This is a genomic window from Pseudactinotalea terrae (assembly GCF_009733845.1).
GTDB classification, from domain to species: Bacteria; Actinomycetota; Actinomycetes; order Actinomycetales; family Beutenbergiaceae; genus Pseudactinotalea; species Pseudactinotalea terrae.
The window spans coordinates 57,147-168,203 of sequence record NZ_WNXZ01000003.1; the positions used below are offsets into that span (position 1 = coordinate 57,147).

Sequence of the window (111,057 nt, forward strand, 5' to 3'; positions counted from 1 at the left end):
GTGACGTCGGCGAGCGCCCTCGTCGTGAACACCCACCTCGATCACCTCTCACCCCGGTCGCGGGTGCGCGCGGCCATCGCGATCCGGCAGCTGATCGCGCGGCAGCCGTTGCCCGCGGTCGTGACCGGTGACCTCAACGCGGCGGCGGGTTCGCCGGCACTGCGGGCGCTGCGCTCGGGCGGCACGCTCGTGGACGCCTGGGAGGCGGCGAGCGCCAGGGTGACGCCCGCCTACGGCACGTTCGCGAACTACCGCCGACCGCGGGTCGACGGGCGCCGCATCGACTGGATTCTCGTCAGCCCCGACGTCGAGGTCCTCTGTGCGGGCATCGACGGCCGAGAGGTGAGCGGCGGCTGGGCCTCCGACCACCTACCGGTCCACGCCCTCGTGCGCGTTCCGGAGCGAGGTGCTCGATGATCGAGGGCGCATGACGACGGTCGGTCGGCTTCGTACCCAGGTAGCCTCGCGCGATGGAGTCGTTACGACGGCGTGCGGTGGCGGTCATCGCCGCGCTCGCCCTCGTGCCCGTGCTCATCTCGTGCACGACCCGGCCGGTCCCGACGGGCAACGACGAGATTCGCGTGCTCGACGACGCCGAGCAGGCGGACCTGGTGCTCTACGTGAGCAACCAGTCCTTCGAGCACGATCGGGTGACGATCTCCGTGCGGATCGATGACGTGCTCGTCGTCGAGCAGGCCTTCGCCGTCGAGGGGCAGCACAACTGGGTGGAGTTCCCGATCGACCTGCCGCCCGGTCCCCACGCGGTGACCGCCACCTCGGGCACGGGCGTCGACCTCGAGGAGACGGTCACGATCCCCGAGGGCGAGAAGCGCTGGGTGGTGCTCGACTACTGGTACTACCCGGACCGGGGTGACGGCTCCGACGTCGTCGATCCCAGCTTCACCTTCACGGCCCACGAGGAGCCGGTGGGCTTCGACTGAGCAGAGCTCAGTCGCGACGGGCGAGCACGATCAGCTCGTCGCTGCCCGTGGTGACGGGGGAGCGGTCCCAGTCGCCCCAGAGGTTCTCGACGGCGAAGCCCGCCGCTCGCAATCCGGCTCGGATCTCCTCCTCGCTGCGGAAGCGAAGCGTCTCGGCATGCGCGAGGTGGGTGCCGTCCGGAAGGTCGGTGTGCCCGACGTGCGTCTCCGTGAACGAGTCCGAGGTGCCCACGACCTCGGTGACCTCGACCCACGAGGTGAACGTGCCGCCGTCGGGATGCTCGAACGTGGTCTCGGTGCGCTCGCGGGTCCAGCGAGAGGGCCAGCCGCGGTCGGGCTGGCGCGACTCGAAGGCGAGGTGCGCACCTGCTCTCAGCGCCCGGTGCACGTGGCTGAGCGCGTGCTGCCAGGCGTCCTCGTCGAGGAAGTACTGGGCGACGTGGCCCATCATCACGACGAGGTCTGCGGTACCGGCGGGCAGGTCGGCTGCGGTGCCGTGGATCCAGGTGGCCAGGTCACCACCCTCGCGCGTGCGGGCGACCTCGAGCATCTGCGCGCTCGGGTCGACGCCGATGGCGCGGAACCCGCGCTGGGCAAGATCGGTCACGAACACGCCGGTACCGCAGCCGACGTCGACGACGGTGCGCGCCCGCAGCTCCGCAGCCAGGGCGAGGTAGAAGTCGTGGTCGTGCCGGCCGGCGCACTCGGTGTCGTACGTCGCGACGGTGCGGGGATCCTCGGTCCAGAGCGTGCTCACGGGTCCACCGTGGCGTGAACGGCAGGAACGGGCCACCACATTTTGGGTTCCCTAGCGTGTCGTGCGCACGTGCGGGGTACGTGCGCACGACACGCTAGCTCGCGGCGCCCTGGGATCGCTAGGTCAGCGGTAGTTGACGAACTGCAGCGCGGTCTCGAGATCGTCCTCAGCCCGCTTGAGCATGCCCTGCACGGCCTGCAGGTCGTCGCGGGACTTCGCGCTCACGCGCACCTCGTCGCCCTGGATCTGGGTCTTCACGCCCTTCGGGCCCTCGTCCCGGATCATCTTGGTGATCTTCTTTGCGACCTCCGAGGACAGGCCCTCCTTGATCGTGCCGGCGAGCTGGTACTCCTTGCCGGAGGGCTGCGGCTCACCCTCCCCGAGGTCGAACGCCTTGAGCGAGACGCCCCGGCGGAAGAGCTTGGACTCGAAGACGTCGACGATCGCCTTGACGCGGTCCGCCGAGTTCGCCTTCATCAGCACCGACTCGCCGGACCACTCGATCGAGGCACCGACGTTGCGGAAGTCGTACCGCTGCGCGATCTCCTTGGACGCCTGGTTGAGCGCGTTGTCGACCTCCTGGCGGTCCACCTTGCTCACGATGTCGAACGAGCTGTCTGCCATGTCTGGACTCCTCTTCTGCTGGTGGCCGGCCTCCGCGTTCGAAGACCCCGGTCTGGCTTGCTATCCTTCCATCCGGTCGCACGCGACCACGGCGGGTTACCCGAGTGGCCAAAGGGAGCTGACTGTAAATCAGCCGCGTTACGCTTCGCAGGTTCGAATCCTGCACCCGCCACCGAACGCCAACGGCCCGCGCCAGCGGGCCGTTTGTCGTTGGTGGGGGGGCGGATGACGGGAGGCGGAGCGCCCAGCGAGGGACGAGCTGGTCGCGACACCGGCTCCTGCACCGCCACCGAACGCCAACGGCCCGCGCCAGCGGGCCGTTTGTCGTTGGTGCTTGATGACGCCGAAACGGCCCGACCCACGATCTGTGGGGCACGGGCCGTCGTCGGAGGGTTCGGCCGTCAGGGCGCGATGACCTCGATACGAAGGATGCGGTCGTCGCCCGGTCGTGGGTCGGTGCCGCCCCAGCTGGCCCGGTCGGTGTTGGAGGTCACGACCCACAGCGCACCGTCCGGGGCGACCTCCACGGTCCGGATGCGGCCGTAGTCGCCCACGAGGTGCGCGATGGGGTCGCCTGTGGCTGCATCGCCGTCGACGGGAAGCTGCCACAGGCGCTGGCCGCCGAGTGCGCCGATCCACAGCGATCCCTGCGCGTAGGCGACGCCGGAGGGGCTGGCCTCGTCGGGGTGGAGCGTCGCGATGGGCGGCTCACCGGTGTCGCCGGCGAGGCCCTCTGTCGCGGGCCAGCCGTAGTCGCGGCCCGCGTGCAGCACGTTGACCTCGTCCCACGTGCGGTGGCCGAGCTCGGAGGCGTACGCGGTGCCGTCGGGTCCGAAGGCGATGCCCTGCACGTTGCGGTGCCCGCTGGAGTAGATCGGCGAGTCGCTCGGGTTGTCGTCGGGGATCGAGCCGTCGACGGCTATGCGCAGGATCTTGCCGTTGAGGGAATCCGCCGCCGCGGCGTTCTCGGGCTCGAAGGCGTCACCGGTGCCGACCCAGAGATGCCCGTCCGGGCCGATGACGATCCTGCCGCCGTGGTGGCGGTCGGCGGTCTGGATGCCGTCGAGCAGCACCCGGTCCACGGCGAGCGACCCGTAGTCATCGGCGATCGTGATCGCCACGATCTGATTCTCCTCGGCCCCGGACACCGAGGCGTAGACGGTGCGATCCCGCTCGAAGCCGGGGGAGGCGACGATGCCGAGCAGGCCACCCTCGGAGGAGACCTCGACGTCGGGGACCACGCCCACGGGCTGCGCGTCGCCGCCGGCCGCCGGGACGCGCAGGATCTCGCCGGTGAGGCGTTCGGAGACGAGCGCCGAGCCGTCGGGCAGGAACGTCAGGCCCCACGGTGACTCGAGCCCCGTGGTCAGCTCGGTGGGCTCGCCCAGCGTCGCGACCGAGGCGGACGCCCCGGCGCTCGACACCGAGCTATCCGACGGCGCAGCGCTCGGCAGCGTCTGGTCTGCGGTCGGGCTCGTGCACCCGAACAGGATCGCGATCGCGGCCGCTGCGGCCAACACCCGCGGTCGACTGCGCGTCTCGCGGTTCATGACGTGCCTCGACGGGCTGCCGAGGAGGTCGATGGCCATGGTTGCTCCCGGTCCGTGGCGGGCCTCAGGCCGCGCCGCCGTTGACGTAGAGCGTCTGCCCGTTGACCCAGCGCCCGGGCCCGGCGAGGAACGCGACGGTCTCGGCGATCTCCTCGGGGGTGCCGAGCCGCTGGAACGGGTTGTTGTCTGCGATCCGGTCGATGACCTCCTGGCTCTTGCCCTCGAAGAACAGCGGCGTCGCGGTCGGGCCGGGCGCGACGGCGTTGACGGTGATGTCCTTGCCCCGCAGCTCACGGGCGAGGATCAGCGTGAGCGCCTCGACCGCGCCCTTCGAGGCGGCGTAGGCGCCGTAGCCGGGCGTCTGCAGCCGGGTGATCGAGGTGGAGAAGTTGATGATCGCCCCGCCGGGTCGCACGCGCTGGGCAGCGAGCTTGTCGACGACGACGGTGCCGCGCACGTTGACGCGCTGGACCTGGTCGAACACGTCGAGGTCCAGCTCGGCGATGGGGGACAGGGGCATGATGCCCGCGGCGTGCACCAGGATGTCGACGCCGCCGAACTCGCGTTCCGCCGCGTCGAAGAGGGCGGTCGCGGCGTTCTCGTCGGCGATGTCCGCCCCGACGGCCACGGCCCTTCCTCCGGCATCGGCGATCGCTGCGACGGTCTCCTGGGCACGGCTCTCGTTCCCGTTGAAGTGCACGACGACGGCGACGCCGTCCGCTGCCAGGCGCTGTGCGCTGACCCTGCCAATGCCGCCGGAGCCGCCGGTGACGATGGCGACGCGCTCGATGGTGCTGCTCATGATGACTCCGATCACTATGTGGACTAGCGGTACATTACGACGCCGAGATGAAATGTACAAGGAGTCCAGATAGAGTGGATGCTGAGGTGAGGTGACGATGTCCGAGCAGTCCACGACCGTGCGCCGGGGCCGAGGCCGCCGGCCTGCCGCCGAGGTCCGAGCCCGCGTCCTGGAGGCGGCGGGTCGCATCCTCCTGCGCGACGGGCTCGCCGCGGTGACCTTCGGTCGGGTGGCGCAGGAGTCCGGCTCGAGCAAGATGACGCTCTACAAGTGGTGGTCGTCCCCGGGGGCGCTCGCGGCCGAGGCGTACTTCGCGCAGAGCGCTCCGGTGCTGGACTTCCCCGACACCGGCGATGTGCGCGCCGACCTCGTGGCCCAGCTGACCTCGTTCGTGCGGTGGTTGACCGAGGGTGCGGCCACGCCGGTGTCCCAGCTGATCGGTGCCGCGCAGATCGACCCGGACATCGCACACGCATGGGCCGAGCGGTACTCGCGCCCCCGCCGTGAGCTGGCCCGGGTGAGGCTGCGGGCCGCTCAGGAGCAGGGGCAGCTGCGCGATGACGCGGACCTCGACGTCATCGTCGATCAGCTGTGGGGCGCCTGCTACCACCGACTGCTCGTGCTCAAGGTGGCGTTCGACGAGGCCATCGTGCCGCGTCTCGTCGAGCAGGCGCTCTACGGTGCGGCGACGGCCGAGCGCTGAGCCTCAGCGTGCGGGAGCGGCTGCGAGGGTGCCGAGCAGCGTCAACGCGTCCGCGCTGGGAGTGCCCGACTCGGCGTGGTAGACGATGAGTTCCTGGCCGGGGGCGGCCTTCACCTCGAAGGCGAACATGTGGAGGGTCAGCCCGCCCACCTCGCGGTGATGGAACCGCTTGCTCTCCAGCCGCTTGGTCCGTGCCTCGTGCCGCGACCACAGCGCCGCGAACTCGGGACTTCTCTCGAGGAGCGTGGTGGTGACCTCGCCGATCCGCGCGTCCCCCGGAGCCGCTCCGTGGAGCACGCGAAAGCCGGCCACCGTGTTGGCGGCGACCTGCGGCCAGTCGGGGTAGAAGGTGCGGGCGTCGGGGTCGAGGAAGATCTTCGCCATCAGGTTGGGGCCGTGCTGGAATCCCTCGAAGAGCGCGTACGCGATCCGGTTGCCCGCGAGCACGTCGTAGGCCTTGCCGAGGACGATCGCCGGGTTGTCCGGCCACATGTCCATCAACCGCACGAGGTCGGGTGAGACGCGCTCGGAGGCGTCGTCGTGGCCCGGGCTCGGGATGACGCCGGCCATGCGGAACAGGTGGTCGCGGGCGTCGTCGTCGAGGCGCAGGGCCGTGCTGAGGGACTCGAGCACCTGCGCGGAGGGATGGCGTTCGCGCCCCTGCTCCAGCCGGGCGTAGTAGTCGACGCTCAGCCCTGCCATGGTGGCGACCTCCTCCCGGCGCAGCCCGGGCACCCGGCGGTGGCCACGGGAGCCGAAGCCGACGGCCTCGGGCGCCAGCCCGCCCCGGCGCGCACGCAGGAACTCACCCAGCAGGGAATCGGACACGGCAACACCGTAGACGGCGGCGCCCGAGCGAACCAGGGTGCGTCACTCCTGGCCTCATCGCGGCCTTCACGCCCCGCGCCGGGTCGATCAGGGTCGAGGCGTGAACACAACCCCTGCACCCACCAGCAACCCCGCCGCAACCCCTCCCAAGGTCGTCCTCGTGACCGGGGCGAGCTCCGGCATCGGAGAGGCCGTCGCACGCCGTCTCGCCGGCGAGGGGCACCAGGTCATCCTCACCGGCCGGCGCACCGACCGTCTCGATGCCGTGGTCGCAGAGCTTCGCCGCGACGGTCGCCGCGCTGAGGCGCACGTGCTCGATGTCACTGACCGTGACGCGTTCGCCGCGCTCGTGACCGACGTGATCGCCGCCCGCGGGCGCCTGGACGTCCTCGTCGGCAACGCGGGCGTCATGCTGCTCTCGAGGCTGGACGCGCTGCTCGTCGAGGAGTGGGACCGGATGCTCGACGTCAACGTGCGGGGCCTGTACAACGGCGTCGCCTCGGTGCTGCCGCACTTCCGCGAGCGTGGGTCCGGGCACGTGGTCACGATCGCGTCGATCGGCGCCCACGAGGTCGCGCCGACGTCGGCGATCTACTCCGCGACGAAGTACGCCGCGTGGGCGCTCACCGAGGGGCTCCGTCTCGAGTCCGACCCCGCCATCCGCGTGACGACCATCTCCCCGGGGGTCGTGGAGTCGGAGCTGGCCGAGCACATCACCGACCCGCACGCCGCCGAGCTGATGGTCGGCTATCGCGCCGCGCAGATCCCGCCCGACGCGATCGCCAGGTCGGTGAGCTTTGCGATCAGCCAGCCTGCAGACGTGGACGTCAACGAGGTCATCATCCGGCCCACCGCCCAGCGGTGAGCCGTATGGTTGGGGGCGCGCGCCGTCGTCGGGGTGACGTCGCTCACGTCGATTCGCACGACGGCTCCGGAGGTTGTACCCTCGTTCCTCGTTGCCCCGATAGCTCAGTCGGCAGAGCGTCTCCATGGTAAGGAGAAGGTCTAGGGTTCGATTCCCTATCGGGGCTCTGATGCCCGCGGCAGGCCGCGGGCTTCGCGGCGGGGTAGCTCAGACGGTCAGAGCGCACGACTCATAATCGTGAGGTCGCGGGTTCGATCCCCGCCCCCGCTACCCGAACAGCGACACGAGAACGCGGCCCAGCCGCCGCGCACGAGCAGAGGAACACCAGTGGCCAGCAAGTCCGCGGACATCCGCCCGAAGATCACCCTCGCGTGCGAGGAGTGCAAGAGCCGCAACTACATCACGAAGAAGAACCGTCGGAACACCCCCGACCGGCTCGAGCTCGCGAAGTACTGCCCGCGCTGCAACACGCACCGCAACCACCGCGAGACCCGCTGACCCAGCGGTCTGCCTGACGTGGTCGACCTCAGCCGCGTCGGTGCCGTCTTCACCGGCACCGCGCCGTACGTGATCTCGCGCGCAAAGATCGCCGAGTTCGCTGACACCGTCGGCGCCACGTCACCCCTGCACCACGTCCCGGAGGCGGCCGTCGAGGCCGGCTACCGGGACGTTGTCGCACCCCCGACCTTCGCCGTCGTGATCGCCCAGCGTGCCGAGTCGGAGTACATCGCCGACCCCGCCTCGGGCATCGACTTCTCACGCGTCGTGCACGGATCCGAGAGCTTCACCTACGTGCGCCCGCTCGTCGCCGGTGACGTGCTGTCCACCACCGTGCACGTCGACTCGCTCACCGAGCGTGCCGGCATCTCGATGGTCACCACCCGTACCGAGATCACGGACGACGGCGGAGCTGCCGTTGCGACCGTCGTCTCCACGCTGGCTGTGCGCGGGGAGGCCGGATGAGTGCACCGGGATCGAGCCTCACCTCCGGCACCGAGATCGGGACCGAGCTCTTCGAGCAGACCCGCACCGTCGACCGCGCCCGCCTCGTGCGCTACGCAGGGGCGTCGGGCGACTTCAACCCGATCCACTGGAACGAGCGATTCGCGACAGAGGTCGGGCTGCCGGGGGTCATCGCCCACGGCATGCTCACGATGGGTCTCGCCGGCGCGGTTCTGACCGACTGGCTGGGCGACCCCGCCCGCCTGGTCTCCTACGGCTGCCGCTTCACCCGCCCCGTCGTCGTCCCCGACCCGGGTGAGGTCGAGGTCTCGGTGCGAGCCGTCGTCGGGGCTCTCGATGTGGAGGCCGGCACCGCCCGCGTCGACCTCACCGTGAGCGTCGAGGGCAGGACTGTGCTCGGCAAGGCGCAGGCACTCGTCCGTCTCGCCTGAGGCCCCCGCGACTCGCGCCCACTCAGCGGTGGGTGAGCGTCCAGATCTCTGCACCGCTGGTGACATTCTGCCCACGCGAGCGAGTCCAGTGGACGCTGGCGCACCGCTCGGGTGGTGAGGTGGGCGCTGACGCACCGCCCCAGGCGGGGGAGCGGGTCAGGTCGTCCCGATCCGCAGCTCGACGTCGACCGTGACGGTCTTCGGCCTCCCGCCCCACCACCGGCTGCTCAGCGGCTTCGGGTCAGGCTGCTCCCAGCCCGGTGAGCGCGGCACGGAGCCGGCCCGCAGCGTCGTCGGCCACCGGGCGCAGCCGGTCGTTGTCGGTGACCTCGACCATGATCTGCGGGTCGAGCGCCTCGACCACCGTGCGCGTCTCGCCGGCGGAGCGGACCACGACGTTGCAGGGGAGCAGCAGCCCGATCGACTCCTCCGCCTGGAGGGCGCGGTGCGCCAGGGGTGGGTTGCACGCGCCGAGGATGATCTGCGGCGCGATATCGACGTCGAGCTTGTTCTTGAGGGTCGCGGCCATGTCGATCTCGGTGAGGATGCCGAAGCCCTGCTCTGAGAGCGCCTCCCGCACCGCCGTGACCGTCTCCTCGAACGCCATCTCGACGGTGGTGCTGATGCCGTAGCTCATGTCATCTCCAGGTGGTGGCTGCGGGTGACGCGCCCGCGCGCTGCGAGTGCTGCTCGGCCACCTTCCAGCCACGATATCCCCGGGGTGTCAGGTCGTCGTCCCGATCCGCAGCTCGACGTCGACCGTGACGGTCTTCGGGCTCCCGCCCACGGCGAGCGAGATCGCCCCCTCGGCCGCGAGCCGGCCCATCTCGGCGATCGGCTGCACGAGCGTCGTGAGCGTGTCCTCGCCGAGCCACGGCAGGTCGATGCCGTCGAACCCCGCGACGGCGATGTCCTCGGGCACCCGCAGCCCCGCCTCGCGCGCAGCGAGCAGCAGGCCGGCGGCGATCAGGTCGCTGAACCCGACCAGCGCCGTCGGGCGCTCCGCGAGCAGCGCCCGCCCGGCGGCGATGCCATCCTCGACCAACGAGCCGCACTGCCACATCGCGACGGGCTCCACACCCGCCTCCCGCAGGCCGTCGAGGCGCCGAGCCGTGATCGGCGCGGCAGGGCGCCGGGTGGTGCCCACCTCGACCGGCCCGCTGGTGGCGCCGTTGCTCCACGGAAGGGTCGCGACCGCGACGCGCGTGTGTCCACGCTCGCGCAGGTGCTCGCCGAGCATGCGCATCCCGTCCTTGTCGCGCGCGCGCACCGCGGGTCCCTGGCGCCCGGCCCCGCCGATCTGCACGGTGGGCAGCTTCCGGGCGCGCAGCGCCGCGATCGTGGACGTCGAGGTCACCGCGCCCGCCATCAGCACGGCCGCATCCATGGCCGCGTGCGTCAGCATCGCGTCGGGGGTCTCGTCGGCCGCGCTCGCGGGCAGCAGCAGCGTGCCGTAGCCCTTGGGCGCGAGCGTCGTCACGATGCCGTCGAGGAACTGGATCGAGACCGGGTCGCGGAAGGACCGGCGCACGGCCGATCCCATCACCACCCCGATCACGCCCGAGCGCCCCCGCCTCAACGAGGCGGCCACCGGGTCGGGGCCGCGGTAGCCGAGCTCCGCGGCCGCCGCCAGGACCTTGTCCTTGGTGGCGGCAGAGATCGGGCCGGCGCCCGAGAACGCGAGCGACGCCGTCGACAAGGAGACCCCTGCCGCACGTGCGACGTCGGTCAGTGTGGTCGCGCTTCGGCCCACCGACGGCTCCTTCCGGTCGGGCGAGTCAGCCTAGCCCAGCGGGGCTTACGCTAGATGCAGAGGCTCGAATCGATTCGCCGACGGCGGAGAGTGCCTGACGTTGTCCGCCTCCCGACATCTCCCCGGGGTCCGTATGTCCACCACCGCCACCAGTGCTCGCGTGCGCCTCGCCGCCGCGGCTGTGTTCGCGGTCTTCGTCCTCAGCGGCCTCACGTTCGCGAGCTGGGCCTCCCGGCTGCCCGCGGTGCGCGACGAGCTCGACCTCCAGCCGGATGCGATGGGCCTGGTGCTGCTGTTCGGCGCGATGGGTTCGCTGCTGTCGCTGCCGCTGACCGGGCGGGTCGTGTCCGCGATCGGCTCGCGGCGCACCCTCATCCTTGGCTCGCTCACGGCGGCGCTCGGGATGGGTGCTGCGGTGCTCGCGGTGACCCAGGGCAGCGTCGTCGGGGTGGGCGCCGGGCTGTTCGTGTCCATGATGGGCTACGGCTCCTGGGACATGGCGATGAACTTCGCCGGCACGGTCGTGGAGCGGGCGCTGTCCCGGTCGATCATGCCGTGGTTCCACGCGGGCTTCTCGGGCGGCGCCGTGCTCGGAGCGGCGGGCGGCACGGTGGCGAGCGGCAACGGCATCGCGCTGCCGGTGCACCTGGGTGTGACGCTCGTGCTCGTGGTCGTCGCGGTCCTGATCAGCGTCCGCGGATTGCTGCCGGATGTCGAGACCCCAGCCGACGGCACGCCCGCCGAGCCGGCCCACAAGCCCAGCTTCGCCCGCACCTGGCTCGAGGGCCGCACGCTGCTGATCGGGATGGTCGTGCTCTCCGCCGCCCTGACCGAGGGCGCCGCGAACGACTGGCTGGCGCTCGCCGTCGTCGACGGCTTCGACGTGCCCAACAGCACCGGCGCGCTCGGCTTCACGGTGTTCGTCGTCGCGATGACGGTCATGCGCTTCGCCGGCACCTGGCTGCTCGACAGGTTCGGGCGGCTGCTCGTGCTGCGGCTGTGCACGGGCTTCGCGATCGTCGGGCTGGCGATCTTCGGGCTGGTGCCGAACCTGCCGCTGGCGCTCGCGGGCGCCGTGCTGTGGGGGTTCGGCGCCGCGCTGGGGTTCCCGGTCGGCATGAGCGCCGCCACCGATGACCCCCGGCACGCCGCCGCCCGCCTCTCGGTGGTCTCGACGCTCGGCTACACGGCGTTCCTCATCGGCCCGCCGCTGCTCGGCCTGCTCGCGGACCACATCGGATACCGGTACGCGCTCCTGGCCGTGCTGGTCCCGCTGGTGATCAGCCTGCTGGTGCTACCTGCCGCTGCTCCGGTGCCGCAGCGGGAGAGCGATCCGGTCACCGATGCTGCGTGACTACCCTGGCTCGATGACCCGCACCCTCGCCGATCTCACGACGCTGCGCGTCGGTGGCCCCGCCAGCCGGATGATCGAGGCGAGCAGCGAGAAGGAGATCGTCGAGACGGTCGCGGCCGCCGACGCCGCGGGCGAGCCGCTGCTGGTGCTCGGCGGTGGCTCGAACGTGCTGATCTCCGATGCCGGCTTCCCGGGCGTGGTGGTCCGGGACACCCGCCGCGAGATCGCCGTCGAGTCGGAGGACGCCTGCGGGGGCGCGGCCTTCTCGGTGACCGCGGGGATGCCGTGGGACGACGTCGTGCTCCGCGCGGTGACCGAGGGCTGGACCGGCATCGAGGCGCTCTCGGGCATCCCCGGCAGCACCGGCGCGACGCCCGTGCAGAACGTCGGCGCGTACGGCCAGGAGGTGGGCGACGTGGTCGCGATGGTCCGCACCTGGGACCGCCAGGAGCAGCGCTTCCGCACGCTCGCCCGGGGCGAGCTCGGGCTCGGGTATCGCACGTCGATCCTCAAGGAGTCCCTGCACCGCGACGGCGGCTGGCACCCCACGCCGCGCTACGTGGTGCTGAGCGTGATGTTCCAGATGCGGCTCGCCACGCGTTCCACCCCGATCCGCTATCCCGAGCTCGCGCGCACGCTCGGCGTCGAGGTGGGGGAGCGGGTCGAGTCCGCCGAGGTCCGCGCCGCCGTGCTCGAGCTCCGCTCGGGCAAGGGCATGGTGCTCGACGGCGATGACCACGACACCTGGAGCGCCGGCTCGTTCTTCACCAACCCTGTGCTGCCCGAGGACGCGGAGCTGCCCGAGGGCGCGCCGCGGTTCCCCGCCGGTGATGGCTACGTCAAGTCCAGCGCCGCCTGGCTGATCCAGCACGCCGGCTTCGAACGGGGCTTTCGCCTCGACGGTGCGGCCGCCTCGCTGTCCACCAAGCACGTGCTCGCGCTCACCAACCGCGGCGCCGCGAGCGCCGAGGACCTCCTCGCCCTCGCCCGCACCGTCCGCGACGGGGTCCGCGACACCTTCGGCATCACCCTGGTCCCCGAGCCGGTGCTGGTCGGTCTGACGCTGTAGCGACCGCACGCCAGATCAGCGCGCGGTGAGCTCCACGGCAGCCAGCACGGCGTCCTGGACCGCCCGGATGCCCAGGATGCGGAAGTGGCCGCGGTGCGGCACCTCGACGTTCGCGGCGCCCGGGAGCTCGCTGCCCTCGGGCACATGCGGATCCCAGGAGGCGTAGACCGACGTGATGCGGTCATCGACGTCCCGCTGCGCGCCGAACGCTCGCAGCGCCCTCGGGCGCATCGCCCGTACCGAGGCCAGCGGGATGAGCCCGGCGTACCGCGAGCCCCCGAACGGGGTGTTGACGGCGACCATCCCGAGAACCCGGGGCGTGGCGCCGCTGCGCGCGGCCCTGCGGCTCTCGTCGAGCATCAGCTGCTTGCCGATCAACCCGCCCTTGGAGTGGGCGACGATCACCGCACCCTGCAGACCGACCCGCTCGATCGCCGTCGAGACCCGGCGCGCGAGCGCGACGACCGGCCGCCGGTTCAGACCGAGATCGACCACGTGCACGGGGTGGCCGGCCTCCGCGAGCCGCACCCCGAGCGGCTCCATGAACCGCCAGGACTCGAAGATCCCGGGCAGCAGCACGACCGGCACCACGTTCCCGGTCGCGGCCTCGCGCGCCTGCTCGACCTCGGGGGCCACCCAGGCCGGGCGCCGGCGCAACAGGTTGCGCAGCTGCCACCGCACCACGAACGCGTAGTCGGCTGCCCAGGCGAACCCGCGCAGCACGAGCTCGATGCCCCGCCGGATCACGACGGCTCGTCCGCCGTCAGCCCCAGGTGCGACAGCGTGAGCTCCGCGACCTGGCGCCAGTGCTCGTACACCACGTTGTGCGCGGCGCCGGGGATGCGCTCGGCCCGCGCCTGCGGCAGCTGCGCCAGCATGACCTCGACCCAGGACTCCGGGACCACGGTGTCGTGCTCGCCGGTGATCAGCAGGGTGTCGGCGCGCACGTGCTGGAGCTGGTCGCCGATCGGGTAGCGCATCATCGAGGGCAGCACCTCGAGGATCCACGCCGGCCCGCACCGCAGGTACGCGCGGGAGGCGAGCAGCCGCAGCCGTCGCGACTCGTAGGCCGCCGACTGGAGCAGCCGCCACACCTGCTGCCTGACCTGCGGCTCGGCAGGATTCACGACCGGACCGATCAGCACGGTGTGGCTGGAGATGTCGTGCCGCGCGAGCAGGTCCACGACCACCTGCGCGCCCATCGAGTGCCCGATGAGCACGGGGTTCTCGATGCTCTCGGCCTCGATCCCCGCGCGCACGATGTCAGCGAACCCGGAGATGGTCAGCGGGGCGCTGGGATGGGGGAGCCCGCCGAAGCCCGGCAGGTCGAGCAGCAGCACGTTCCCGTGGTCGTGCAGGGCGTAGGCGAGCGGCTCGAAGTAGTCCGAGGACACCCCGATGCCGTGCACCATGACGAACGTGTGGGCGCGGTCGCCGCGCAGCTCACGCACCCGCATCCGGGCACCGTCGTACCGGACCGTCCGTCGCGCCATGCGCAGCTTGCGTGCCACCGCGTCACCCTATGTCGGGCTGAGCAAGCCACTTCTCGACGGCGGAGCGCATCTGGGTCTTACTGGTCTCGCTCGCGCGGCTCGCATCGATCGAGGAGCGCGCGAGCGCTGCGAGCTCGGGGTCGGTGAAGCCGTGCACGTCGCGTGCGAGCTGGTACTGGTCGAGGAGTCGCGGCCCGAAGATCAGCGGGTCGTCGGCGCTCAGGGCGATCTGCGCGCCGGCATCCACCAGCCGCCGCAGCGGCACGTCCGCGACGGTCGGGTACACACCGAGCGAGACGTTCGACGTCGGGCACACCTCGAGCGTGACGCCCGCCTCCACGACCCGCTGGATCACCTGCCCGTCCTCGGCGACCCGCACCCCGTGACCGAGCCGGTCGGGGCGCAGTGTCTCGAGCACCTCGGTGACGTGGTCGGCGCCGAGCAGCTCGCCCGCGTGCGGCACCGAGGCGAGCCCGGCCCGCCGGGCGATCGCGAACGCAGGCCCGAACTCCGCCGTTGAGCCCCGGCGCTCGTCGTTGCTCAGCCCGAACCCGATCACGCCATCGGGGCCGGCGTGCAGCGCGGCCAGGCGCGCGAGCACGCGGGCGTCGAGGGGGTGCCGCATCCGCGAGGCGGCCACGATCACCCCGACCTCGATGCCGTGCCGGTGCGCCGAGCTCCGCGCGGCGTCGAGCACGATCTCCAGCGCGGGGGTGAGCCCACCCACGAACGGGGCGTACGACGTCGGGTCCACCTGGATCTCCAGCCGCACCGAGCCCTCGGCGGCGTCGGCGGCGACCGCCTCGTCCACGAGCCGCCGCATCACCGCCTCCGAGGAGACGACGGCGCGCGCCGCGTCGTACATCCGCTGGAACCGGAACCAGCCCCGCTCGTTCGCGGGTAGCCGGACGGGGTCGCCGTCGACCACAGCGTCCACCAGCGACTCCGGCAGTCGCCGGCCCTGCTCGCGCGCGAGCTCGACCAGCGTGGCCGGGATCATCGACCCCGTGAAGTGCAGGTGCAGGTGCGCCTTGGGCAGCGTCCGTAGATCTCGAGCCACCCCGCCATCCTGCCCGGTCCGGCGGGCGCGAGATGAGAGATCTCTCATCGCCGTCTCACTGACGGACGGCGCCTGCGGTGGTGGGGTGGTGGGGTGACCACGTCCACGCCCGCTCGCTCCACCGACCCCGCCAGGGTCGGCGAGGACGCCGAGCTCGCCCTGCTCACCGGCCCCGAGTCGGTGGAGATCGTGCGCAGCGCGTTGGTCGGTCACGGCGCTGCACCGCCGGACCTCGGCGTGCGGGTCGCAGCCGTGCACCACCGACCGGGTGCGGGCGTGAGCGTCTGCTACGACGTCACCCACGCCGCTGCCCCAGCCGGGGAGGTCATCGTGGCGAGCACCACGACCCCCACCCGCCACGACCGCACGGAGTCCGTGGCGCTTCTCGGCGACGGCGTCCACGAGGTTCGGGTGTGGCGCCGCGCCGACGACCCCGCGCTCCCGGGTCTGCGCACGGCGCTCGACGGCGCGACCGTCGCGGGCTGGCTGGACCGGCCCGAGCAGCCCCATCTGCACGTCGTCTCGTACCGCCCGACCCGACGCGCGGTCGTCCTCGCGCGCGTCGGTGCCGAGAGCTACTTCCTCAAGGTCGTGCGCCCCCGCAAGGCGGGCGACCTCGTGGAGCGGCACGCGGTGCTGCAGGGCTCGGCGCTGCCCGCTCCTGCGATCCTCAGCGAGCCTGCCCCCGGGGTGGTGCTCCTCGCGCGCGCCCCGGGCCTGTCGCTCGCCCAGGCGCTCGCCTCGGGCGACCCGGCCACCATCCCCTCGCCCGAGAGGGTCCTCGACGCTCTCGACTCGATGCCCGCCCAGGTCACCCAGCTTCCGCTGCGGCCCTCCTGGGTGGACCGGATCGACTTCCACGCTGCCGCAGCGCGTAGCGCGCTGCCGGAGCGGGCTGCCGAGATCGACGATGTCACGCTGCGTCTCGGCGCGGTCCTCGCGCGCTCGGGGCGAGTGGCCGAGGTGCCCACGCACGGGGACCTCAACGTGGCCAACCTCTTCGTCGACGGCGGTCGCCCGGCGGCGGTGATCGACGTCGACTCCCTGGGCCCTGGCCGGCGGGAGGACGATCTGGCCACGCTGCTCGCGCACATGCTCGTGCTGCCGAGCCTGGCGCCGGAGACCTACACCGGCGTGCCGGCGGTGATCCGGCGCTGGCACTCCGCGTTCGCCACCTCGGTGGACCAGCGCGCGCTCGACGCCCGGACGGCAGCCGTGCTGGTCTCCCTGATCGCCGGCGCGAGCCGGGACCAGGCCGAGGCGAGGCTGGATCTCGCCCTGGCCGCCGTCGTGCGCGCCGAGGAGGGGAGCGCCGCATGAGAGCACGCACGTTCTGGATGGTGACCGGCGCGCTCGGCGTCGTCGGCGTCTCCGGCATCGCGATCGTCAACGCAGCGGTCCCCGACGAGGTCAGCGGCGGCGGAGCAGTCGTCACCGACACCAGCGACGTCACGTCCACCGAGGCGACGGGGTCCTCGGGTTCCACCCGGACCGCTGCCTCCGCCCCGAGCGCGAGCGACGGTCCCTCGGACTCCCCGAGCTCCACGGTCGCGCCCACGCCGGAGGAGCCGACCACGACCGTGCCGTCAGCGCCCTCGCCGGTTCCTGCGGGCTCGCCTGCCTCGGCCGCCAGCGCGGCCAGCGGCGGATGAGAGAGCACTCACCTGTCTGAGAGGTCTCTGACGGCGTCCTCCTAGGCGTCTCACGCGCCGTCGAGATTCTTCAGGTGTCAGCGCAACCAGAGGCAGCACGTGCCTCTCGCTACCCAGGAGGATCATCATGAACAAGCGCACCGCATGGATCGTTGCCGGGGCTCTCGGTGCCGTCGGCGTGGCCGCCGGCACGGTGGCAGCTGCCGCGGATTCGGTGGACACCTCCGCTGGTGGTTCGGTCGTGGAGTCGGCCTTCGCGGGCTCCCCGGTCATGAGGACCGCAGGCGTGGCCACCGACCCGGCTCAGGTCGCCTCCGACAGCGCGACGACGGCCGTCACCGCCATCAGCGCGAGCACGGCCGCGTCGGCGATCACCCCTGCCAGCGCCCCGACGCCCGCCTCGCCCGCGAGCGCCGTCAGCCCGGCCTCGCCGGTCTCCGCACCGAGCCCGGTCACCCCCGCCAGCCCGGTGTCGCCCGCCTCGGCGGCCACCCCGGTCTCGGCCGCCAGCCCGGTGTCGGCCCCGTCGCCTGTGTCCGCCCCGAGCCCGGCATCGGCCCCGAGCCCGGCATCGGCGGCTTCGGCGCCGTCGGCCGCCTCGGGCGACTGAGCGTGGATGAGAGACCTCTCATGAATCTGAGAGGTCTCTCATCAAACCCTCCTGCGGGTCTCACCCAGGAGTGCGAGGGTTCTCCGTGTCAGCGGCAGCCAGCACGCATCAGGAGCATCGAGGACATGAACAAGCGCACGGCATGGATCATCACCGGGGCCCTCGGCTCGGTCGCCATCGGCGTCGGTGCTGTTGCTGCTGCTGCCGACTCGGTCGACTCCTCGGGTGGCGGTGCCGTGCTCCAGTCGCCTGCAGCGAGCGACCCCGCCGTCGAGCGGTCCACCGACCCCACGACCGACCCGAGCCAGATCGCCTCCGACAGCGCCACGACCGCCGTCACCGCGATGAGCGCGCCCACCACGGCATCACCGGCCAGCCCGGCGACGCCCGCGAGCCCCGCGACGCCGGCCAGCCCGGCCTCGGCGCCCAGCCCCGCCACGCCTGCAAGCCCCGCATCTCCGGCGACGCCCCCGTCGCCGGTCTCAGCTGCCAGCGCCCCGTCCCCGACGAGCCCCGTCTCGCCGGCCTCGGCCGCGTCGGCTGATTCGGGCGACTGATCCCCCCCGGCAGTCGCCTGTGCGACCGACCCCGTGCCAGCAGGCACGGGGTCGGTCCGTCTTCGAGGCCCGATGGCCGATGAGAGGGGTCTCACGTTGCTGAGAGGTCTCTCACCGTTCGCTCCTGCTGGTCTCACGGGAGGTCGCGAGGCTGAGGGAGTCAGTCAGGCCGGGGCACTCGCCCCACTCACGTCAGGAGAACGATCATGAACAAGCGCACCGCCTGGATCATCACCGGCGCTCTCGGCGCCATCGGCGTGACCGCCGGCACCGTGGCCGCCGCCGCGGACTCGGTCGACGTCAGCGGCAACGGCGCGATCCTCGAGCAGACGCAGGGTGTGGGCACCCGCGTGCTGCAGCCCCTCGACGTCACCGCCGATCCTGCTCAGATCGCCTCGGACAGCGCGACGACGGCCGTCACCGCGATCAGCGCCACGACGGCGGCCTCCGCGGTGACCGCTGCCAGCCCGGTCACCCCCGCGTCCCCGGCCACGCCCGTCAGCGCGGCCTCCGCCGTCAGCCCGGCCTCCGCCGTCAGCCCCGCGACCCCGGCCTCCCCGGTGAGCGCTCCATCTCCGGTCAGCCCGGCCACCCCGCCCAGCCCGGCATCACCGCCCAGCCCGGCGACGCCTCCGAGCCCCGCCTCGCCGGTCAGCGCGGCCTCGCCGGTCAGCCCCGCCTCGCCGGTCAGCCCCGCCAGCCCCGCGTCCGCTGCTTCCGCGCCCTCGGCCGGCTCGGGCGACTGACCAACGTGAACCACGCCGGTGCCGGCCCCGGGCAGCCCGCCCGGGGCCGGCTCTCGCCCGCCACCGAGGAGATCCCGGTGGTGGGCGAGACCCGCGAGCTGCCCCGCAGCGACGCGCGCTCCGTCCAGACCCTGGTCCTCGATACTGGGAGCGTGGCGAGCGAGGAGATCAAGATCGGCGAGGACCGCGCCGCCGGCTCGCGCTCCTCCCGGGTCGGTGGCTGGTTCGGCTGGAGCGTGCGCACACGTGTGCTGACGGCTCTCACGGTGCTCAGTGCGCTCGCGATGCTGGTCGCGGGCACCACGGCGTACGTGCTCGAGCGTGGCCGCCTCGACGACCTCATGAAGGACAGCCTCGATCGCAGCAGCGAGGAGTTCCTCACCCTCGCGAGCGAGGGCGTCGACCCGAAGACCGGTGCGCCGTTCCAGGACGTCACCGAGCTGCTGCTGGTCGCGCTCGGCCGCATCGTCCCGGGGCCGAACGAGGGGATGGCCGGCTTCGTCGAGGGTGTGCACACCTACAACGCGCCTGCGGAGTACCCGTACCAGATGCAGCAGGACGCCGAGCTCATCGACATCCTCGGGCCGTTGACCGAGGAACGCGCCGCCATGATGGAGACGGATCCGGAGCACGCGCGGCTGATCACGACTATCGACACCGAGATGGGCTCCTACCGCGTCGCCATCGTCCCGGTCGTGGGTCCGGCAGGTGACAGCGGAGCCCTGGTGCTCGCGTTCGACCGCGGCGCCGAGCACGCGGCTCTCGCGCAGAGCTACACCACCTACGCGCTGGTCGCGCTGGGGGCGCTCGTGCTGATCGGCGCCCTCGGCTTCCTCATCGTCAGCGACCTCCTCAAACCAGTGGCGCTGCTGCGTTCCGCGGCGGCGGAGATCGGCTCCTCGGACCTGTCCCGCAGGATCGAGGTGGTCGGCAACGACGACCTCGCCGTGCTGACCACCACGGTCAACGGGATGCTCGATCGCCTCGAGCACGCCTTCGCCTCGCAGCGCGAGCTGCTCGACGACGTCGGTCACGAGCTGCGTACCCCGCTCACGGTCGTCCGTGGTCACCTCGAGCTGATGGACACCGCCGACCCCGAGGATGCGGCCACGGTGCGCGCGCTCGCCCTCGACGAGCTCGACCGGATGACCTCGCTGGTCGAGGAGCTGATCACGCTGGCCAAGTCACGTCGACCCGACTTCGTGACGATGGAGCGCACCGCCGTCGCCGTGCTCACCGACGACATGCTCGCCAAGGCGCGCCCGTTGGGCGACCGGCGGTGGGTGCTGGACTCGCTCGCGGAGCTCGAGATGGATCTCGACCCGCGCCGGATCACCCAGGCATGGCTGCAGCTGGCGAGCAACGCCGTCAAGTTCTCCGAGGACGGCACCACGGTGGCGCTGGGGTCCTCGGTTGACCAGGCCGCCGTGCGGCTCTGGGTCCGCGACGAGGGCATCGGCATCCCCTCGCAGGAGCAGCACCGGGTCTTCGAACGTTTTGTGCGCGCCGAGGGCGCCACCGCCGACGGCTCGGGGCTGGGGCTGACGATCGTGCGCTCGATCGCGCAGGCTCATGGCGGGCACGTCGAGCTCACGTCGGCGCCCGGGCGGGGGAGCACCTTCACGATCGTGCTCCCGCGCACGCCCGAGAACTCGCGGCACACGCTTGCGCACCCCATGGACGTCCCCGAGGAGAACTCATGAGCCAGATCCTGATCGCCGAGGACGAGGAGCGCATCGCCTCGTTCATCGCGAAGGGCCTGAAGTCCGCCGGCTACTCCTCGGCGCACGTCACCACCGGGACCGAGGCGATCGACCTCGCCTCGACCGGCGACTTCGATCTCCTGATCCTCGACCTGGGCCTTCCCGACGTCGACGGGTTCGAGGTGCTCGACGTCATCCGCAGCTCCGGGGTCACGATGCCGGTGATCATCCTCACCGCCCGCAGCTCGGTCACCGACACCGTCGCGGGTCTCGAGGGTGGCGCCGACGACTACATGGCCAAGCCGTTCCGCTTCGAGGAGCTGCTCGCCCGCGTGCGGCTGCGGCTGCGGTCCGAGCCGACCGCCGGCCCCGAAACGGCCAGCGTGATCACCCATGGCGACCTCTCGCTGGACCTGCGCACGCGTCGGCTCCAGGTCGGCACCACCGCCGTCGACCTCTCCGCGCGCGAGTTCACGCTCGCCGAGACGTTCCTGCGCAACCCCGGGCAGGTGCTCAGCCGCGAGCAGCTGCTCTCCCGGGTGTGGGGCTACGACTTCGACCCCGGCAGCAACGTCGTCGACGTCTACGTGCGGTACCTGCGCAAGAAGGTCGGCGCGCAACGCATCGAGACGGTCCGCGGCATGGGCTACCGACTCGTGTAGCCCTCCCGCCCCCACTCACGGTGGCGCCCGCTCGCGGCCCTCGGAACGCCGTGGGATGGCGCCCGTTCGACCGAGGCGTGCTGGGCAGGTACACTCGACGCCGGTGGTTTCCTCCATCATGCTCGTCGCTGCCCGGCAGTTGCCGGACGATGCGGGTACGAGGGTGGAGATCGTCGTAGGGCAGTGGCGCAATTGGTAGCGCACCGGTCTCCAAAACCGGCGGTTGTGGGTTCGAGTCCCTCCTGCCCTGCCAGGGCCCGTTCCGTGAGGTCGCTGAGAGCGCGGCCCGCAGGGCCCGTCCGCCCGGTCGATCTCGCGTCGGTCGGCGCCGCACACCCCGTCCAGTGAGGAAGTACGAGTGAGCAGGTCCACCAACGCGTCGAAGGGCAATCCCGACGACGACGAGGGTCGGCTCGACGACGCCACTGACGAGTCGGTCGAGGCTGACGAAGCCGAGCAGGCTGACGAAGCCGAGCAGGCTGACGACGTCGACCATGCTGACGCGGTGAGCGACGACGTCGAGGACGAGCCCGACGGCGAAGGCTCCGGCCAGGCAACCGTCGCGGCGAGCGCGTCTGCGAAGGCGGCCGCCAGGAAGCGAGACGGCTCCCGCGGCGCGGCGCCTGCGTCTCGCGCCACGGCTGGTCGCGCACCGGCAGCCAAGAAGGAAGAGCGCCGCGGCCCGATCGCGGCGATCGTGCTGTTCGTCCGCCAGGTCATCTCGGAGCTTCGCAAGGTCGTCACCCCGACGTCCAAGGAGCTGGTGACCTATTCAGCGGTCGTCATCGTGTTCGTGCTGATCATCATGGCCTACGTCGGGGTCCTCGACTTCGCCGTCGGCAGGCTCGTCCTGTGGGCGTTCGGCGGCTGAGCGCCGCCCGTCATCAGCACCACCCCATCAGCTAAGGAAGCAGGTCACCGTGTCCGAGCAGCCCCTCGACCAGCCCGACGAGGGAGGAGAGGTCGACGATCTCGAGACCGCCACGGCCGTCGACACCTCTGACGAGGCCCCGGAGAGCACCGAGTCCGACCAGCGAGAGAGCGACGAGGCCGAGACGCCCGCCGCCGAGGCCGAGACGTCCGAGCAGGACGCGGAGGAAGAGATCGAGGAGGACCCGGTCGACGCGTTCCGCCGTGAGCTGCGGATGCTCCCCGGCGACTGGTACGTCATCCACTCCTACGCGGGCTACGAGAACCGCGTCAAGGCGAACCTCGAGTCGCGCATCCAGTCCCTCAACATGGAGGACTACATCTTCCAGGTCGAGGTGCCGATGGAAGAGGTCGTGGAGATGAAGAACACGGTCCGCAAGGTCGTCAAGCGTGTTCGCATCCCCAGCTACGTCCTGGTCCGCATGGAGATGACCGACGAGTCGTGGGGCGCCGTGCGCCACACCCCGGGTGTCACGCAGTTCGTGGGCGCCTCGCACTCCCCGCCGCCGCTCTCGCTCGACGACGTCATGAAGATGCTCGCGCCCACCATCGAGGCAGCCGCCCCGGTGCAGCGCGGCGGTGGTGGCGCCACGGCAGCGACCCCCATCGAGGTCGACTTCGAGGTGGGCGAGTCGGTCACCGTCACCGACGGCCCCTTCGACACGCTGCCGGCCACGATCTCCGAGATCAACGCCGAGGGCCAGAAGCTCAAGGTGCTCGTGTCGATCTTCGGTCGCGAGACCCCGGTCGAGCTGTCGTTCAACCAGGTCGCGAAGCTCTAGGCCCCGGGGCTCCGCCCCCGTGTGCCCCCGCTGGGGCTCCGCCCCAGACTCCGTGGCCCGCGGCTCGTTCCCGGGTATGATCTCTGGGGTTTGCCCTCAGAACACCCAAACCTACGGGCCCGTCGGCCCGGAACCACCCAGGGCTCCGCCCTGGATGTGAACCCGGAGCAAGCTCCGGATTGCAACCGGGTCATCGCCCATGGCGTCGGCCCATCACACAGGAGAAGCAATGCCCCCCAAGAAGAAGGCCGTCGGCCTCATCAAGCTCCAGATCCAGGCCGGCGCGGCCAACCCTGCGCCGCCGATCGGCCCCGCGCTCGGTCAGCACGGCGTCAACATCATGGAGTTCTGCAAGGCGTACAACGCCGCGACCGAGTCGCAGCGCGGCAACGTCATCCCGGTCGAGATCACCGTGTACGAGGACCGCTCGTTCACGTTCATCACCAAGACCCCGCCGGCAGCCGAGCTGATCAAGAAGGCCGCAGGCGTGCAGAAGGGTTCCGCGACCCCGCACAGCAGCAAGGTCGCCAAGCTCACCAGCGCCCAGGTGCGCGAGATCGCCGAGCAGAAGATGACCGACCTCAACGCACGTGACCTCGACGCCGCCTCGAAGATCATCGCCGGCACCGCCCGGTCGATGGGCATCACCGTCGAGGGCTGACAACACCGACCGACCCGGCACCCGCCGGGTCGACCCAGTGGGAGGGCCGCGCGGGCCCGCACCACGACTGCTCACACACCAAGGAGAAGCAGATGACCACGCGCAGCAAGCAGTACCGTTCCGCGGCCGAGCCGATCGACCGCGACGAGCTCTACAGCCCCCTCGAGGCCATCAAGCTGGCCAAGACCGGCGCGAAGACGAAGTTCGACTCGACCGTCGAGGTCGTGTTCCGGCTCGGCGTCGACCCCCGCAAGGCCGATCAGATGGTCCGCGGCACCGTCAACCTCCCGCACGGCACCGGCAAGACCGCCCGCGTCATCGTGTTCGCCAACGGCGACCGCGCTGAGCAGGCCATCGCCGCGGGTGCGGACGAGGTCGGCGGCGACGAGCTGATCGAGAAGGTCGCCGGTGGTTACACCGACTTCGACGCGGCCGTCGCCACCCCGGACCTCATGGGCAAGGTCGGCCGCCTCGGCCGCGTGCTCGGTCCTCGTGGCCTCATGCCGAACCCGAAGACCGGCACCGTGACGATGGACGTGGCCAAGGCCGTGAACGACATCAAGGGTGGCCGGATCGAGTTCCGCGTCGACAAGCACGCGAACCTCCACTTCATCATCGGCAAGGCGTCCTTCGACAACACGAAGCTGCTCGACAACTACGCGGCAGCGCTCGAGGAGGTCCTGCGTCTCAAGCCGGCCTCCGCGAAGGGCCGGTACATCACCAAGGCCGTGCTGAGCACCACGATGGGCCCCGGCATCCCGCTGGACGCCACGCGTACGCGCAACACCGCCGACGAGGATGTCGCCTGACGTCGCTCGCCATGCTCGAGGACGGGGCCGCACCTGGACAGGTGCGGCCCCGCTCGCATTCCCAGCCCGGGAGGCGGGCAGCGCAGTGCGTCCGTGTGCGATGCGAATCCGTGCACGTCGCGAACAGGTGATTCTGCACGGTAAGCGACCGCTTTCCGGGCAGAACCACCTGTTCGGCTCACCGAGGCGGGCAGAACCACCTGTTCGGCTCACCGAGGTGGGCAGGACCACCTGCTCGAGACGCCCAGTCGTGCGGGTGACGCCGTCGATTTGGCGAGCACCGCCGTCATCCTCTAGAGTGAACGCTGCCCAAGACCGCCGGTCGCCCGTCACCAGACGGGATGAAGTCCACAGATGTGGAGCCTGCGCAGGTGAGAGTTCGGCCGTCACGCCAGTGAGCACCCGAGCCCCATGCCTGCGCATGGGGCTCTTGTCATGTGTGGGTCCGGCGGCACGAACGATCAAGGAGGGCCCATGGCACGGCCAGACAAGGCGGCAGCGGTCGCCGAGCTCACCGAGCGGTTCAAGAACTCCTCGGCCGCCGTTCTCACCGAGTACCGCGGGCTCACCGTCAGCCAGATCAGTGATCTGCGCACCCAGCTGGGTGCGGACACGCAGTACGCGGTCGTCAAGAACACGCTCACCGCCATCGCAGCCAAGGAAGCCGGCGTCGACGTCTTCGAGGGGGACCTGGCGCTGACCGGGCCGTCCGCGATCGCGTTCGTCGGTGGCGACCCGGTCGAGGCGGCCAAGAGCCTTCGCGACTTCGCGAAGGCCAACCCCACCCTCGTCATCAAGGGCGGTGTCATGGACGGCCGCTCGCTGTCCGCCGCCGAGGTGACCAAGCTCGCGGACCTCGAGTCCCGCGAGGTGCTGCTGGCCAAGGCGGCCGGTGCCATGAAGGCGAAGCTGTTCCAGGCTGCCTACATGTTCACCGCTCCCGCCAGCAAGGCGGTCCGCACCATCGAAGCCCTGCGCGAGAAGCAGGCGTCCACCAGCGAAGCCGCCTGAGGCTCCGCAACCACCACCCCGCGCTTCTCTGCGCACGCCCCTGCTCGGGTGACCAGCCCGGAGCAGGACCAACAGGAAGGAACGCCATCATGGCGAAGCTCACCAACGACGAGCTCATCGAGGCTTTCAAGGAGCTCACCCTCATCGAGCTCTCCGAGTTCGTGAAGCAGTTCGAAGAGGTCTTCGACGTCACCGCTGCCGCTCCGGCCGCCGTGGCCGTGGCCGCTGGCCCCGCCGGTGGCGGCGCCGCCGAGGAGGCCGCTGAGGAGAAGACCGAGTTCGACGTCGTCCTCGAGACGATCGGCGACAAGAAGATCCAGGTCATCAAGGAGGTCCGCGCGCTGACCTCCCTCGGCCTCAAGGAGGCCAAGGACCTCGTCGACGGCGCCCCCAAGCCCGTCCTCGAGGGTGTCGACCAGGACACGGCCAACAAGGCCAAGGAGCAGCTCGAGTCGGCAGGCGCCACCGTCTCCGTCAAGTGACGATGCTCTGACAGCTTCACCCACCGGGCTCGTCCCGGGACAACGACGGGCCCGCACCGAGAGGTGCGGGCCCGTTCGTCGTCCCCGGGGGTGAGATGGTCCAGTGATCGCACCGGAACAGACGATCTGGCCGATCAGCGATCGGTGGTGGCGCCAGTCACGGTTCCGGGGGTATGGTGTCGGCGTTGCGTGGCTCTGCAGTGAGGTGCAAAGCGTCTGTCAGTGGCGTTCTGCGGAGTGATTCCAGTCGTCCATCGATGGGCGCTGGACATTTGATGGCGCGTGCCCTATAGTCGGTCTTTGCCTTGTGCTCTGACCCCGTCCTGCCCGTCAGCCGGTTGCGGCACCCTCTCGACACCCCAGATTTCCGGTGTGTCCTGGGTCCGACTCGGCTGGGCTTGACCGGGGCTCTTCCGCACGCGCACGCCACACGAACGCCGGGAAGGACCCCTCTTGGCTGCCTCGCGCACCTCTCACGCATCCGCCACTGACATCGCCAACCGCACCGCATCACGTCGCGTCTCTTTCGCGAAGATCCACGAGCCACTCGCAGCGCCTGACCTGCTCGGCCTGCAGACCGAGAGCTTTGACTGGCTGCTCGGCAACGACGCGTGGCGTGCCCGCGTCGAGGAGGCTGTCGCCGCCGGCAACAACGCCGTCCCGACCAAGTCCGGTCTGGAGGAGATCTTCGAGGAGATCTCGCCGATCGAGGACTTCGGCCAGACGATGTCGCTGTCGTTCCGGGACCACCGGTTCGAGCCGCCGAAGTACTCCGCCCAGGAGTGCAAGGAGAAGGACTTCACCTTCTCGGCGCCGCTGTTCGTCACCGCTGAGTTCGTCAACTACACGACCGGCGAGATCAAGTCTCAGACGGTCTTCATGGGCGAGTTCCCGCTCATGACCGAGCGGGGCACGTTCATCATCAACGGCACCGAGCGCGTCGTCGTCTCGCAGCTGGTTCGTTCCCCGGGCGTCTACTTCGAGCGCACCCCGGACAAGACGTCCGACAAGGACATCTTCACCACGCGCGTGATCCCCTCCCGCGGCGCGTGGCTCGAGTTCGAGATCGACAAGCGCGACGCCGTCGGCGTGCGTGTGGATCGCAAGCGCAAGCAGTCGGTCACCGTGTTCCTCAAGGCGCTGGGCATGACCGAGGGCGAGATCCGCGAGGCGTTCGCGGAGTACCCGGCAGTCATCGAGACGCTCGAGAAGGACAACGTCCACACCCAGGACGAGTCGCTGCTCGACATCTACCGCAAGATCCGCCCGGGCGAGCCGCCCACGGTCGAGGCCGCCACCGCGCTGCTCGACAACTTCTACTTCAACGGCAAGCGGTACGACCTGGCCAAGGTCGGTCGCTACAAGATCAACAAGAAGCTCGGCGTCGACAAGCCGCTGAGCGACTCGACCCTGTCGGTCGAGGATGTGGTCGCCACGATCAAGTACCTCGCGGCGCTGCACAAGGGCGAGACCACGTTCGCGGGTGTCCGCGACGGCAAGGCGGTCGACCTCCCGGTCGAGACCGACGACATCGACCACTTCGGCAACCGCCGCATCCGTGCGGTCGGCGAGCTCATCCAGAACCAGGTCCGTACCGGCCTGTCCCGGATGGAGCGGGTGGTCCGTGAGCGGATGACGACCCAGGACGTCGAGGCGATCACGCCACAGACCCTGATCAACATCCGCCCGGTCGTGGCCTCGATCCGTGAGTTCTTCGGCACCAGCCAGCTCTCGCAGTTCATGGACCAGAACAACCCGCTCGCGGGTCTGACCCACAAGCGCCGCCTGTCGGCGCTGGGCCCCGGCGGTCTGTCCCGTGACCGCGCCGGCATGGAGGTTCGCGACGTCCACCCGAGCCACTACGGCCGCATGTGCCCGATCGAGACCCCTGAGGGTCCGAACATCGGTCTGATCGGCTCGCTCGCCACCTACGCGCGGATCAACCCGTTCGGCTTCGTCGAGACCCCGTACCGCAAGGTCAACAAGGGCAAGGTCACCGACGACGTCGAGTACCTGACCGCCGACGACGAGGACCGGTACGTCATCGCACAGGCCAACGCCGTGCTCGACGACAAGGGTCGCTTCGTCGAGGAGACCGTGCTGGTCCGTACTCGCGGTGGTGAGGCGATCGACGTCCCCGCCGAGAACGTGGACTACATGGACGTCTCGGCCCGCCAGATGGTGTCGGTCGCGACCGCGATGATCCCGTTCCTCGAGCACGACGACGCGAACCGCGCGCTCATGGGCGCCAACATGCAGCGCCAGGCCGTGCCGCTGGTGCGCAGCGAGGCCCCGCTGGTCGGGACCGGCATGGAGCGGCGCGCCGCCGTCGACGCCGGTGACGTCATCGTCGCCCGCAAGCCCGGCGTGGTCACCGAGGTCTCGGCCGACGCCATCGTCGTCGCCGAGGACGAGGGCGGCAGCTACACCTACCGCGTCGCGAAGTTCCGTCGCTCGAACCAGGGCACCTCCTACAACCAGCGTGTGCTGGTCGACGAGGGCGCCCGCGTCGAGGTCGGCTCGGTGCTCGCCGATGGTCCCGCCACCGACGAGGGCGAGCTCGCCCTCGGACGCAACCTGTTGGTCGCGTTCATGTCGTGGGAGGGCCACAACTACGAGGACGCGATCATCCTGTCGCAGCGCCTCGTGCAGGACGACGTGCTCTCCTCGATCCACATCGAGGAGCACGAGGTCGACGCCCGCGACACGAAGCTGGGCCCGGAGGAGATCACCCGGGACATCCCGAACGTCTCCGACGAGGTGCTGGCCGACCTGGACGAGCGCGGCATCATCCGCATCGGTGCCGAGGTCGGCGCCGGCGACGTGCTGGTCGGCAAGGTCACACCCAAGGGCGAGACCGAGCTGACCCCCGAGGAGCGGCTGCTCCGCGCGATCTTCGGTGAGAAGGCGCGCGAGGTCCGCGACACCTCGCTCAAGGTCCCTCACGGTGAGTCGGGCACGGTCATCGCCGTGCGCGAGTTCAACCGCGAGGACGGCGACGAGCTGCCCCCGGGCGTCAACCAGCTGGTCCGCGTCTACATCGCGCAGCGCCGCAAGATCACCGATGGTGACAAGCTCGCCGGCCGTCACGGCAACAAGGGCGTCATCTCGAAGATCCTGCCCGTCGAGGACATGCCGTTCCTCGAGGACGGCACGCCGGTGGACATCATCCTCAACCCGATGGGTGTGCCCGGCCGGATGAACGTCGGTCAGGTCCTCGAGACCCACCTCGGGTGGGTCGCGAAGACCGGTTGGGAAGCCGACGCGAAGTCCGACTGGGCCAAGAACCTGGCACCCGAGGCGTTGACCGGTGAGCCCGGCACCCCCGTGGCCACGCCGGTGTTCGACGGCCTCCACGAGGACGAGCTCAAGGGTCTGCTCGACACGACCCGCGTGACTCGCGACGGCGACCGGCTGATCGGCAGCTCGGGCAAGGCGCGGCTGTTCGACGGCCGCTCCGGCGAGCCGTTCCCGGCCCCGATCTCGGTCGGCTACATGTACATCCTCAAGCTGCACCACCTGGTCGACGACAAGATCCACGCGCGTTCGACCGGTCCGTACTCGATGATCACGCAGCAGCCGCTGGGCGGTAAGGCCCAGTTCGGTGGCCAGCGGTTCGGCGAGATGGAGGTGTGGGCGCTCGAGGCGTACGGCGCCGCGTACGCGCTCCAGGAGCTCCTGACGATCAAGTCGGACGACATCCCTGGTCGCGTCAAGGTGTACGAGGCGATCGTCAAGGGCGAGAACATCCCCGAGCCCGGCATCCCTGAGTCGTTCAAGGTGCTGGTCAAGGAGATGCAGTCGCTGTGCTTGAACGTCGAGGTGCTCTCCTCCGACGGCACGATGATCGAGATGCGTGACTCCGACGAGGAGGTGTACCGGGCCGCCGAGGAGCTCGGTATCGACCTGTCCCGTCGCCCCGACGCCAGCAGCGTCGAGGAGATCTGAGAACGACCGCTGCGGGCCCACCGCAAGGCAGGGCCCGCAGTGGATCGCTCACCCCCATCCTCGAAGACTCACGCCACACGGCCACAGGCCGAAGGAAGTAGGGAAACAAGTGCTCGACGTCAACGTGTTCGACGAGCTCCGTATTGGTCTGGCCACCGCTGACGAGGTCCGCGCGTGGTCCCACGGCGAGGTCAAGAAGCCGGAGACCATCAACTACCGCACGCTCAAGCCCGAGAAGGACGGCCTCTTCTGCGAGAAGATCTTCGGCCCCACCCGGGACTGGGAGTGCTACTGCGGCAAGTACAAGCGCGTCCGCTTCAAGGGGATCATCTGTGAGCGCTGCGGCGTCGAGGTGACCCGGAGCAAGGTGCGCCGTGAGCGGATGGGCCACATCGAGCTCGCCGCGCCCGTGACCCACATCTGGTACTTCAAGGGCGTTCCGTCGCGGCTGGGCTACCTGCTCGACCTCGCCCCGAAGGACCTCGAGAAGGTCATCTACTTCGCCGCGTACATGATCACCGAGATCGACGAGGAGGGCCGCCGCGAGGACCTGGCCAGCCTCCAGAACGAGATCGACCTGGAGAAGGGCGAGATCGCCAAGCAGCGCGACCTCGACATCGCCAAGCGTGGCGAGCGGCTCGAGGCCGACCTGGCCGAGCTCGAGGCCGAGGGTGCCAAGGCCGATGCGCGTCGCAAGGTCAAGGACTCCGCCGAGCGTGAGATGGCACAGCTGCGCAAGCGTGCAGACGCCGACATCGACCGTCTCGCGCAGGTCTGGGACCGGTTCGTCAACCTCAAGGTCGCCGACCTCGAGGGCGACGAGATGCTCTACCGCCAGCTGCAGGACCGCTACGGCAACTACTTCAAGGGTGCGATGGGAGCCGAGGCGATCCAGCGTCGCCTCGAGACCTTCGACCTGGCTGCCGAGTCCGAGGCGCTGCGCGAGATCATCCGCAGCGGCAAGGGCCAGCGCAAGACCCGCGCCCTCAAGCGGCTCAAGGTGGTCAACGCGTTCCTCACCACCACCAACAGCCCGCTGGGCATGGTGCTGGACTGCGTCCCGGTCATCCCGCCGGACCTGCGCCCGATGGTGCAGCTCGACGGTGGCCGTTTCGCGACCTCCGACCTGAACGACCTCTACCGACGCGTCATCAACCGGAACAACCGCCTCAAGCGGCTCCTGGATCTGGGCGCGCCGGAGATCATCGTCAACAACGAGAAGCGGATGCTCCAGGAGGCCGTCGACTCGCTGTTCGACAACGGTCGCCGCGGTCGTCCCGTGACGGGCCCGGGCAACCGGCCGCTCAAGTCGATCTCCGACATGCTCAAGGGCAAGCAGGGTCGGTTCCGTCAGAACCTGCTCGGCAAGCGCGTCGACTACTCGGGCCGTTCGGTCATCGTGGTCGGCCCGCAGCTGAAGCTGCACCAGTGCGGTCTGCCCAAGCAGATGGCGCTCGAGCTGTTCAAGCCCTTCGTCATGAAGCGGCTGGTCGACCTCAACCACGCCCAGAACATCAAGTCCGCCAAGCGGATGGTCGAGCGTGCGCGCTCGGTCGTGTGGGACGTGCTGGAAGAGGTCATCACCGAGCACCCGGTGCTGCTGAACCGTGCGCCCACCCTGCACCGTCTGGGCATCCAGGCGTTCGAGCCGCAGCTGGTCGAGGGCAAGGCGATCCACCTGCACCCGCTGGTGTGTGGTGCGTTCAACGCCGACTTCGACGGTGACCAGATGGCGGTGCACCTGCCGCTGTCCGCCGAGGCGCAGGCCGAGGCCCGCATCCTCATGCTCAGCTCGAACAACATCCTCAAGCCGAGCGACGGCCGCCCGGTGACCATGCCCACCCAGGACATGATCATCGGTCTGTTCCACCTCAGCACCGAGCGCGACGGCGTCGCGGGCGAGGGTCGTGTGTTCACGTCCCCGTCCGAGGCGATCATGGCGTTCGACGGCGGCGAGCTGGACCTCAACGCGAAGATCTCGATCCGGATGACGGACCTCGTGCCGCCGACGGACGGCTTCGACGCTCCCGAGGGCTGGACCGAGGGCGAGCCGATCACCTTCCCGACCACGCTGGGCCGTGCGCTCTTCAACGAGCTGCTGCCGATCGACTACCCGTACATCAACAAGGTGGTCGACAAGAAGGTCCTCTCGACGATCGTCAACGACCTCGCCGAGCGGTACCCGAAGGTCGAGGTCGCTGCCTCGCTGGACGCGCTGAAGGAGGCCGGCTTCCGCTGGGCCACCCGTTCGGGCGTCACGATGGGTATCTCCGACGTGATCGCGCCCTCGGCGAAGGCCGAGATCCTCGCGAGCTACGAGGAGAAGGCGGCGAAGGTCCAGGGCCAGTACAACCGCGGTCTGATCACCGACGACGAGCGCCGTCAGGAGCTCATCGGGATCTGGACCCAGGCCACGGACGACGTCGACGCCTCCATGCGTGGGGACTTCCCCGAGGACAACTCGGTCTTCCGCATGGTCACCTCCGGTGCCCGCGGTAACTGGATGCAGGTTCGTCAGATCGCCGGTATGCGCGGTCTGGTGGCGAACCCCAAGGGAGAGATCATCCCGCGTCCGATCAAGTCGAACTACCGAGAAGGCCTCTCGGTGCTCGAGTACTTCATCGCGACGCACGGTGCTCGTAAGGGCCTGGCCGACACGGCGCTCCGTACCGCCGAGTCGGGCTACCTGACCCGTCGACTCGTGGACGTCTCGCAGGATGTCATCATCCGCGAGGAGGACTGCGGGACCGAGCGAGGGCTGGTCCAGCCGATCATCGAGGTCGGCCCGGACGGGGTCGCTCGCCGCAACGACAAGGTCGAGACGAGCGTCTACGCCCGTACCCTCGCCGGTCAGGCCGTCGCCCCCGACGGCACCGTGCTCGGCGAGTCGGGTGACGACGTCGGCGACGTCCTCATCGACAAGCTGATCGCTGCCGGCGTCGAGACCATCAAGGTCCGTTCCGTGCTGACCTGCGAGTCGCGCGTCGGTACCTGCGCCAAGTGCTACGGCCGATCGCTGGCCACCGGCGAGCTCGTCGACATCGGCGAGGCCGTCGGCATCATCGCGGCGCAGTCGATCGGTGAGCCCGGCACCCAGCTGACGATGCGTACCTTCCACTCCGGTGGTGTGGCCTCGGCCGACGACATCACGCAGGGTCTGCCCCGCGTGACCGACCTCTTCGAGGCTCGTACCCCGAAGAGCGAGGCGCCGATCGCCGAGATGGCCGGACGTATCGCCATCGAGGACACCGACCGTGCACGTCGGATCACCCTCACGCCCGACGACGGCACCGAGGAGATCGTCTACCAGGTCAGCAAGCGTTCGCGCCTGCTCGCCCAGGACGGCGATCACGTGGGTGTCGGTCAGCAGCTGGTCTCCGGTGCTGTCGACCCGAAGAAGGTCCTGCGCATCCTCGGCCCGCGCGCGGTGCAGAAGCACCTCGTGGACGAGGTCCAGGAGGTCTACCGCTCCCAGGGCGTGGACATCCACGACAAGCACATCGAGGTCATCGTGCGGCAGATGCTGCGTCGCGTGACCGTGCTGGACTCGGGCGACTCCCGGCTGCTGCCGGGCGAGCTGGCCGAGCGTGGCCGGTTCGAGGACGAGAACCGTCGCGTGGTGTCCGAGGGTGGTACCCCCGCCGCTGGGCGTCCGGAGCTCATGGGCATCACCAAGGCCTCGCTGGCGACCGACTCGTGGCTGTCTGCGGCGTCCTTCCAGGAGACCACCAAGGTGCTGACCGAGGCTGCGATGAGCGGTCGCTCGGACTCGCTCCTGGGTCTGAAGGAGAACGTGATCCTGGGCAAGCTGATCCCGGCGGGTACCGGTCTTCCCCGGTACCGCAACGTCCGGGTGGAGCCCACCGAGGAGGCGAAGGCCGAGATCTACCCGAGCTTCGGCTACGACGAGATCGACTACGGTCCGATCTCCGAGGGCGCCGACGCGATCGCGCTCGAGGAGCTCGACCTCGGCGGGTTCAGCGACTACCGCTGATCCTGCTCGACCCGAACGCCCCCGACCCTGCTGGGTCGGGGGCGTTCGTGCGTCCTGGGGTGCAGGATGGGGTCGCCAGCCCGATGTCCCGCAGAGAGGTGCACCCATGGGTCACGTCCCCGAACCGGTTCCCGACGCGACCGGCCCGCGGCCGGCCAGCGAGGAGGGAACACCGGGGGAGTGCCCGGTCGTGGTGCTCCCGGACGGGTCGTGGGCCGTGCGCGGGCACGCCGAGGTGCTGCGGGTGGCGACGACGCCCGAGCTGTTCTCGAGCGGGGGTCGCCGGCACCGGCACATCCCCAACAGCCTCGACGGCGACGAGCACCGCAGGTTCCGGGCGATCGTCGACAGGCACCTGGACGACAGCCGCATCCTGCCGCTGGCTCCGATGATCCGGGAGGTCACCGACCAGGTCGCGACCACGATGGTGGCGAGCAGCCGGCACGCGGAGATCGTGCAGGACTTCGGGCGACACGTGGCGGTGCAGGTGCAGTGCCGCTGGCTGGGGTGGCCGGTAGAGCTGGAACCGGAGCTGCTGAGCTGGATCGACGACAACTTCGCCGCGTCCCGCTCGGGTGATGCCGCGAGCAACGCCGAGGTCGCGGAGCGGTTCGACCGGATCGTCAGCGACGTCATCGAGGATCGCCGTGCCCGCGAAGATGCGGGCGAACACCTTCCGGACGACCCGACCACCGGGCTGCTGCGCGAGCGGGTCGAGGACCCGGACGCCCCCGACGGCCACCGCCCGCTCACCCACGCCGAGCTGGTGTCGCTGCTGCGGAACTGGACAGCCGGTGACCTCGGGTCGATCGCTGCCTCGATCGGTGTGGTCGTCGCTCACGTGGCCGGTGACCAGGCGGAGCAGGCGAGGCTCCGCACCCTCGCGCAGGACGAGGAGGCGAACAGCGTGACGCTGGATGCCGCCGTCGACGAGATGCTCCGCATCAACGACCCGTTTCCCACCAACCGGCGCGTGGCCACCGGGGACACCAGCATCGCGGGCCACCCCGCACCGGCCGGCACGGCGGTCGCCATCAACTGGACCGCCGCCAACCGCGACGAGCGGGTGTTCGGTGACGCCGACGCGTACCGGCCGGAGGCGAACCGCACGGCCAACATCGTCTACGGCGCCGGCCCGCACGTGTGCCCGGGCCGGGTGCTCTCCACGCTCCAGATCCGCGGCGCCCTGGCGGCGCTGCTGCGCGCCACCTCGAGCATCACGCTCGACGACGCCCGACCGCCCGTGCGCTACCCGTTCCCCTCCCGCGGCTTCGACACGGTGCCCGTGACGCTGACGCCCTGAGCCACCTGCGCCGCGCAGCGACGGCGCCTCAGTCGCGAGCGGCCGCGACAGCGGCTGCGACGATCGCGGCGTCCGTGTGCCAGTGCTGGCCCTCGCCACCCGGCGTGACGTCGGAGGCGCGTGCCCGCGCGGAGAGATGGACCGCGTCCACGGCGACCCCGGCCAGCGTGGTGATGTCACCGGGACGGACCCCGCCGCCCGCCATGATCTCGACGCGCCCATCCGAGAGCCGAACGAGGTCGGTGAGCTCGGCGGCTGCCTCGACGGCGTGCGCCCTGCCGCAGGAGGTCAGCACGCGGCTCACGCCGAGCCGGGCCAGCGCCTCGAGGGCGGCACGCCGGTCCTCGATCACGTCGAAGGCGCGGTGGAAGGTCACGGTGCGGCCCTGCGCGGCCTCCAGGAACGCCCGCACGTGGTCGATCGCGACCTCGCCGGACCCGGTCAGCGCTCCGACCACCACGCCGTCGGCGCCGGCTGCCACGGCGTGCGCGATGTCGGCACAGGTCACGTCGATCTCGGCGGTGTCGTAGACGTAGCCACCCGGTCGGGGCCGCACGAGCACGCTGAGCCAGCCGGGCCGATCGGTCAGCGCTCGGACCGACTCGATGGTCGCGAGCGAGGGCGTCAGCCCCCCGGTCTCCAGGGCCGAGCAGAGCTCGACACGGGTCGCGCCGCGCTCGAGCGAGACGCGCGCGCCGGCCGGGTCCTGCACGCAGATCTCGACGGCGATCATGCGATGCCCGCGCGCCGGGTCCGGAGGAGGCGGTAGCCGAGCCCGGCGAGGAGCACGGCCGCGCCGCCGATCACCGATCCCAGGGGCAGGCTGAACGCCATCGCGAGGCAGCCGATCACGCCCAGCACCTGCAACGGCCGGGGCCAGCGCCGCTGCTCGCGCGGCTGCCGGAGCGCTGCGAGGTTGGTCACGGTGTAGTACACCAGCACGCCGAAGGAGGAGAAGCCGATCGCCCCGCGGAGGTCGGCGACCAGCACGATCACGACCACCACGAGCCCGAGCAGGAGCTGGGCGCGGGCAGGCACCCGGTGCCGTGGCTCGATGGTGGCGAGCGGGTGCGGGAGGTCGTGCTGGCGGGCCATCGCCAGCGCGGTGCGGCTGACGCCGGTGAGCAGCGCCAGCAGCGCTCCCAGTGCCGCGGCGCCGGCAGCGATCTGGACACCGACCGACAGCCCGGGGACCGCGAGTGCCGCGGCGAGGTCGGCGAGCGGCGCGGTGCTGCCCGGGAGCTCCCCGCCGATCGTGCCGAGCAGCGCGAAGGAGGTCAGGCCGTACAGCAGCAGCACGCCGCCGAGAGCGATCAGCACCGCGCGACCGATCGCGGCCGGCGTGCGCACCTCCTCGGCCAGCGTCGCGATGCGCGCGTACCCCGCGAAGGCGAAGAAGAGCAGGCCGGCGCCCTGCAGGATGCCGTAGACGCCGTCGGGCGGTGCGAGCGGCGCGGGGTCTGGGAGCGTCGTGACCGAGGTCGCGACCAGCAGCGCGACGAGTCCGAGCAGCGCGATCACGAGCAGCACGCGTGCCAGCTGTGCCGTGCGGGTGATACCGCGGACGGCCGCGAGGGTGAGCGCTGCCACCGCGACGGCGGCCGCGAGCCGCTGCCCCCAGACGTTCCCAGGCACGAGGTAGGCGGCGAAGGTCATCGCCATCGCCGCGCACGAGGCGGTCTTGCCGATGACGAAGCCCCACCCGGCTGTGAAACCCCACCACGGCCCGAGCACGCGGTTGCCGAAGACGTAGGTGCCGCCCGAGGCGGGATGGTGCGCCGCGAGCTGGGCCGATGACGTGGCGTTGCAGAGCGCGATGACCGCCGCGATGCCGAGCGCGACCAGCAGCGCGTCCCCGGCCGCGGCGCTCGCCGGCCCCCAGACGGCGAAGATGCCGGCACCGATCATCGCGCTGAGCCCGACGATGACGGCGTCTCCCGTGCCCAGTCGTCGCGCCAGCTCAGGCCTTGCAGGGTCGGTCACGGGCACAACCTACTGGGGTTCGATGAACGGCTGGGGGCACCGCCACCGACCGGCCCAGCGGACCGTGCCGGCCCTGACCGCTGCCATCGAGACGTCGCGGAGGAGGGTGCGATCGTCAGTGCGCCGCCTGCTGGGTGGCGTAGAGCCGCCGCACGACGTCCTCGACATCGGGCTCCTCGATCGTCAGGTCGCGCAGCGGCGCCCGGCCGGCGACCTCGGCGAGCACGGCGGCCGCGCTCGCGCCGGGCAGGAGCGCGAGGCGCTGCCGCAGCCCGTCGGGCTCGGTGCCGATGAGGCGGGTGCCGGCCACGTCGGAGAGCGAGGGGGTCGGCTCCTCGAGGTCGAGCACGATCACACGATCGGCGCCGACCCGGCGCACGAGGCCGGGGAGGTCGCCCGTGTAGGCCACCCGGCCGTGGTCGACGACGACGATCCGCTCCGTCAGCCGCTGCACGTCGTCCATGTCATGCGTGGTGAGCAGCAGCGTGGTGCCGTGCGCGGCGCGCTCGGCCACGAGAAACGCACGCAGCCGCTCCTTGCTGAGCACGTCGAGGCCGATCGTCGGCTCGTCGAGGATCAGCAGTCGCGGCGAGTGCAGCAGCGCGGCCGCGATCTCGCCGCGGATCCGCTGCCCGAGCGAGAGCTGCCGTACCGGGGTGTCGAGGAACTCCGCGAGGTCGAGCGCGTCCACGAGCTCGTCGAGGCGCTCGCGGTGGCTGCTGCCGAGCCGGTGGATCGAGGCGAGCACCCGGTAGGACTCCTGCAGCGGCAGGTCCCACCACAGCTGGGACCGCTGCCCGAAGACGACGCCGATCTCGCGCGCGAGCTCACGTCGGGACTTCTGCGGGTGCAGCCCGCAGGTGGCCACGGTGCCGGCGCTGGGGGAGAGGATCCCCGTCAGCATCTTGATGGTCGTCGACTTCCCGGCACCGTTGGCACCGATGTAGCCCACGGCCTCACCGGCCGCGATGTCGAGATCGAGGTCGACGACGGCGTGCACCACCCGCTTGGTGCGTCGCCACCCCCCGGAGCGCACCACGAAGTCGCGGGTGAGCCCGCGGGCGTGCACGATCTGCTCGGTCATGCGGCCTTCCTTCTGCGTGAGTGCGCACATCGACGGTGAGAGCGCACATCGCACCGTGCGCACTCACCGTGGCTGTGCGCACTCAAGGGGTGGCGGAGGGGCAGGTACGCGATCACGATCCGGCTCCTGTGTAGTGGCGAAGGCCGGCGCGCCAGATCAGCATCCCGGCCACCCAGCTGACGATCGCGGCGACCGGGCTGAACCATCCCAGCCACGCGGGCGTCCAGGCGGGACCGGGAAGATCGAGGATCAGCAGCGTCGGCAGGTACGCGGTGAAGGCGGCAGGCACCACGAAGGTGAAGAGGACGCGCATCGGCAGGGTGAAGATCGCCGTCGGGAAGCTCGAGGCGTAGCTGCTCCCGTACGTGAAGGAGTTGGCGAGCTCGCTGCCCTCGATCAGCCAGAACTGCACGCCGGCGGCCGCGACGAACAGGGCGCAGAAGATCGCGGTCCCCGCGATCGGGGTGATGACGAGCAGAGCGATCGTCGCCGGCGTGAAGGTGATCGGGTTGACCACGAGCGCGACCACGAGCACGGCGATCGAGAGCGCGGTCCGGCCGAACCGCCGGAGCTGGATGTCGCTGGTCACGAGCTGCGCGAGCACCGGCAGCGGCCGCAGCAGGAACGCATCGAGCGTGCCCGCCCGCAGGTAGGTGGGAATGCGGTCGAGGTGCCCCACCAGGAGGTCGGCCAGGCTGAAGCTGATGTTGGAGAGCGCGAACAGCAGCGCCAGCCCCGCGAAGTCCAGGCCGCCGAGCACGCTGATCGAGGAGAAGATCACGTAGATCTCGGCGAACTCGATCACGCCGACGCCGAAGGAGCCGAGCAGGTCGAGCGCGAACGAGCGGCGGTAGGCGAACTGGGAACGGAGCCGGGAGGAGACCAGGGCGACGTACGGGGAGGCCCAGCCGGTCGCCGTCGGGCGCTCGGTGTGCGTGGTGAGCTCAGCCACCCTGCACCACCAGCTTGCGCGTACCCAGGCGCCAGAGGAGCTGGCCGGCGAGCAGCACACCCAGGGCCCAGGCGACCTGCACGCCGATGAGCCAGAGCGCCGCGAGGCCGGTGTCGCGGCCCATGATGACGTCGATGGGGGTCTGCAGCATCGAGGGGAAGGGCGTGGCAGCGGCGAGCGTGGCCATCCAGTCGGGGAACCAGTGCACCGGCACGATCAGGCCGCAGAGGATGTTCGAGGCCATCAGGTACAGCGTCGAGGCGCCGCGCATCTCGATGATCCAGAACGCGGCGAGGCTGACGAGCCACCGGCAGGCGAACGAGATGATCACGGCGAGCACGATGCTGACGATCCCCAGCAGGTAGGGGAGGAGGTTGGCGGGGAGCGCGAGCCCTGTGACGAGCGCGCCCACCAGCAGCGGCGGGGCGCCCCGGGGCAGGAACGTGAACGCGGCGCGGCCGAGATCGGCGCTGAGGTAGGCGAGCTGGGGGTCGACGGGGCGGGAGAGGTCGACGGCGATGTCCCCTGTGCGGATGCGCTCGACCAGGTCGTTGGACCAGAACACGTTGACAGGGCCGATCAGCGCCTGCGCCAGCCAGGCGTAGGTGGCGCCCTCGATCGGGCCGTACCCGGCCAGCTGACCGCCGGCGGCGCCGACCGCACCCATGGTGATCGCGGCCTTGATGAGACCGAAGACGGTGTTGGTCACCGCGCCCGCCAGAGCGGCGCTCCGGTAGGTGGACCACCGCCGCCAGCCCGTCTGTGTCAGGACGGCGAGCGTGGCGACGGACACAAGCGCGAGAACATACTCCGTCTCGGGTGGGGCGTCAACGGCTGGGGCGGCCCGCGTGCGTCGGCCCTGCTCGCTCGGGTGCCGACGGACCCTGGGCAGTGCTCCCCATCGCGGGGCATGTCCGCCGGGAGGCGATCTCCTTACGATGGTGAGCAGCCCGCACCAGTCCGTTCACAGCCCTGAGGAGTCCCGTTGGCGTCGCGCTCGGCCCCCCGGTTCCTGAACCCGATCAGTGACGAGGTGACGGACGACCACGCGGTCTACGCGAGCAGCACCGACGTGGTCGCACTGACCGCGCCGGTGGCGGCGTTCCTGGAGTTCTGCGACCACGAACGGATCCGCCCGGTGCTCCTGACCGGGCCGGGGGTGCGGCTCACCGCGGCGTGCGCGACCATGCTCACCGACATCCGTGGTTTCTGGGCGGTCCACGGGCCAGACGGCGTCCTCGAGGCCGCGACCGGCCGCCCGGTGACCTCGTTCGCCGATCTGTGGCTCCCGCACGAGGCGGCCCCGCCGGGGGTCGTCCACGACGGCGTCGTCTCGATCACCCTCGACGCGTACGTCAGGCATCGCGCCGACAACGCGACCCGGATCGGGGTCGTCGCCGAGCTCGCGGCCGGCGCGCTCGGCGTCGCGCTGCCCCACCGGTGGGGTGTCTGGGAGCCCTTCGGCCGCCGCTGGGACACCGACGCGATGACCGCGTTCCTGCGCGCGCAGATGCCGCAGACCGGTCCTGTCCACGCCGTCGGCGAGGAGACGACGTTCTTGACCCAGCGGGTCGGACGCACCCGGCGCGGCCTGCTCGAGCACCTCCGCTTCTCCGCGCGACCGGCCTCAGGTGAGGACCTGCACGGCCAGGCGACGGCGCTGCTCGCCAGGCTCGAGGAGGCTGCCGACGTCGAGATCGCCGTGGTCACGACCCGCACCAGCGAGGCCGACGGCACCGTCCGCCCGGGCGGCTATCCCGCCACGGCGCCGCTCGCCGCGGTGCTGGGCCCGCGGGTCACCCACCATCTCGGCATCGACACCGCGGCGCTCGCCGAACGGCATCGGGTCTCCAGCCTCGGTCGCGCTCGCACTCCCAGCACGCTCATCGACTTCGGTGGTACCGACAACCCCTGGCACCGGCTGCTCGACCTCGGGTTGGCTCTCGAGCCGGACCGGGTGCTGTCCACCCTCGGCGTGGAGGTGCCCGATGCCGGCTGAGCTCGCGATGCTGCACGAGACCGCTCCCGCGCCCGCCGAGATCCTCGAGGCGTTCGGCAAGGTGTGCCCAGGCGGCTCGGCGCTCGAGCTGCGCGACGGGCAGATCACGGTGCTCATGGACGATCTGGGCAGACACGTGATGACGATCTTCCCCTCGGTCCCCATCGAGATGGATGTCCGCTCAGTGGTCCACGACCTGGAGCTCGCCGAGGCCCCGGTCGCCGGCGTGCGGTCCTGGATCGACGTGACGATCCCGCTCGGTGACGACGGGGCGCGGGAGCGTGCTGCGCGACAGGTCGCGCAGCTGACCAACGGCTGGCTGCACGTACGCGAAGGAGGCGAGCCCCATGTCTAGGTGGCAGATCGATCCGTCCGAGATCACTACCGTGCTCGAGGGCGTGGTGCCCCAGAAGGAGCAGCTGGAGGGCGAGCTGACCGAGGAGAAGTTCGCGGGTATCGGTGAGGGCCTGACCTGGGGCTCGATGATCACCGGGGTGGTGCCGAACGCCCTCAGCCTGCTGCTGAGCGACCAGAGCGCAGCGCTCTCCAACGTGGTCAACCGCGTCAACGCCGGCGTGCTCGGTGTCAGCAACGCGACGATCGCCTACAACAACGGCCAGGAAGACATGCTCGGGAACTTCCAGCGGGAGATGCTCGAGGCCTCCGTGGACGGCGACTTCAGCTACTTCGAGGCCAACGGCCACCGGCCCGAGTAAGGAGACGTTGAGATGAGCGCTGACGTTTGCTACGCCCCGACCGATGTCGACATGCTGATCGACCCGGAGCAGTTCCCGTGCAAGTCCGCCGACTTCGACGTCGAGGCCATCAGGACCTCGGCGGACCGCGTCCAGGCGATGGGTGAGGGCGTCGCCGAGCAGATGTCCGGGATCTCCACGACCTGGGCCGGCCTCCAGACGCCCGGCACCTACGAGGGACCGGAGCAGCAGCAGGTCTACGACCTGATGACGCCGGCCGTGACCTCGGCCGACGGGCTGGAGAGCGTGCTGGTCGACGCGGCGACCCTGCTGCGCACCTACGCCGGCGAGCTCGAGGACGTGCAGGGGCGGCTGGCCACGCTCGAGGCCGACGCCAGGGAGTTCCGCGCGAGCGTGATCAACGGCGTCGAGGTCGTCGCTGCCGAGTCCAACGACGCGGGCTTCGGCGACTACGCGGCCTGGGCGTTCGACTGGGTCCCTGGCGTGGACCAGCGCACCGTCACCGTGCCGTGGAATCAGGACTCGGCGAGCAGGGACCGCAACGCCGAGCTGCTCGAGCTCCACGCCGGCATCCTCGCGGAGATCTCGACGGCGGCCACCACCTGCTCGAACGGGCTCAAGGGCCTGATCACGAACTCGTGCGTGTCCGAGGACGTGGCGTACACCGCCGAGGTCTTCCTGGACACGAGCGTCCCGATGCCGTGGGGCTCGCCCGTCGACGAGGACCGCAACTGTCCCGAGTCGGTCGGCCACGGTGTCGCGAACTTCGGGGTCGGCCTCTGGGAAGGCGGCGCCACGATCCTCGGGTTCGACGTCGAGAACGGCTACTCGTGGAGCCTCGGCGGGCTGGGCGATGGTCTCTGGGGCGTGGTCGACGTGGTCGGCTCGCTCGCGATCACCGTCGTGACCGCTCCGGCCGTGGTCTGGTACACCGACAACAAGGACAGCAACGCCGTCGCGGGCTGGCTGTACGACCGCGCGGTCACCGGGACCACCGCCGCCGGTGGCTTGATCGGGTTCGACATGACCGAGGCGCTCGACGGCGGCAACGGGTGGCACCGCTGGGAGAACGACCCCTGGGCCACCGGCACCGAGAGCGTGCTCAACGTGGGTACGTTCTTCATCCCGGTCGGGGCGGTGGCACGCGGCTCCACCGCTGCGGCCCGGGCCTCCCGCCTCCTCGCCGGTGCCACCGAGTTCATCGTGCCCGGTGGGTCGTGGCTGCTCAACGGCGGCGCGCGCGCGGTCGGCCTCGGCAGGATCCTCGATGACATCCCGTTCCGGCCCACCCGTCCCGGAGGCCCGAACCCCCTCGCCAACCTGGTCGACGCCGTCGACGACCTTCCCACGCCTGTCTCGGACGCCGTCTTCCCGCGGACCCCGGAGCTGCCCGAGACCCCGTCGGGCAGCCAGGTGCCCGACACCACGCACCCCCACCTTCCCGATCAGCCTGGCTCCGGCACCCACCCGCTCGGGGACAACGCCGGCACGGGCACGCCCGATGGCGCCGGCACCCCCGGCTCCGGGCAGCCCGGGGCGGGAGGCCACGGTCAGCCGGACTCGAGCGGCCACGGCCAGCCGGACCCGGGCACCGCGCCCGATCCGCAGGCCGAGCAGGCGGCCCGCACGGCCGACCCGCAGCCGCAGCCGGACATCGACGTGCCGGAGAGCACTGCCCGCACTGATGCGGTCGAGGCCCGCGCGGACGCCGTCGAGACTCGCGCGGACGCCGTCGCGGAGCGGGCCGCAGCGATCGAGCGGCTGCAGGAGATGGGCTACGACGTCTCGCCGAGCGATCTCACGGTGAAGAAGATCGAGGCCACGATCGACCGGCTGACCGACGACCTGTTCGACTCGGACCTGAGTGGCCCCGAGTTCGACGCCCAGTACGCAGCCATCACCGACCTTCGGGCCGCCGCGCTCGCCGAGCGGGCGTCGTACGTGAACCAGGTGGACATGACCGAGGGGCTCGGTGACACCGGCCTGGTCGACGCGCTGGAGGCGCAGGGCGCCGACGTCGTGATCGCGCCGGAGCAGTCCAGCTCGGGGCGCTTCGACGGCGTCGGTTACCAGGCAGCCACCGACTCCGCCCCGGGCCAGCTGATCGTGGGCGAGGCGAAGGGCGGCTCGGCCCGGCTGAGCGAGAACGGCCGACTCCTCGAGGACGGCAGCCGCGCGGCTCAGGGGTCGACGCTCTACTTCAACGAGATCTGGCGCCGCGACCCCGCGCTCCAGCAGCTCTTGCAGGATCGGCCCGACATCGCGGCCGGGATCGCCGACGGCAGCATCGAGATCCGGTACCAGCTGGTGCACACGGCAGCCGACGGCACCGTGACCGTCTCGGACCTGCCGCTCGACCCGGCGTACCTGGACCTCGGGCTCGATCAGTAGGATCGGAGGATCATGACCGAGACAGCGCACGCCACGTCCGATGACCTGAGGTCGATCCTCACCGCCTTCAGCGAGGCCGGGTGGCCCGTGCCCCGAGCCGAGGTCGTGGCGATCGCCGAGCGTCTGGGCTGGACCGTGCGGTCGGACACCGAGCGCGGCATCATGTTCATGACCGGCCTGCCGTACCGCCGCGCACGCGCCGACTGCCTCCTCCTGGAGGATCACCTCGGGCAGCTGACCATCGGGCTGACCGATCGGGTCGATGGCGATGACGCGGCCTCGCGTGAGCCGCTGCGAGCGATCGAGCGCGATCTCGTCGCGGCCGCGGCCGAGGTCCTCGGGGAGCCGAGCGGCAGCTCGGCCGGCCGGCCACGGACGTACTGGGATCTCGATGCGGGCGCGCGTATCGCCGTCGAGAACACGGGTGACCGGGTGATCCTCGCCGTCCTCGGCAAGCAGGTCGCCGATGTCGAGCGAGCCGAGGCCCGGTTGGGCGTCGATCCGGATCGTGTCGTGGGCACCGATCCCGAGCCGGCGTGATCTCCTGCGTGTGATCTCGGCCTCCTCGAGCGGATTGGTCCCTGTGACCGCTTTTGAGCTGGCCCATCCGTGTTGTACTCTGGACGGCGGTGCCCGCTGAGGCGGGCTCTCGCGTGTGCGCAGCTCTGCTCGCGCGTCGCACCTTGAGGGGCGATGCAGCGGTGGGGCGGCAAGGCGGTTGTCAGACCGGCCGAGCGCACCGACCATCGCTTCACCGCGGTGACCGGTGCGTCTTGAGACCGGCGCGACACGCCCGAGTGCGGGGGTCATAGCGACAGCCGGGCAGTAACGAGACAAGACGTAGCGGTATCGAACAGCAGTACCTCAGACACGGGACGGAGACCCAGTGCCCACCATTCAGCAGCTGGTCCGCAAGGGCCGCAGCGCCAAGGTCGGCAAGACCAAGACGCCTGCCCTCAAGGGCAGCCCGCAGCGCCGCGGCGTGTGCACGCGCGTGTTCACGACCACGCCGAAGAAGCCGAACTCCGCCCTCCGCAAGGTGGCGCGTGTGAAGCTCTCCAGCGGCATCGAGGTCACCGCCTACATCCCCGGCGTCGGCCACAACCTGCAGGAGCACTCCATCGTGCTCGTGCGTGGCGGTCGTGTCCGCGACCTGCCGGGTGTGCGTTACAAGATCGTCCGCGGCGCCCTCGACACCCAGGGTGTCCGTGGCCGCCAGCAGGCCCGCAGCCGTTACGGCGCCAAGAAGGAGAAGAAGTAATGCCTCGTAAGGGCCCGGCCCCGAAGCGGCCGCTCGCGATCGACCCGGTCTACGAGTCGACCACCGTCACCCAGCTCGTGAACCGCGTGCTGCTCGACGGCAAGAAGTCGACCGCTGAGCGGATCGTCTACGACGCGCTCGAGGGCGTTCGCAGCAAGACCCAGCAGGAGCCGGCGCAGGTTCTCAAGCGCGCGCTCGAGAACGTCCGCCCCACCCTCGAGGTCCGCTCCCGCCGTGTCGGTGGCGCCACCTACCAGGTGCCGGTCGAGGTTCGTACCGCTCGCCAGACCACGCTCGCGCTGCGCTGGCTCGTCGACTACGCCCGCGCTCGCCGCGAGAAGACGATGACCGAGCGACTCATGAACGAGATCCTCGACGCCAGCAACGGCCTGGGTGCCGCTGTCAAGCGTCGCGAGGACACGCACAAGATGGCTGAGTCCAACCGGGCGTTCGCGCACTACCGCTGGTAGTCCGCCGCGGTCCGAGCGCTGACCAGCGCGTGACCGCCTTATTCGTGCTCAACACCACCAGAAAAGGGCAACCGTGGCACAGGACGTGCTGACCGACCTGAACAAGGTCCGCAACATCGGCATCATGGCGCACATCGACGCCGGCAAGACGACGACGACCGAGCGGATCCTGTTCTACACCGGCGTCAACTACAAGATGGGCGAGACCCACGACGGCGCCTCGACGACCGACTGGATGGAGCAGGAGAAGGAGCGCGGCATCACGATCACCTCCGCCGCGGTGACCTGCTTCTGGAACAACAACCAGATCAACATCATCGACACCCCCGGGCACGTCGACTTCACCGTCGAGGTGGAGCGCAGCCTGCGTGTTCTCGATGGCGCGGTTGCCGTCTTCGACGGCAAGGAGGGCGTGGAGCCCCAGTCGGAGACCGTCTGGCGGCAGGCCGACAAGTACAACGTCCCCCGCATCTGCTTCGTCAACAAGATGGACAAGCTGGGCGCGGACTTCTACTTCACCGTCGACACGATCATCAACCGCCTCAAGGCCAAGCCGCTGGTCATCCAGCTGCCGATCGGCGCCGAGAACGACTTCGAGGGCGTCGTCGACCTGGTGGAGATGCGTGCACTCACGTGGCGTGGAGAGACCGAGCTGGGCGCCGCCTGGACCACCGAGGAGATCCCCGCGGACCTCGCCGAGAAGGCGGAGAAGTACCACGGCGAGCTCATCGAGGCAGTGGCGGAGACCGACGAGGAGCTTCTCGAGAAGTACCTCGGCGGCGAGGAGCTGACCGTCGCGGAGATCAAGGCCGGCATCCGCAAGCTCACGATCGCCGGCGACGCGTTCCCGGTGCTGTGCGGCTCGGCGTTCAAGAACAAGGGCGTGCAGCCCATGCTCGACGCCGTGATCGACTACCTCCCCACCCCGCTGGACGTTCCCTCGATCGACGGGCACGACCCGAAGGACGAGGAGAAGGTCGTCGAGCGTCACGCCGACGAGAACGAGCCGTTCTCGGCGCTGGCCTTCAAGGTCGCGGCGCACCCGTTCTTCGGCAAGCTCTTCTACGTCCGGGTGTACTCCGGCAAGATCTCCTCCGGCTCCCAGGTCCTCAACGCGACCAAGGGGAAGAAGGAGCGCATCGGGAAGATGTTCCAGATGCACTCCAACAAGGAGAACCCTGTCGAGGAGGCGCACGCGGGTCACATCTACGCGTTCATCGGCCTCAAGGACGTCACCACCGGTGACACGCTCAGCGACATCAACGAGCCGGTCGTGCTCGAGTCGATGACGTTCCCGGAGCCCGTGATCTCGGTGGCGATCGAGCCCAAGACGAAGGGTGACCAGGAGAAGCTCTCCACGGCCATCCAGCGCCTGTCCGACGAGGACCCGACGTTCCAGGTCAGCCTGAACGCCGAGACCGGTCAGACCGTGATCGCCGGCATGGGCGAGCTCCACCTCGACATCCTCGTCGACCGCATGCGGCGCGAGTTCAAGGTCGAGGCGAACGTGGGCAAGCCCCAGGTCGCGTACCGCGAAACCATCCGCCGCACGGTGGAGAAGCACAACTACACCCACAAGAAGCAGACGGGTGGGTCCGGTCAGTTCGCGAAGATCCAGATCACGCTCGAGCCCCTCGACTCCGAAGCCGGCGAGATGTACGAGTTCGTGAACGCCGTCACTGGTGGCCGCGTCCCGCGCGAGTACATCCCGAGCGTCGATGCAGGTATCCAGGACGCGATGGGCAGCGGTGTGGTGGCGGGCTACCCGATGGTCGGCATCAAGGCCACGCTCGTCGATGGCGCCTACCACGAGGTCGACTCCTCGGAGATGGCGTTCAAGATCGCCGGCACCATGGCGCTCAAGGAGGCCGTCCGACTGGCTGACCCGTGCCTGCTGGAGCCGATCATGGATGTCGAGGTGCGTACGCCCGAGGAGTACATGGGCGACGTGATCGGCGACGTGAACTCCCGCCGCGGCCAGATCCAGTCGATGGCCGACGCGACCGGTGTCAAGGTCGTGCGGGCACTGGTGCCATTGTCGGAGATGTTCGGCTACATCGGCGACCTGCGGTCTCGTACCCAGGGTCGTGCGGTGTACTCGATGCAGTTCAGCAACTACGCGGAGGTTCCGCGTAACGTCGCTGACGAGATCATCGCGAAGACCCGAGGCGAGTGAACGCACGGGGTCTCCGGCCCCCGTGTCATCGCTCTCGCTGAGCTAGCGTTGGAGATCTTCTTCGACGCAACCAGAACAGATAACCAAGTCGTAGGATTCACAAGGCCCTGACTCCGGCAAGCCCGCCGGAAGACGGACGACACACCTACCCGAGTTCCAGGAGGAACCACAGTGGCGAAGGCCAAGTTCGAGCGGACCAAGCCGCACGTCAACATCGGCACCATCGGTCACGTCGATCACGGCAAGACCACGCTGACGGCGGCGATCACCAAGGTGCTCGCTGACAAGTACCCCGACCTGAACACGTTCACCCCGTTCGACCAGGTCGACAACGCTCCCGAGGAGCGTCAGCGCGGTATCACGATCAACGTCTCGCACGTCGAGTACCAGACCGAGAAGCGCCACTACGCGCACGTCGATGCCCCTGGTCACGCCGACTACATCAAGAACATGATCACCGGTGCGGCTCAGATGGACGGCGCGATCCTCGTGGTCGCCGCCACTGACGGCCCGATGGCGCAGACCCGTGAGCACGTGCTGCTCGCCCGTCAGGTCGGTGTGCCCTACCTGCTGGTCGCGCTGAACAAGTCGGACATGGTCGACGACGAGGACATCCTCGAGCTCGTCGAGGTCGAGGTGCGCGAGCTCCTCACCAGCCAGGAGTTCGACGGCGACAACGTTCCGGTCGTGCGCGTCTCGGGCCTCAAGGCTCTCGAGGGCGACCCGGAGTGGGTCAAGTCGGTCGAGGACCTCATGGAGGCCGTCGACGAGAACGTGCCGGACCCGGTGCGCGACATCGACAAGCCGTTCCTCATGCCCATCGAGGACGTCTTCACGATCACCGGTCGTGGCACCGTCGTCACCGGTCGTGTCGAGCGTGGTCACCTCAACGTCAACGAGGAGGTCGAGATCGTCGGTATCAAGCCGACCGCCATCAAGACCACCGTCACCGGTGTTGAGATGTTCCGCAAGCTGCTCGACTACGCCGAGGCCGGCGAGAACGTCGGTCTGCTCCTGCGCGGCACCAAGCGTGAGGAGGTCGAGCGCGGCCAGGTCGTCGTGAAGCCGGGTTCGATCACCCCGCACACCGACTTCGAGGCCCAGGTCTACATCCTGGCCAAGGACGAGGGTGGGCGTCACAACCCGTTCTACTCGAACTACCGCCCGCAGTTCTACTTCCGCACCACCGACGTCACCGGCGTCATCACGCTGCCCGAGGGCACCGAGATGGTCATGCCTGGTGACAACACCGAGATGTCGGTCGAGCTGATCCAGCCGATCGCCATGGAGGAGGGCCTCGGCTTCGCCATCCGTGAGGGTGGCCGCACCGTCGGCTCCGGTCGTGTGACCAAGATCCTCAAGTGATCTCCCGCCGGGTCTGACCCGGCACCGGCAAAGGGCCCGTCGACAGCGTCAGCTGTCGGCGGGCTCTTCGCCATTGCCCGCCTGTGGCGGTGAGTGCGCACCGTGGCGGTGAGTGCGTACTGCGGGGGGTGCGCACTCGCCGTGGATGTGCGCGCTCAGCGGCGCGGCGCAGGGTGGCGGCTGAGTGGGTCCCTGAGCGCCGGCCGCGGTGTCAGGGTGTCGCGGGTCGATGCCGGGAACTTCGACAGCAGCCAGGCCGCGGCCTGGGCGGTGTTGTGGAGGCGATCTTGGTGACGCGATGGACGGCGACGTCGGCTGACTCGATCGTGTCCTCGCGCCACTTCTCCTCAGCGACAGCACGAAGGATCGACTCCGGGGTGGGGCCGTACTTGCCCTCGCCGTCGTACTCGAGCGTGATCGCACGCCTCGGCCAGTCCGGTGCGGTCGCCAGCCAGGCAAGGTCGCTGAAGTACTGGTTCCCGTCGATCCACTGCTCCCACTCGCATATCGGTTCGGGTAGCCCGATCGCCAGCGCCAGCCATCGCAGCTCCGACTCCTGCGGTGATCCGGAGAGGCCGGTGGCGAGTCGCAGCACCTCACGAGCGCGTACGACGTTGCGGCGTACCCCCGACGCAGCAAGGAGGGACAGCAGCTCAGCGCGCACGACTGCCTCGCGCGACAACGAGGCGGCGCGATCGTGCTTGTCGACATCGGCAAGCTGTTGAAGCGCCCTGTCCACCGCGGCAAGACCCTGGCGGGGTGGAAGGAGCTGCGCGCAGCTGATCGCGTTCAGCTTCGGCGCGAGCACGGGGAGCCCGTGTACCAGGACGATGTCGTCGTCGGTGAGGGTGGGCCGGTAGTGGCGGACGACGTCCGAGCTGCGGCGACCGTTCGGATTCACCACCTGACTGATCTCCACGACGCCCGGATCGAACCGCACCGGCCAGCGATGCAGCGCGGCGCCGGTGCGGTGGCTGAACGCGAAGCGTGTGGTCAGCCGTTGCGCCACGGCCGCGCAGCGAGCGAGCAGCGCCTCGTGACGGACCTTCCGCGGGTCGGTCTGGGTGGTGGGCTCGCGGTAGGAACCTCGACGGATCCGCTCGGCCTCGCCCACCCGCTGCAGCCCACGCAGCTGGTCATAGCCGTACTCCCGTACGGTGAGAATCCGTGGCGGTCTGAGGTCGGTCATGGCTCGAGGGTCGCGGACCCGATGGCATGGCGCACCGCCACGCCAGGGGTGCTGTGGACACAGGCGCATCTGGCTGCCCCTGTGGACAGCCGTGCCGAACCCCGCGCATCTCCGACCTGGGTGTCCGCCTCGCCGGCCTGACTGCGCACATCGACGGTGAGAGCGCACGGTGCACGGTGCGCACTCGCCGTCGAGGTGCGCACTCGGCAGGGTGGGCGGGTTCACAGGGGAGTGTCGAGACTCGACTTGGGTTCCACGGATCCGTGTGGCAAACTAGTCCGGTTGCCTCGTCCAGAGGTGGGGTTTCGTGCGGCTCGGAAGCGGGCCACACAGGAGCCGCCCTGGAGAGAGAGCAACCGCCGGTCCGACCGACTGGCACGGTTGACCAGTCAGGCTGGGAGCCGGAGCCAGGCAGCGGACCACCACAGTCCATCCCGACCACCCTCGCAGGTGCGTGAGCACAGGGCGAGAGGCACGGATGTGCCGCGCAGATGTATGACCACAAGCGCGACACGCCCGAGCGCGGGGGTCGGTCGGAGCGGTACGAAGAGAAAGACACATACGACGCCATGGCGGGACAGAAGATCCGCATCCGGCTCAAGTCCTACGACCACGAGGTCATCGACAGCTCGGCGCGCAAGATCGTCGACACGGTGACTCGCGCTGGTGCAACGGTCGTGGGCCCGGTGCCGCTGCCGACGGAGAAGAACGTGTTCTGCGTCATTCGTTCGCCGCACAAGTACAAGGACAGCCGCGATCACTTCGAGATGCGGACCCACAAGCGGCTGATCGACATCATCGACCCGACGCCGAAGGCTGTCGACTCGCTCATGCGGCTCGACCTGCCTGCCGACGTCAACATCGAGATCAAGCTCTGAGGTTCGGCTCATGACTGCAACTACTACGCCCGAGCGCGCCGTCAAGGCGCTGCTGGGCACCAAGCTCGGAATGACCCAGGTGTGGGACGAGGCCGGCAAGCTCCGCCCCGTCACCGTGATCGAGGTTGGCAACAACGTCGTCACCCAGGTCAAGTCCCCCGAGACCGATGGTTACTCCTCGGTCCAGCTCGGTTACGGCCAGATCGACCCGCGCAAGCTCACGCAGCCGCTGCGGGCTCGGTTCGACGCCGCCGGCGTGACCCCCCGTCGCCACCTCGCTGAGGTGCGTACCTCGGACGCCGCTGAGTACAGCGTCGGCCAGGAGCTGACGGTGGAGCTCTTCGGCGCGGACGACGTCGTGGACGTCGTCGGCACCACCAAGGGCAAGGGCACCGCCGGTGTCATGAAGCGTCACGGCTTCTCCGGCGTGGGCGCCTCGCACGGTGCGCACCGCAACCACCGCAAGCCCGGGTCGATCGGTGGCGCCTCGACGCCGTCGCGCGTCTTCAAGGGACTGCGCATGGCTGGTCGCATGGGGCATGACCGCCAGACCACCCAGAACCTCACGATCCACAGCGTCGACGCCGAGAAGGGCCTCCTTCTCATCGTCGGCCCGGTGCCGGGCCCCAAGGGCGGCATCGTCGTGGTCAAGACCGCCGCTAAGGGGGCCCAGCGATGACCGCCGTCGACATCCTCGACGCCAAGGGCAAGAAGTCGGGCTCCACCGACCTCCCCGCCGACATCTTCGACGTTCAGGCGAACGTCCCGCTGATCCACCAGGTCGTCGTGGCCCAGCTCGCAGCAGCGCGCCAGGGCACGCACAAGGCCAAGAGCCGCGGCGAGGTCCGCGGTGGTGGCAAGAAGCCGTACCGCCAGAAGGGCACCGGCCGCGCCCGTCAGGGTTCGACCCGTGCGCCGCAGTTCGCCGGCGGTGGCGTCGTGCACGGGCCCGTCCCGCGCGACTACAGCCAGCGGACCCCCAAGAAGATGAAGGCTGCCGCTCTCCGTGGCGCTCTCTCCGACCGCGCGCGCGCCGACAAGGTCCACGTCGTCACCGGCTTCGTCTCGGGCGATGCGCCCTCGACGGCCGAGGCGTTGGCCACGCTCGCGGGCATCGCATCCTCGCGCCACGTTCTCGTGGTGCTCTCCCGTGGTGACGACACCACCTGGAAGAGCCTGCGCAACGTGCCGAGCGTGCACCTGCTGCACCCGGACCAGCTGAACACCTACGACGTGCTCGTCTCCGACGACGTCGTGTTCACCGCCGACGCGCTCGAGACGTTCGTCGCGGGCCCGGCCACCGGTCGCAGCGTGACCGCGGCCGCCAGCTCGGCCGAGATCGTCGAGGACGCCGACGACAGCACCGTGGAGGACGCCAAGTGAGCGACATCAGCACGAAGCACCCGCACGACGTCATCGTCGCGCCGGTCGTCTCCGAGAAGAGCTACAACCTTCTCGACGAGGGCAAGTACACCTTCCTGGTCGACCCCAGCGCGAACAAGACCGAGATCAAGCTCGCGATCGAGAAGATCTTCTCGGGCGTCAAGGTTGCGTCGGTCAACACGATCAACCGCAAGGGCAAGGCCCGTCGTACCCGCTTCGGCCTCGGCCGTCGCAAGGACACCAAGCGCGCCATCGTGACGCTGCGTGAGGGCACCATCGACATCTTCGGCGGAGCCGGCTGAGCCGGGCCGAAAGGTAGAGGAACAGATCAATGGGCATCCGTAAGTACAAGCCGACGACGCCGGGCCGCCGTGGCAGCTCCGTCGCCGACTTCGTCGAGATCACCCGGTCGACGCCGGAGAAGTCGCTCGTCCGACCGCTCACCAAGTCCGGTGGCCGCAACAGCACGGGCCGCATCACCACCCGTCACATCGGTGGTGGCCACAAGCGCGCCTACCGCGTCATCGACTTCCGTCGTCACGACAAGGACGGCGTCCCCGCGACCGTCGCTCACATCGAGTACGACCCCAACCGCACCGCGCGCATCGCGCTGCTGCACTACGCCGACGGCACGAAGCGCTACATCATCGCGCCGAACCGCCTCAAGCAGGGGGACCGTGTCGAGGCCGGCGCAGGCGCCGACATCAAGCCCGGCAACAACCTGCCGCTGCGCAACATCCCGACCGGTACGGTCATCCACGCCATCGAGCTCAAGCCCGGTGGCGGCGCGAAGATCGCCCGCTCGGCCGGGGCATCGGTCCAGCTCGTCGCCAAGGACGGCCCCTACGCCCAGCTGCGGATGCCCTCGGGCGAGATCCGCAACGTGGACGCTCGCTGCCGCGCCACCATCGGCGAGGTCGGCAACGCCGAGCAGAGCAACATCAACTGGGGCAAGGCCGGCCGCATGCGGTGGAAGGGCAAGCGCCCGACCGTCCGCGGTGTCGCCATGAACCCTGTCGACCACCCGCACGGTGGTGGTGAGGGCAAGACCTCCGGTGGTCGCCACCCGGTCAGCCCCTGGGGCCAGGCCGAGGGCCGCACCCGCCGTCCGAACAAGCCGAGCGACAAGCTGATCGTGCGCCGTCGCCGTACCGGCAAGAAGCGCTAAGGAGCACCCCAGACATGCCTCGCAGCCTGAAGAAGGGTCCCTTCGTCGACGACCACCTCCAGAAGAAGGTGGACGTTCAGAACGACAAGGGCACCAAGACCGTCATCAAGACCTGGTCGCGCCGGTCGGTCATCACGCCCGACTTCCTGGGCCACACCTTTGCGGTGCACGACGGCCGCAAGCACGTCCCGGTGTTCGTCACCGAGTCGATGGTGGGCCACAAGCTGGGCGAGTTCGCCCCCACCCGCACCTTCCGCGGGCACGAGAAGGACGACCGGAAGGCGCGCCGCCGCTGATCGCGGCGGTGTACCGACCGATACGTAGACGTCGAACAGACAAGTAAGGACACACGATGGAAGCCAAGGCGCAGGCGCGGTTCGTGCGTGTGACGCCCCAGAAGGCACGGCGTGTCGTTGACACGATTCGTGGCAAGGGCGCGTCCGACGTGATCACGCAGCTCCGCTTCGCACCGCAGTCGGCCGCTGAGCCGGTCCGCAAGCTCGTTGAGAGTGCGATCGCGAATGCACGCGTGAAGGCGGACCAGGCCTCTGAGCGGTTCGACGAGGGTGACCTCGTCATCGCCGAGGCGTTCGTCGACGAGGGCCCGTCCCTCAAGCGGTTCCGTCCTCGTGCGCAGGGTCGCGCGAGCCGGATCTTGAAGCGAACGAGCCACATCACGGTGATCGTGGCGGATCAGTCCCAGATCTCTGAAGGGGGTCGCTGAGAATATGGGTCAGAAGGTCAACCCGCACGGCTACCGCCTCGGCATCACGACCGACCACCGCACGCGGTGGTTCGCCGACAGCACCAAGGCCGGCCAGCGTTACCGCGACTACGTGAACGAGGACGTGCAGATCCGCAAGCTCATGGCCACCGGCCTCGAGCGTGCAGGCATCGCCAAGGTCGAGATCGAGCGCACGCGTGACCGCGTCCGCATCGACCTCCACACCGCGCGTCCGGGCATCGTCATCGGCCGCCGCGGCGCCGAGGCGGACCGCCTGCGTGGCGAGCTCGAGAAGCTCACCGGCAAGCAGGTGCAGCTCAACATCCTCGAGGTGAAGAACCCCGAGACGGACGCTCAGCTGGTGGCGCAGGGCATCGCGGAGCAGCTCGCCTCGCGTGTCTCCTTCCGCCGCGCGATGCGCAAGGGGATGCAGTCCGCCCAGCGCGCCGGTGCCAAGGGCATCAAGGTCCAGGTCTCCGGTCGCCTCGGCGGCGCCGAGATGAGCCGCTCGGAGTTCTACCGCGAGGGTCGGGTGCCGCTGCACACGCTCCGCGCGATGATCGACTTCGGCTTCTTCGAGGCCCGTACCACCTTCGGCCGCATCGGCGTGAAGGTCTGGATCTACAAGGGCGACCTCACCGAGCGGGAGTACGCCCAGCAGCAGGCGAGCGCAGCCCCGCGGCAGCGCCGCAACGACCGTGGCGAGCGCGGTGGCCGTGGCGGCCGTCGCGACGACGCCCCCGCGCAGCAGTCTGCCCCGGCTGAGGATGCTTCGGCTTCCGCTCCGGCAGCTGCCGCTCCGACGTCAGAGAAGGAGGCCTGAGCCTTGCTGATTCCCCGGCGGACCAAGCACCGCAAGCAGCATCACCCCAAGCGCACCGGCCAGGCTTCCGGCGGCACCACGATCTCCTTCGGCGACTACGGCATCCAGGCGCTCGAGCCCGCGTACGTCACGAACCGTCAGATCGAGGCCGCTCGTATCGCCATGACCCGCCACATCAAGCGTGGCGGCAAGGTGTGGATCAACATCTTCCCCGACCGTCCGCTCACGAAGAAGCCTGCCGAGACCCGCATGGGTTCCGGTAAGGGTTCACCCGAGTGGTGGGTCGCCAACGTCAAGCCCGGCCGAGTGATGTTCGAGCTCGCCGGTGTCGATGAAGAGCTTGCTCGTGAGGCCATGCGCCGCGCGCAGCACAAGCTCCCGATGAAGACGCGGTTCGTGAGCCGCGAAGGTGGTGAGTGAAGATGGCGATCGGTTCTGCGGAGCTGGCTGTCTCGGAGCTTGACGGTATGACGTCGGAGCTGCTCGTGGCGGAGCTCAAGAAGGCCAAGAACGAGCTGTTCAACCTGCGTTTCTCCTCTGCCACCGGGCAGCTGGAGGACCACGGCCGGCTCAAGACCGTGCGTCGCGACATCGCGCGCATCTACACGATCCTGCGCGAGCGTGAGCTCGGCATCCGCACCGAGCCGTCCGTGGACGCGAAGTGAGCGAGGACAACATGGCAAACACTGCAGAGAGCACGGAGGGTGCGGCCGTCGAGACCGCCGCCCGTCCGTACCGCAAGTCGCGCCGCGGCTACGTCGTCAGCGACAAGATGGACAAGACCGTCGTGGTCGAGGTCGAGGAGCGTGTCAAGCACGCGCTCTACGGCAAGGTCCTTCGCCGCAGCTCCCGCGTCAAGGCGCACGACGAGGCCAACGCGGCCGGCGTCGGTGACCTCGTGCTGATCCAGGAGACCCGCCCGCTGTCCGCGACCAAGCGGTGGCGCATCGTGGAGATCCTCGAGAAGGCCAAGTAATCCGGCCTTCGGCCCAGAGGCATCGAACGGCTGCGCCGCACTGCCCGATGTTCCGTCGAACCAAGCTCGCTTCGCTCGACGGTTCGGCGGGCCTCCGGCGGTAGGCAGCCAGACCAAGACCAGATCTGTTCGGCCAGGCTCGTAGGGATACGAGAACCGGCATGACAAGGAGAATCCAGTGATTCAGCAGGAGTCGCGACTGAAGGTCGCCGACAACACGGGTGCCAAGGAGATCCTTTGCATCCGTGTGCTCGGCGGTTCCGGTCGTCGTTACGCCGGCATCGGCGACACGATCGTCGCCACCGTCAAGGATGCGATCCCGGGCGGCAACGTCAAGAAGGGCGATGTCGTCAAGGCGGTCATCGTGCGCACCACCAAGGAGCGCCGTCGTCCGGACGGGTCCTACATCAAGTTCGACGAGAACGCAGCCGTCATCCTCAAGGCTGACGGCGAGCCGCGCGGCACGCGCATCTTCGGCCCGGTGGGCCGCGAGCTGCGCGACAAGCGGTTCATGCGCATCGTCTCCCTGGCACCGGAGGTGCTCTGAGCCATGGCGAAGATCAAGAAGGGCGACCTCGTCGTCGTCATCACCGGCCGCGACAAGGGCCAGCAGGGCCGCGTGCTCGAGGTCCAGGAATCTGGGCGCGTCGTTGTCGAGGGCGTGCAGCGCGTGAAGCGTCACACCAAGGTGTCGCAGAGCCAGCGCGGCACCCGTAGCGGTGGCATCGAGACCGTCGAGGCCCCGATCCACGTCAGCAACGTGATGCTCGTCGACCCCGAGACCAAGCGTGGCACGCGGGTCGGCTACCGCAACGAGCAGGTCGAGCGCGACGGCCGCACCAAGACCCAGCGGGTCCGTGTGGCGCGACGCTCCGGTAAGGACATCTGATGACCACCACAGAGATCAACGAGACCGAGCGCGCGCCGAAGACCGCGCCGCGCCTGAAGTCGGTCTACCGCGCGGACATCGCTCCTGCCCTCAAGGAGGAGTTCGGTCACGCGAACCCGCACCAGGTCGCCGGCCTCGTCAAGGTCGTCGTCAACATGGGTGTCGGGGACGCGGCTCGCGACTCGAAGCTGATCGAGGGTGCGGTCCGTGACCTCACGCTGATCACGGGTCAGAAGCCCGTCGTCACCAAGGCGCGCAAGTCCATCGCTCAGTTCAAGCTGCGCGAGGGTCAGCCGATCGGCACGCACGTCACGCTGCGCGGCGACCGCATGTGGGAGTTCCTGGACCGGCTGCTCAGCTTCGCGCTGCCCCGCATCCGTGACTTCCGCGGGCTGTCGAGCAAGCAGTTCGACGGCAACGGCAACTACACCTTCGGTCTGACGGAGCAGTCGATGTTCCACGAGATCGACCAGGACAAGATCGACCGGGTTCGCGGCATGGACATCACCGTCGTGACCACGGCCACCACCGACGACGAGGGCCGTTCGCTGCTCCGCCGTCTCGGCTTCCCCTTCAAGGAGGACTGACATGGCGAAGACTGCGCTGATCCAGAAGGCGAACCGCAAGCCCAAGTTCGCGGTGCGCGCCTACACCCGGTGCAACCGGTGCGGACGTCCGCACTCCGTGTACCGCAAGTTCGGCCTGTGCCGAGTGTGCCTGCGGGAGATGGCCCTGGCGGGCCAGCTCCCGGGCGTGACCAAGAGCAGCTGGTAAATCGAACGTCGTAGGTCCACGAAGGACGCCGCGAAGCGGTGCCGAGTGGAAACCCCGACGAGGAAGGGCTGAGGCCCGATGACAATGACAGACCCCATCGCCGACATGTTGACGCGTCTGCGCAACGCAAACTCGGCGTACCACGAGACGGTCTCCATGCCGTTCTCCAAGCTGAAGTCGCACATCGCGGAGATTCTCCAGGCGGAGGGCTACATCGCCTCCTGGAGCGTCGCTGACGCCGAGGTGGGCAAGACGCTGACCCTGGACCTCAAGTTCGGGCCGAACCGTGAGCGCTCGCTCGCTGGTGTGCGTCGTGTGTCCAAGCCCGGTCTGCGCGTGTACGCAAAGTCCACCAACCTGCCCAAGGTGCTCGGCGGCCTCGGCGTGGCGATCCTGTCCACGTCCTCAGGTCTGCTCACCGACAAGCAGGCGGCCAAGAAGGGCGTGGGTGGGGAAGTCCTCGCCTACGTCTGGTGAGGGAGGTACCGACATGTCCCGCATCGGCAAGATTCCGGTCACCGTGCCTTCTGGCGTCGACGTCACCATCGACGGCGCCCAGGTGACGGTCAAGGGGCCCAAGGGCACCCTTTCCCACAGCATCCCCACCCCCATCACGGTGGACTTCGGCGACGACGGCGCCCTCGTGGTGACCCGCCCCAACGACGAGCGTGAGTCGCGCTCGCTGCACGGCCTCACCCGCACCCTCCTCGCGAACCTGGTCACGGGTGTGACCGCTGGTTACGAGAAGAAGCTCGAGATCGTCGGCACCGGTTACCGCGTCATCTCGAAGGGCAACTCCCTGGAGTTCGCTCTCGGGTTCTCGCACCCGGTCGTCGTCGACGCCCCCGAGGGCATCTCGTTCGCAGTCGAGGGTCCCACCAAGTTCACCGTCTCCGGCATCGACAAGCAGCAGGTCGGTGAGGTCGCCGCGAACATCAGGAAGATCCGCAAGCCCGAGCCCTACAAGGGCAAGGGTGTGCGGTACGCGGGCGAGCAGGTCCGCCGCAAGGTCGGAAAGGCTGGTAAGTAGCCATGGCTGGTATCAAGGGCGTCCGCACTGGCGGAGGCAAGCGCACCGCGCGTGCGCGCCGGCACCTCCGGCTGCGCAAGCGGATCCACGGCACCCCGCAGCGGCCGCGTCTGGTCGTCAACCGCAGCGCACGCCACATGGTCGCGCAGCTGGTCGACGACACCACGGGCACGACCCTGGCGTCGGCGTCCACCCTCGAGGTCGACGTCCGCGCGGCCGAGGGTGTGAAGACCGACAAGGCACGCCTGGTCGGTGAGCTGGTCGCTGAGCGCGCCACCGCCGCGGGCATCACCGCCGCCGTGTTCGACCGGGGCGGCAACGCCTACCACGGTCGCGTGGCCGCGGTTGCCGATGGTGCTCGCGAGAAGGGCCTCGCCCTGTGAGCATCTCGAAGAACGTCAACGAGCAAAGGAACGCATGATGGCTGCTCCGCAGCGTGGCGGCCGCACTGGCGGCCCGAACACCGGCACCGCCGGCGGCGGCGACCGTAACGAGCGCTCCGGCGACCGCAACGACCGCCGCGGCGGTCGGGGCGGGGACCGTCGTCGCGACGACGCCCAGGCGAGCAACTTCGTCGAGCGTGTCGTGACGATCAACCGCGTGTCCAAGGTCGTCAAGGGCGGTCGGCGCTTCAGCTTCACGGCGCTGGTCGTCGTGGGTGATGGCGACGGCACCGTCGGCGTCGGCTACGGCAAGGCCAAGGAGGTGCCCGCGGCGATCGCCAAGGGTGTCGAGGAGGCCAAGAAGAACTTCTTCAAGGTGCCGCGGATCCAGAACACGATCCCGCACCCGGTCCTCGGTGAGGCTGCGGCCGGCGTGGTCTTCCTGCGCCCGGCCAGCCCCGGTACCGGCGTTATCGCCGGTGGCCCGGTGCGCGCCGTGCTGGACTGCGCCGGCATCCACGACGTGCTGAGCAAGTCGCTCGGCTCGACGAACGCGATCAACATCGTCCACGCCACCGCCCAGGCGCTGCGCAACCTGGAGCGCCCGGAGTCGGTCGCGGCCCGCCGTGGCCTCCCGCTGGAGGATGTCGCTCCGGCGGCGCTGCTCCGCGCACAGGCCGAGGGTCGGGCTGCCAAGGCGGCTGAGAAGGAGGCTGCGGCGTCATGACACAGCTCAAGGTGACCCAGACGAAGTCGCAGATCGGCGGCAAGCAGAACCAGCGCGCCACGCTTCGCTCGCTCGGTCTCAAGCGCGTCGGTCAGACTGTCGTGATCGAGGACCGTCCCGAGCTTCGTGGGATGGTCAACACGGTGGCGCACCTCGTCGCCGTCGAGGAAGTCGAGGACTGACATGGCTACCAAGAAGTCAGAGGAGAGCACCAAGGGTGCGACCTCGCTGAAGGTGCACCACCTGCGTCCGGCCCCCGGCGCCCACACCCCCAAGACCCGCGTGGGTCGCGGTGAGGGCGGCAAGGGCGGCAAGACCGCAGGTCGCGGTACCAAGGGAACGAAGGCGCGCTACCAGGTGCCGGCACGCTTCGAGGGTGGCCAGACCCCCCTCCACATGCGGCTGCCCAAGCTGCGCGGCTTCAAGAACGCGTTCCGGGTCAGCTACCAGGTCGTGAACCTGGACAAGCTGAGCGAGCTGTACCCCGATGGCGGCACCGTCACCGTCGAGGACCTCGTGTCCAAGGGTGCGGTGCGCGCTGGCCACAAGGTCAAGGTTCTCGGCACCGGTGACCTGAGCGTCAAGCTCGACGTGACCGTGGACGCCTACTCGGCATCGGCGAGCGAGAAGATCGCTGCCGCTGGCGGGACCGCTTCCCAGATCTGAGCCCGACGGCGGGGCGGCCTCGTATGGGGCCGCCTCGCCGTTCTCGGGTTAGGGTCAGGGCCGACCCCAACGCCACTCAGCCAGGTCTCGGTATCGGGACCCTGCCGCAGGAGGATCATTGCTCGGCGCATTCATTCGCGCGTTCCGCACCCCGGACCTGCGCCGCAAGCTGTTGTTCACGCTGGCGATCATGGCCATCTTCCGCGCGGGATCGTTCATCCCGACCCCCGGTATCGACTACGGGAACGTGCAGCAGTGCGTCGACCCGATCGGCACCGGCGCCACGCAGGACGTGCTCAGCCTCGTCAACCTCTTCTCCGGTGGCTCGCTGCTCCAGCTGAGCGTGTTCGCCCTGGGGATCATGCCGTACATCACGGCGAGCATCATCGTGCAGCTCCTCCGGGTGGTCATTCCCCGTTTCGAGGCGCTGCACAAGGAGGGCCAGTCCGGCACGGCGGTCCTCACGCAGTACACGCGCTACCTGACGATCGGGCTCGCGATCCTGCAGGCGACCACGATCATCACGGTCGCGCGGAGCGGGCAGCTGTTCCCCGACTGTGCGGTGGCGACGCAGGTGATCCCGGATCAGTCGGTGATCACGCTGCTGATCATGATCATCACGATGACCGCCGGCACCGGCCTGATCATGTGGCTGGGTGAGCTCATCACCGAGCGAGGCGTGGGCAACGGCATGTCGCTGCTGATCTTCACCGCCATCGCGGCGAGCTTCCCGGGCGGCGTGCAGCAGATCGCCACCTCGAACAACGGGTTCGGCAAGGTCGTCCTGTTCACGCTGATCTCGGCCGTGGTGATCGTGCTGGTCGTGTTCGTGGAGCAGTCGCAGCGCCGCATCCCGGTGCAGTACGCCAAGCGCATGGTCGGGCGTCGGACCTACGGCGGCAGCTCCACCTACATCCCGATCAAGATCAACATGTCGGGTGTGATCCCGGTGATCTTCGCGTCATCGCTGCTGGCGCTGCCGGCGCTGGCCGCGCAGTTCTCACAGGACCAGACGGCGGGCTGGGTCCAGTGGATCGCGGTCAACCTCCTCGACCCGGGCGCCACGGTCTATCTGGCCGCCTACGGCGTGCTGATCATCTTCTTCGCGTACTTCTACACGTCGATCACGTTCAACCCGGACGAGGTCGCGGACAACATGAAGCGGTACGGCGGCTTCATCCCCGGTATCCGGGCCGGCCGCCCGACGGCGGAGTACCTCCAGTTCGTGATCTCACGGATCACCGCCGCCGGTGCGCTGTACCTGGCCTTCGTGGCGATGATCCCCTCGATCGCGTTCAAGTTCATGGGGGTGAACCAGGTGATGGCCTTCGGTGGTGCCTCGGTGCTGATCGTGGTGAGCGTCGGGCTGGAGACCGTCAAGCAGATCGACAGCCAGCTGCAGCAGCGGCACTACGAAGGGTTCTTGCGATGACGACGGCGGGCAACGGCACAGTGGCCAGGGTCGTGCTGATGGGCCCTCCTGGGGCCGGCAAGGGCACCCAGGCGGTGCGCCTGGCCGAGCACCTGGGTGTCCCCGCGATCTCGACCGGCGACATCTTTCGCGCGAACGTGGCCGAGCGCACGGAGCTGGGCCAGCAGGCGCAGCGCTACATGGACGCCGGTGAGTACGTGCCGGACGAGGTGACCAACGCGATGGTCGCCGATCGGCTCTCGGCCGAGGACGCCGCTACCGGCTTCCTCCTCGACGGGTACCCCCGCACCGAGGCGCAGGTCGGCGAGCTCGACCGCATGCTGGATGCCGCTGGGGTCTCTCTCGACGTGGTCGTCGAGCTGACGGCCGACGTCGACGAGCTCGTGAAGCGGCTCCTCGGCCGCGCGGCGGAGCAGGGGCGCTCCGACGACACCGAGTCGGTGATCCGCCGGCGTCTCGAGGTCTACGCCGAGCAGACAGCGGCGCTCGTCGACCTCTACGAGAGCCGAGGCATCCTCGTACGCGTCGACGGGCTGGGCACGGTCGACGACGTGAGCGCTCGCCTTCTCGATGCGCTGAGCTGAGCCGGCGCGCACACCGGGTGGTCTGAGGATGCGAGTCGCGGTCACCGGTGCGGGCGGGATGCTCGGCACGGACGCGGTGCTGGCCTTGCGCGCCCGTGGCCATGACGTGCAGGCGATGTCGCGGCCGACGTTCGACATCGGCGATCGCGCACAGCTCGACGAGATGGCGGCGGCTGCCGACGTCGTCGTCAACTGCGCGGCCTGGACCGCTGTCGACGACGCCGAGACGCAGGAGCCTGACGCCTTCTGGCTCAATGCGGTCGTACCGCACCTGCTGGCGCTGACGACGCACGCGTACGGCGCGGCTCTGGTGCACGTCTCGACCGACTACGTCTTCGACGGCGACGCCGACGAGCCCTACGACGAGGACGCCGCTCTCGCGCCGCGTTCCGCCTACGGCCGGACCAAAGCAGCGGGGGAGTGGGCGGTCCGGGCAGGCAACCCGAACCACTGGCTGATCCGTACAGCGTGGCTCTACGGAGCCGCGGGTGGCTGCTTCCCCAAGACGATCGCCCGGCTCGCCGCGGATCGCGACGAGATCCAGGTCGTCGTCGACCAGGTGGGTCAGCCGACCTGGACCGTCGACGTCGCGACGCAGATCTGCGCCCTCCTCGAGGCTGGTGCGCCGTTCGGGGTCTACCACGCCACCTCGAGCGGCACGGCGTCGTGGCGCGACCTCGCCGAGCGCGTGGTGGCGGCGTCGGGCGGGCGGGCACGCGTGGAGCCGACGACGAGCGACGCCTTCCCGAGGCCCGCACGGCGACCCGCGTGGTCGGTGCTGGGCCACCGCCGCTGGCACGAGGCCGGCATCGAACCGATCGGCGACTGGCGTGAACGGTGGGATGCCGCGGCGAGTGCCGTGCTCGCGCCCTGAAGGGGCGCGCCGTCGTCGAGATCGCCGCTCTCGCAGCGAAGGTCAGTCGGAACCGAAGAGGTCGCGGGTGTAGATCTTCTCGGCGACGTCGCGTAGCTCGTCGACCATGCGGTTGGCGACGATGAGATCGGCGCTGGCCTTGAACTGCTCGAGGTCACGGATCACGGGGGAGCCGAAGAACTCGTCGTCACCGAGCTCGGGCTCGTAGAGGATCACGGGGATGCCCTTGGCCTTGATGCGCTTCATGATGCCTTGCACGGAGGACTCGCGGAAGTTGTCCGAGCCGGCCTTCATGATGAGCCGGTGCACGCCCACGACCCTGGGCTGGTGGGCGAGGATGTCGAAGGCGACGACGTCCTTGCGGGTGCTGTTGGCGTCCACGATGGCGCTGATGAGGGTCTGCGGCACGTCGGTGTAGTTGGCGAGCAGCTGCTTGGTGTCCTTGGGCAGGCAGTAGCCGCCGTAGCCGAAGCTGGGGTTGTTGTAGTGGGTGCCGATGCGCGGGTCCAGTCCCACGCCGTCGATGATCGAGCGGGTGTCGAGGCCGCGGGCCATCGCGAAGGAGTCGAGCTCGTTGAAGTAGGCCACCCGCATCGCGAGGTAGGTGTTGGCGAAGAGCTTGATGGCTTCGGCCTCGGTGGGGTCGGTGAACAGCACCGGGACGCCGTCGGCCTGGGCGCCCTCGAGGAGCAGGTCGGCGAAGGCTCGCGCCCGCGCCGAGTCCTCTCCCACCACGATGCGAGAGGGGTGCAGGTTGTCGTGCAGGGCCTGGCCCTCGCGCAGGAACTCGGGGGAGAAGATGACGTTCTGGGTTCCCAGGCGCTCGCGGACGTCATCGATGAACCCGACCGGAACGGTCGACTTCACGATCATGGTGGCGCTGGGGTTGAGCTGGGTGACCTCGCGGATCACGGTCTCGACCGAGGTGGTGTCGAAGTAGTTCGAGACCGGGTCGTAGTTCGTGGGGGTGGCGATGATGACGAACTCGGCACCCTCGTGGGCCTGGGCCGCGTCGGTGGTGAAGGTCAGGTCCAGCTTCTCCTGCGCCAGGAACCGCGTGATGTCGTCATCGACGATCGGGCTCTGTCCTTGCCGGAGCAGCGCGATGCGGCCGGTGTCGAGGTCCAGTCCCCGCACCGTGTTGTGCTGCGCCAGGAGCATCGAGATGGACAGGCCGACATAGCCGAGGCCGGCGACGGAGATGGTGGTCATCCCCGGATTGTGCCGCACCTGCCGCGCACGTGTCTCCTGCCGCATCGACAGGCGCGGCCACCGGGGGCGCCGGTGCACGATCGGCCCTGGGACCTGCGTGCCCGCCTCCCTGTGCTGGGGTGCCGATGCGCTGCCAGAACGGCTAGCGTTCGTCCCAGGTGCGCAACGGCAGACTGGAGGGCGCATGAGACTGCTCGTGACCGGCGGTGCCGGTTTCATCGGGAGCAACTTCGTGCGGTTGACGCTTCAGGAACGCCCTGAGGTCGCGGTGCGGGTGCTCGACGCGTTCACCTACGCGGCATCGCGTGACTCGCTCGCGGACGTCGCCGACCGGGTCGAGGTGGTCGCGGGCGATGTCGCCGACGCCGCGGTACTCACCGCGGCACTCGACGGGATCGACCAGGTCGTGCACTTCGCGGCAGAGACGCACAACGACAACTCGCTCGATGACCCGAGCCCGTTCGTGCACAGCAATCTTGTGGCGACCTACGAGCTGCTCGAGGCGGTCCGCCGGCGTGGGATCGCGTTGCATCACATCTCCACAGACGAGGTCTACGGCGATCTCGAGCTCGACGATCCGCAGCGCTTCACCGAGAGCACGCCGTACAACCCCTCGAGCCCGTACTCCGCCACCAAGGCGGGTTCCGACCTGCTGGTGCGTGCCTGGGTTCGCTCGTTCGGCGTGCGGGCGACGATCTCCAACTGCTCGAACAACTACGGTCCGTACCAGCACATCGAGAAGTTCATCCCGCGTCAGATCACGAATGTGCTCAGCGGCATCCGGCCCAAGCTGTACGGCACGGGGGAGAACGTGCGCGACTGGATCCACGTGGACGATCACAACCTCGCCGTCTGGCGGATCATCGATGCGGGCGTTGCAGGCGAGACCTACCTGATCGGCGCCGATGGCGAGCGGAACAACCGCGAGGTCATCGAGACGGTGCTGCGGCTCATGGATCAGCCGACCGACGCCTACGACCTCGTCACCGATCGTGCGGGGCACGACCTGCGGTACGCGATCGACTCGAGCCGGCTGCGCGGCGAGCTCGGGTGGGAGCCCCGGTACCGCGACTTCGAGGCTGGCCTGGCCCAGACGATCGCGTGGTACCGGGACTACACGAGCTGGTGGCGCGAGGCCAAGGGTGCCGTCGAGGCGCGCTACGCAGCCAAGGGCCAGTAGCCGGTCCTCAGTGCCCCAGGAGCGCTCGCACCGCGCTCATGGTGGGCAGCAGGCCCTCGGCGCGGGCCACCGCGAGGCCCGGTGCCTCTGTGTCCTTGTCGGAGAGCAGCGGGGTCAAGGGTGCACCATCCCTCCCCACGGTCGGCCACTCGATGCCCAGGTCGGGATCGAGCGGATCGATGCCGTGCTCCCGCCCGGGTGCGTACGGGGTCGAGCAGAGGTACAGCGCGACGCTCTCGTCCTCGAGCGCGACGAAACCGTGGCCGAGACCTTCGCTGATGAAGACTGCCCGGCGGGCCTCGTCATCGAGAACGATGCCTTCCCATTGCCCGAAGGTCGGGGACCCGACGCGGATGTCCACCACGACGTCCCAGATCGCGCCGCGGGGGCAGGTGACGTACTTGGCCTGCGAGGGCGGTACATCGGAGAAGTGGATGCCACGGACCACGCCTGCCTTGGAGACCGACGTGTTGGCCTGTGCGACCTTCAGGGTGCGACCTGTCGCCTGTCTCAACGTCGCCTCTTGGTACGACTCGAGGAAGCGTCCGCGGGCGTCGTCGAACTGTCGTGGGGTGTAGACCCAGGCACCCTCGATCGACATCGGGGTCATGGTCATCGCGACGACACCCCGGCGAGCAGTCCCAGGAGGTAGCTGCCGTACCCCGACTTCACCAGCGGCTCGGCGCGCTCCCGCAGCTCGTCGTCGGTGAGGAACCCCTGACGCCAGGCGACCTCTTCCGGCGCACCGATCTTGAGCCCGACACGCGCTTCGATCGTGCGCACGTAGTTGGAGGCGTCGTTGAGCGAGTCGAAGGTACCGGTGTCCAGCCAGGCGGTGCCGCGGGGGAGTACTTCGACCTGGAGTCTGCCGGCCTCGAGGTAGTGCCGGTTGACGTCGGTGATCTCGTACTCACCACGAGCCGAGGGTTGGAGTGACCGGGCGATCTCGACGACGTCGTTGTCGTAGAAGTAGAGCCCGGGCACCGCGAACCGGCTCTTCGGCTCACGCGGCTTCTCCTCGAGGGAGAGCGCGCGGCCGGACTCGTCGAACTCGACGACGCCGTACGCCGTCGGATCGGCGACCTCGTAGGCGAAGACGGCGGCACCCTCGATCGCGTGAAAGCGGCCGAGCCGCGTTCCCATGCCCGGTCCGTAGAAGATGTTGTCACCGAGAACCAGGCACGCCGCCTCGTTGCCGACGAAATCGGCGCCCACGGTGAACGCCTGTGCGAGGCCTCGTGGCTCGGGCTGGACGGCGTAGGTGATCGAGACCCCGAACCGGGATCCGCTCCCGAGTACTCGCTCGAACTGTTCTGCGTCCTCGGGAGTCGTGATGACAAGGACGTCACGAATGCCCGCGAGGAGCAACGTCGACAACGGGTAGTAGATCATCGGCTTGTCGTAGACAGGCACGAGCTGCTTGCTCACCCCCAGGGTGACGGGGTGAAGTCGAGAGCCGGTCCCGCCGGCCAGGATGATTCCGCGCATGTGCCCATTGTGCCGATCTGGCCACATATCGGAGGTTTCTCGGGCCGGCAGCTCGTCCGAGATGCCCCAGGCGGAGGAGGTGAGGCGGCCGTTCACCCCTTCACCCCTGCCCGTATCGGGGTATCAACCGTGCTCACCCGCGCCGACTGGTCGCAGCTGATGGGCAAGTAACTAGCGTTCATAGCAGTCGGGGGAGCCATCGCTTTGTAGCTCCCATGAGGTCGAGCCAATTACGGCGGTGGAATGTGTTGAACGGGATCGCAGAGCTCCTGTACGACCAGCTTGCCCCGTGCGCTCGAGAAGAAGGGGGAGCTCAGCGATGAGCGTTGTCGATCGCATCGAGGCACTGGCGGTACCAGAGCGGCCTGCTCTGTCCGTGACCACCGCATGGCGGTCGCAGGGCTGGCCGACCCGCTTCAAGCTGGTCGCTGTCCTGTCCGACGCCGTGTGCGCGCTGGCCATCTCGGCTGCGGTCGGTCACTACGTCTCCGGCGCTGGCCTGCTGGCCGCGGTGCTGGGCACCCTGACGTTCGTCGGCGTGGTGGCTGCGACCGGCGGCTACTCGGTGCGGCACGTGATGCCGGTCGGTCGCACCTACCGGGCCATCGTGCTCGGCGGCGTGACGATGGTGGCCATCGCGATGGCTGTGACGTTCTTCGGGCTGGCGCCCGTTCCGCCGTTGCCGGTGCTGCTGGGTGCGTTCGGCGTCGCCGCCGCGTCGGCACTGCTGCGAACGGCGCAGCGAATCGTTCTCGCCTCTCACAGGGTGCGCAAGTCCAACCGGTCCCGGGTGCTGCTGGTCGCGCCCGCTGATCGTGCCGAGGGCATCCTCAGCGAGGTCCAGGGCGCCCGCCGGGATGTCGAGTTCGTGGGGGCATGCGTCCCCGGGCACGCAGCTGGCGACGTGCTGGCAGGTGGCGTGGAGATCCTCGGCGAGCCCCGCGATGCGCGTGCGGTTATCGAGCGCTCGGCAGCTGACGTCGTGCTGGTCGCGCCGGGCTCGATGGCACCCGAGGAGTTCCGCCAGTTCCAGTGGGCGGTCGAGAACGCCGACGCTGAGCTGGTCGTGGTCCCTGAGGTCCACGAGGTGCTGAGCAACCGCATCGACGTGCAGACGGTCGGTGGGACTCCCACCATGACGTTGCTCCCGCCCAGCTCGACCCAGAGGGTCGTCAAGCAGGTCATGGATCGGACGCTCGGACTTGTGCTCCTGCTGATCTTCTCGCCCGTGATCCTGGGGGCGATGGCGACGGTGAAGCTGACGTCATCCGGGCCGGCACTGTTCCGTCAGATCCGCATCGGCCGTGACGGTGCGCCCTTCACGATGCTGAAGCTGCGCACGATGGTGACTGACGCGGAGCAGCTCAGAGTTGGTCTGCTCGGTGTGAACGACGGTGCTGGGCCTCTGTTCAAGATGACATCTGACCCCCGCATCACGCCGGTCGGGCGCGTGTTGCGCCGGTTCTCGATCGACGAGCTGCCCCAGCTGTGGAACGTCGTCCGCGGCGACATGTCGCTGGTCGGCCCCCGGCCCCCGCTGCCGAGCGAGGTCGCCACCTATGACGTGATGGCGGTGCATCGTCTCCACGTCAAGCCCGGCCTCACCGGGTTGTGGCAGGTGAGCGGTCGTTCAGATCTCACCTGGGACGAGTCGATCAAGCTCGACCTCCGGTACGTCGACAACTGGTCGGTCGGATACGACCTGCAGATCCTGTGGCGGACGGCGCGAGCCGTGCTGGGGGCGCGCGGTGCCTACTGACCTTGTTCACAGTGCTCGCCCAGGGGAGGGGGCACGACAGCACCCCCCCGACGCTGTCGTGCCTCCGCCCGTGGGCGAGCGCTGAGAACAAGGTCAACAAACCACGAGGTCGGGGGAAGGTTCGTGACTCATGCCTGAGTCCCAGGAGTACGTCGATCCCGCCCAGCTGCGTGTCGCCGCCAGGCGCGGCGGCAAGTCGGTCGGGAGGCTCACCGAGCTGATCCGGCAGAGCGTGCGGCTGGTGTGGGCATCCGGGCGCGGACTGTTCGTGGCGCTCCTGGCCCTGCAGGTGGTGGCGGCGCTCGCGTTGGCCGGTCAGGTGCTCGCGATCAAGTCCGTGCTGGATGCGTTGCTGATCGTCGGTGCGGGTGGGGCAGCGACGGCGCAGCTGTGGATCCCCGTGCTCGTGCTGGCAGCGCTGACCGCGGCGACCTCCATCGTGACCGCGGTCCAAGGGCACCTGCAGCGGTTGCTGGGCGAACGGGTGGCCCGGGCGATGTGGGGCAGGGTCCTCGACGTCGCCACAGCGGTCAACCTGCGGCACTTCGAGTCCGCCGACTTCTTCAACCGACTGCAGCGGGTGCAGGCCAACGCGCTGTCGCGGCCCTACCAGGTGACGCAGGGTCTGATCGCGATGGGTGGTGCCCTCGCCGCGAGCATCGGTGTGGGCGCGGCGCTGGTGAGCATCAGCCCGTTGTTGCTGCCGCTGCTGGTCGTCGGTGGCCTCCCGGTCCTGCTGACCAGCCGTCGTGAGAGCAAGCTCGAGTTCGACTTCTCGATCTCGCAGACGCCGCTGCTGCGGATGAGGCAGTACCTGACGCTGCTGCAGACGGGGCGTGACGAGGCCAAGGAGGTCCGCGCCTTCGGACTGTCGAGATGGCTGCGTGGCCGGTTCGACTCCTCGTACGAGGAGTACCTGACCAACCTGACGGCCCATGTCCGCAGGCGTTCGATCCTGTCCGTGATCGGCAACCTGGGCACCTCGGTGGTTCTGGTCGTGACGCTCGGCACGCTGGTCTGGCTCATCGTCGGCGGACAGGTGAGCGTCGCGGGCGCGGGCGCAGCGATCGTTGCCATCCGGATGCTCGCTACCCAGGTGCAAGCCCTGTTCGCAGGCGTGCAGCGCATCTTCGAGTCGGGTCTGTTCCTCGACGACCTGCGCGCGTTCCTCGAGCACGGCGAATTCGCGGCGCGTGAGGACGAGGGCCCGGAGTCACCGCCAGGCTTCGAGACGTTGCACGCCGAAGGCGTGTCCTTCAGCTATCCGGGATCGACAGAGCCGGCGGTGAAGGATGTCGACATCACGATCAGGACCGGCGAGGTGGTGGCGATCGTCGGGGAGAACGGCTCGGGAAAGACCACGCTGGCCAAGCTGCTCGCGAGGCTGTACGAGCCCGATGAAGGCGCCATTCGCTGGGATGGCGTCGACGTGCGTCGGTGGAGCACGTCCTCGGTGCGGTCCAGGATCGCGGTGATCTTCCAGGACTTCGTGCGGTACGCCTTCAGCGCCAGCGACAACCTGGCGATCGGCGACGTCACCCGACCTGCGGATCCGGCCCGGGTGCGTGAGGCGGCCCGGGCGGCCGGCGCGGATCGCGCGATCGAGAACCTTCCCGATGGCTACGCGACGCCCTTGTCGAGGATCTTCTCGGGGGGTCGAGACCTCTCGGGTGGGCAGTGGCAGCGGGTAGCGATCGCGCGTGGCTACTACCGAGACGCGCCACTGGTCATCCTCGACGAGCCCTCGGCTGCTCTCGATCCGCGTGCTGAGCACGACCTGTTCGCCAGCCTGCGGGAGACGTTGCAGGGCCGGACCGTGCTGTTCATCTCGCACCGGTTCTCGACCGTGCGGTCGGCAGACCGCATCTACGTGATGGACGGCGGTGCCGTCGCCGAGCACGGTTCGCACGACGAGCTCATGGCCAAGCAAGGCATCTACGCCGAGCTCTTCCAGCTCCAGGCGGCCGCCTACCTGTCCGCCGAGGAGACCGGCTAAGTACAGCTAGGCGCCGGTATCGGTCTCGGCGGCGCTTCTAGCTCGCCGGCCGTAGTTGCGGGGAGTCGTGCTCACCCATGCGTCGCGCAGGCGGGCGCGGAGATTGGCCATCAGCGGCGTCGTCACGAACTTGTCACCGGGCGCGGAGACCTGGATCGGGGTGTGCACGCTGGTGCCGTCGAGCCGCCAGAGCGCCCCGATGGCACCGACGAGGATGCACATCACGCCGACGAACGTCGCGAACGCGAAGGAGTCGAAGGTGCCGCTCGCGAGCACGGCAGCTGGCATCGTGACGGCGAGCGCGTGGCCCAGGTGGCGTGTCTCCTGGTCCTTGCCGCGCAGCCGCACGCTGCGGGCGACCAAGTACGGCACCAGGAAGAACAACAGCAGACCGATGACTCCGGCCACGCCGCCCGCGATCAGCGTCACATAGATCTGGTTGTCGAGCAGGAGGAACTCCTCGGGTGTGACCATCCCTGCGCCCCATCCCAACCAGGGCCTCTGGCTCCACAGCTCGAGCACGGTACCGGTCCGAGCGATCCGGTCCGTCACACTGCTGTCGTTCTCGGCATTCGTGAACAGCGAACGGATGGTCCCGAGGACGCCGCGATTGATGACGTGGAAGACCAGGATCGAGACGATACTGATCACCAGGGCGTTGTAGCGCTGGCGCCATGGCCAGACGATCGCCATCATCGCCATGGTGACGAAGACCGTCAAGATCGCCGATCGCGAGATGGACAGCGGGATTCCGGTGGCGATGAGTGCAACGCCGATCCAGCGCCAGACGCGGACGCGACCGCGTGGAGCGAACAGTGCGTAGTGCATCGCGATCGGCAGCACAAGAGCCAGCACCACACCGAACTCGATGAAGTGGTTCGCGGTGGACGCCACCCGCGGGAAGCCTCCGCTGCCGCGTTCGGATATGCCTATGAGCTCGCTGTTGCGGCTCAGACCTGGAATGTTGATGTACTGGGTCACGTCGACGATTCCGGTGAACTGCAGAACGCCGATGATCGCCATGATCGCCGTGAAGAAGACCAGCAGACCGAGGGTGCGGTCGAGCTCAGCGCGAGTCCGGATCCCATCCGCGACGAACAGGAGGACTCCCGCAATCGCCAGCGTGAAGATGAGCCAGCGATCTGCTGAACTCGCCTGCTCAGGCGACGGAAGCCGGTCGTACCCCACTGCGTAGCCGAGCAGCTGGAGGCCGACGAAGATCCCGACGACCCAGTGGATCGGTTGCCTGCCAGCAGGCAGCTGCTTCCGCCTGATCGCCGACACGAACCACAGAAAGAGCAGCATCAGCCCGACGGCCACGGACGGGCGGCCAACCGCCCCCATGCCACCGATGACGAGCCGTGCGGGTATGAGGAACTGCAAGGCGAGGAACAGCGCGAGAAGCCCGACACCGGTCAGGGTCCACTTGTGCACGAGTACCGGGGCCCACTCGTCGAGGGCTCGGCGTAGGGCCTGCGGGGCCCGCAGGAGCGCTGGTTCCCAACCATCTGTTCCAGGTGCGGGTCTCACCCGGGCCGGCGCGACTTCCGCGGGGTCCTGCACGATGTGCGGTCGGGTCGCGGAGGAGGTCAATCGTCCCGCCGCCCGGCGCGGGCCAGGTGCTCGTCGTCTTCGACTGGTGTTGCAACCGACTCCGCCTGCTCGTTCAACTCGATGTCGCTGCTGGGTCGTGATGCGCTTTCTGCGGTCTCGTCCTCACGCTCCGCTTGCGACGGCTCGGTCGTCGGGCTGTCGGGCGAATCCGCGGCGGATTTGTCAGCCTTCACCTTGGCTCGCTTCTCGCGGCGCTTCCTCCGCAGGCGCTTGATGAGACCTACCAGGTCGTCGAAAAGCACCGCGAGGAGGAAGGCCAACGCCGCTCCGAGCACGCCGACCACGGCCATGATGCGCATCTTGCCGTCATCGACGACTTCGGCTACGCCCGGGGCCTGGAGGATGTCCAGGGTGTACTGAGCCGGAGTGATGAGTCCAGCGTCGGTCTGGCGTGTCTGGAGTTCCGCCGCACCCGCTGCGAGGACCGCGTCGAGCGTTGCCATGCCCGACTCAGGAGTCGCAGCTTGCACCGAGAAGTTGACGATGTTGCTGCGCGACCCTGCGCTCACCTCGTACTCCGGGTGCAGACCCATGTCCGCGACAGCGGCGCGAGACTCGTTGCTGTTGAGCACGATCGCCAGGATCTGAGCGGCAGCCTCGCGGCCTCCGTAGGGGTTGGGGATCTCACCTGCAGTGCGTCCCGCGGAGACCATCGCGGTGGCGTTGACCTCGAACTGGGGCTTCACACCGTCGCCGGCCTGGAGAGCAGCGAGCGCTGTCAGTGCCAGGAGGGGGAGGAAGATGTACCAGCGGCGGAGGACCGCGACTGTCAGACGCCAAACGTCCATGCTGCCGTACCTCTTCCCCTCTGGCGGTCCCAATGACCTTGTGGAAGTGTATGAGGGCGGCGCTCGCCCGGAAAGGTGTTCTACGGCCTCGGCACAGAAGGTCTACCGCAGCCTCACATCTGCATCATACTTGGCCGCATGGATGCCCTTCGTCTCGTACTGGCGGGTGCTGCGATCGGGAACGGAAACCGCGGCGTCGAAGCTCTCGGTAGATCTGTCATCGACGCAGTCGATCGAGAGGTTTCATCAGGGCACCTTGACATTCTCGATGACGGCTGGGGTGTCAGGCCTGATCGCAGTGGCCGGTACACAGGCGCAACCATCTCTTATGTGGGCGTGCGACTCTCACGACGATGGCATCGCCCGGAGAGCTGGGCGCAGATCCGTGTCGCCCAGGCGCTGGGAAGCCGATTCAATGCCGCGGCAAAAGCCTTCGATCGTGCGGACGCGGTCCTTGATCTGAGTGCCGGCGACAGCTTTACAGACCTGTACGGTCCGGCACGGCTCGATGTCGTATCCGCTCCCAAAGAGGCAGCGTTGCGCGCTCGACGGCCACTCGTGCTCCTCCCGCAGACGTACGGTCCGTTCGAGACGTCCGAGGGACGTCGCCGTGCCGAGCACCTCGTCCGCTCATCTGCGCTGGCGTACGCCCGTGACGCGTGGAGCTACGACCGCTTGCTTGAGCTGGCCGGGCCTGACGCGGACACCAGCAGACTGCGCACCGGGGTGGACGTTGCCTTCAGTCTTGAACCTCGACGCCCCGCTGCCGAGATCGCGGACTCGATCGACTCCATGGGCGGTGAACTTCTCGTCGGCGTGAATGTCAGCGGACTGCTGCGCGATGAGGCCGGGCACGCCCGATTCGGACTCGTGGGGGACTACATCGAGACGATGGCGGCGCTGGTGCGCGGGCTCCTGGGTGCGGGTGCGCGAGTACTGCTCGTTCCGCATGTGCACCTCTCCGGCGGGCAGGGGGAGAGCGACATCGCGGCTATCGACCTGGTGCTCGGTATGCTCGGAACGGCAGAGCGTGAGCTCGTGAGCGTCGTGCCGCCGGAGCTCGACGCGGCCGAGCTCAAGTGGTGCATCGCGCAGCTGGACTGGTTCGTCGGGAGCAGGATGCACTCGACCATCGCTGCCCTTTCAACGCTGACGCCGACGGCGGCGTACGCCTACAGCGACAAGACTCACGGAGTCTTCGTGACCTGTGGACTCGGTGATGAGGTCATTGATGCACGGAAGCTCGGAGGAGCAGAAGCCGTACAGCTCATGCTCGACTCGTTCGCGCGGCGCGACGCCATCGGACACGTTCTGAGGACCGAGGCGCCGGCGACGATCGAACGGTCGCGTCAGCAACTTCGTGAGGTCTTCGAGTCGGTCGATCGATGGCGTACGGAACCCTCCGCGCTGGAGGCAATCGGGTGAAGGACCGCTCACTGTCGAGCATCGAGGCTGTCGTCGATGCACATCTCTGCACCGGGTGCGGGGTGTGCGCCTATCTGAGTCCGGACACGCAGGCGATGAGCGATGTCAAGCACATCGGTCGCCGTCCGCTCCCGATCGTCGGCGTCACCGGTCCGACGACGGGCGCCGCCGTCGCGGCGTGCCCCGGGCGCCGGCTCGAGCATCAGCCCGGCGCCCTGGAGGGTGCACCGTTCGACGGCGAGTGGGGCCCTGTGCTCGCCCTCTACGAGTGCTGGTCCACCGACCCGGACGTGCGGCACCGCGGGTCATCGGGCGGGGTGGTCAGCGCGATCTCGGCTCACATGGTGACATCCGGGGCGGCGGTCGGCGCGTTGCAGATCCAGGCGTCGCGAGAGAACCCGCTGCGCAACGAGACGGTTCTCAACACGACCTACGAGACGATCGTCGCTGCAGCGGGCTCCCGTTACGCCCCGGCGAGCCCATGTGAACGTCTGGATCTCGTGGAGCACGCCGCGGGGCCCTGCGTCGTCGTCGGCAAGCCCTGCGACATCGCTGCCACGCGACGAGCGGCGGAGCTCCGACCAGCGCTCGCCCAGAAGGTCGGTCTGACGATCGGGATCTTCTGCGCAGGGACTCCGTCAAGTGCTGCGACCGAGAAGCTGATCAGGGATCTCGACGTCGACCCCGCTGCTGTGACGCAGGTCGACTACCGGGGCGAGGGGTGGCCCGGCAGGTTCCGCGTCCGCACGAGCGAAGGACCGGCCGGTTCTTTCAGCTACGCGGAGGCGTGGGGCGGGACGTTGACCAAGAACCGCCAGTGGCGCTGTCTCATCTGCCCCGATCACACAGGCGAGTTCGCCGACCTGGCGATCGGCGACCCCTGGTACCGCGAGGTGACCGATGACGAGCCGGGTCGATCGCTCGTCGTCGTGCGCACAGAGCGGGGGCGGGAAGCGCTGCGGGCCGCGCTCGCCGACGGGGCCCTGGCTGGCGAAGAGCTACCGCTGTCGCGGCTCCCTGAGTCGCAGCCGAACCTGGAGAGCACCCGGGGTGCGGTCTGGGGGCGGGTCCTGACCATGCGGCTGCTGGGCCTCCCCACGCCGCGCTTCCTGAACATGCCAGCCTTCCGGCTGTGGTGGAAGCTGCCGCTACGAGGGAAGCTGACCTCGACCGCCGGCACCTGGCGCCGCATGCGCGCGCGTGGGCTGTGGCGGTCCGAGCTCGAGACGACGGGGGAGCCCACGTGACGCATCGAGCGGACATCATCATGATCACCTACCGCAGTGCGGGGTACGTGCATCTCAGTCTGCCGCGGCTGCTCGACACGCTTGGCGAGCAGGATCGAGTGTGGTTATGGCACAACGGTGACGACGAGGCCACGATCGAGGCCCTGCGCCCCTACATCACCGATCCGCGCGTCCACAAGTACCACCACAGTCGCGAGAACGTGAAGCTGAGAGAGCCCACGTCCTGGCTCTGGGAGGAGTCGACGGGCCGCTTCGTGTCCAAGGTCGATGACGACTGCCTGGTCACGCCCGGCTGGCTCGACACCTTCGTGGCAGCGCACGAGGCCAATCCTGAGTTCGGGGTGATCGCTAGCTGGCGTCCCCCGCCGGAGGACTTCCGCCCGGAGCTGGCGTCGAAGAAGATCGCCACCTTTGCCGGCGGTCACCAGCTGCTGAGGAACCTCTGGGTACAGGGGAGCGGATACCTGATGCCACGTCGACTGATCGAGGCGAACGGACTGCTCGGCACAGACGAATCATTCACCGGGTACTGCGTTCGGGCCGCGCGCGCCGGTGCTGTGAACGGGTTCTACTACCCGTTCGTGCCCGAGGACCACATGGATGACCCACGGTCGCCGCACACCCTGATCAAGACCGACGCCGATCTTGCCGACAGGATGCCTCTGTCGGCGAAGGCCAAGGGTGTGACGACCGTGGCAGACTGGACCGCCCAGCTGGTCCAATCTGCTCTGATCCTGCAGTCCAGCTCACTCGACCCCCGCAGCTTCACAGGATGGCGTGCCAAGGCGCGCGCCGCGCGGTACCGTGCCGCACGCGTGCTCGGGCGTCGTTCCCAGTGGTGATGCGATGAGCGCGCCAGCCCCGAAGAGGGTGGCAGACGCAGAACCGGATGTGTTGGTCGTGGCCGTCACCTACAACAGCGGGGCTGTCATCGAGGAGTTCCTCCACGCGCTACGCGATGCCCTCGATGGCGCGCCGGCTGCCAATGTCGTCATCGTCGACAACGACTCCTCCGACGGCACTCCAGAACTCGTCCGCACGCTCGCACCTTGGGCGACGCTCATCGACGCGGGCGCCAACGTCGGCTATGCCGCCGGGATCAACGTGGCACTGCGCAGCGTCACACCGCGACTCGGTGCCTACATCCTCAACCCGGACGCGGTACCGGCCGCCGGGAGTGTCAGGCTCCTGCTGGAACCGACGCTGGCCGACGCGTCCCTGGGGATCACGGTGCCTCGCATGAGGACCGCTGACGGGTCGCTGTTCTACTCACTCCGGCGCGAGCCCACGATCCTGAGAGCGCTCGGCGAAGCCATCCTCGGGGGATCGCGCGCCGGTCGGCACGTCGCGCTCGGTGAGGTGGTCAACGACGAGGCGTCCTACGCCGAGCCAACGACGGCCGCATGGGCAACCGGCGCCGCGATGTTCCTCCACCGGCGGACCCTTGACACCGTCGGTCTGTGGGACGAGCGCTTCTTCCTGTACTCAGAGGAGACCGACTACGCCCTCCGGGCTCGTGATGCTGGACTCGCACTCCGGTACGTCCCAGAAGCTGAGGTACGGCACCTGGGAGGCGATCTGGGAACCTCGGACGGCTTGTGGAGTCTGATGACGCACAACCGCGTCCGGCTCTACCGTAAGCGCCACGGCCCTGTTGCCTCCGCGTGCTTCTGGTTCGCCGTGACACTCGGTGAGCTGGTTCGTGCCGCTGCTGGGAAACGACGCAGCCGAGCGGCGCTTCGAGTCCTGCTCTCGGGCGGACGTCAGACACAGGTCGACAAGGCGCGCGGGGTCAACTGAGGCAGACGCCGGAGTATCGGCGGCCATAGACTTGGCCATATGTCACGACTGCGCTCTTTGTGGCCAGGCCTCTGGCGCAACGTCGTGCTGAACACGCTCATCAGCTCGTCTCTGGTCCCGGTGCCGTTGCGCTGGCGGTTGCTCAGGGCCTACGGCGCACGTGTGGAGCACAGCAGGATCTCCCCGGGGGTGTGGATCGGGAGCAAGCGGCTCGTGATCGGCGAGGGCGCATTCATCAACATGGGATGCATGCTCTCGACACACGCGCCGGTCACCGTCGGGCGGGGCGCGTACCTAGGGATGGGTGTGACGGTGATGACGTCGACGCACGAGCTCGGGCCGAGCGATGCGCGTGCCGGAGAGTTGATCACGGCGCCCGTCGTGATCGGTGACGGGTGCTGGATTGGCGCAAATGCGACGATCTTGCCTGGTGTCACGATCGGTGCGGGAACGGTCATCGCCGCCGGTGCTGTCGTCACGCGGGACTGTGACCCGGACTCGCTCTACGCTGGTGTACCGGCCCAGAAGAAGCGAGACCTCGGGTAGCGCCTGGCCAGGCAGTCTGAGGGTGTCTGCGATGCGCGGCATATCGAGGTGCCACCAGGATGCCCACCAGTTCCGGCCCGTGCGATCAGCCGTGAGGCAGCATCCGGCCCGAGCTCGGAGCGGGCCGGCCTGTCGTAGCGGATGGCGCCTGTGGTACCGCGTCCCACTCAAGCGCAGCCCGGGAGTGCGGTCCCGACGGCTCGGGCGCTGGGAGCAACACATCGGTCACTGCCAGCGCCCAGCCGATCGTCACGCCGTTTGTCACCCGTAGGGTGTGCCGGCGGACGAGCCGAGAACGGCGTCAGCGAACCGGTTCGCCGTCGTCGTACCAGACGTTCGTCGAGTCCCAGACGCTGACTCCCATGTTCCCGGCGACCCCATAGCGGAAATCACGACCGAAGACATTGCCGCTGTAGCGGGCGCTGTCGACCTCGCCGCGGCCCCCGCCGTTGATGGTGTAGTTGCCGCCGTTCATGAGGTTGCCGGTCACCAAGAGGTTCGAGATCTGGTCGCTTCCCTGCAACGAGCCGATCTGGATCGCGGCGTTCATCGGGTCATCGGTGGACGCAACGTACGCCTGCAGGTTGTTCCCATGGAGCGTGATGTTGTCACCACTACGGATCTGAATGGAGTCATGATGACCGCCCGAGACTCGGTGCAGGTCGTGGATGTAGGAGTACTCGATCGTCACGTTGCTCGCCTGGATACGGATGCCATCCTCAGCAGAGTGGATGTCGGCATAGCGCACGGTCGCACCTCCGCTGCCTCCGTCGAAGAAGATGCCGATCCCGGTGCTGTTCTCGTTGTCGATCTCGACGTGCTCGATCAAAGTGTTCGTTGAACCGCCCTCGACCCGGATCGGGTAGCCGTCGCCACCGCCCTGGACGAGAGTGTTGCGAATCGTGACGTCGTTGGCGGCAACAACGATGGTTCCGTCGACGTGGAGGCCGTCGATCACCGTCCCGTCCTCGGTGATCCGAATGTCGTCTGAGGGACGCAGGGTCACCCCCGCCGGTACGCCGGTGTTGTCAGCGTTCGGGAATCCACTGGGAGCAGGAACAGGATCCGGTCCCGGCGCGGGCTCAGTGGGCTCGGCGGGCTCAGTGGGCTCGGGCTCCGGGGTGGGCTCGGGCTCAGGCGTGGGCTCAGGCTCCGGGGTGGGCTCGGGCTCGGGGGCGGGCTCCGGCCTGGCGTTGAGTCCACCGTCGTGACGCTGGCTGAACGGCTGACCGTCAACCCAGGAATTGATGACGGTCGCTGGATGCCTCTGCGAGGACATGAAGCCGTTCCGGCAGCCGAACAGCGACACGTTGTCGGCGCTGTAGTCGCCGAACACGATGCCGTTCGTCCGCGTCTTCAAGCAGTAGATGCTCGAGTCGAGGACCTGGGTGCCGTCGGCCCCAGGGTGGACCCGGATGCTGTGGTAGCCGCGGTAGGCCACGACGGTGTTCACGATCGTCACGTCGTCAGCGTGGACGCTGATCGATCCCTGGACATACAGGCCGTCGATGACGGTCCCGGGCTCGGTGATCACGAGGTTGCCGTCGTGCACCTCGAGGCCGGCCACGTCCGCGGCAGTGGGGCCGTCGATGTCGGACCCCTCTCGCTCGAAGCTGGCGACCGCGGCCACCTCGGTCGCCGCCGGGTTCGCCTTCGCCTCGTTCGGGCGGGCGCTCGCGGCTGTCATCGAGCCGATCAGCGCGAGCGTCAGACCCACGGCGAGCGAGGGCAGCGTGCGGCGATGGCGTCGAGAGCCGGTCGGCTGGCGCCGCCGGGCGACGTCGGGTTTGCTGTGTGCGGTATCCACTACGGGGGAGCTCCTTGGCCTCGTGAGCGGATCGCTGTCGGTTGCGATCTGCCTCGGATGGTCTCCGCGGTGCCTGCTCTGACAAGATCGGTCTTGACAGGGCGATGGTGGCACGCGGACTCGGGTCCCCCGACCCCGGATGCACTGTCTCGGGTTCTTGATCGGCAGTGCATCCGACACCTCAGACGGTACGCCAGACACATGTTCGGGTGTGTCCGACGGGTGCCGTTTGACAACGAAACGATAACAGTCTGCCTCGGTGCGGTCGCAGGGCTGCTGAGCGTTCCAGTCCGAAGTGAGCTGAAGTGGTACGAAGCGCACACCACCGCGAAGGCCGTGCAGGCGCGATCTGTGGGGTGATTCATCGTCGACGAGGAAGCGATGGGGGCGTGGCGAGTCGGATATGGGAACTGTGCTGGCCCGGACCTGCCACAGTGTCCGAAGCGGCGACGACGTCGCCGGCGGCACGCACGGGGCCGACCCGACGACAGACCGCGCCGCGTAGGGGGACCGGAATGCGAAGCCACTGGAGCAAGCCTTGAGAGCCGAAACGAAGCGTCGTGGTGACGACTGGGCGTCGAGGCAGTTGGTCGCCATCTGCCAAGGTGCCGAGCCCGAGCCTCCTGCGGATCTGGACTCCACCAAGGATCTCATTCGAGCGGTGCGTCACCATCGCATCGCACCGTTGGCGCACGTCGCCTACCGCGAGGTGTGTCCACCGCTTGCGGCGGAACTGCGCGTCGACCGTGACGATGCCATCGGCACCCACCTGCGTGCCTCGATCGTGCTGGAGCAGATTCGAGCGCTGCTCGGCGATACTCCTTGGGTGACCTTCAAGGGTGCGGTGCTGTCGGAGACGGCGCACCCCCGACCCGGGTTGCGCACCTACCACGACGTCGATGTGCTGGTCTCGCCCCAGGACCTCCGCGAGGTGTGCAGCGTTCTCCTGGGCCACAAGTGGCAGATCGCCGACTACGACGACATGCTCCGCAATCCCGAGACGCCCGGTGAGATGCACTGGATCAGCCCAGCCGGGCTGCTCGTGGACCTGCACTGGTCGATGACCAACACGGCGGTGCGTCGCGCCCGCCTCTCGGTCGCTACGGACGACATCCTCGCGCGGCGACGCGAGGTCTCGATCGGCCTCAGCCGCACCTGGACACTCGACGAGGTCGACTCACTGGTGCACGTAGGCCTCCACGCGACGCTGACCGGCGCCAATCGGCTGCTGCTGCTGCTCGACACGGATCGCGTCGCACGCAACATCGCGGATTGGGGTCCGGTCGCGCAACGGGCCATGGAATGGCAGGCCGAGCCCCATCTCTCGCTGGTGCTCAGCCGCGCGCAGCGGATCTTCGACACGCCGTTGCCACCGACCCTCGATACCGAGCTAGGCGTTTCCGCGACCTTCAGTCGGCTCTGTGCGGTCGTCGACAACCTGGCGCCGGTTCCTGCGGCCAGGCGGGACCAGGGCGTCGCGCGCATGTTCGCTCGTGCTGTGCGCCGCGGTGCCCGACGGACCGCTGCGTCGGTCACCCGAAGCGCGGCGATCGGAGTGGCCGAGCGGGTTGTCCGTCCGAAGCGGCATCGCGCGCAGGAGCGGACGAGGGCACACGCTGAGGCGCTAGCGCTCTATCTCGACGCTGTCGAGTCTGCGGGCAGGACCTGAGTCAACGAGATCTCCCGGCGGATGCGCTCGGCGAGTCCCTCCGGAAAGGGCGGCCCCCAGGGCATCCGTGCCAGATAGACCGGCACGGACTCGACAACCCGGGAGAGCTCTCCGAGCTGGCGGTCGAGCACGGTCGCGTCTTCCCAACCGGCGATCCGTGGGAACTGCAGCAAGTAGAGAAACGCCTTCTTCGCCGAGAGTCGGATGATCTCGGGTTCCCGCTCGCCGTCGTCGTGGTCGGGGAACGGGATCACGATCGCTCCGAGCGGTAGGCCATCCCGTGTCGCCTGCTCCATCCGGAGGGCGTCTCGGCTGTCGCCCGTCACTCGACTCTCCGGCGCCTGCCCGAACTGTCCTGCCAGCTCGGCCGCCGCCTTGCGGAGCCGGAGCTCCGTCGCCCCGAGATGGCACAACGGCGTGCCGCCGTCGAGGTCGACTCGCAGCACGTCATCGGTGATGAGCCGTGCGCCGTCGGCGCACATCAATGTGGCCATCGTGGACTTGCCCATACCGGATCGGCCGATGAACGCCAGAGCGACATCGCCGAGCTGGACGGCACTCCCGTGAAGCACAGCGTGGCCCCGCATGATCATGAGAAAGGAGAGCGTCGTGCCGATGGCCAGCACGGCGACCCGGTCGAGGGAGGTGCCCGGCAGTGGGTGCGCGACGATGGTCGTCAGACCCGCATCGATCTCGAAGTCGCACGTGCCGTGGAACCGCAGCAGGTAGCCGTCGGGGTGCTCGGTGGCTGTGAAGTGCTGCCGATCGGTGGCGACGTGCAGCAGACGGCGACCGGGCAGCTCGGTCTCGACCGGTGAAGCATCCGCACCGATGCAGATCCTCACGTCGATCTCGCCCTCGGGGGGTCTCTGCTCGAAGATCGCCAGGTCTGACTCCACGTTCAGGCCGTACAGACGAGTGCGCATCAGGAGGTCCTCCTCGTCGAGACCGGGGTCAGCCGCGTGTACGAGCTCGCGGCACCCAACGGGTCGAGAATTCCACCGTCGATCTCCAGCCACGCGTGCGCGCGTAGCTTCCCGTCGAGCTTGGCGACGCCGACCACGAGTGAGGGTGAACGGTGCCTGATCAGCGCACCGCTGACCAGGGCCTGGCGAAGGCACGTATCCCCGAACGGCCAGTGCCTCATGACTCGTCGGGCTGCGCGCACCCGCCGGCGGTCCTGCGGCGCCAATCCGGTCGGGATGGTGACAGCCGCGGCCGTGGTCTCGTCATCGGACTGCAGTGGCGTGCCGAGGCGGCGAGACAGACGCGGGAGACCAACCGTGCGCAGGCCGACCTCGGTGAAGCAGGCCAGGCCGAGCGCGACGCCGATCCAGCCCCACTCGTCCACCGGCGGGATCGTGCGCGGGAGCTTGCTCACGAGGAGGCCTCCGCGTTGTTCTGAGTGCCGAGCCACGCCGAGTGCAGGAGCATCGCGGCACTCATGGTGGGGGTGTCGGAGAGCCACTGCGATCGGAGTGCTACCACGTCGACGAGGCTGGTGTCGACGCCGGTACCGTCCCACTCCCGCGCGAACGCCTGCGTGTAGCGACCCGAGTAGGCACGGTTGAACGCGCCCTTGGAGCCCCGTGTCAGCACCGAGGGGGGCAAGACATCCGCGAAGAGAGCCTTCATGACCGACGTCCGCCCGTTGTAGCCCCAGAATCCCCCTGCGCGAGCGAGCGCTGCGAGGAAGTCCGGATGGATCAGGGGGTTGATCGCCCTCACGTCATAGTCGCTCGCGACGATCCGCTGGTTGATGTCCATCGTGTGCCACACGCGCTTGCGCCCGACCCAGGCAATCGCGTCGGAGAACCGCAGCGGCTCGGTGGCTTCTGCTGCAGCCAGCATTCTTGAGTGACGGTTGGCGGCGTCGGGCAACAGCCACGACTGGAGCTCGGCCACGGGCAACTCGTGGCGCACCGCGGCGGCTCGCAGAGGTCGGGGTAGCAGCGCATCGCAGGCGCGCCGAAGGAGGGCGAGCGTCGGCGTTCGACGACGCCTGAGCAGCGTCAGCGGCGTGACGCGACGCGCCCCAAGAACCTCATCGCCGCCTTCACCCGTGAGCATGGAGCCGCCCCGCATGTGCTGGTAGACCACGCCGTGGCTGTGCAGTGCGGGGGGAAACAGGACGCCGTGGCGCCGAATGCTGGCCTGTGCCGTCGGTCCGAGAAGATCGGTCTCGTCGTCGGTGAGGTCGAGCCGGATCCAGTCGCGCAGCCCCAGGTGACTGACGACGAGCTCTTGCCACTCGTTCTCGTCGGTGTCCGGGATGTGGGGATAGCGCCGGGTCACCGGGACCGGGTCTGCCAAGCCCTCGGCACGTGCGAGGGCAGTCGCTGCGGCCAGCACCGCCGACGAGTCACGACCGCCAGAGAAGGTGACGTAGCAGGGGCCGTCGAGGAGCGCGGGTCGGATGACTCCGGCCAGTGCCTCGCGCGGCGACGTCGTCGTCGGCGCCCGCCGCTGATCGGGGACGAACCCGTGGGCCCAGCACGTCGCGACCTCGAAAGGGTCCGAACGCACGATCGCGTCCGCCAGCTGTGTCATGTCAAGATTCCCCGAACTTGTGCTAGAACGCACTCGTGGGGGTTCATCGAACAACGTTCGATGAACCCCCACGATGTGCCTGACGTCACGACTCGATCGTGCCGTAGCGGATGAAGTAGAGCAGAGTGTCGTCGTTGCCCGCCCAGCCTTCGCCGAGCGTGAGGTCGCGGACCGAACCAACCTCGGTCATCGTGGGAGCCTCATACATAAGTGTTCACCTCCTCTTGACGGTTGCAGTGTGCACCGGCATGTACCGGAATACGGGCGCCGTGCTGGCTCGTCATCACTGACCGACCAGCAGGCCGCGTGCGGAGAGATCGTCGAGAAAGGCCGCTACGTCACGCTGGGCGGTCGCGCTGTCGACCTCGAAAGTCGTCGCGAGAGCTCGTGCGAGGTCGTCTGGAGTCCGCTCCTCGACCAGCAGCTTGAGCATGGCAGTCCCGGTGGCATTCGTCGTGAGGTACTTCGACGTCTTCAGGTCGAGCACAACCATCTCGCCGTCGATCTCCCGCCAAGAGACCTCACTCTGACGCAGCTTCACCATGTCTAGCCCCCGAACTCTGTTGTTCTCGGCCGGTGCCGATGCGGCAATAGTGTCGGCAGCGGTAGGGCGCTGGTCGGGCGCGCAAGGGTGATCGCGGGGTGCGCACCCGGGGTGTTCGGCCTCACCCCAAGGGTGAGGTCCCACCGGTCATGAGCGACTGCTCTCGTCCCGGTGCCAGCGAGTGTCGCCACGGCGCACGGCGGCGGCCGCGCCTACGCGTGCGAGCACCCCCGTGATCGCGAAGACGAGCACGCCGGGCAGGAGCCTGGGCGATCGCCCCGCGAGCCTGATGAGGAAGCCGAGCGAGGCGCCGGAGCCCCGCAGCTGCGGCCGGTCGGACGAGGAGGCGAGCCGTGCGTTGCCCGTGGCGGCACGGACCCGACGGCGCAGCAGGTCGCGGTAGGTCTTCGGAGGACGGATCACCGCGGCCGTGCCCTCCACCACGACCCGTTCCTGCGGTGCGAAGCTCATCGCGATCAGGAGGTCGTCGGACATCACGTCGCGCCACCCTCGCAGCCGCTCGTGGCCGACCTCGTCGACGCAGATCACGCCGCGACCGTAGAGCTCGTCGCGGACCCCGGGCAGCTGCTGCCAGATCCGGTAGTAGAGGCGCACGAGCGTGGCGACGCCGGTCATCGGGAAGGACCGTCGTGGCCCGGCAGCGTGGACCTCGGCGCCCAGCGCGCCGGCCAGCCGGACGACGTCGTCGTAGGTGATCACGACATCGCCGTCGACGTACAGGCGAGGGAACCCCGAGATCGACCGGTCGCCGAGCGCCAGCGCCTGGATCTTGGACGGGACGGGCGTCTCGATCACGTGTACATCGTGGCTGCGGGCGATGGCAGCGGTGCCGTCGGTACACCCGTTGGCGACGACGACGACCTCGAGCGCCTCGCTGTCGACTGGTGCTTGCAGGGCAGCAAGAAGACGTGGGAGGCCGTTCTCCTCGTTGTGCGCTGGGACGACGACGCCTATCACCGTCTCAGTATCGGGGGTCCGGGTCAGGCGCCGCTACGCGGGGTCGCGCACACAGCCCGCGCCTCACCCTGACTCACCCCAGCGTGGTTCTGACACCACCCTCGCGTCACCAGTGACCCAGGATGGGCGCGCTCTTATCTTTGAGGTGGCCAGTCGGGAACCAAGGGGAGCCACGTGAGCAACGCAATGACGTCGCGGGCAGATCTGCCTGCGGGTGCGCGCGAGCAGTCTGCCGCGGCGCACAGGCGGATGTCAGGCCGCTGCGGAACGCTTCCGCACCACGAACTGCGTCAGGTTCTCGATGCTGTCCAGATTCGCCGGAACGGTCTCGTCGTCAGCGACCTTCACATCCAGATCGGTCTCGAGGAAGTCCACCAGCTCAAGCACCCCGGTCGAGTCGACGACTCCGGCGGCGAGCAGCGAGTCGGCGTCGTCGGGCAGTCGCGCAGAATCGCCGAAGAGGAAGTTCCGCACCACGAATTCCCGAACCTGGTTCCGAACCTGGTCTTCCATGTCGCCCTCGCTCAAGGTCACGTGCATCTCGGTGATGCGGCGTCACCATACAGGCGCCGTGATAGCGGCCGCAAAGCCGACAACCCTTCCGCCGAGAAAGGGACGCCATGCCGTCGACAGATATGAGTACGGCGGAGTTTCTGCTCGCTGAAGGACGACCCGACGATATCGCTGTCATCGATCGGACAGGGCACCACAGCTACGCAGAGCTTCGCGACCAGGTGGCGCTGCTCTCGCACGATATCGGTGAGTGGGGTCTCGAGCCCGGATCGCGGATCGGACTGCTCAGCAGGAACTCCCTCTTCTGGGCGGCGGCCTACCTCGCCATTCTGGGCTCGGGCCACGTCGCGGTCCCGTTCGCCACCGGTCTGACACCCCAGGATGTCGCGAGCAAGGCGGCGTTCGTCGGTTGCGACTCCTTCCTCGTGGACCGTGCCCTGACCCGGCGATTCGAGCCGGCGCTCGCGCACGCCCGTCAGGTGCGTGACGACGCGGTGCAGGTCTCCCCGCAAGATGCACGCCCCTGGCGGCCCGCGGCCGTCGATCCCGATGCCGATGCGGTGCTCGTCTTCACGTCGGGGACCACCTCGGCGCCGCGTGCCGTTCGCGTGACCCATCGCAACATCCAGGCCAACACCGACTCGATCATCAGCTACCTCGACCTGCGTCGAGACGACCGCATGCTCGTGGTGCTGCCCTTCTCGTACTGCTTCGGCGCCTCGCTGCTGCACACGCACCTGCGGGTCGGTGCCAGCGTCTCGCTCAGCGACAGCCTGGCCTATCCCGAGACCGTGATCGAGGCGATCGACCGGGATGCGTGCACGGGGTTCGCGGGCGTGCCTTCTTCGTATCAGCTGCTGCTGAGGGCGAGCTCCTTTGCCTCCAGGGCGCTGCCGTCCCTCAGGCACCTGCAGCAGGCAGGCGGCCGGCTGCCGCAGCCCCAGATCGACCAGATCGTAGCCGCTCAGCCTCACGCGCGGCTCTTCGTGATGTACGGGCAGACCGAGGCCACGGCCAGGCTGTCCTACCTCCCGCCTGAGCTGCTGCGCGAGCGGCAGGGATCGATCGGGAAGGGGGTGCCGGGGGTGACGCTCGGGGTGCTGGATGCTGACGGGGTCGAGGTGGACGCGGGCGTGGTCGGTCAGATCGTCGCCAGCGGTGCCAGCATTGCCAAGGGGTACTGGGACGATCCTCAGGGCACCAGCGAGAAGTTCGTCGCCGGCACCCTGCGGACCGGCGACCTGGGTCGTGTCGACGAGGACGGATTCATCTACGTCGTCGACCGCCAGGACGACTTCATCAAGTCGTGGGGCTTCCGCATCTCGAGCCACGAGATCGAAGACGCGGTGCTCGAGCTCAGCGGTGTCGCGGCCGCGGCTGTCGTCGGTCGCCCTGACGATGAAGCGGGGGAGGCGATCGTGGCCTACTACACCGTGAAGGACGGCGAGGTCGTCACAGCTGTCGATGTCCTCACCCACTGCCGATCGACGCTGGCGCGGCACCAGGTCCCGCATGAGGCTCACGAGGTGGCGGAGCTGCCGACCAATCAGAACGGCAAGGTCGTCAAGTCCACCCTTCGTCAGTGGGCCGCGCGAGGCGTGAACCAGGCTGCAGACCCCGAGAAAGAGGAGACACTATGCGCACCCGGCTGACCGTCGTAGCCGCTGTCCTCGTCATCGGCGCGCTCGTCGGGGGGTTCGCCTACGTCCGCACCGACAATCCGGAAGGAGTCCCGTACATGGGCGCCACGGTCAGCGCAGAGGACCTCGTCGAGCTGTCCGAGGCGAGGGTCTTCTTCGCGCACCAGTCGGTCGGCGGCAACGTGCTCGAAGGTGTGTCGGCGGTGTACGGCGAGCACGACCTCCCGGCCTTGCCCGTGGCAGAGATCGCTGCTGGCGACGGGACCGGCGCGGGGATCTCCCACCTCCGGATCGGCACGAACGGAGATCCGCTCGGCAAGATCCAGGCGTTCGACGCCATGGTGCGGGGAGGTCTGGGAGACCAGATCGATGTGGCAGTTCTCAAGCTCTGCTACTCCGACATCCGGCAGGGGCACGACATCGACGAGGTCTTCGCTGCCTACCGAGACACGCTGGCAGCGCTGCAGCGCGACTACCCGGACGTCACGTTCGTGGCCGCGACCGTGCCGCTCAACGTCAAGCGCGACACGGTGGCGACCCTGAAGGGTTGGCTCGGCCGCGGTGACAAGTACGGCCCGGAGCACAACGTGCTGCGCGAGGAGCTCAACGCTCTGATTCGAGAGGAGTATGCGGGGCCTGGCCTGCTGTTCGATGTTGCTGCGATCGAGTCGACGGCCCCGGGCGGTGACAGGATCACCGGTCGGCACGACGGCAAGGTCTACTACGCGCTGGACAGAGCGTATGCCTCCGACCACGGGCACCTCAACGCCGTCGGTGCCCAAGCGGTGGCGGAAGGCTTCCTAGCGGTTCTCGCGGAGGCAGCCAGCAGGTGACCATGCACATATCCGGTATCGGTACCGATCTCGTGGCCACACGGAGGTTCGACCGTCTGATCCAACGAGGCGGGCGTGGCTTCCTCGAGCGCTGGTTCACGACCAGCGAGGTCGAGTACTGCCTCGGGCGTCATCGACCGGGACAGCATGCGGCAGCCCGGTTCGCAGCGAAGGAAGCGGTCCTGAAGGCTCTCCGGCTGGCGGAGAACGCGCCACCGGTGTGGCGCGAGATCGAGGTCGTTCGCGATGCGCTCGGGCGGCCCGGCATCCGGTTGCACGGGACCATGCTGGCCGCAGCGGCTCGAGCAGGTGTGCGCGGGCTGGAGATCTCGATCTCGCACGACTCGGAGTACGCCACAGCCTCGGCGATCGCGTTCGGAGCGAACCAGGGCTCGGCCGCGACACCGCTACGCCCGGACCTGTCGGCAGGTCCAGCATGAGCGAGCAGCGTGAGGAGGTGGAGATCGGGAGCGCGGGTGCCAGGCCACGAGTCTCGGTCATCATCCCCGTCCGCGACGACCCGCGCCTGACGGCCTGCCTCGAGGCGCTGTCCCACCAGAGCTATCCGGCCGAGCTGGTGGAGATCATCGTGGCCGACAACGGCAGCACGTCACCGGTTGCCGAGCTGCTCGACTCGTTCCCGATGGTCCACCTCGTCGAGGAACCTGCAGGCGGTTCGTACGCTGCCCGCAACGCCGCCGTCGCGCAGAGCACCGGCGAGGTGCTCGCCTTCACCGACTCGGACTGCCTCCCGGACGAGTCGTGGCTCGAGGAGTCCGTCGCGGCGCTCGCCGGCGGCGCTGACATCGTCGCCGGCCACGTCACCGTCTATGCGCGAGACGACCGCCGCCCCCACCCGGTCGAGGCCTATGAGCTGGTCCACGCCTTCCCGCAGGAGATATACGCCCAGCGGGGCGGTGGGTCGGTCACCGCCAACATGGTCACCACCAGAGCCGCGTTCGAGGCAGCCGGACCCTTCCGCTCCGAGCTCTACTCCGGGGCCGACATCGAGTGGTCGCAGCGAGCGAACTCGATGGGTATGCAGACGGCGTACTCGGGCGCAGCCGTCGTGCGGCACCCCGCACGGGATTCCTACCAGGCGCTCAGCAAGAAGCTCGAACGCGTCCTCACCGGGCGCCACGAGCGGGATGTTCTCGACGGCGGACCAGCCGCTGCCCCGTGGCCCGGGCTGCGATCCCTGGTGCCGCCGCTGGGCGCGTTCCGCCGCGCAGGCGCGCGTGCGCTGCTCAGCCCGCGGGCACGCGCAGCCTTCGTCGTCGGCGAGTTCTATCACCGCTACGCCAGCGCACGGCAGGCTTTCGACCTCGCGCGCCGCACCCGGCGGCAGCGATGAGCGCCATGATCCGGCATGAGCAAGGAGCGCTCGAGTGACGTACTGGGCACGTGTGGAGACAAGGGGTGGTCGGCGATGAGCGTCGTGACGTCGATGAAGCGGAGTCTGGGCAACCTTCGGCGGAAGGTGCTGGTGCCGCAGGCGAGGCGCCTGGACCAACGGCCCGACCTCAAGCAGTTCGATATCGGCAAGTACTCATGGGGGCACCTCACCATCGCCAACAAGAGCCCGGGCTGCACCTTGACCGTGGGCCGGTACTGCTCCTTCGCCTTCGGGGTCGAGGTGTTCCTCGGTGGCGAGCACAGGGTGGACTACGTCACCACCTACCGGTTCGGGAAGTACCCGCCCTTCGACCAGTGGTACCGGCCGGCGTCGGACACGGCCGTGGCGCGTGGTGACATCACGATCGGCAACGACGTCTGGATCGGCCGCGGCGCGATGATCCTGTCCGGTGTGACGATCGGCGACGGGGTGATCGTCGGTGCCGGGAGCGTCGTCCGCCAGACGGCGCCGCCCTACGCGATCCTCGCGGGCAACCCCGCGCGCGTCGCGGGCTTCAGATTCCCCCCCGAGCAGATCGAGGCCCTGCTCCGGATCAAGTGGTGGGACTGGACCGAGGAGAAGATCGTGGCCGCGCTGGACCTCATGATGGCCGAGGACATCCAGCCGTTCATCGACACCTATGACACCGGGTCCGAGTCACGGGCGGATACAGGTGCGGGCCCCAACGAGCGTGACAGACCGTCGTAGGGACGGCCGCTGAGTAGAACGGACCGCCATGGGATCTCCACAGTCAACGCCGATCAGTGGGATTGCGTACCGCCGCCAGTTCGTCATGGGTCCCGAGGCCCCCGACCTGCTGGCGGAGTGGTCGCACGAGAGCGTGACGGCGGGTCTGACGCTGTCGGTGCACCCGGATCTCCCCTCCGCGCGGGTCGACGCGGCTGGCCGCAGCATCGTGCTGCTCGGGTACGTCCTGGACCCTCGGCACCCGGCGCGCGACGACGCGACCATCCTGGCGGACCTGTTGCGCACCACCACGACCTACGAGGACGTGCTGCGCGCATTCGACGAGCTCGCGGGGCGATGGGTCGCGTGCTATCTCCAGGGCGAGCAGGTCCGCGTGTTCCACGACGCTGCCGGGCTGCGCCAGGTCTACTACGGACACGACGACGACGGCGCCCTCTGGTGCGGTTCCCGCCCTGAGCTGTTGGCCCGGCTGCTGGGCCGCCCGGAGGATGTCGAGACGCGCAGGGATCTCACCCGTGACGGCGTGCTGAGCGAGCACCTCAACCACTTCTGGCCGGGGTCCGGCTCCGCCTTCGTCGGGATCCACCGGCTGCTGCCCAATCATGACCTCGAGGTCATGACGGGGCAGGTGCGCAGGTACTGGCCGGTGGCGCCGATCGAGCACAGGGAGCCAGAGGCGGCGTCGGCGCGCGCGGTGACGACGTTGCAGGGGGTGATCTCAGCGGCAGCCGCTCGATACCCCCTCGCGCTCGCCGTGACTGCCGGTTTCGACTCGCGCGTGCTGCTCGCCGCGTCACGCGAGCACGTCCAACGAATGACGTTCTACACGTTCAAGAAGCCTGGGATGACGACGTTCAGCCCGGATATCCAAGTGCCGCGGCACATGCTCAAGAAGCTCGGTCTCACGCACAAGGTCATTCATGTCCGGCACCGAGCACCCGGACCTGTGGCTGCAACGATCGCCGCGACCTTCACTCCAGCGCACCAGAAGACAGCAGACCAGGCGGCTGCGCTCGACGCCGATCCGCCGAGGGATCGGCCATGGGTCACGCTCAACGGCAACGTCGCCGAGACGGTGCGGGCGGTGATCCCGCGCAGGGAGCCCACCCGCGAGAACCTCGCCCTGATCTTCACGATGCAGCGGAGCGAGTACGCCGCCGCGACGTTCGAGCGCTGGTACGACGAGGCCAGGTCCGCGATCGCCGTCTCGGGCATCAACCTGTGGGACTTCTTCTACTGGGAGCAGCGTCTCAGCGCGTGGCTGGCGACGGTCCGGACCGAGTTCGACGTGGTGGAGGAAGGCGTGACCCCCTACAACTCGCGGGCGCTGCTCGAGTGCCTGATGGGGGTGGACGAAGGCTTGCGCTGCCCCCCGGACTACACGTTCTTCGGCGGTCTGGTCGGGCGGATGTGGCCGCAGCTGCTGGATTTCCCCGTCAACCCGCCGGATCGGGTCGCCCACGGCAGGCGGAAGGTACGCTCCACGGTGGCATCGCTGGCGCGCCCGGTCGTCTCGTCGCTCCGGCGTCGCTGAGCGCGACCGGGCGGCTCAGAGCTCCGGGATGTCCCCGGCGAGCACCGGACCCTCGTGCAGGTACGCCGTCGTGCGCCGCTTCTGCTCGATGTCGTTGAACACTCGCTGGACCTGCTCGGCTGTCAGGTCGACTGCTGCCGCGGTGGTCTCGGCGTCGATCCCGTTGTTGAGGGCGTACAGGCACAGGTCCATCCGGTCGTGGGGGAGCGAGAAGTAGAACTCCTCCTGCGACTGCGGCAGCGAGTATGTGTCGGTGGTCGACGGCCGCGAACGAACCTCCTCCGGAACACCCAGGAACTCCGCGAGCTGATAGACCTGCGTCTTGTAGAGGTGGGCGATCGGCTTGATGTCCGCGGAGCCGTCGCCCAGCTTCACGAAGAAGCCCTGGTCGTACTCCAGGCGGTTCGGCGTGCCCGTGGTGACGTAGTTCAGCCGGTCCGCGTGGTAGTACTCGAACATCTTCCGGGCACGCTGCTTGAAGTTGGTGGCCGCGACGATGCCGAGGTATGCCTCGGGCGTGAGCCGGTAGCGCTCCTGCGTCCCGGAGGGATCCATGACCACGACCGAGTACAGCCGGAAGGTGTCCGAGTCGATGACGCTGGGAAGCACGATCTTCGACCGGTATCCCTCGCCGTACTCCGGGCACACCAGGCGGATCGCGTCGTCACGACGTCGGTAGGCGCCCACGGCGTCGAGCAACGGGGTGATGTCCTCGACGGTCGACTCGAACCCGAAGGCGGTCGAGACCGACTGGCTGATCTCGAGGGTCTCCGGTGAGGAGTCTCGTTCGGGCATATGCAGGCCGAACACACGTTCGGGCCCCAGCGCACGGGTCACCAACCCCGCGACGACGCTGGAGTCGATCCCCCCTGAGAGGGCGACGACCGCACCCTTGCGTCGTACGCGCTGCGCGTAGTCCGCGATCGTCCGAGAGATCCGGTCGGCCTCGGCCTCGACATCGAGGGCGAGCGTCGACATGCCGAACTCTGCATCCATGGTTTAGGCCTCCTGGGGCGTTGCGACTCGATCGATGATGGTCATGGGCTCAGCCGGTGAAAGATCGCTCATGGCAGCGCCTGAGGCGATGAACTGATGATGGACCAGGTGGGTGGACAGCACCGCAAGGACGCGCATGTTGTCGGTGTTGCTCATCCGAGCACCGCCGGTTCGACTGCACTTCTGCGCGAGCGCGGTGACGATCGACGGCTCGAAGACGCCAGCCGCGCGCGTGGTCGACTCGGAGAGCATCTCGTCGACCCACTCGGGCCTCGAGGCGGTGAAGAAGCTGGCCGCATCCGGCGCGCGGTAGGGCTGCTTGGGGCGCTTCAGGATGCTCGCGGGGATCAGGTCGGCGAACGCCCGCTTCAGCAGGTGCTTCTCGTCCATGCCCAGCAGCTTGTGCCTGCTGGGAACGGCATTCGCGAACTCCACGACCCGATGGTCGAGGAACGGGAACCGACCCTCGACCGAGTTGGCCATCAGCATGCGGTCCCCTTGAGACGCCAGGATGTAGCCCGACAGGAGCGTGGTCATCTCCAACCATTGGGCGCGGCTCAGTGGGTCCCACGACGCCTGCGTCGCTGGCATGCGGTCCACCAGCCGGGCGGCCACATCGACCTCGGTCGCGGCTCGCCAGGTGGGGGCCAGCATGGTCAGCAGCGCAGCGGACGAGTCCCAGCGCGGGCGGTGCGACTGCGCTGGGTCAGCGGTGTCGAGGTTCCGCCCGAAGAACTGACGAGCGAACGCGGGCGCCTGCCCCGGCGATCGTGAGAGCCACGGGTACAGGAGCTCGACGCCACGGTCCCGCACGGCTGATCGAGGATTGCGGGCCCAGAAGCTCCGGAGCCGTGCCTCCCGGAAGATGTCGTAGCCGGCCAGGACCTCGTCGGCGCCCTCACCGGTCACCACCACCTTGTAGCCGCTGTCTCGCACCAGCTTCGACAGCAGGAACAGCGGGGCCGGCGCGGAGCGCAGTATCGGCACCTCGGCATGCTGGACGACCTCGGGGAACACGCCGGCGATGTCGGCCGCGTCGACCACCACGTCCGAGTGCTGAGCTCCGAGCCGGCTCACCATCTCGGCCTGATAGCTGCCTTCGTCGAAGTCGGCGTCGGCGAACCTGAGGGAGAAGGTGTGCAGCGGCGAGTCGGTGTATCGGGCAACCATGGACGCCGTGATGGCGGAGTCGATACCGCCCGAGAGGTAGGCGCCCACCGGCACGTCGCTGCGCAGGAATCGGAGCCGGGCGGCCTCGACGAGCAGCTCGCGGAGCCGTTCGGCGTTCTCCTGCAGGTCCTGGCCCGGTTCCTCACCACGAGCAGGGAAGTCTGGTGCCCAGTAGCGGGCCGTCCGGCGACCACCGGCATCGATCACGACGCAGGTGCCGGGCTCAACCTGCTCGACGCCGGCGAAGACCGTCGCAGGAGCGACCGTGCTCCAGAACGTGAAGGTCTGGGCCAGGCCCTCGGCGTCGAAGCCGCGTGACGTCTCCGGGTCGGCGAACAGGCACTTCACCTCGGACGCGAACAGCAGCCGGTCACGATGCTGGGTGAGGTAGAGCGGCCGCACCCCCAATCGGTCGCGAGACAGCACCAGGCGCTCGGCGCTGCTGTCCCACAACGCGATGGCCCACTGCCCGTTGAACCGCGTGAAGGCCTTCTCGCCCCACGCCTCCCACGCGTGCACGATCACCTCGGTGTCCGACGCGGTGCGGAAGCGGTAGCCGAGCGCGACGAGCTCGTCCCGAAGCTCCACGTAGTTGAAGATCTCGCCGTTGAAGGTGACCCAGACGCTGCCCTGCGCGTTCGACATCGGCTGCGCGCCACCACCGACGTCGATGATCGACAGCCGCGTGTGACCGAGCGCGACTCGGTGGTCCCGGTAGTAGCCGCTGCCGTCGGGGCCCCGGTGGTGGAGCCGCCCCATCATCCGGAGGACGAGCTCGCGGTCGGGGGGGCCATCGAAGGAGAGGACACCGCAGATGCCGCACATCAGGACTCCCCAAGATGACGTCGAAGGGTCTCGAGCACTCCTGCGCTCGTTCCGAGCCGCGCGTGCGTGATCTCATCATCGTTCAGGACGATGTCGAAGGCATCCTCGACCGCGACGGCGATCGCTACCACCGCAAGATCGTCGTCGCCCGCCAGGGGGAGCGGCAGCTCGGCCACCAACGCTTCGCGGTCCACGGCTCAGCCCTGCACCGTCTGCCGTTGGGTGATCTCCGTGACCTCGCGGAAGAAGTCGCTGTGATCCACGAGGTCGTCTTGCGTGCCGACCGCCGAGACCTTGCCATCGACCATCACGACGATCCGATCGCACACCGCGAGCGTCGAGAGTCGGTGGGCGACCAGGATCAGGATCGTGTCCGCCTTGATGGCCTGCAACGACTGCTGCACCAGCTCCTCGGAGCGGACGTCGAGCGCACTCGTGGGCTCGTCGAGGATGAGGACCTCAGGTTCACCGGCGAGGGCCCGCGCCATGCAAATGCGCTGCCGCTGTCCACCAGACACGGCGCTGACCCGCTGGCCGATGACGGTGTCGTACCCCTGCGGCAGCGCCACGATGTCGTCGTGGATGTGGGCACGCCGGGCGGCCCGCTCCACCTGGTCGTCGTCCAGCTCATCGCGATAGAAGCGAATGTTGTCGCGTACCGTGCCCCAGATCAGCTGCGACGTCTGCGGCACGTACGCCACCCGTTGCTGCCACGATGAGCGTGTCAGCTCTCGGACATCGCGCCCGTTCGCGAGCACCGCTCCGCCGGCCGGCTCACGCAGCCGCAACAGCAGCTGCACGATCGAGGACTTGCCGGCACCGGACGGGCCGACGATGCCGATCGCCTCACCCCTGCCGAGACCGAAGGTGACGCCGTGGAGCACATCGACGCCGGGTCGGTAGGCGAACGTGATGTCCGAGACCTCGAGCCGATCGATCTGGTCGACGTCCGTGGGACCATCCTGCTGCGGGTTCTCACGGTACTGGCGGAGCTGCTCCACGATCCGATTCATGTACGGCACGCGCTCGTCGATCGCCGTCAGCGTCGACTGGATCTGCTGCCCGTACGTCAGAGCACGGATCAGCATCAGGATGACCGCCGCGAGCGAGGCGAGCTGGCCCACACCGACGACCGACATCGCGATCAGTGCGACGACCAGCATGAGCAGCGCGATGCTCTGGTACATCGCAGGCAGCGCGCCCGCCAGGAACCGCGTGCGGGCGTGGGGACGACGCACCGCCTCCACCTGGTCGTGGAACTTGTCGGTGTACGTCGACGTCGCACCGAACACCTCGGTCTCCTCAGCGACCGTGACGATCTCCTGCACGGTCTCGGTGAACTGCATCGCCTCCGTGCTGAGCTGCTTGGCGTAGCGCCGCAGTCGTCGTGACAGTGGCCGGAGGGCGAAGAACAAGCCGAATGCGGCGACCGTGAGCACGGCTGCTGCCACCGGGCTCTGCACGAACGCGCCGATCACCATGACCGTGAACATGATGGCGGCTGTGACACCCGTGCCGAGCGAGATCACCGCCGTCGAGACGTTGGTGACGTGCTGGGTCATCAGGGTCTGGAAGGTGCCGTCGCGCTGGTTCGCCTTCACCGCCCACGAGCTGTTCGTGAAGGCGGTGAACAGCTGGCCGCGCAGGTCCGCCAGCAGCTTCGCGCTCAGCTGCGCCGGGACGTAGGCGAGGACGACCTGAAGGCCGGCGCGCAGCAGCGCCAGCGCGATCGCGATGACGAACGTCACGGTGCGCGACTCGTCGAAGGTGGCCGGGCCGATGCTGATGGCGATCGTGGAGTCGCCCTGCGCGAGCGCTGCCGCCATGGCAGCGATCAGCGCGAGCAGCACCGCCTCGACGAGCCCGGTGGTGACCGACAGCACCACCAGCAGCACGATGCGCGAGCGTGACCCGCGAAAGAACGGGGATAGCCGCCGCCACGCAACGCCTGCGCTCCGAAGCGCCTTGAGGCCCTTTCGTCGCGACGCATCGTCGCCCGACCGGCTAGTGCTCACTCTGACTTCCTGTCCCCGACATGTGTGTCCGCTCGAATAGCTTCATCACGGACACCCGTGAGCGTAACTGCAGCCATGCGGCCAGAACCGGGCTGGTAGGGGTGATATCGGAGGCGCCGAGAGGGTGATGGGCGGGTCGGTGGGCCGGCGAGGTCAGCCTTGGTCGCCGCCCACCATCAGGGCTAGAGCGTGAGAGCGGCACCGACCGTCTCGCTGGCGCTCATCACCGGAGTGAGCAAGCACGCCAGGGTCAGAGCCCGGTGGCGAACATTCGCGACCTCGTCGAGCCCGGCGTACATGTGGCGGCACCAGGTCGCAAGCATGGACTCATCCGCGACCCTGTCTCCGAGGTAGGCATCGATCGACCAGATCACGGAGCGTGCGCACTTCAGCTGGATCGCGATCTCGACGACGGCCCGCTCGACGGGGTGCTCAGCTGCGGCCGTGTAGGTCGCGAGGAACGTCGTCAGGCGCTCAGGGTCGGGCCCGACCAGCACGGCTGCTGCGAGCCCGACGTCGAGATCGCGGTGAACCCGGGTGGCGTTGTCGAAGTCGAGGAGCGCGCGAAGGTGGAACCGATCGTCGAAGATCAGGTTCTCCCAGTTGATGTCGTGGTGGGAGGCCACGATGTCGTCGGCGTCGATGCGGTCGCTGATCGGCGTCGTGGCGAGCCGCTCGGCGTGCGAGTGGATCGCGGGCAGGTGCTCGAGGAGCCAGTGGTCGAACTCCGACTTGCGCGGGCGCAACCGCAGCCGCAGCTCCCTGCTCACGCGGGGACGTCGCCCGGGCGAGCTGCGCAAGGCTCGGCTCGGCATCCGCAGCAGCTCCTCGGGGTGCCGATGGGTGACCTCGGGCAGGTCCATGGCCGAGCTCAGTCGATGGAACCGTCCGAGAGCAGCGGCCAGCTCGCTGATCACCTCAGGGTGCGCCCGTAGCGTCTCGTCTCGCTGATCGATCGAGATCTGCCGGCCATCGACCCAGCTGTGCAACGAGTAGGTGCCCGTCTCATCGCTCACAAGGGTGCGGCCGTCCGTCGCGCACCGCAGCTGCGCGACGGGAAAGCCACGCTCGGCCAGCCCTTGCTCGAGCTGGTGGGCGAACTCCAGGCGTGCCGCAGCCTGTGGTGAGTCATAGCGCTTGAGCACCCAGTCGGCGCCTTCGGCCCGCACCCGGTAGTTGACGTTCTTGATCCGTTGCGGGACCCTCACGACGTCGTCGATGTCCGAGGCGGCAAAGCCGAATCGGGGAAGGATCTCGGTGGCGGCATGCCCTAGCACTGCACGCTCGCCGTCGGATGAACGTCGGACCATAATTCGGTGAACGCTACCAACAGGAATGGCCCGCCGGGCCAGTCCCGAGACGTTGTGACACAAACGATGATGATCGGGCCGGTCGGCCATCTCACGCTGCTGCAAGGACGGAGTTCATGACCACTCGACCCGGGGTCCTCATCGTGGTGCAGAATCTCCCGCTGCGCGTCGACCGGCGTGTGCTGCTGGAAGCGAAGGCGCTCGTCGCTGCCGGCTATCAGGTCTCGGTGATCTGCCCGCTGGGGGAGGGCGACCGTCCGCGCCAGATGCTCGAGGGTGTCGCGGTCTACTCCTATCGGCCCGCGCCCGGGGCTCGTGGCCTGCTGGGCTACGTCATCGAGTTCGTCTACTCCTGGTTCCGCACGGCGTGGCTGTCGGTGGCGGTGCGCCGTGAGCGCGGCTTTCGCGTCATCCAGGCGTGCAACCCGCCGGACACCTACTGGCTGCTCGCGCTGCTGTGGCGACCCTTCGGTGTCCGGTTCGTCTTCGACCACCACGACCTCAACCCCGAGCTGTACCGCTCGCGTTTCGGTGAACCTCAGGGCGCAGCGGCCAAGGCTCAGTACCGCGGTCTGCTCTGGCTCGAGCGCCGGACGTTCAGAGCAGCGCATCGTGTCATCAGCACCAACGAGTCGTACCAGGAGATCGCGCAGACCCGTGGCGGGGTGCCCGCTCGACGAACCTCGGTGGTGCGCAGCGCTCCCGATGCGACCCGCATGCGCCCCGTGCACCTGAAGCGGGCCGACCAGCGCGGTCATCTGCTGGCCTATCTCGGGATCATGGGGCCCCAGGACGACGTCCACATCGTTCTCGAGGTCATCGCGGAGCTCGTGCACCGACGCGGTCGGGTCGACGTGCACGCCGTCCTGATGGGATTCGGCGACTGCCTCGCCGACCTTCGCAAGCAGTGCACCGAGATGGGTCTTGACGGCGTCGTGACCTTCACCGGCCGGGTAGGACCGGAGCAGATCGGCGAGCATCTCTCACGCGCGAGCATCGGGCTCGGGCCGGACCGCAACACACCGCTCAACGATGTGTCGACCATGAACAAGACCATGGAGTACATGGCGTACGCCGTCGTGCCCGTGACGTTCGATCTCCAGGAGACCCGACGGAGCCTCGGGGACGCCGGCGTGGTGGTCGCTTCGGGTGACGTCCAGGCGTTCGCCGATGCCATCGAAGGTGTGCTCGACGACGAAGAACGACGCGTGCGGCTCTCGCTCGCAGGCCGCCGTCGGATTGTCGACGAGCTCGACTGGGCGCCGCAGTCCGGCACCTACGTCGGGGTTTTCGACGAGCTGCTCGGTCGGCCGCACCAGCCGCTCGAGCCTGCACCTGCGGCCGACCAGGACCAGTTCGGGCGCCGGTACGTCACCGATGCAGAGCTGGAAGCGTTCGTCCGTGCCCGCGGTCACGTTGCATCGTCCGACGACGAGCGCTGATGGGATGGCCTCGGCACCGGTCTCTCGTGGTCGGGGTGGTCGTCGTTGCCGTCGCGATACCGGTGGTGCTCGGCATGATGCTGGCCAGCCCAGCTGGCCAGACGTGGAGCGACGCCGTCCTCGGCGCTGTCCGGGAGGTCGAGTGGCTCCCTCGCTGGCTGCTGCGCGGCGGACTGCGCTGGCTGGCCACGCCGTTCGTCGTCGTCGTCGTCGCGTGGACCTTCGTGCGGATGTTGCGAGCCGGCCGCCGTCGAGCCGCCACGATCGCGTTCGCGGTCAGCGTCGGCTCCTTCCTCGCGTCCGAGGCGATCAAGCTCGGGCTGCTGCCCTTTCCGGCGTTCGGGTCCGATGCGACGCACGATCTGTCGGGACACGTAGCGATGGTCGCCGCGGCCCTGGTGGTGGTCGTCGTTGCGGCGCCGCCTCGATCGCGGCCGAAGGTGCTGGCCTCGGCCTGGCTGCTCATGCTCGGCACCGGGATCGGAGTGGTCGTCGCAGGGTGGCACGACGGGGGCGAGGTCGTGGTGCCGATGGCGATCTCGATCGCCTGGACGGTCGCGGGCTCGGCGGTCACAGGTTGGGCGGTTGCCAGCAGGCGCGGGGCACCCGCGAGAGAGGCCGGCCGCTGGCGCTGGTGGCAGCTCGCCCCCTGGGCCCTGACCCTCGGGTGCGCCGCAGCCGTGACCGTGCTGGTGATCGGCGCGGGAGGAACGACCGGGCCGGTCGCACCGCTCCTGGCAGTCGCGCTCGCTGCGGCTGCGGGCTCGACCGCCCTCGCGCAAGCGGCACACGCACTCGCGGCTGCCCTTGACGATCCCGTGCCAGCGGGTCGTGCTTCATGAGGAGCTCGATAGTGATCCTGGCTTACCGGAAGCGTTTGCATTACTATGCGCAGGTTGGGCGCCGCTCGGCCCCATAGTGACCTGCGGTTGATAAGGTCGGGGGTGAAGCAGCGATGATGCCAGTAACCCCCGTGGACAGCGCGAGCACTCTCGGCGAGGCCAGGCGTCCTCGCGCTGCTGCTGAGGTCCCTGAGCACGTCCTGGCCGCACTGCGCTCGCGGCACCCGCTCGCCGTGCTGCGCGGGCCGCGCGGATATGGGAAGACCGCTGCGATCCGCCAGTGGCTGAGCGAGCTGGACGACGGCGTGCCGGTCCTGTACCTGACCCTCACGGAAGACTCCAACGAGCTCGCCGGCTTCTGGCGCGAGTTCCGAGGATTTCTGGAGTCGCACGGGATCACGATCTCCGATCGCGGAGATGACCGCTGGTCGGTCGTGACCACGCTGGTCGAGTACCCCCAGCGGCTGCTCCTGGTGATCGACGACTTCCACGAGGCTGGCCTCGACGACGGGGCCGCGAGCATCGACGACGACCTCGTGGAGATCGTGCGCCAGAACGACGGCATCGACCTCGTGATCGGCACCCGCACCTATCGCACCCTCGAGACCACCGGCATGCTCTCGGTCGACGGCGTCGTGCTCGGCCCCGACGACCTCAAGATGACCGGGCAGATGGTGCACGCACTCGCCCAGCGGCTGGGCGTCGAGATGACCCTCGACCAGGCCCAGGAGATCGCCCTCGACACCGGCGGCTGGCCCTCCGCCATCCGAGCCGGCCTCGTCCAGTCGGGAACCAGCGGCACCTTCGACTCCAGCCTGGTCGACGACTACATCGTCAACCTCATCACCGACCTGCGGTTCCCGAGCGTCCGCGCGTTCCTGCTGCGTACCGCCATCCCGGAGCGATTCACCTCCGAGATGGCCCAGCTGATCGCGCCATCGATGACGCTGCGGATCCTGCGCAACCTCCGCAACGCCGGGCTGCTCGCCGAGAACCGCACCAGCGACGGCCGGATGTACTCCTACGCCCCCGCGATGCGGGGCGCACTGCTGCGCCTCGGACGAGAGCTCGAACCGGACATCGTGCGGGAGGTGCACCACACCCTGATGGAGGTGGCCGCGAGCGCCCGTGATCTTGGCCGCGTGCTGATCCACGCGATCGAGGCGCAGGAGTACGACACCGCGCTGCAGATCATCGAGCGTGAGTGGTCCTCGCTGCTGGCCACCAGCCCTGTGGTGCTGGTCCAGGCAGCGAACAAGTTCCCGCCCGAGATCGCCGCGAGGGAACCTCGCCTCCAGATCGCGCTCCATGACCTGCATGCGGCGCCGCACGCTGACGGCTCCTCGTTCACCGTGGAGTCCGGATCCGCGTTCGCCGCCGAGCTCTCCGAGCACTTGAGTGCACCGGTCGGCGCCAGCGTCGACGAGTCGCTCGCGCTGATGCAGTGGGGCATCACGTGCATGCTCGTGGGGAACCTCGACGCCGCGAGCTATGCGTTCAACCGGGCACGAACCCTGGGGCTCGTGGGCGGCGGGCCTGACGAGACCGTCGAGCTCGCGGCGCTCGGGCTCGCCCTGAGCCACGCGTTCGAGGGCGAACCCGAGCTCGCGATGCGGTGGCTCGAGGACCCCGGGGTGATCGGACGCCTCGCACAGGTACGAGAGGTCGACGGCCGCGACATCGCCGTCGTCACCGCACAGCTCGCCCGCGCGCTCGCGCTGACCGACATGGCCGATCCGGGCGCCGCGGCGGCGGTCGCCCAGGTCACCGAGCCCGGGCACCGCGACGATCTGTGGGCCGCCACGATCTTCGCGCGCGCTCACTACGCCGCACTCAGCGGCGAGCGGTCCGAGATCTCGCGCATGGCCAACGAGGTCCGCGCTGCCATGCGCCACGTCGGCCGCGGCTCGCTCATCGAGGTGGTTCTGGCCTCAGAGCTCGTGGAGCTCTTGATCGTCGACAACGCGGTGGACGTCGCGCAGCAGGTCGTCAACAGGTTCCCGGGCTCAGCCATCATCTGGGCCGCCCAGGCGAAGGTCGAGCTCGCAGCGCGGCGGTACCCCGAGGCGATCGCCGCCGCGAACAAGGCGATCTCGATCTCGCAGCGTTCCTGGCGCACCACGGTCGAGTGCCAGGTGGTGCTCGCCAGCGCCGAGCACGCCTCCGGCGACGAGGCCGCGGCGCGCGAGGCGTTCCGGCACGCTGTCCGGATGGCCCAGGGGATCGGCCAGCGTCGACCGTTCCTGCTGATGCCCAAGTTCCTCTTCGACAGCTTCGCCGGCGACGATCCGAAGATCGCAGCGCTCTGGCCCGGGCCGGTCACCGCGACCGGGCAGACAGTTGCCGTTGATCCCGAGACCGCCGCGCCGAGCGACCTGCCGACCCTGACCGCGCGCGAGGTGCAGATCCTGCGCGCGCTCGAGTCGCACCCCGGTCCGGTGGGGATCGGGCAGGAGCTGGGGCTGTCCGCCAACACTGTCAAGACTCACCTGCGCGCCATCTATCGCAAGCTCGGGGTCAGCAGCCGCACCGAGGCGCTCGCCGCGATCGGCGCCAGCCGAGCAGGCGCATGAACAACCGGGTCACGGTGCTGCGGCCGGACCGGGATGCCCGGGCCGCAGGAGACCCCCGGTCGCGAGGACTCCCGCGGCTGCCACGTGGCTACGTCCCTCCGCGGGCGGTCGAGCGACTGGCCGCCGAGCCGCTTCCTCCGCTCACGGTGCTGCAGTGCCCTCGCGCCTTCGGCAAGACCGCCGCCATCTCCTGGCTGCTGCGAGGGGAGGAGGACCCGCGCCTCGACATCGTGTGGGTGAACCTTCCGCACCGCGCCGTCGAGCGAGACGAGCTCTGGGAGACCGTCGCCCGGCGGCTACGCGATGCCGCGCTCGAGGAGGATGACTGGGCCGCGCTCGACCGGTCGCTCGCGCGCCGCCGCCGGCGCCTGGTGCTGGTGGTCGACGACCTCGACCGCGTCGAGAGCACCACGGTCGACGCCGAGCTCGGCGAGCTGGTCAGCCAGCACGAACAGATCCACGTGATCACGATGATGCGTCAGCCGCGCCCGATCCACCTCCACGCTGTCCAGCTCGACGGCGTCGTGCTGCACAGCGACGACCTTCGTCTCGACGCGGACGACACCCTCCAGATGGCGGACAAGCTCGGGCACGAGATCTCGCCGTCCACGGCGGAGCAGCTCACCGAGCAGGTCCGCGGCTGGCCGGCCCTGCTGCGGATCGTCATGTCCGAACCGATCCAGGTGGTCGGGTCCCAGGTACAGATCGACCAAGGCCTGGTCGACCGGTTCATCCGGATGCTGCTCACCGACCTGCCCGATCCCGGGATACGCCGCCTGCTCCAGGTGGTGTCCGTCCCCGAGACGCTTCCGCCGGAGCTCGTCCACGACCTGATCGGCGGTGTCACCTGGGAGCGCGTGGCCGGCTTCCTGGAGGACCTCGGGCTGGGCACGGACGCGGCAGGGCAGCGCACGGGCAGCCATCCCATCCGGATGGCGGCTGCCACGATGCTGGCCGAGGACGACCCCGAGGCCTTCCGAGAGATCAGCCGCAAGTCCGCCGAGTGGTTCAGCGCCCGGGACGCGCCGGCGATGGCGCTGCGACATGCGGTGGCGGCGCAGGAGTGGCACCTGGTGGCCGACCTGCTCGAGCGCAACTGGGCGCTGCTGCTCGCCGAGCGGCCGACACTGATGCGCGACGCCCTCGAGAGCCTGCCCACCGAGGTGATCGGCCAGAGCGCGCATCTCATCGTGGCCCGGGACTACATCCTCAACATCGCGACCGAGGACCGCGCTCGCAGCGCCTACGTCTCGGGGCTGCTGATCCCGCAGGGTGCCGCTCTCGCCCGCAGCCGCCGCCGGCTCTCGTTGCGCGAGGTGCTGCGGCTGCACTCGACCGGGCTCTACGACGTCACCCACTCGCTCGTCGAGAGCCGCGACCTCGCCTCGGCGATCGCCGAGAGCGGATGGTCCGACGACGTCGTCCGTACCGTTCCGCGGTTGCTGCTGGAGTGGGGGATCTCCAACCTCTTCGACGCCCCCGGCGTCGGAGCCCCGTACGCGTTCGTCGAGGCTGCCGAGTGGGCCGACCAGGTGGGCGACGACGTCGTCCGCCGCGAAGCGGCCGCCGGGGCGGCGCTCAGCCACACGGTGATCGGCTACCCGGTCGCGGGTCAGGCGTGGCTCGATCTGCTCGAGAGCCTGCCCGAGTCGTCCGAAGCGGTGCTGGCCCCGACCATGGAGGCTGTGGCGCGGACGATGCTGCACCGCCAGGTCCATGGCGTGGCCGGTCCGGAGGTCGGCAGCGAGGCGATGCCGCCCGAGCTCGCCGACCTGGAGGTGCTCGTCGTCGGCATGCGCGCCGACAACCTCTTGCGAGAGGGGCGGTCGCGCGAAGCCATCCGACTGCTGGAGTCCTACCGCGTCCAGCCGCCCGAGACGAGCGCGGTGAGCCTCGTGGAGCAGTTCCTGGTCGCGACGCGGGTGGAGAGCTACCTGGCGAGCAACCAGGTCGAGCGCGCGCGCCGGCTGCTGCTCGAGGTCGATCCGGACGGCGCCCGCCATCCTGGACCTCGCGCGCTGGTCTCGTTCCAGTCGGGGGAGTACAGCCAGGTCCTCGACCTCGAGCTCAGCGACGACCTCGTGCCACGGCAGACCGTGAAGGTGTCGTTGCTCCGGGCCTGCTCAGCGTTGCGGCTGCAGCAGCGTGCCGTCGCGCTGGACGCGTTCCAGACAGCGGTGAGCACCGCGACCCAGACCGGCATGGTGAGGCCATTCCTCATGATGCCGCAGGCCGATCTGATCGAGCTCGCCGGTCAGGATGTCGAGGTCGCGAACCTGCTCGCACGTCTCGACGGGCACACGGGGCTGCTCCCCGAACCCCAGGACGGCAGCGGGCTGTCCCCGCGCGAGCTGCAGGTGCTGGAGGTCGTCTCCAGCGGTGCCTCGTTCGCGGCGGTGGCGAGCCGGCTGTTCGTCTCGCCGAACACCGTGAAGTCGCAGATGCGCGACATCTACCGCAAGCTCAACGTCCGCGGCCGCGACCACGCCGTCGAGAGGGCGCGCGAGCTCGGGCTGCTGCGCCGCTGACCTGGGGTGTCGCGCACCACTGCGGCCGCGACAGGAGCCGGGCCACGGATGGCGTATGATTGCTCGTTGGGTGTGGGCCGGTCTGCTCGCTGCCAGCATGACTCAGCACAGCAGACGTCTCGCGGGCGTCGTCTCCAGGCGGGGTGCATCGCATGATGCACCAGGTCGAAAGGAGCCGAGGCGCGTGCCCGGCCCGAACCGCCACTGAGCGGGTGCGTGCACGCGCACTCGGCCACGCCGCGGATCGGATCGGCAGCCCACAGCACATCTACCCCCGTCAGGACTAGCGAGGATATGGCCAAGAAGGACGGCGTCATCGAGATCGAGGGCAGCGTTGTCGAAGCGCTGCCCAACGCGATGTTCCGCGTGGAGCTGAGCAACGGCCACAAGGTGCTCGCACACATCTCGGGCAAGATGCGTCAGAACTACATCCGGATCCTCCCCGAGGACCGGGTCGTGGTCGAGCTCAGCCCGTACGACCTGTCCCGCGGTCGCATCGTCTACCGCTACAAGTAACGAAGGCACAGTCATGAAGGTCAAGCCGAGCGTCAAGAAGATCTGCGACAAGTGCAAGGTGATCCGCCGTAACGGCAGTGTCCGTGTGATCTGCGAGAACCTTCGCCACAAGCAGCGCCAGGGCTGATCCCCAGCCCGAGCATCACAGCGTCTCGTCAACGTCGAGCGATCGACGTCCACCCCCGGTCGGAGGCCGGGGCCCGGACATCACCGGGAGGGCGAGGCGGAAGACCTCCGAAACTCACCAGGAGTGAAGTTGGCACGACTCGTCGGCGTTGACCTCCCCCGCGAAAAGCGGCTCGAGATCGCGCTCACCTATATCTACGGCGTCGGGCGCACTCGCGCCAAGGCGACGCTCGCCGCCACCGGCATCAGTGGCGACGTCCGGGTCAAGGACTTGGACGACAACGACGTGGTCGCGCTCCGCGACTACCTCGAGGGCAGCTACAAGCTCGAGGGTGACCTGCGCCGCGAGGTCGCCGCAGACATCCGCCGCAAGGTCGAGATCGGCTGCTACCAGGGCCTGCGGCACCGCCGCGGTCTCCCGGTCCGCGGGCAGCGCACCAAGACCAACGCGCGTACGCGCAAGGGCCCGAAGCGCACCGTGGCCGGCAAGAAGAAGACCCGCTGAGCGCGGCCTTTCCAGGTAGCTAAGACAAGGACCAGTACATGCCTCCCAAGACTCGTCAGGCCTCGGGCGCTCGCAAGCCCCGTCGCAAGGAGAAGAAGAACGTCGCCGTGGGCCACGCCTACATCAAGTCGACCTTCAACAACACCATCGTCTCGATCACCGACCCCTCCGGCGCCGTCCTCTCCTGGGCGTCCTCCGGCCAGGTCGGCTTCAAGGGCTCGCGCAAGTCGACCCCGTTCGCCGCTCAGCTCGCCGCCGAGGCGGCCGCCCGCAAGGCGCAGGAGCACGGCATGAAGAAGGTCGACGTGTTCGTCAAGGGCCCGGGCTCGGGCCGTGAGACCGCGATCCGTTCGCTTCAGGCCACCGGCCTCGAGGTCGGCTCGATCTCCGACGTGACGCCCCAGGCTCACAACGGTTGCCGGCCGCCCAAGCGTCGCCGCGTCTGACCCTGCCCGTCCCCCTCGCAGTACCCCCTCGCCCGGACCGATGGGCGAGGGGTTCTTGCGGCGTCATATAGCGGACGTCGTCGAAAGGAATCCACCGTGCTCATCGCACAGCGCCCCACCCTGACCGAGGAGTCGGTCGACGAGTTCCGTTCGCGGTTCGTCATCGAGCCCCTCGAGCCCGGCTTCGGATACACGCTCGGCAACTCCCTGCGTCGGACCCTGCTCTCCTCGATCCCCGGTGCAGCCGTCACCTCGATCCGGATCGACGGCGTGCTCCACGAGTTCTCGACCGTCAGCGGTGTCAAGGAAGACGTCACCGAGATCATCCTGAACATCAAGAACATCGTCGTCTCCTCGGAGAACGACGAGCCGGTCGTGATGTACCTGCGCAAGGCTGGTCCCGGCACGGTGACCGCCGGCGACATCACGCCGCCCTCCGGCGTCGAGATCCACAACCCGGATCTGCACATCGCCACGATCAACGGCAAGGGCAAGCTCGAGATCGAGCTCACGGTCGAGCGTGGCCGCGGCTACGTCTCCGCGGCACAGAACAAGGCGTCGGACGCCGAGATCGGCCGCATCCCGGTCGACTCGATCTACTCGCCGGTCCTCAAGGTCACCTACAAGGTGGAGGCCACCCGTGTCGAGCAGCGCACGGACTTCGACAAGCTGATCGTCGACGTCGAGACCAAGAAGTCGATCGGTCCGCGCGACGCGCTCGCCTCGGCGGGCAAGACGCTCGTGGAGCTCTTCGGCCTGGCCCGTGAGCTCAACTCCGAGGCCGAGGGCATCGAGATCGGCCCCTCGCCGACCGATGCTGCACTCGCCGAGGACCTGGCGATGCCGATCGAGCAGCTCGACCTGACGATCCGCTCCTACAACTGCCTCAAGCGCGAGGGCATCCACACCGTGGGTGAGCTCGTGGCACGCAGCGAGGCAGACCTGCTCGACATCCGCAACTTCGGCGCGAAGTCGATCACCGAGGTCAAGGAGAAGCTGGTGGGGCTCGGCCTGTCGCTCAAGGACAGCCCGGCCGACTTCGACCCGTCTCTCGTCGTGGGTGCCTACGACGACGGCGACGACTACGACGACTACAACTGACGCTCGCTGCGCAGCTGACGAACTGGAGCAATCATGCCTACCCCCACCAAGGGTCCCCGCCTCGGCGGCGGCCCGGCCCACGAGCGGCTGATCCTCGGGAACCTCGCGCAGGCCCTCTTCGAGCACGGCAGCATCAAGACGACCGAGGCCAAGGCCAAGCGCCTGCGCCCGCTCGCTGAGCGTCTGATCACCAAGGCCAAGCGCGGCGACCTGTCCGCGCGCCGCCAGGTGCTCGCCGTGATCTCCCGCAAGGACGTCGTGCACACGCTGTTCGCCGAGATCGCCCCGGCGATGGCGGAGCGTCCGGGTGGCTACACCCGCATCACCAAGGTTGGCCCCCGCAAGGGTGACAACGCGCCGATGGCCGTCATCGAGCTCGTGACCGAGACCTACAGCCCGAAGCAGGCCACGGTCAAGGAGGCCGAGGCGGCCGCCAAGCGTGCCGCCAAGGACTCGGACGAGGCTGCCAAGGCCGAGGACGTCGTCGAGGACGAGACCGCCGACGCCGCCGAGGACGCGCCCGTCGCGTACGAGGGTGCGGTCCGCACCGAGGCGAGCTCGGACGCCCCTGACGACGATCACCAGATCAAGGGCAACGAGGACTCGATGAAGTACCACGTGCCTGGTTCGCAGTGGTACGACGCGACCCACGCCGAGGTGTGGTTCGGCACCGCTGAGGAGGCCGAGGCTGCTGGCTTCGAGCCCGCCGGCGGCACCGACGCGCAGGAGGTGTCCGAGGAGGACTGAGTCCTGCTCGGCCGAGGCCGTGACCGACCTCGTCACGACCTCGTCGACGGGCCCGCCCGGGGTGACCCCCCGCGGCGGGCCCGTCGCCGTCTCCGGCGGCTCCTAGGATGTGCGCATGGCGTCGGTGGTGCTGGTGCACGGGATCAGGACGTCGGGAACGATGTGGCGCGGCGTCTCTCGTGCGCTGGCTGCCGAAGGCGTCCAGCACCTCGCCGTGGACCTGCCCGGGCACGGTTCCCGGCGTGATCAGCCCGTCACGCTCGAGGGCTGTCGAGCGGTCCTCGACGAGGCCGTCGTCTCGCTCGCACCGCCCCACGTGGTCGTGGGTCTCTCGCTGGGCTCCTACGTCACGCTCGACTGGGCCGCCTCGACGGCGCAGCCGCCCTCGGCGCTGCTGCTCGCCTCGGCGGGCACCCGACCCGTGGGGCCGGGGCTGGCGGGGTACATCGCCGTCGCGACCGCGATCGGTCGGCTGCCCGACCGCGGCCACGGGTTGCACACGTTCCTGGCCGAGCACGTGCTCGACGGTGAGCAGGTCGCCGACCTCGCGGCCGGCGGGCTCGCGCTCGACGCGATGGTGCCCACCCTGCGCGCCGTGGGGACCATCGACGTGCTCGCTGCGCTGGCCGCGATCGAGGCGCCGATCTGGTTCGTCAACGGCGCCCGCGACCACTTCCGGATCGAGGAGAGGCTGCTGCTGCGCGCAGCCCGCACGGCCACGCTCCAGATCATCCCGCGTGCCGGGCAT

At 69.0% G+C, this 111,057-nt stretch carries 119 protein-coding genes and 4 tRNA genes (2 of these 123 running past the window's edge); 85 read left to right on the forward strand and 38 right to left on the reverse strand.

Annotated elements, in window-relative coordinates; all coding sequences use genetic code 11:
* Together GPA03_RS11010 and GPA03_RS11015 are read left to right on the forward strand one after the other, a co-directional pair.
* Positions 1–417 carry the 3' portion of an endonuclease/exonuclease/phosphatase family protein gene (locus GPA03_RS11010; protein WP_241681251.1) on the forward strand. 414 nt of this gene lie to the left of the window's left edge, so 417 of the gene's 831 nt are visible here — the last part of the coding sequence; its start codon lies beyond the left edge, outside the window; its stop codon occupies positions 415–417.
* A gap of 53 nt (positions 418–470) precedes the next feature.
* On the forward strand, positions 471–941 hold the full coding sequence (locus tag GPA03_RS11015; protein WP_156252077.1) for a hypothetical protein: 471 nt from the start codon (positions 471–473) through the stop codon (positions 939–941).
* Positions 942–948: 7 nt separating this feature from the next.
* Here GPA03_RS11015 and GPA03_RS11020 read toward each other — a convergent pair whose 3' ends face one another.
* Positions 949–1,698, reverse strand: coding sequence for a class I SAM-dependent methyltransferase (locus GPA03_RS11020; RefSeq protein WP_162458340.1), 750 nt, complete (start codon positions 1,696–1,698; stop codon positions 949–951).
* A 123-nt stretch (positions 1,699–1,821) separates the two neighbouring features.
* Positions 1,822–2,322 (reverse strand): YajQ family cyclic di-GMP-binding protein, encoded by a 501-nt coding sequence (locus GPA03_RS11025; protein WP_156252079.1) that lies wholly within the window; start codon positions 2,320–2,322, stop codon positions 1,822–1,824.
* A gap of 90 nt (positions 2,323–2,412) precedes the next feature.
* On the opposite strand from GPA03_RS11025, the gene GPA03_RS11030 reads away from it, so the two are divergent.
* Positions 2,413–2,494, forward strand: a tRNA-Tyr gene (locus tag GPA03_RS11030).
* A 229-nt stretch (positions 2,495–2,723) separates the two neighbouring features.
* Here the strand turns inward: GPA03_RS11030 and GPA03_RS11035 are convergent.
* Positions 2,724–3,911: a PQQ-dependent sugar dehydrogenase gene (locus GPA03_RS11035; RefSeq protein WP_241681252.1), complete on the reverse strand. Its 1,188-nt coding sequence runs from the start codon at positions 3,909–3,911 to the stop codon at positions 2,724–2,726.
* Positions 3,912–3,936: 25 nt separating this feature from the next.
* On the reverse strand, positions 3,937–4,674 hold the full coding sequence (locus GPA03_RS11040; RefSeq protein WP_156252080.1) for an SDR family oxidoreductase: 738 nt from the start codon (positions 4,672–4,674) through the stop codon (positions 3,937–3,939).
* 97 nt (positions 4,675–4,771) lie between these two features.
* Between GPA03_RS11040 and GPA03_RS11045 the strand changes: the two genes are divergently transcribed.
* Positions 4,772–5,377, forward strand: a complete 606-nt coding sequence (locus tag GPA03_RS11045) for a TetR/AcrR family transcriptional regulator (protein ID WP_156252081.1) — start codon at positions 4,772–4,774, stop codon at positions 5,375–5,377.
* A 3-nt stretch (positions 5,378–5,380) separates the two neighbouring features.
* Here the strand turns inward: GPA03_RS11045 and GPA03_RS11050 are convergent, their stop codons facing one another.
* Complete coding sequence (locus GPA03_RS11050; RefSeq protein ID WP_156252082.1) at positions 5,381–6,205, reverse strand: helix-turn-helix transcriptional regulator; 825 nt, start codon at positions 6,203–6,205, stop codon at positions 5,381–5,383.
* Between the two features lie 100 nt (positions 6,206–6,305).
* Between GPA03_RS11050 and GPA03_RS11055 the strand changes: the two genes are divergently transcribed.
* From GPA03_RS11055 to GPA03_RS11080, 6 genes are all read left to right on the forward strand, one after another.
* The gene (locus tag GPA03_RS11055; protein ID WP_156252083.1) at positions 6,306–7,070 is read left to right on the forward strand and encodes an SDR family oxidoreductase; all 765 of its coding nucleotides are present in this window, start codon (positions 6,306–6,308) and stop codon (positions 7,068–7,070) included.
* Between the two features lie 93 nt (positions 7,071–7,163).
* A tRNA-Thr gene (locus GPA03_RS11060) sits at positions 7,164–7,236 on the forward strand.
* A 30-nt stretch (positions 7,237–7,266) separates the two neighbouring features.
* Positions 7,267–7,340, forward strand: a tRNA-Met gene (locus GPA03_RS11065).
* Between the two features lie 57 nt (positions 7,341–7,397).
* Positions 7,398–7,568: a 50S ribosomal protein L33 gene (rpmG, locus tag GPA03_RS22455; protein WP_162458341.1), complete on the forward strand. Its 171-nt coding sequence runs from the start codon at positions 7,398–7,400 to the stop codon at positions 7,566–7,568.
* 18 nt (positions 7,569–7,586) lie between these two features.
* On the forward strand, positions 7,587–8,033 hold the full coding sequence (locus GPA03_RS11075) for an FAS1-like dehydratase domain-containing protein (RefSeq protein ID WP_241681253.1): 447 nt from the start codon (positions 7,587–7,589) through the stop codon (positions 8,031–8,033).
* Positions 8,030–8,464: a MaoC family dehydratase gene (locus tag GPA03_RS11080; RefSeq protein WP_156252086.1), complete on the forward strand. Its 435-nt coding sequence runs from the start codon at positions 8,030–8,032 to the stop codon at positions 8,462–8,464. Before GPA03_RS11075 ends, GPA03_RS11080 begins: the two co-directional genes overlap by 4 nt.
* Before the next feature lie 241 nt (positions 8,465–8,705).
* On the opposite strand, the gene GPA03_RS11085 is transcribed toward GPA03_RS11080, so the two are convergent.
* Positions 8,706–9,101, reverse strand: a complete 396-nt coding sequence (locus tag GPA03_RS11085) for a DUF302 domain-containing protein (protein WP_156252087.1) — start codon at positions 9,099–9,101, stop codon at positions 8,706–8,708.
* 87 nt (positions 9,102–9,188) lie between these two features.
* Positions 9,189–10,217 carry a LacI family DNA-binding transcriptional regulator gene (locus GPA03_RS11090; protein WP_156252088.1) on the reverse strand — a complete coding sequence of 343 codons (1,029 nt, stop codon included), beginning with the start codon at positions 10,215–10,217 and terminating at the stop codon, positions 9,189–9,191.
* A gap of 133 nt (positions 10,218–10,350) precedes the next feature.
* Between GPA03_RS11090 and GPA03_RS11095 the strand changes: the two genes are divergently transcribed.
* Both GPA03_RS11095 and GPA03_RS11100 read left to right on the forward strand, forming a co-directional pair.
* On the forward strand, positions 10,351–11,571 hold the full coding sequence (locus GPA03_RS11095; protein WP_156252089.1) for an MFS transporter: 1,221 nt from the start codon (positions 10,351–10,353) through the stop codon (positions 11,569–11,571).
* A gap of 13 nt (positions 11,572–11,584) precedes the next feature.
* The gene (locus GPA03_RS11100) at positions 11,585–12,640 is read left to right on the forward strand and encodes a UDP-N-acetylmuramate dehydrogenase (protein ID WP_156252090.1); all 1,056 of its coding nucleotides are present in this window, start codon (positions 11,585–11,587) and stop codon (positions 12,638–12,640) included.
* A 15-nt stretch (positions 12,641–12,655) separates the two neighbouring features.
* Here the strand turns inward: GPA03_RS11100 and GPA03_RS11105 are convergent, their stop codons facing one another.
* From GPA03_RS11105 to GPA03_RS11115, 3 genes are read right to left on the reverse strand one after another with little or no spacing between them, the layout of a single operon-like run.
* Positions 12,656–13,387 (reverse strand): esterase/lipase family protein, encoded by a 732-nt coding sequence (locus tag GPA03_RS11105; RefSeq protein WP_156252091.1) that lies wholly within the window; start codon positions 13,385–13,387, stop codon positions 12,656–12,658.
* Positions 13,384–14,151 carry an alpha/beta fold hydrolase gene (locus GPA03_RS11110; protein WP_156252092.1) on the reverse strand — a complete coding sequence of 256 codons (768 nt, stop codon included), beginning with the start codon at positions 14,149–14,151 and terminating at the stop codon, positions 13,384–13,386. Before GPA03_RS11110 ends, GPA03_RS11105 begins: the two co-directional genes overlap by 4 nt.
* Positions 14,152–14,155: 4 nt before the next feature.
* Positions 14,156–15,241, reverse strand: coding sequence for an adenosine deaminase (locus GPA03_RS11115; protein ID WP_156252093.1), 1,086 nt, complete (start codon positions 15,239–15,241; stop codon positions 14,156–14,158).
* A gap of 45 nt (positions 15,242–15,286) precedes the next feature.
* Between GPA03_RS11115 and GPA03_RS11120 the strand changes: the two genes are divergently transcribed.
* Together GPA03_RS11120 and GPA03_RS11125 are read left to right on the forward strand one after the other, a co-directional pair.
* A complete protein-coding gene (locus tag GPA03_RS11120) occupies positions 15,287–16,513 on the forward strand; it encodes a phosphotransferase (protein WP_156252094.1) in 1,227 nt (408 codons plus the stop codon).
* A complete protein-coding gene (locus GPA03_RS11125; RefSeq protein ID WP_156252095.1) occupies positions 16,510–16,845 on the forward strand; it encodes a hypothetical protein in 336 nt (111 codons plus the stop codon). The genes GPA03_RS11120 and GPA03_RS11125 overlap by 4 nt, the downstream gene beginning before the upstream one ends.
* 303 nt (positions 16,846–17,148) lie before the next feature.
* On the opposite strand, the gene GPA03_RS11130 is transcribed toward GPA03_RS11125, so the two are convergent.
* From GPA03_RS11130 to GPA03_RS11140, 4 genes are all read right to left on the reverse strand, one after another.
* Positions 17,149–17,337: a hypothetical protein gene (locus tag GPA03_RS11130; RefSeq protein ID WP_156252096.1), complete on the reverse strand. Its 189-nt coding sequence runs from the start codon at positions 17,335–17,337 to the stop codon at positions 17,149–17,151.
* A 206-nt stretch (positions 17,338–17,543) separates the two neighbouring features.
* On the reverse strand, positions 17,544–18,059 hold the full coding sequence (locus tag GPA03_RS11135; protein WP_156252097.1) for a hypothetical protein: 516 nt from the start codon (positions 18,057–18,059) through the stop codon (positions 17,544–17,546).
* Between the two features lie 140 nt (positions 18,060–18,199).
* Positions 18,200–18,322 carry a hypothetical protein gene (locus GPA03_RS23040; RefSeq protein WP_277755124.1) on the reverse strand — a complete coding sequence of 41 codons (123 nt, stop codon included), beginning with the start codon at positions 18,320–18,322 and terminating at the stop codon, positions 18,200–18,202.
* Positions 18,323–18,397: 75 nt separating this feature from the next.
* Positions 18,398–18,772, reverse strand: coding sequence for a hypothetical protein (locus GPA03_RS11140; RefSeq protein WP_156252098.1), 375 nt, complete (start codon positions 18,770–18,772; stop codon positions 18,398–18,400).
* Here GPA03_RS11140 and GPA03_RS11145 point away from each other — a divergent pair.
* From GPA03_RS11145 to GPA03_RS11200, 12 genes are all read left to right on the forward strand, one after another.
* Positions 18,764–20,461: a sensor histidine kinase gene (locus GPA03_RS11145; protein ID WP_241681254.1), complete on the forward strand. Its 1,698-nt coding sequence runs from the start codon at positions 18,764–18,766 to the stop codon at positions 20,459–20,461. The genes GPA03_RS11140 and GPA03_RS11145 overlap by 9 nt on opposite strands.
* Positions 20,458–21,123 (forward strand): response regulator transcription factor, encoded by a 666-nt coding sequence (locus tag GPA03_RS11150; RefSeq protein WP_156252099.1) that lies wholly within the window; start codon positions 20,458–20,460, stop codon positions 21,121–21,123. Before GPA03_RS11145 ends, GPA03_RS11150 begins: the two co-directional genes overlap by 4 nt.
* Positions 21,124–21,300: 177 nt before the next feature.
* Positions 21,301–21,376 (forward strand) — tRNA-Trp (locus GPA03_RS11155).
* Positions 21,377–21,481: 105 nt separating this feature from the next.
* The gene (secE, locus tag GPA03_RS23105; protein ID WP_338325731.1) at positions 21,482–21,994 is read left to right on the forward strand and encodes a preprotein translocase subunit SecE; all 513 of its coding nucleotides are present in this window, start codon (positions 21,482–21,484) and stop codon (positions 21,992–21,994) included.
* 49 nt (positions 21,995–22,043) lie between these two features.
* A complete protein-coding gene (gene nusG, locus GPA03_RS11165) occupies positions 22,044–22,835 on the forward strand; it encodes a transcription termination/antitermination protein NusG (protein ID WP_156252100.1) in 792 nt (263 codons plus the stop codon).
* Between the two features lie 229 nt (positions 22,836–23,064).
* Positions 23,065–23,496, forward strand: coding sequence for a 50S ribosomal protein L11 (gene rplK / locus GPA03_RS11170; protein ID WP_156252101.1), 432 nt, complete (start codon positions 23,065–23,067; stop codon positions 23,494–23,496).
* Between the two features lie 92 nt (positions 23,497–23,588).
* Positions 23,589–24,305 (forward strand): 50S ribosomal protein L1, encoded by a 717-nt coding sequence (rplA, locus tag GPA03_RS11175; protein ID WP_156252102.1) that lies wholly within the window; start codon positions 23,589–23,591, stop codon positions 24,303–24,305.
* A gap of 474 nt (positions 24,306–24,779) precedes the next feature.
* Positions 24,780–25,316: a 50S ribosomal protein L10 gene (rplJ, locus tag GPA03_RS11180; RefSeq protein WP_156252103.1), complete on the forward strand. Its 537-nt coding sequence runs from the start codon at positions 24,780–24,782 to the stop codon at positions 25,314–25,316.
* 89 nt (positions 25,317–25,405) lie between these two features.
* Positions 25,406–25,798 (forward strand): 50S ribosomal protein L7/L12, encoded by a 393-nt coding sequence (gene rplL / locus GPA03_RS11185; RefSeq protein WP_156252104.1) that lies wholly within the window; start codon positions 25,406–25,408, stop codon positions 25,796–25,798.
* Positions 25,799–26,251: 453 nt separating this feature from the next.
* The gene (gene rpoB, locus GPA03_RS11190) at positions 26,252–29,746 is read left to right on the forward strand and encodes a DNA-directed RNA polymerase subunit beta (protein ID WP_156252105.1); all 3,495 of its coding nucleotides are present in this window, start codon (positions 26,252–26,254) and stop codon (positions 29,744–29,746) included.
* Between the two features lie 109 nt (positions 29,747–29,855).
* Positions 29,856–33,740 (forward strand): DNA-directed RNA polymerase subunit beta', encoded by a 3,885-nt coding sequence (locus tag GPA03_RS11195; RefSeq protein ID WP_156252106.1) that lies wholly within the window; start codon positions 29,856–29,858, stop codon positions 33,738–33,740.
* A gap of 106 nt (positions 33,741–33,846) precedes the next feature.
* Positions 33,847–35,043, forward strand: a complete 1,197-nt coding sequence (locus tag GPA03_RS11200) for a cytochrome P450 (RefSeq protein ID WP_156252107.1) — start codon at positions 33,847–33,849, stop codon at positions 35,041–35,043.
* A 28-nt stretch (positions 35,044–35,071) separates the two neighbouring features.
* Here GPA03_RS11200 and GPA03_RS11205 read toward each other — a convergent pair whose 3' ends face one another.
* The 5 genes from GPA03_RS11205 to GPA03_RS11225 all read right to left on the reverse strand — a co-directional run bounded on the left by GPA03_RS11205 (position 35,072) and on the right by GPA03_RS11225 (position 39,855).
* Positions 35,072–35,776 (reverse strand): copper homeostasis protein CutC, encoded by a 705-nt coding sequence (locus tag GPA03_RS11205; protein ID WP_156252108.1) that lies wholly within the window; start codon positions 35,774–35,776, stop codon positions 35,072–35,074.
* Positions 35,773–37,026 (reverse strand): APC family permease, encoded by a 1,254-nt coding sequence (locus GPA03_RS11210; protein WP_156252109.1) that lies wholly within the window; start codon positions 37,024–37,026, stop codon positions 35,773–35,775. The genes GPA03_RS11205 and GPA03_RS11210 overlap by 4 nt, the downstream gene beginning before the upstream one ends.
* Positions 37,027–37,141: 115 nt before the next feature.
* Entirely contained in the window at positions 37,142–38,110 is a 969-nt protein-coding gene (locus GPA03_RS11215; RefSeq protein ID WP_194239519.1) for an ABC transporter ATP-binding protein, read from the reverse strand.
* Between the two features lie 112 nt (positions 38,111–38,222).
* Positions 38,223–39,062, reverse strand: a complete 840-nt coding sequence (locus tag GPA03_RS11220; RefSeq protein WP_156252111.1) for an ABC transporter permease — start codon at positions 39,060–39,062, stop codon at positions 38,223–38,225.
* Positions 39,055–39,855 (reverse strand): ABC transporter permease, encoded by an 801-nt coding sequence (locus tag GPA03_RS11225; protein WP_156252112.1) that lies wholly within the window; start codon positions 39,853–39,855, stop codon positions 39,055–39,057. Before GPA03_RS11225 ends, GPA03_RS11220 begins: the two co-directional genes overlap by 8 nt.
* Before the next feature lie 192 nt (positions 39,856–40,047).
* Here GPA03_RS11225 and GPA03_RS11230 point away from each other — a divergent pair, with 192 nt between their 5' ends.
* The 9 genes from GPA03_RS11230 (at position 40,048) to tuf (ending at position 49,440) form a co-directional block, all read left to right on the forward strand.
* Positions 40,048–41,061 (forward strand): DUF6177 family protein, encoded by a 1,014-nt coding sequence (locus GPA03_RS11230; RefSeq protein ID WP_156252113.1) that lies wholly within the window; start codon positions 40,048–40,050, stop codon positions 41,059–41,061.
* Positions 41,051–41,416, forward strand: coding sequence for a hypothetical protein (locus tag GPA03_RS11235; protein WP_156252114.1), 366 nt, complete (start codon positions 41,051–41,053; stop codon positions 41,414–41,416). The genes GPA03_RS11230 and GPA03_RS11235 overlap by 11 nt, the downstream gene beginning before the upstream one ends.
* The gene (locus tag GPA03_RS11240; RefSeq protein WP_156252115.1) at positions 41,409–41,777 is read left to right on the forward strand and encodes a DUF6507 family protein; all 369 of its coding nucleotides are present in this window, start codon (positions 41,409–41,411) and stop codon (positions 41,775–41,777) included. Before GPA03_RS11235 ends, GPA03_RS11240 begins: the two co-directional genes overlap by 8 nt.
* 12 nt (positions 41,778–41,789) lie before the next feature.
* On the forward strand, positions 41,790–44,168 hold the full coding sequence (locus GPA03_RS11245; protein ID WP_156252116.1) for a hypothetical protein: 2,379 nt from the start codon (positions 41,790–41,792) through the stop codon (positions 44,166–44,168).
* 12 nt (positions 44,169–44,180) lie between these two features.
* Positions 44,181–44,708 (forward strand): DUF6301 family protein, encoded by a 528-nt coding sequence (locus GPA03_RS11250; protein WP_156252117.1) that lies wholly within the window; start codon positions 44,181–44,183, stop codon positions 44,706–44,708.
* 346 nt (positions 44,709–45,054) lie between these two features.
* Positions 45,055–45,429 (forward strand): 30S ribosomal protein S12, encoded by a 375-nt coding sequence (gene rpsL, locus GPA03_RS11255; protein WP_156224023.1) that lies wholly within the window; start codon positions 45,055–45,057, stop codon positions 45,427–45,429.
* A complete protein-coding gene (gene rpsG, locus GPA03_RS11260) occupies positions 45,429–45,899 on the forward strand; it encodes a 30S ribosomal protein S7 (protein WP_156252118.1) in 471 nt (156 codons plus the stop codon). Before rpsL ends, rpsG begins: the two co-directional genes overlap by 1 nt.
* Positions 45,900–45,972: 73 nt before the next feature.
* Entirely contained in the window at positions 45,973–48,075 is a 2,103-nt protein-coding gene (fusA, locus tag GPA03_RS11265) for an elongation factor G (protein WP_156252119.1), read from the forward strand.
* Positions 48,076–48,246: 171 nt separating this feature from the next.
* The gene (gene tuf / locus GPA03_RS11270; RefSeq protein ID WP_156252120.1) at positions 48,247–49,440 is read left to right on the forward strand and encodes an elongation factor Tu; all 1,194 of its coding nucleotides are present in this window, start codon (positions 48,247–48,249) and stop codon (positions 49,438–49,440) included.
* A 211-nt stretch (positions 49,441–49,651) separates the two neighbouring features.
* Here tuf and GPA03_RS11275 read toward each other — a convergent pair whose 3' ends face one another.
* The gene (locus GPA03_RS11275) at positions 49,652–50,629 is read right to left on the reverse strand and encodes a hypothetical protein (protein WP_156252121.1); all 978 of its coding nucleotides are present in this window, start codon (positions 50,627–50,629) and stop codon (positions 49,652–49,654) included.
* A gap of 569 nt (positions 50,630–51,198) precedes the next feature.
* Here GPA03_RS11275 and rpsJ point away from each other — a divergent pair.
* The 24 genes from rpsJ to rfbD all read left to right on the forward strand — a co-directional run bounded on the left by rpsJ (position 51,199) and on the right by rfbD (position 63,940).
* A complete protein-coding gene (gene rpsJ, locus GPA03_RS11280; RefSeq protein ID WP_015883628.1) occupies positions 51,199–51,507 on the forward strand; it encodes a 30S ribosomal protein S10 in 309 nt (102 codons plus the stop codon).
* Between the two features lie 10 nt (positions 51,508–51,517).
* Positions 51,518–52,186, forward strand: coding sequence for a 50S ribosomal protein L3 (gene rplC / locus GPA03_RS11285; protein WP_156252122.1), 669 nt, complete (start codon positions 51,518–51,520; stop codon positions 52,184–52,186).
* The gene (gene rplD / locus GPA03_RS11290) at positions 52,183–52,890 is read left to right on the forward strand and encodes a 50S ribosomal protein L4 (RefSeq protein WP_156252123.1); all 708 of its coding nucleotides are present in this window, start codon (positions 52,183–52,185) and stop codon (positions 52,888–52,890) included. Before rplC ends, rplD begins: the two co-directional genes overlap by 4 nt.
* 5 nt (positions 52,891–52,895) lie before the next feature.
* Positions 52,896–53,192, forward strand: a complete 297-nt coding sequence (gene rplW, locus GPA03_RS11295; protein WP_156252590.1) for a 50S ribosomal protein L23 — start codon at positions 52,896–52,898, stop codon at positions 53,190–53,192.
* A 29-nt stretch (positions 53,193–53,221) separates the two neighbouring features.
* Positions 53,222–54,058: a 50S ribosomal protein L2 gene (gene rplB / locus GPA03_RS11300; RefSeq protein WP_156252124.1), complete on the forward strand. Its 837-nt coding sequence runs from the start codon at positions 53,222–53,224 to the stop codon at positions 54,056–54,058.
* Positions 54,059–54,072: 14 nt separating this feature from the next.
* Positions 54,073–54,354 (forward strand): 30S ribosomal protein S19, encoded by a 282-nt coding sequence (gene rpsS, locus GPA03_RS11305; RefSeq protein WP_156252125.1) that lies wholly within the window; start codon positions 54,073–54,075, stop codon positions 54,352–54,354.
* A gap of 56 nt (positions 54,355–54,410) precedes the next feature.
* A complete protein-coding gene (gene rplV / locus GPA03_RS11310) occupies positions 54,411–54,782 on the forward strand; it encodes a 50S ribosomal protein L22 (protein ID WP_156252126.1) in 372 nt (123 codons plus the stop codon).
* Positions 54,783–54,786: 4 nt separating this feature from the next.
* Positions 54,787–55,605, forward strand: coding sequence for a 30S ribosomal protein S3 (rpsC, locus tag GPA03_RS11315; RefSeq protein WP_156252127.1), 819 nt, complete (start codon positions 54,787–54,789; stop codon positions 55,603–55,605).
* Between the two features lie 3 nt (positions 55,606–55,608).
* Positions 55,609–56,025, forward strand: a complete 417-nt coding sequence (gene rplP / locus GPA03_RS11320) for a 50S ribosomal protein L16 (protein WP_156252128.1) — start codon at positions 55,609–55,611, stop codon at positions 56,023–56,025.
* Positions 56,026–56,027: 2 nt separating this feature from the next.
* Positions 56,028–56,270, forward strand: coding sequence for a 50S ribosomal protein L29 (gene rpmC, locus GPA03_RS11325; RefSeq protein ID WP_156252129.1), 243 nt, complete (start codon positions 56,028–56,030; stop codon positions 56,268–56,270).
* A gap of 11 nt (positions 56,271–56,281) precedes the next feature.
* A complete protein-coding gene (gene rpsQ, locus GPA03_RS11330; RefSeq protein ID WP_156252130.1) occupies positions 56,282–56,581 on the forward strand; it encodes a 30S ribosomal protein S17 in 300 nt (99 codons plus the stop codon).
* A gap of 178 nt (positions 56,582–56,759) precedes the next feature.
* Entirely contained in the window at positions 56,760–57,128 is a 369-nt protein-coding gene (rplN, locus tag GPA03_RS11335) for a 50S ribosomal protein L14 (RefSeq protein WP_156252131.1), read from the forward strand.
* Positions 57,129–57,131: 3 nt separating this feature from the next.
* Positions 57,132–57,470 carry a 50S ribosomal protein L24 gene (gene rplX / locus GPA03_RS11340; RefSeq protein ID WP_156252132.1) on the forward strand — a complete coding sequence of 113 codons (339 nt, stop codon included), beginning with the start codon at positions 57,132–57,134 and terminating at the stop codon, positions 57,468–57,470.
* Positions 57,470–58,057, forward strand: coding sequence for a 50S ribosomal protein L5 (gene rplE, locus GPA03_RS11345; RefSeq protein ID WP_156252133.1), 588 nt, complete (start codon positions 57,470–57,472; stop codon positions 58,055–58,057). The genes rplX and rplE overlap by 1 nt, the downstream gene beginning before the upstream one ends.
* A gap of 1 nt (position 58,058) precedes the next feature.
* The gene (locus GPA03_RS11350; RefSeq protein ID WP_156252134.1) at positions 58,059–58,244 is read left to right on the forward strand and encodes a type Z 30S ribosomal protein S14; all 186 of its coding nucleotides are present in this window, start codon (positions 58,059–58,061) and stop codon (positions 58,242–58,244) included.
* A gap of 78 nt (positions 58,245–58,322) precedes the next feature.
* Positions 58,323–58,721, forward strand: coding sequence for a 30S ribosomal protein S8 (rpsH, locus tag GPA03_RS11355; protein ID WP_156252135.1), 399 nt, complete (start codon positions 58,323–58,325; stop codon positions 58,719–58,721).
* A gap of 13 nt (positions 58,722–58,734) precedes the next feature.
* On the forward strand, positions 58,735–59,274 hold the full coding sequence (gene rplF / locus GPA03_RS11360) for a 50S ribosomal protein L6 (protein WP_156252136.1): 540 nt from the start codon (positions 58,735–58,737) through the stop codon (positions 59,272–59,274).
* A 2-nt stretch (positions 59,275–59,276) separates the two neighbouring features.
* Positions 59,277–59,657: a 50S ribosomal protein L18 gene (gene rplR / locus GPA03_RS11365; RefSeq protein ID WP_156252137.1), complete on the forward strand. Its 381-nt coding sequence runs from the start codon at positions 59,277–59,279 to the stop codon at positions 59,655–59,657.
* A 37-nt stretch (positions 59,658–59,694) separates the two neighbouring features.
* Complete coding sequence (gene rpsE / locus GPA03_RS11370; RefSeq protein WP_156252138.1) at positions 59,695–60,384, forward strand: 30S ribosomal protein S5; 690 nt, start codon at positions 59,695–59,697, stop codon at positions 60,382–60,384.
* The gene (gene rpmD / locus GPA03_RS11375; RefSeq protein WP_156252139.1) at positions 60,381–60,566 is read left to right on the forward strand and encodes a 50S ribosomal protein L30; all 186 of its coding nucleotides are present in this window, start codon (positions 60,381–60,383) and stop codon (positions 60,564–60,566) included. Before rpsE ends, rpmD begins: the two co-directional genes overlap by 4 nt.
* Before the next feature lies 1 nt (position 60,567).
* Positions 60,568–61,050, forward strand: coding sequence for a 50S ribosomal protein L15 (gene rplO / locus GPA03_RS11380; protein WP_156252140.1), 483 nt, complete (start codon positions 60,568–60,570; stop codon positions 61,048–61,050).
* A 118-nt stretch (positions 61,051–61,168) separates the two neighbouring features.
* Positions 61,169–62,482, forward strand: a complete 1,314-nt coding sequence (secY, locus tag GPA03_RS11385) for a preprotein translocase subunit SecY (RefSeq protein ID WP_156252141.1) — start codon at positions 61,169–61,171, stop codon at positions 62,480–62,482.
* Positions 62,479–63,066 (forward strand): adenylate kinase, encoded by a 588-nt coding sequence (locus tag GPA03_RS11390; RefSeq protein ID WP_156252142.1) that lies wholly within the window; start codon positions 62,479–62,481, stop codon positions 63,064–63,066. Before secY ends, GPA03_RS11390 begins: the two co-directional genes overlap by 4 nt.
* Positions 63,067–63,094: 28 nt before the next feature.
* On the forward strand, positions 63,095–63,940 hold the full coding sequence (gene rfbD, locus GPA03_RS11395; protein WP_156252143.1) for a dTDP-4-dehydrorhamnose reductase: 846 nt from the start codon (positions 63,095–63,097) through the stop codon (positions 63,938–63,940).
* Positions 63,941–63,982: 42 nt separating this feature from the next.
* On the opposite strand, the gene GPA03_RS11400 is transcribed toward rfbD, so the two are convergent.
* On the reverse strand, positions 63,983–65,152 hold the full coding sequence (locus tag GPA03_RS11400; RefSeq protein ID WP_156252144.1) for a nucleotide sugar dehydrogenase: 1,170 nt from the start codon (positions 65,150–65,152) through the stop codon (positions 63,983–63,985).
* A 184-nt stretch (positions 65,153–65,336) separates the two neighbouring features.
* Here GPA03_RS11400 and rfbB point away from each other — a divergent pair, with 184 nt between their 5' ends.
* Positions 65,337–66,332, forward strand: coding sequence for a dTDP-glucose 4,6-dehydratase (gene rfbB / locus GPA03_RS11405; protein WP_156252145.1), 996 nt, complete (start codon positions 65,337–65,339; stop codon positions 66,330–66,332).
* Positions 66,333–66,339: 7 nt separating this feature from the next.
* Here rfbB and rfbC read toward each other — a convergent pair whose 3' ends face one another.
* A complete protein-coding gene (rfbC, locus tag GPA03_RS11410) occupies positions 66,340–66,948 on the reverse strand; it encodes a dTDP-4-dehydrorhamnose 3,5-epimerase (RefSeq protein WP_156252146.1) in 609 nt (202 codons plus the stop codon).
* Complete coding sequence (rfbA, locus tag GPA03_RS11415; protein WP_156252147.1) at positions 66,945–67,820, reverse strand: glucose-1-phosphate thymidylyltransferase RfbA; 876 nt, start codon at positions 67,818–67,820, stop codon at positions 66,945–66,947. Before rfbA ends, rfbC begins: the two co-directional genes overlap by 4 nt.
* A gap of 319 nt (positions 67,821–68,139) precedes the next feature.
* On the opposite strand from rfbA, the gene GPA03_RS11420 reads away from it, so the two are divergent.
* Positions 68,140–69,579: a sugar transferase gene (locus GPA03_RS11420; protein ID WP_156252148.1), complete on the forward strand. Its 1,440-nt coding sequence runs from the start codon at positions 68,140–68,142 to the stop codon at positions 69,577–69,579.
* Positions 69,580–69,709: 130 nt separating this feature from the next.
* Positions 69,710–71,575, forward strand: a complete 1,866-nt coding sequence (locus tag GPA03_RS11425; RefSeq protein WP_156252149.1) for an ABC transporter ATP-binding protein — start codon at positions 69,710–69,712, stop codon at positions 71,573–71,575.
* 6 nt (positions 71,576–71,581) lie between these two features.
* Here GPA03_RS11425 and GPA03_RS11430 read toward each other — a convergent pair whose 3' ends face one another.
* The gene (locus GPA03_RS11430) at positions 71,582–73,009 is read right to left on the reverse strand and encodes an O-antigen ligase family protein (protein WP_156252150.1); all 1,428 of its coding nucleotides are present in this window, start codon (positions 73,007–73,009) and stop codon (positions 71,582–71,584) included.
* A gap of 155 nt (positions 73,010–73,164) precedes the next feature.
* Positions 73,165–74,010: a hypothetical protein gene (locus GPA03_RS11435; protein WP_162458342.1), complete on the reverse strand. Its 846-nt coding sequence runs from the start codon at positions 74,008–74,010 to the stop codon at positions 73,165–73,167.
* Between the two features lie 105 nt (positions 74,011–74,115).
* Here GPA03_RS11435 and GPA03_RS11440 point away from each other — a divergent pair, with 105 nt between their 5' ends.
* The 5 genes from GPA03_RS11440 (at position 74,116) to GPA03_RS23045 (ending at position 78,995) form a co-directional block, all read left to right on the forward strand.
* Complete coding sequence (locus GPA03_RS11440; protein ID WP_156252152.1) at positions 74,116–75,402, forward strand: polysaccharide pyruvyl transferase family protein; 1,287 nt, start codon at positions 74,116–74,118, stop codon at positions 75,400–75,402.
* Between the two features lie 95 nt (positions 75,403–75,497).
* On the forward strand, positions 75,498–76,649 hold the full coding sequence (locus GPA03_RS11445) for a Coenzyme F420 hydrogenase/dehydrogenase, beta subunit C-terminal domain (protein ID WP_206673525.1): 1,152 nt from the start codon (positions 75,498–75,500) through the stop codon (positions 76,647–76,649).
* Positions 76,646–77,491 (forward strand): glycosyltransferase, encoded by an 846-nt coding sequence (locus GPA03_RS11450; protein ID WP_206673526.1) that lies wholly within the window; start codon positions 76,646–76,648, stop codon positions 77,489–77,491. Before GPA03_RS11445 ends, GPA03_RS11450 begins: the two co-directional genes overlap by 4 nt.
* A 4-nt stretch (positions 77,492–77,495) precedes the next feature.
* Positions 77,496–78,449 (forward strand): glycosyltransferase family 2 protein, encoded by a 954-nt coding sequence (locus tag GPA03_RS11455; RefSeq protein WP_156252154.1) that lies wholly within the window; start codon positions 77,496–77,498, stop codon positions 78,447–78,449.
* A 213-nt stretch (positions 78,450–78,662) separates the two neighbouring features.
* Entirely contained in the window at positions 78,663–78,995 is a 333-nt protein-coding gene (locus GPA03_RS23045) for a DapH/DapD/GlmU-related protein (RefSeq protein ID WP_277755135.1), read from the forward strand.
* A gap of 301 nt (positions 78,996–79,296) precedes the next feature.
* Here the strand turns inward: GPA03_RS23045 and GPA03_RS22585 are convergent, their stop codons facing one another.
* Positions 79,297–80,802 carry a right-handed parallel beta-helix repeat-containing protein gene (locus GPA03_RS22585; protein ID WP_194239520.1) on the reverse strand — a complete coding sequence of 502 codons (1,506 nt, stop codon included), beginning with the start codon at positions 80,800–80,802 and terminating at the stop codon, positions 79,297–79,299.
* 586 nt (positions 80,803–81,388) lie between these two features.
* Between GPA03_RS22585 and GPA03_RS11470 the strand changes: the two genes are divergently transcribed.
* A complete protein-coding gene (locus GPA03_RS11470; protein ID WP_277755200.1) occupies positions 81,389–82,471 on the forward strand; it encodes a nucleotidyltransferase family protein in 1,083 nt (360 codons plus the stop codon).
* Here GPA03_RS11470 and GPA03_RS11475 read toward each other — a convergent pair.
* From GPA03_RS11475 to GPA03_RS11505, 7 genes are all read right to left on the reverse strand, one after another.
* On the reverse strand, positions 82,435–83,397 hold the full coding sequence (locus GPA03_RS11475) for a phosphoenolpyruvate carboxykinase (ATP) (protein ID WP_156252157.1): 963 nt from the start codon (positions 83,395–83,397) through the stop codon (positions 82,435–82,437). The two genes, GPA03_RS11470 and GPA03_RS11475, sit on opposite strands and share 37 nt — an antisense overlap.
* Positions 83,397–83,852, reverse strand: coding sequence for a lasso peptide biosynthesis B2 protein (locus GPA03_RS11480; protein WP_162458345.1), 456 nt, complete (start codon positions 83,850–83,852; stop codon positions 83,397–83,399). Before GPA03_RS11480 ends, GPA03_RS11475 begins: the two co-directional genes overlap by 1 nt.
* Positions 83,849–85,021, reverse strand: a complete 1,173-nt coding sequence (locus tag GPA03_RS11485; RefSeq protein WP_156252159.1) for an asparagine synthase-related protein — start codon at positions 85,019–85,021, stop codon at positions 83,849–83,851. Before GPA03_RS11485 ends, GPA03_RS11480 begins: the two co-directional genes overlap by 4 nt.
* An 85-nt stretch (positions 85,022–85,106) precedes the next feature.
* Entirely contained in the window at positions 85,107–85,229 is a 123-nt protein-coding gene (locus GPA03_RS11490) for a lasso RiPP family leader peptide-containing protein (RefSeq protein WP_156252160.1), read from the reverse strand.
* A gap of 75 nt (positions 85,230–85,304) precedes the next feature.
* The gene (locus tag GPA03_RS11495; protein ID WP_241681255.1) at positions 85,305–85,565 is read right to left on the reverse strand and encodes a PqqD family protein; all 261 of its coding nucleotides are present in this window, start codon (positions 85,563–85,565) and stop codon (positions 85,305–85,307) included.
* Between the two features lie 147 nt (positions 85,566–85,712).
* Positions 85,713–86,543, reverse strand: a complete 831-nt coding sequence (locus GPA03_RS11500; RefSeq protein ID WP_156252161.1) for a glycosyltransferase family 2 protein — start codon at positions 86,541–86,543, stop codon at positions 85,713–85,715.
* A 252-nt stretch (positions 86,544–86,795) separates the two neighbouring features.
* Positions 86,796–87,056, reverse strand: a complete 261-nt coding sequence (locus GPA03_RS11505; RefSeq protein WP_156252162.1) for an acyl carrier protein — start codon at positions 87,054–87,056, stop codon at positions 86,796–86,798.
* A gap of 107 nt (positions 87,057–87,163) precedes the next feature.
* Between GPA03_RS11505 and GPA03_RS11510 the strand changes: the two genes are divergently transcribed.
* The 6 genes from GPA03_RS11510 to GPA03_RS11535 all read left to right on the forward strand — a co-directional run bounded on the left by GPA03_RS11510 (position 87,164) and on the right by GPA03_RS11535 (position 93,167).
* Positions 87,164–88,708: a class I adenylate-forming enzyme family protein gene (locus GPA03_RS11510; RefSeq protein ID WP_206673527.1), complete on the forward strand. Its 1,545-nt coding sequence runs from the start codon at positions 87,164–87,166 to the stop codon at positions 88,706–88,708.
* Positions 88,693–89,529, forward strand: a complete 837-nt coding sequence (locus tag GPA03_RS11515; protein WP_156252164.1) for a hypothetical protein — start codon at positions 88,693–88,695, stop codon at positions 89,527–89,529. The genes GPA03_RS11510 and GPA03_RS11515 overlap by 16 nt, the downstream gene beginning before the upstream one ends.
* Before the next feature lie 2 nt (positions 89,530–89,531).
* A complete protein-coding gene (gene acpS / locus GPA03_RS11520) occupies positions 89,532–89,969 on the forward strand; it encodes a holo-ACP synthase (protein WP_206673561.1) in 438 nt (145 codons plus the stop codon).
* Complete coding sequence (locus GPA03_RS11525; RefSeq protein WP_156252166.1) at positions 89,966–90,883, forward strand: glycosyltransferase family 2 protein; 918 nt, start codon at positions 89,966–89,968, stop codon at positions 90,881–90,883. Before acpS ends, GPA03_RS11525 begins: the two co-directional genes overlap by 4 nt.
* A gap of 75 nt (positions 90,884–90,958) precedes the next feature.
* Positions 90,959–91,633, forward strand: a complete 675-nt coding sequence (locus GPA03_RS23050; RefSeq protein ID WP_277755139.1) for a CatB-related O-acetyltransferase — start codon at positions 90,959–90,961, stop codon at positions 91,631–91,633.
* Positions 91,634–91,661: 28 nt separating this feature from the next.
* The gene (locus GPA03_RS11535) at positions 91,662–93,167 is read left to right on the forward strand and encodes an asparagine synthetase B family protein (RefSeq protein WP_156252168.1); all 1,506 of its coding nucleotides are present in this window, start codon (positions 91,662–91,664) and stop codon (positions 93,165–93,167) included.
* A 15-nt stretch (positions 93,168–93,182) separates the two neighbouring features.
* On the opposite strand, the gene nadE is transcribed toward GPA03_RS11535, so the two are convergent.
* From nadE to GPA03_RS11560, 5 genes are all read right to left on the reverse strand, one after another.
* Entirely contained in the window at positions 93,183–94,163 is a 981-nt protein-coding gene (gene nadE / locus GPA03_RS11540; protein ID WP_156252169.1) for an NAD(+) synthase, read from the reverse strand.
* A gap of 3 nt (positions 94,164–94,166) precedes the next feature.
* A complete protein-coding gene (asnB, locus tag GPA03_RS11545; protein ID WP_156252170.1) occupies positions 94,167–96,158 on the reverse strand; it encodes an asparagine synthase (glutamine-hydrolyzing) in 1,992 nt (663 codons plus the stop codon).
* Positions 96,158–96,352, reverse strand: a complete 195-nt coding sequence (locus GPA03_RS11550) for a hypothetical protein (RefSeq protein WP_156252171.1) — start codon at positions 96,350–96,352, stop codon at positions 96,158–96,160. Before GPA03_RS11550 ends, asnB begins: the two co-directional genes overlap by 1 nt.
* A gap of 3 nt (positions 96,353–96,355) precedes the next feature.
* Complete coding sequence (locus GPA03_RS11555; protein ID WP_206673528.1) at positions 96,356–98,053, reverse strand: ABC transporter ATP-binding protein; 1,698 nt, start codon at positions 98,051–98,053, stop codon at positions 96,356–96,358.
* Positions 98,054–98,355: 302 nt separating this feature from the next.
* Positions 98,356–99,450 carry a phosphotransferase enzyme family protein gene (locus GPA03_RS11560; RefSeq protein ID WP_162458347.1) on the reverse strand — a complete coding sequence of 365 codons (1,095 nt, stop codon included), beginning with the start codon at positions 99,448–99,450 and terminating at the stop codon, positions 98,356–98,358.
* 149 nt (positions 99,451–99,599) lie between these two features.
* On the opposite strand from GPA03_RS11560, the gene GPA03_RS11565 reads away from it, so the two are divergent.
* The 11 genes from GPA03_RS11565 to GPA03_RS11615 all read left to right on the forward strand — a co-directional run.
* Positions 99,600–100,925: a glycosyltransferase family 4 protein gene (locus GPA03_RS11565; protein ID WP_156252174.1), complete on the forward strand. Its 1,326-nt coding sequence runs from the start codon at positions 99,600–99,602 to the stop codon at positions 100,923–100,925.
* Positions 100,925–101,767, forward strand: a complete 843-nt coding sequence (locus tag GPA03_RS11570; RefSeq protein ID WP_156252175.1) for a hypothetical protein — start codon at positions 100,925–100,927, stop codon at positions 101,765–101,767. The genes GPA03_RS11565 and GPA03_RS11570 overlap by 1 nt, the downstream gene beginning before the upstream one ends.
* A gap of 116 nt (positions 101,768–101,883) precedes the next feature.
* Positions 101,884–104,340, forward strand: a complete 2,457-nt coding sequence (locus GPA03_RS11575) for a LuxR C-terminal-related transcriptional regulator (protein ID WP_156252176.1) — start codon at positions 101,884–101,886, stop codon at positions 104,338–104,340.
* Positions 104,337–106,868: a LuxR C-terminal-related transcriptional regulator gene (locus tag GPA03_RS11580; protein ID WP_156252177.1), complete on the forward strand. Its 2,532-nt coding sequence runs from the start codon at positions 104,337–104,339 to the stop codon at positions 106,866–106,868. The genes GPA03_RS11575 and GPA03_RS11580 overlap by 4 nt, the downstream gene beginning before the upstream one ends.
* A 294-nt stretch (positions 106,869–107,162) precedes the next feature.
* The gene (gene infA / locus GPA03_RS11585; protein WP_156224071.1) at positions 107,163–107,384 is read left to right on the forward strand and encodes a translation initiation factor IF-1; all 222 of its coding nucleotides are present in this window, start codon (positions 107,163–107,165) and stop codon (positions 107,382–107,384) included.
* Positions 107,385–107,397: 13 nt separating this feature from the next.
* The gene (gene rpmJ / locus GPA03_RS11590) at positions 107,398–107,511 is read left to right on the forward strand and encodes a 50S ribosomal protein L36 (RefSeq protein WP_156224072.1); all 114 of its coding nucleotides are present in this window, start codon (positions 107,398–107,400) and stop codon (positions 107,509–107,511) included.
* Positions 107,512–107,640: 129 nt separating this feature from the next.
* Entirely contained in the window at positions 107,641–108,015 is a 375-nt protein-coding gene (gene rpsM / locus GPA03_RS11595; protein WP_156252178.1) for a 30S ribosomal protein S13, read from the forward strand.
* Between the two features lie 38 nt (positions 108,016–108,053).
* Positions 108,054–108,461: a 30S ribosomal protein S11 gene (gene rpsK / locus GPA03_RS11600; protein WP_156252179.1), complete on the forward strand. Its 408-nt coding sequence runs from the start codon at positions 108,054–108,056 to the stop codon at positions 108,459–108,461.
* A gap of 96 nt (positions 108,462–108,557) precedes the next feature.
* A complete protein-coding gene (locus tag GPA03_RS11605) occupies positions 108,558–109,562 on the forward strand; it encodes a DNA-directed RNA polymerase subunit alpha (RefSeq protein ID WP_156252180.1) in 1,005 nt (334 codons plus the stop codon).
* Between the two features lie 33 nt (positions 109,563–109,595).
* Positions 109,596–110,309 (forward strand): 50S ribosomal protein L17, sunset domain variant, encoded by a 714-nt coding sequence (rplQ, locus tag GPA03_RS11610; protein ID WP_156252181.1) that lies wholly within the window; start codon positions 109,596–109,598, stop codon positions 110,307–110,309.
* Positions 110,310–110,424: 115 nt separating this feature from the next.
* Positions 110,425–111,057, forward strand: the 5' portion of a protein-coding gene (locus GPA03_RS11615; RefSeq protein ID WP_156252182.1) for an alpha/beta fold hydrolase. The gene runs 84 nt beyond the window's last position; the window shows 633 of its 717 coding nt (coding positions 1–633); it begins with the start codon at positions 110,425–110,427; its stop codon lies beyond the right edge, outside the window.

Bases quoted from the DNA above. Each gene is read 5' to 3' on its own strand.
- GPA03_RS11515 (WP_156252164.1), top strand. From the start codon at position 88,693: ATGCGCACCCGGCTGACCGTCGTAGCCGCTGTCCTCGTCATCGGCGCG.
- GPA03_RS11115 (WP_156252093.1), bottom strand. From the start codon at position 15,241: ATGAGAGATCTCTCATCTCGCGCCCGCCGGACCGGGCAGGATGGCGGG.
- GPA03_RS11505 (WP_156252162.1), bottom strand. From the start codon at position 87,056: ATGGAAGACCAGGTTCGGAACCAGGTTCGGGAATTCGTGGTGCGGAAC.
- asnB (WP_156252170.1), bottom strand. From the start codon at position 96,158: ATGTGCGGCATCTGCGGTGTCCTCTCCTTCGATGGCCCCCCCGACCGC.
- GPA03_RS11400 (WP_156252144.1), bottom strand. From the start codon at position 65,152: ATGACCACCATCTCCGTCGCCGGCCTCGGCTATGTCGGCCTGTCCATC.
- rpsJ (WP_015883628.1), top strand. From the start codon at position 51,199: ATGGCGGGACAGAAGATCCGCATCCGGCTCAAGTCCTACGACCACGAG.
- rplO (WP_156252140.1), top strand. From the start codon at position 60,568: ATGGCTACCAAGAAGTCAGAGGAGAGCACCAAGGGTGCGACCTCGCTG.
- rplE (WP_156252133.1), top strand. From the start codon at position 57,470: ATGACCACCACAGAGATCAACGAGACCGAGCGCGCGCCGAAGACCGCG.
- rplF (WP_156252136.1), top strand. From the start codon at position 58,735: ATGTCCCGCATCGGCAAGATTCCGGTCACCGTGCCTTCTGGCGTCGAC.
- GPA03_RS11125 (WP_156252095.1), top strand. From the start codon at position 16,510: ATGAGAGCACGCACGTTCTGGATGGTGACCGGCGCGCTCGGCGTCGTC.
- GPA03_RS11420 (WP_156252148.1), top strand. From the start codon at position 68,140: ATGAGCGTTGTCGATCGCATCGAGGCACTGGCGGTACCAGAGCGGCCT.
- rplQ (WP_156252181.1), top strand. From the start codon at position 109,596: ATGCCTACCCCCACCAAGGGTCCCCGCCTCGGCGGCGGCCCGGCCCAC.
- rpmD (WP_156252139.1), top strand. From the start codon at position 60,381: ATGACACAGCTCAAGGTGACCCAGACGAAGTCGCAGATCGGCGGCAAG.
- GPA03_RS11100 (WP_156252090.1), top strand. From the start codon at position 11,585: ATGACCCGCACCCTCGCCGATCTCACGACGCTGCGCGTCGGTGGCCCC.
- GPA03_RS11490 (WP_156252160.1), bottom strand. From the start codon at position 85,229: ATGTATGAGGCTCCCACGATGACCGAGGTTGGTTCGGTCCGCGACCTC.
- GPA03_RS11250 (WP_156252117.1), top strand. From the start codon at position 44,181: ATGACCGAGACAGCGCACGCCACGTCCGATGACCTGAGGTCGATCCTC.
- GPA03_RS11275 (WP_156252121.1), bottom strand. From the start codon at position 50,629: ATGACCGACCTCAGACCGCCACGGATTCTCACCGTACGGGAGTACGGC.
- rpsS (WP_156252125.1), top strand. From the start codon at position 54,073: ATGCCTCGCAGCCTGAAGAAGGGTCCCTTCGTCGACGACCACCTCCAG.
- rfbD (WP_156252143.1), top strand. From the start codon at position 63,095: ATGCGAGTCGCGGTCACCGGTGCGGGCGGGATGCTCGGCACGGACGCG.
- GPA03_RS11205 (WP_156252108.1), bottom strand. From the start codon at position 35,776: ATGATCGCCGTCGAGATCTGCGTGCAGGACCCGGCCGGCGCGCGCGTC.
- rplB (WP_156252124.1), top strand. From the start codon at position 53,222: ATGGGCATCCGTAAGTACAAGCCGACGACGCCGGGCCGCCGTGGCAGC.
- rplA (WP_156252102.1), top strand. From the start codon at position 23,589: ATGACCACGCGCAGCAAGCAGTACCGTTCCGCGGCCGAGCCGATCGAC.
- GPA03_RS11455 (WP_156252154.1), top strand. From the start codon at position 77,496: ATGAGCGCGCCAGCCCCGAAGAGGGTGGCAGACGCAGAACCGGATGTG.
- rfbB (WP_156252145.1), top strand. From the start codon at position 65,337: ATGAGACTGCTCGTGACCGGCGGTGCCGGTTTCATCGGGAGCAACTTC.
- GPA03_RS11045 (WP_156252081.1), top strand. From the start codon at position 4,772: ATGTCCGAGCAGTCCACGACCGTGCGCCGGGGCCGAGGCCGCCGGCCT.
- rpsC (WP_156252127.1), top strand. From the start codon at position 54,787: ATGGGTCAGAAGGTCAACCCGCACGGCTACCGCCTCGGCATCACGACC.
- GPA03_RS11235 (WP_156252114.1), top strand. From the start codon at position 41,051: ATGCCGGCTGAGCTCGCGATGCTGCACGAGACCGCTCCCGCGCCCGCC.
- rpsH (WP_156252135.1), top strand. From the start codon at position 58,323: ATGACAATGACAGACCCCATCGCCGACATGTTGACGCGTCTGCGCAAC.
- rpmC (WP_156252129.1), top strand. From the start codon at position 56,028: ATGGCGATCGGTTCTGCGGAGCTGGCTGTCTCGGAGCTTGACGGTATG.
- GPA03_RS11445 (WP_206673525.1), top strand. From the start codon at position 75,498: ATGAGCGATGTCAAGCACATCGGTCGCCGTCCGCTCCCGATCGTCGGC.
- GPA03_RS11200 (WP_156252107.1), top strand. From the start codon at position 33,847: ATGGGTCACGTCCCCGAACCGGTTCCCGACGCGACCGGCCCGCGGCCG.
- GPA03_RS11085 (WP_156252087.1), bottom strand. From the start codon at position 9,101: ATGAGCTACGGCATCAGCACCACCGTCGAGATGGCGTTCGAGGAGACG.
- infA (WP_156224071.1), top strand. From the start codon at position 107,163: ATGGCCAAGAAGGACGGCGTCATCGAGATCGAGGGCAGCGTTGTCGAA.
- GPA03_RS11245 (WP_156252116.1), top strand. From the start codon at position 41,790: ATGAGCGCTGACGTTTGCTACGCCCCGACCGATGTCGACATGCTGATC.
- GPA03_RS11350 (WP_156252134.1), top strand. From the start codon at position 58,059: ATGGCGAAGACTGCGCTGATCCAGAAGGCGAACCGCAAGCCCAAGTTC.
- rplV (WP_156252126.1), top strand. From the start codon at position 54,411: ATGGAAGCCAAGGCGCAGGCGCGGTTCGTGCGTGTGACGCCCCAGAAG.
- rplD (WP_156252123.1), top strand. From the start codon at position 52,183: ATGACCGCCGTCGACATCCTCGACGCCAAGGGCAAGAAGTCGGGCTCC.
- GPA03_RS11215 (WP_194239519.1), bottom strand. From the start codon at position 38,110: ATGACCGAGCAGATCGTGCACGCCCGCGGGCTCACCCGCGACTTCGTG.
- GPA03_RS11485 (WP_156252159.1), bottom strand. From the start codon at position 85,021: ATGACACAGCTGGCGGACGCGATCGTGCGTTCGGACCCTTTCGAGGTC.
- rplL (WP_156252104.1), top strand. From the start codon at position 25,406: ATGGCGAAGCTCACCAACGACGAGCTCATCGAGGCTTTCAAGGAGCTC.
- GPA03_RS11015 (WP_156252077.1), top strand. From the start codon at position 471: ATGGAGTCGTTACGACGGCGTGCGGTGGCGGTCATCGCCGCGCTCGCC.
- rpsQ (WP_156252130.1), top strand. From the start codon at position 56,282: ATGGCAAACACTGCAGAGAGCACGGAGGGTGCGGCCGTCGAGACCGCC.
- GPA03_RS11035 (WP_241681252.1), bottom strand. From the start codon at position 3,911: ATGGCCATCGACCTCCTCGGCAGCCCGTCGAGGCACGTCATGAACCGC.
- GPA03_RS11440 (WP_156252152.1), top strand. From the start codon at position 74,116: ATGGATGCCCTTCGTCTCGTACTGGCGGGTGCTGCGATCGGGAACGGA.
- GPA03_RS11495 (WP_241681255.1), bottom strand. From the start codon at position 85,565: ATGGTGAAGCTGCGTCAGAGTGAGGTCTCTTGGCGGGAGATCGACGGC.
- rpsG (WP_156252118.1), top strand. From the start codon at position 45,429: ATGCCTCGTAAGGGCCCGGCCCCGAAGCGGCCGCTCGCGATCGACCCG.
- rpmJ (WP_156224072.1), top strand. From the start codon at position 107,398: ATGAAGGTCAAGCCGAGCGTCAAGAAGATCTGCGACAAGTGCAAGGTG.
- GPA03_RS11240 (WP_156252115.1), top strand. From the start codon at position 41,409: ATGTCTAGGTGGCAGATCGATCCGTCCGAGATCACTACCGTGCTCGAG.
- GPA03_RS11425 (WP_156252149.1), top strand. From the start codon at position 69,710: ATGCCTGAGTCCCAGGAGTACGTCGATCCCGCCCAGCTGCGTGTCGCC.
- GPA03_RS23050 (WP_277755139.1), top strand. From the start codon at position 90,959: ATGAGCGTCGTGACGTCGATGAAGCGGAGTCTGGGCAACCTTCGGCGG.
- GPA03_RS11040 (WP_156252080.1), bottom strand. From the start codon at position 4,674: ATGAGCAGCACCATCGAGCGCGTCGCCATCGTCACCGGCGGCTCCGGC.
- rplK (WP_156252101.1), top strand. From the start codon at position 23,065: ATGCCCCCCAAGAAGAAGGCCGTCGGCCTCATCAAGCTCCAGATCCAG.
- rfbA (WP_156252147.1), bottom strand. From the start codon at position 67,820: ATGCGCGGAATCATCCTGGCCGGCGGGACCGGCTCTCGACTTCACCCC.
- rpsE (WP_156252138.1), top strand. From the start codon at position 59,695: ATGGCTGCTCCGCAGCGTGGCGGCCGCACTGGCGGCCCGAACACCGGC.
- rfbC (WP_156252146.1), bottom strand. From the start codon at position 66,948: ATGACCATGACCCCGATGTCGATCGAGGGTGCCTGGGTCTACACCCCA.
- rplC (WP_156252122.1), top strand. From the start codon at position 51,518: ATGACTGCAACTACTACGCCCGAGCGCGCCGTCAAGGCGCTGCTGGGC.
- GPA03_RS11025 (WP_156252079.1), bottom strand. From the start codon at position 2,322: ATGGCAGACAGCTCGTTCGACATCGTGAGCAAGGTGGACCGCCAGGAG.
- rplX (WP_156252132.1), top strand. From the start codon at position 57,132: ATGGCGAAGATCAAGAAGGGCGACCTCGTCGTCGTCATCACCGGCCGC.
- GPA03_RS11080 (WP_156252086.1), top strand. From the start codon at position 8,030: ATGAGTGCACCGGGATCGAGCCTCACCTCCGGCACCGAGATCGGGACC.
- acpS (WP_206673561.1), top strand. From the start codon at position 89,532: ATGCACATATCCGGTATCGGTACCGATCTCGTGGCCACACGGAGGTTC.
- GPA03_RS11150 (WP_156252099.1), top strand. From the start codon at position 20,458: ATGAGCCAGATCCTGATCGCCGAGGACGAGGAGCGCATCGCCTCGTTC.
- GPA03_RS11390 (WP_156252142.1), top strand. From the start codon at position 62,479: ATGACGACGGCGGGCAACGGCACAGTGGCCAGGGTCGTGCTGATGGGC.
- GPA03_RS11475 (WP_156252157.1), bottom strand. From the start codon at position 83,397: ATGCGCACTCGTCTGTACGGCCTGAACGTGGAGTCAGACCTGGCGATC.
- GPA03_RS11535 (WP_156252168.1), top strand. From the start codon at position 91,662: ATGGGATCTCCACAGTCAACGCCGATCAGTGGGATTGCGTACCGCCGC.
- nadE (WP_156252169.1), bottom strand. From the start codon at position 94,163: ATGGATGCAGAGTTCGGCATGTCGACGCTCGCCCTCGATGTCGAGGCC.
- GPA03_RS11525 (WP_156252166.1), top strand. From the start codon at position 89,966: ATGAGCGAGCAGCGTGAGGAGGTGGAGATCGGGAGCGCGGGTGCCAGG.
- GPA03_RS11510 (WP_206673527.1), top strand. From the start codon at position 87,164: ATGCCGTCGACAGATATGAGTACGGCGGAGTTTCTGCTCGCTGAAGGA.
- rplJ (WP_156252103.1), top strand. From the start codon at position 24,780: ATGGCACGGCCAGACAAGGCGGCAGCGGTCGCCGAGCTCACCGAGCGG.
- rpsK (WP_156252179.1), top strand. From the start codon at position 108,054: ATGCCTCCCAAGACTCGTCAGGCCTCGGGCGCTCGCAAGCCCCGTCGC.
- GPA03_RS11570 (WP_156252175.1), top strand. From the start codon at position 100,925: ATGGGATGGCCTCGGCACCGGTCTCTCGTGGTCGGGGTGGTCGTCGTT.
- GPA03_RS11575 (WP_156252176.1), top strand. From the start codon at position 101,884: ATGCCAGTAACCCCCGTGGACAGCGCGAGCACTCTCGGCGAGGCCAGG.
- GPA03_RS11095 (WP_156252089.1), top strand. From the start codon at position 10,351: ATGTCCACCACCGCCACCAGTGCTCGCGTGCGCCTCGCCGCCGCGGCT.
- GPA03_RS11565 (WP_156252174.1), top strand. From the start codon at position 99,600: ATGACCACTCGACCCGGGGTCCTCATCGTGGTGCAGAATCTCCCGCTG.
- GPA03_RS11580 (WP_156252177.1), top strand. From the start codon at position 104,337: ATGAACAACCGGGTCACGGTGCTGCGGCCGGACCGGGATGCCCGGGCC.
- rplR (WP_156252137.1), top strand. From the start codon at position 59,277: ATGGCTGGTATCAAGGGCGTCCGCACTGGCGGAGGCAAGCGCACCGCG.